Origin of the sequence: Citrobacter sp. Ce104 (genome assembly GCF_030334595.1) — a bacterium.
GTDB classification, from domain to species: Bacteria; Pseudomonadota; Gammaproteobacteria; order Enterobacterales; family Enterobacteriaceae; genus Citrobacter; species Citrobacter europaeus.
This window is the reverse complement of the sequence record NZ_JAOWDP010000068.1, coordinates 232,644-347,986: the sequence shown is the minus strand read 5'-3', so window position 1 is coordinate 347,986 and position 115,343 is coordinate 232,644. Positions and strand designations below refer to the sequence as shown.

89 protein-coding genes and 2 pseudogenes (1 of these 91 only partly in view) are annotated in these 115,343 nt (G+C 54.0%); 28 read left to right on the top strand and 63 right to left on the bottom strand.

The window, feature by feature from the left end:
- Window positions 1-1,384 carry the 3' portion of a polyphosphate kinase 1 gene (gene ppk1, locus OGW16_RS20025; RefSeq protein ID WP_043017172.1) on the top strand. It extends 683 nt beyond the left edge of the window, so the window shows 1,384 of its 2,067 coding nt (coding positions 684-2,067); its start codon lies beyond the left edge, outside the window; its stop codon occupies window positions 1,382-1,384.
- A 4-nt stretch (window positions 1,385-1,388) separates the two neighbouring features.
- On the top strand, window positions 1,389-2,930 hold the full coding sequence (gene ppx, locus OGW16_RS20020; protein ID WP_043017173.1) for an exopolyphosphatase: 1,542 nt from the start codon (window positions 1,389-1,391) through the stop codon (window positions 2,928-2,930).
- Here ppx and OGW16_RS20015 read toward each other — a convergent pair.
- Window positions 2,910-5,180 carry a bifunctional diguanylate cyclase/phosphodiesterase gene (locus OGW16_RS20015; protein ID WP_286518724.1) on the bottom strand — a complete coding sequence of 757 codons (2,271 nt, stop codon included), beginning with the start codon at window positions 5,178-5,180 and terminating at the stop codon, window positions 2,910-2,912. The genes ppx and OGW16_RS20015 overlap by 21 nt on opposite strands.
- A gap of 350 nt (window positions 5,181-5,530) precedes the next feature.
- Between OGW16_RS20015 and OGW16_RS20010 the strand changes: the two genes are divergently transcribed.
- Both OGW16_RS20010 and mscS read left to right on the top strand, forming a co-directional pair.
- A complete protein-coding gene (locus tag OGW16_RS20010; protein ID WP_286518723.1) occupies window positions 5,531-5,734 on the top strand; it encodes a YfgG family protein in 204 nt (67 codons plus the stop codon).
- 367 nt (window positions 5,735-6,101) lie between these two features.
- Entirely contained in the window at window positions 6,102-6,980 is an 879-nt protein-coding gene (gene mscS, locus OGW16_RS20005; protein WP_043017176.1) for a small-conductance mechanosensitive channel MscS, read from the top strand.
- Window positions 6,981-7,098: 118 nt separating this feature from the next.
- On the opposite strand, the gene guaA is transcribed toward mscS, so the two are convergent.
- Together guaA and guaB are read right to left on the bottom strand one after the other, a co-directional pair.
- Window positions 7,099-8,676: a glutamine-hydrolyzing GMP synthase gene (gene guaA / locus OGW16_RS20000; protein ID WP_043017966.1), complete on the bottom strand. Its 1,578-nt coding sequence runs from the start codon at window positions 8,674-8,676 to the stop codon at window positions 7,099-7,101.
- A gap of 63 nt (window positions 8,677-8,739) precedes the next feature.
- Window positions 8,740-10,206, bottom strand: coding sequence for an IMP dehydrogenase (gene guaB, locus OGW16_RS19995; protein ID WP_003037756.1), 1,467 nt, complete (start codon window positions 10,204-10,206; stop codon window positions 8,740-8,742).
- Window positions 10,207-10,366: 160 nt separating this feature from the next.
- On the opposite strand from guaB, the gene xseA reads away from it, so the two are divergent.
- Window positions 10,367-11,749 (top strand): exodeoxyribonuclease VII large subunit, encoded by a 1,383-nt coding sequence (xseA, locus tag OGW16_RS19990; protein ID WP_286518722.1) that lies wholly within the window; start codon window positions 10,367-10,369, stop codon window positions 11,747-11,749.
- A gap of 37 nt (window positions 11,750-11,786) precedes the next feature.
- Here the strand turns inward: xseA and OGW16_RS19985 are convergent, their stop codons facing one another.
- From OGW16_RS19985 to OGW16_RS19910, 16 genes are all read right to left on the bottom strand, one after another.
- Window positions 11,787-19,922, bottom strand: a complete 8,136-nt coding sequence (locus OGW16_RS19985; protein ID WP_286518721.1) for an adhesion domain-containing protein — start codon at window positions 19,920-19,922, stop codon at window positions 11,787-11,789.
- A 115-nt stretch (window positions 19,923-20,037) separates the two neighbouring features.
- A complete protein-coding gene (locus tag OGW16_RS19980; RefSeq protein ID WP_043017179.1) occupies window positions 20,038-21,000 on the bottom strand; it encodes a SinI family autotransporter-associated protein in 963 nt (320 codons plus the stop codon).
- Window positions 21,001-21,043: 43 nt separating this feature from the next.
- Window positions 21,044-23,236, bottom strand: a complete 2,193-nt coding sequence (gene sinH / locus OGW16_RS19975) for an intimin-like inverse autotransporter SinH (RefSeq protein ID WP_213733276.1) — start codon at window positions 23,234-23,236, stop codon at window positions 21,044-21,046.
- A 204-nt stretch (window positions 23,237-23,440) separates the two neighbouring features.
- Window positions 23,441-23,659, bottom strand: coding sequence for a zinc ribbon domain-containing protein (locus OGW16_RS19970; protein WP_043017181.1), 219 nt, complete (start codon window positions 23,657-23,659; stop codon window positions 23,441-23,443).
- A gap of 51 nt (window positions 23,660-23,710) precedes the next feature.
- The gene (locus OGW16_RS19965) at window positions 23,711-24,790 is read right to left on the bottom strand and encodes a Gfo/Idh/MocA family oxidoreductase (protein WP_080626244.1); all 1,080 of its coding nucleotides are present in this window, start codon (window positions 24,788-24,790) and stop codon (window positions 23,711-23,713) included.
- Between the two features lie 63 nt (window positions 24,791-24,853).
- Window positions 24,854-26,395 (bottom strand): peptide MFS transporter, encoded by a 1,542-nt coding sequence (locus OGW16_RS19960; RefSeq protein WP_047409540.1) that lies wholly within the window; start codon window positions 26,393-26,395, stop codon window positions 24,854-24,856.
- 300 nt (window positions 26,396-26,695) lie between these two features.
- Complete coding sequence (gene der, locus OGW16_RS19955; protein WP_286518720.1) at window positions 26,696-28,168, bottom strand: ribosome biogenesis GTPase Der; 1,473 nt, start codon at window positions 28,166-28,168, stop codon at window positions 26,696-26,698.
- A gap of 116 nt (window positions 28,169-28,284) precedes the next feature.
- A complete protein-coding gene (gene bamB, locus OGW16_RS19950; RefSeq protein ID WP_016153997.1) occupies window positions 28,285-29,463 on the bottom strand; it encodes an outer membrane protein assembly factor BamB in 1,179 nt (392 codons plus the stop codon).
- 10 nt (window positions 29,464-29,473) lie between these two features.
- Window positions 29,474-30,094 carry a YfgM family protein gene (locus tag OGW16_RS19945; RefSeq protein WP_043017184.1) on the bottom strand — a complete coding sequence of 207 codons (621 nt, stop codon included), beginning with the start codon at window positions 30,092-30,094 and terminating at the stop codon, window positions 29,474-29,476.
- A gap of 13 nt (window positions 30,095-30,107) precedes the next feature.
- Window positions 30,108-31,382: a histidine--tRNA ligase gene (hisS, locus tag OGW16_RS19940; RefSeq protein ID WP_043017185.1), complete on the bottom strand. Its 1,275-nt coding sequence runs from the start codon at window positions 31,380-31,382 to the stop codon at window positions 30,108-30,110.
- Window positions 31,383-31,492: 110 nt separating this feature from the next.
- The gene (ispG, locus tag OGW16_RS19935) at window positions 31,493-32,611 is read right to left on the bottom strand and encodes a flavodoxin-dependent (E)-4-hydroxy-3-methylbut-2-enyl-diphosphate synthase (RefSeq protein WP_043017186.1); all 1,119 of its coding nucleotides are present in this window, start codon (window positions 32,609-32,611) and stop codon (window positions 31,493-31,495) included.
- A gap of 26 nt (window positions 32,612-32,637) precedes the next feature.
- Window positions 32,638-33,627, bottom strand: a complete 990-nt coding sequence (rodZ, locus tag OGW16_RS19930) for a cytoskeleton protein RodZ (RefSeq protein ID WP_043017187.1) — start codon at window positions 33,625-33,627, stop codon at window positions 32,638-32,640.
- A 284-nt stretch (window positions 33,628-33,911) separates the two neighbouring features.
- The gene (rlmN, locus tag OGW16_RS19925) at window positions 33,912-35,078 is read right to left on the bottom strand and encodes a dual-specificity RNA methyltransferase RlmN (protein ID WP_003037713.1); all 1,167 of its coding nucleotides are present in this window, start codon (window positions 35,076-35,078) and stop codon (window positions 33,912-33,914) included.
- Between the two features lie 251 nt (window positions 35,079-35,329).
- On the bottom strand, window positions 35,330-35,761 hold the full coding sequence (gene ndk, locus OGW16_RS19920; protein WP_003037710.1) for a nucleoside-diphosphate kinase: 432 nt from the start codon (window positions 35,759-35,761) through the stop codon (window positions 35,330-35,332).
- A gap of 137 nt (window positions 35,762-35,898) precedes the next feature.
- Entirely contained in the window at window positions 35,899-38,211 is a 2,313-nt protein-coding gene (gene pbpC, locus OGW16_RS19915; RefSeq protein WP_286518719.1) for a peptidoglycan glycosyltransferase PbpC, read from the bottom strand.
- Window positions 38,212-43,146, bottom strand: a complete 4,935-nt coding sequence (locus OGW16_RS19910) for an alpha-2-macroglobulin family protein (protein ID WP_286518718.1) — start codon at window positions 43,144-43,146, stop codon at window positions 38,212-38,214.
- Between the two features lie 206 nt (window positions 43,147-43,352).
- Here OGW16_RS19910 and sseA point away from each other — a divergent pair, with 206 nt between their 5' ends.
- Entirely contained in the window at window positions 43,353-44,198 is an 846-nt protein-coding gene (gene sseA, locus OGW16_RS19905; protein WP_193145153.1) for a 3-mercaptopyruvate sulfurtransferase, read from the top strand.
- A 43-nt stretch (window positions 44,199-44,241) separates the two neighbouring features.
- On the opposite strand, the gene sseB is transcribed toward sseA, so the two are convergent.
- From sseB to trmJ, 11 genes are all read right to left on the bottom strand, one after another.
- Window positions 44,242-45,018: an enhanced serine sensitivity protein SseB gene (gene sseB, locus OGW16_RS19900; RefSeq protein WP_075145824.1), complete on the bottom strand. Its 777-nt coding sequence runs from the start codon at window positions 45,016-45,018 to the stop codon at window positions 44,242-44,244.
- Between the two features lie 70 nt (window positions 45,019-45,088).
- Window positions 45,089-46,372 carry an aminopeptidase PepB gene (gene pepB, locus OGW16_RS19895; RefSeq protein WP_087052440.1) on the bottom strand — a complete coding sequence of 428 codons (1,284 nt, stop codon included), beginning with the start codon at window positions 46,370-46,372 and terminating at the stop codon, window positions 45,089-45,091.
- Between the two features lie 61 nt (window positions 46,373-46,433).
- A complete protein-coding gene (gene iscX, locus OGW16_RS19890) occupies window positions 46,434-46,634 on the bottom strand; it encodes a Fe-S cluster assembly protein IscX (RefSeq protein ID WP_003037694.1) in 201 nt (66 codons plus the stop codon).
- 11 nt (window positions 46,635-46,645) lie between these two features.
- Complete coding sequence (gene fdx / locus OGW16_RS19885; protein ID WP_003037690.1) at window positions 46,646-46,981, bottom strand: ISC system 2Fe-2S type ferredoxin; 336 nt, start codon at window positions 46,979-46,981, stop codon at window positions 46,646-46,648.
- Window position 46,982: 1 nt separating this feature from the next.
- On the bottom strand, window positions 46,983-48,833 hold the full coding sequence (hscA, locus tag OGW16_RS19880; protein WP_100194661.1) for a Fe-S protein assembly chaperone HscA: 1,851 nt from the start codon (window positions 48,831-48,833) through the stop codon (window positions 46,983-46,985).
- Window positions 48,834-48,848: 15 nt separating this feature from the next.
- Entirely contained in the window at window positions 48,849-49,364 is a 516-nt protein-coding gene (hscB, locus tag OGW16_RS19875; protein WP_047409509.1) for a co-chaperone HscB, read from the bottom strand.
- A gap of 108 nt (window positions 49,365-49,472) precedes the next feature.
- Window positions 49,473-49,796, bottom strand: a complete 324-nt coding sequence (iscA, locus tag OGW16_RS19870) for an iron-sulfur cluster assembly protein IscA (protein WP_003835203.1) — start codon at window positions 49,794-49,796, stop codon at window positions 49,473-49,475.
- 20 nt (window positions 49,797-49,816) lie between these two features.
- The gene (iscU, locus tag OGW16_RS19865) at window positions 49,817-50,203 is read right to left on the bottom strand and encodes a Fe-S cluster assembly scaffold IscU (protein WP_002913991.1); all 387 of its coding nucleotides are present in this window, start codon (window positions 50,201-50,203) and stop codon (window positions 49,817-49,819) included.
- A 25-nt stretch (window positions 50,204-50,228) separates the two neighbouring features.
- Entirely contained in the window at window positions 50,229-51,443 is a 1,215-nt protein-coding gene (gene iscS / locus OGW16_RS19860; RefSeq protein ID WP_003835233.1) for a cysteine desulfurase, read from the bottom strand.
- A gap of 242 nt (window positions 51,444-51,685) precedes the next feature.
- Entirely contained in the window at window positions 51,686-52,177 is a 492-nt protein-coding gene (iscR, locus tag OGW16_RS19855; protein WP_003037674.1) for a Fe-S cluster assembly transcriptional regulator IscR, read from the bottom strand.
- A 159-nt stretch (window positions 52,178-52,336) separates the two neighbouring features.
- Entirely contained in the window at window positions 52,337-53,068 is a 732-nt protein-coding gene (gene trmJ / locus OGW16_RS19850) for a tRNA (cytosine(32)/uridine(32)-2'-O)-methyltransferase TrmJ (protein WP_043017194.1), read from the bottom strand.
- A 118-nt stretch (window positions 53,069-53,186) separates the two neighbouring features.
- Here trmJ and suhB point away from each other — a divergent pair, with 118 nt between their 5' ends.
- The gene (suhB, locus tag OGW16_RS19845) at window positions 53,187-53,990 is read left to right on the top strand and encodes an inositol-1-monophosphatase (protein WP_003037670.1); all 804 of its coding nucleotides are present in this window, start codon (window positions 53,187-53,189) and stop codon (window positions 53,988-53,990) included.
- Window positions 53,991-54,062: 72 nt separating this feature from the next.
- Here suhB and OGW16_RS19840 read toward each other — a convergent pair whose 3' ends face one another.
- Together OGW16_RS19840 and OGW16_RS19835 are read right to left on the bottom strand one after the other, a co-directional pair.
- Window positions 54,063-55,043: a nickel/cobalt transporter gene (locus OGW16_RS19840; RefSeq protein ID WP_286518717.1), complete on the bottom strand. Its 981-nt coding sequence runs from the start codon at window positions 55,041-55,043 to the stop codon at window positions 54,063-54,065.
- Entirely contained in the window at window positions 55,034-55,672 is a 639-nt protein-coding gene (locus OGW16_RS19835) for a DUF1007 family protein (protein ID WP_043017196.1), read from the bottom strand. Before OGW16_RS19835 ends, OGW16_RS19840 begins: the two co-directional genes overlap by 10 nt.
- A gap of 420 nt (window positions 55,673-56,092) precedes the next feature.
- On the opposite strand from OGW16_RS19835, the gene OGW16_RS19830 reads away from it, so the two are divergent.
- From OGW16_RS19830 to csiE, 7 genes are all read left to right on the top strand, one after another.
- A complete protein-coding gene (locus OGW16_RS19830; protein WP_043017197.1) occupies window positions 56,093-57,076 on the top strand; it encodes an autoinducer 2 ABC transporter substrate-binding protein in 984 nt (327 codons plus the stop codon).
- A gap of 103 nt (window positions 57,077-57,179) precedes the next feature.
- Window positions 57,180-58,688, top strand: a complete 1,509-nt coding sequence (locus OGW16_RS19825) for a sugar ABC transporter ATP-binding protein (protein ID WP_047409499.1) — start codon at window positions 57,180-57,182, stop codon at window positions 58,686-58,688.
- Window positions 58,681-59,670: an ABC transporter permease gene (locus tag OGW16_RS19820; protein ID WP_008785467.1), complete on the top strand. Its 990-nt coding sequence runs from the start codon at window positions 58,681-58,683 to the stop codon at window positions 59,668-59,670. The genes OGW16_RS19825 and OGW16_RS19820 overlap by 8 nt, the downstream gene beginning before the upstream one ends.
- Before the next feature lies 1 nt (window position 59,671).
- Entirely contained in the window at window positions 59,672-60,625 is a 954-nt protein-coding gene (locus tag OGW16_RS19815; RefSeq protein ID WP_047409495.1) for an ABC transporter permease, read from the top strand.
- A gap of 17 nt (window positions 60,626-60,642) precedes the next feature.
- Window positions 60,643-62,280: an FGGY-family carbohydrate kinase gene (locus tag OGW16_RS19810; RefSeq protein ID WP_043017200.1), complete on the top strand. Its 1,638-nt coding sequence runs from the start codon at window positions 60,643-60,645 to the stop codon at window positions 62,278-62,280.
- Window positions 62,277-62,879: a KpsF/GutQ family sugar-phosphate isomerase gene (locus tag OGW16_RS19805; protein WP_043017201.1), complete on the top strand. Its 603-nt coding sequence runs from the start codon at window positions 62,277-62,279 to the stop codon at window positions 62,877-62,879. Before OGW16_RS19810 ends, OGW16_RS19805 begins: the two co-directional genes overlap by 4 nt.
- A 650-nt stretch (window positions 62,880-63,529) precedes the next feature.
- Window positions 63,530-64,807 (top strand): stationary phase inducible protein CsiE, encoded by a 1,278-nt coding sequence (csiE, locus tag OGW16_RS19800; RefSeq protein ID WP_047409489.1) that lies wholly within the window; start codon window positions 63,530-63,532, stop codon window positions 64,805-64,807.
- On the opposite strand, the gene OGW16_RS19795 is transcribed toward csiE, so the two are convergent.
- The 4 genes from OGW16_RS19795 to OGW16_RS19780 form a co-directional block, all read right to left on the bottom strand.
- Window positions 64,802-65,950, bottom strand: a complete 1,149-nt coding sequence (locus OGW16_RS19795) for a 3-phenylpropionate MFS transporter (RefSeq protein WP_043017203.1) — start codon at window positions 65,948-65,950, stop codon at window positions 64,802-64,804. The genes csiE and OGW16_RS19795 overlap by 6 nt on opposite strands.
- Window positions 65,951-66,038: 88 nt before the next feature.
- The gene (locus tag OGW16_RS19790; RefSeq protein WP_047409486.1) at window positions 66,039-66,881 is read right to left on the bottom strand and encodes an aldose 1-epimerase; all 843 of its coding nucleotides are present in this window, start codon (window positions 66,879-66,881) and stop codon (window positions 66,039-66,041) included.
- Window positions 66,881-68,320 carry a sugar porter family MFS transporter gene (locus OGW16_RS19785; protein WP_075145820.1) on the bottom strand — a complete coding sequence of 480 codons (1,440 nt, stop codon included), beginning with the start codon at window positions 68,318-68,320 and terminating at the stop codon, window positions 66,881-66,883. Before OGW16_RS19785 ends, OGW16_RS19790 begins: the two co-directional genes overlap by 1 nt.
- Window positions 68,321-68,392: 72 nt before the next feature.
- Window positions 68,393-71,659 carry a DUF5107 domain-containing protein gene (locus OGW16_RS19780; RefSeq protein ID WP_286518716.1) on the bottom strand — a complete coding sequence of 1,089 codons (3,267 nt, stop codon included), beginning with the start codon at window positions 71,657-71,659 and terminating at the stop codon, window positions 68,393-68,395.
- A 114-nt stretch (window positions 71,660-71,773) separates the two neighbouring features.
- Here OGW16_RS19780 and OGW16_RS19775 point away from each other — a divergent pair, with 114 nt between their 5' ends.
- The gene (locus OGW16_RS19775) at window positions 71,774-72,967 is read left to right on the top strand and encodes an ROK family transcriptional regulator (RefSeq protein ID WP_047409478.1); all 1,194 of its coding nucleotides are present in this window, start codon (window positions 71,774-71,776) and stop codon (window positions 72,965-72,967) included.
- Window positions 72,968-72,970: 3 nt separating this feature from the next.
- Here OGW16_RS19775 and OGW16_RS19770 read toward each other — a convergent pair.
- Window positions 72,971-73,162 (bottom strand): annotated as a pseudogene (locus OGW16_RS19770) (transcriptional regulator); the annotation flags it as partial.
- Window positions 73,163-73,167: 5 nt separating this feature from the next.
- On the opposite strand from OGW16_RS19770, the pseudogene OGW16_RS19765 reads away from it, so the two are divergent.
- Window positions 73,168-73,389, top strand: a pseudogene (locus tag OGW16_RS19765) (oxidoreductase C-terminal domain-containing protein); the annotation flags it as partial.
- On the opposite strand, the gene glyA reads toward OGW16_RS19765, so the two are convergent.
- Window positions 73,380-74,633, bottom strand: a complete 1,254-nt coding sequence (gene glyA / locus OGW16_RS19760; RefSeq protein ID WP_043017209.1) for a serine hydroxymethyltransferase — start codon at window positions 74,631-74,633, stop codon at window positions 73,380-73,382. The pseudogene OGW16_RS19765 and the gene glyA sit on opposite strands and share 10 nt — an antisense overlap.
- 326 nt (window positions 74,634-74,959) lie before the next feature.
- Between glyA and hmpA the strand changes: the two genes are divergently transcribed.
- Window positions 74,960-76,150: an NO-inducible flavohemoprotein gene (gene hmpA, locus OGW16_RS19755; RefSeq protein WP_286518715.1), complete on the top strand. Its 1,191-nt coding sequence runs from the start codon at window positions 74,960-74,962 to the stop codon at window positions 76,148-76,150.
- A gap of 101 nt (window positions 76,151-76,251) precedes the next feature.
- Here the strand turns inward: hmpA and glnB are convergent, their stop codons facing one another.
- The 5 genes from glnB to purL form a co-directional block, all read right to left on the bottom strand.
- A complete protein-coding gene (gene glnB / locus OGW16_RS19750) occupies window positions 76,252-76,590 on the bottom strand; it encodes a nitrogen regulatory protein P-II (protein ID WP_002914032.1) in 339 nt (112 codons plus the stop codon).
- 68 nt (window positions 76,591-76,658) lie between these two features.
- Window positions 76,659-77,993: a two-component system response regulator GlrR gene (gene glrR, locus OGW16_RS19745; protein WP_304502307.1), complete on the bottom strand. Its 1,335-nt coding sequence runs from the start codon at window positions 77,991-77,993 to the stop codon at window positions 76,659-76,661.
- Window positions 77,993-78,736, bottom strand: coding sequence for a two-component system QseEF-associated lipoprotein QseG (gene qseG / locus OGW16_RS19740; protein ID WP_286518714.1), 744 nt, complete (start codon window positions 78,734-78,736; stop codon window positions 77,993-77,995). Before qseG ends, glrR begins: the two co-directional genes overlap by 1 nt.
- Window positions 78,737-78,758: 22 nt before the next feature.
- Window positions 78,759-80,189 carry a two component system sensor histidine kinase QseE/GlrK gene (qseE, locus tag OGW16_RS19735; protein ID WP_105179687.1) on the bottom strand — a complete coding sequence of 477 codons (1,431 nt, stop codon included), beginning with the start codon at window positions 80,187-80,189 and terminating at the stop codon, window positions 78,759-78,761.
- A 589-nt stretch (window positions 80,190-80,778) separates the two neighbouring features.
- The gene (gene purL, locus OGW16_RS19730; RefSeq protein ID WP_080626228.1) at window positions 80,779-84,666 is read right to left on the bottom strand and encodes a phosphoribosylformylglycinamidine synthase; all 3,888 of its coding nucleotides are present in this window, start codon (window positions 84,664-84,666) and stop codon (window positions 80,779-80,781) included.
- Between the two features lie 256 nt (window positions 84,667-84,922).
- Between purL and mltF the strand changes: the two genes are divergently transcribed.
- Complete coding sequence (gene mltF, locus OGW16_RS19725; protein WP_087052427.1) at window positions 84,923-86,473, top strand: membrane-bound lytic murein transglycosylase MltF; 1,551 nt, start codon at window positions 84,923-84,925, stop codon at window positions 86,471-86,473.
- Window positions 86,474-86,522: 49 nt separating this feature from the next.
- Here the strand turns inward: mltF and tadA are convergent, their stop codons facing one another.
- From tadA to murQ, 4 genes are read right to left on the bottom strand one after another with little or no spacing between them, the layout of a single operon-like run.
- Entirely contained in the window at window positions 86,523-87,038 is a 516-nt protein-coding gene (tadA, locus tag OGW16_RS19720; protein WP_072033356.1) for a tRNA adenosine(34) deaminase TadA, read from the bottom strand.
- Between the two features lie 51 nt (window positions 87,039-87,089).
- Entirely contained in the window at window positions 87,090-87,725 is a 636-nt protein-coding gene (gene yfhb, locus OGW16_RS19715) for a phosphatidylglycerophosphatase C (protein ID WP_080626226.1), read from the bottom strand.
- A gap of 3 nt (window positions 87,726-87,728) precedes the next feature.
- Window positions 87,729-89,093, bottom strand: a complete 1,365-nt coding sequence (locus OGW16_RS19710; RefSeq protein ID WP_087052425.1) for a PTS transporter subunit EIIC — start codon at window positions 89,091-89,093, stop codon at window positions 87,729-87,731.
- Between the two features lie 9 nt (window positions 89,094-89,102).
- Window positions 89,103-89,996, bottom strand: a complete 894-nt coding sequence (gene murQ, locus OGW16_RS19705; RefSeq protein ID WP_087050929.1) for an N-acetylmuramic acid 6-phosphate etherase — start codon at window positions 89,994-89,996, stop codon at window positions 89,103-89,105.
- 116 nt (window positions 89,997-90,112) lie between these two features.
- On the opposite strand from murQ, the gene OGW16_RS19700 reads away from it, so the two are divergent.
- Both OGW16_RS19700 and OGW16_RS19695 read left to right on the top strand, forming a co-directional pair.
- Window positions 90,113-90,961, top strand: coding sequence for a MurR/RpiR family transcriptional regulator (locus OGW16_RS19700; protein WP_043017218.1), 849 nt, complete (start codon window positions 90,113-90,115; stop codon window positions 90,959-90,961).
- A 55-nt stretch (window positions 90,962-91,016) separates the two neighbouring features.
- Entirely contained in the window at window positions 91,017-91,277 is a 261-nt protein-coding gene (locus OGW16_RS19695; RefSeq protein ID WP_003037590.1) for a YfhL family 4Fe-4S dicluster ferredoxin, read from the top strand.
- Window positions 91,278-91,306: 29 nt separating this feature from the next.
- Here the strand turns inward: OGW16_RS19695 and acpS are convergent, their stop codons facing one another.
- From acpS to rseD, 12 genes are all read right to left on the bottom strand, one after another.
- The gene (gene acpS, locus OGW16_RS19690) at window positions 91,307-91,687 is read right to left on the bottom strand and encodes a holo-ACP synthase (protein WP_003037588.1); all 381 of its coding nucleotides are present in this window, start codon (window positions 91,685-91,687) and stop codon (window positions 91,307-91,309) included.
- Window positions 91,687-92,418: a pyridoxine 5'-phosphate synthase gene (gene pdxJ / locus OGW16_RS19685; protein ID WP_043017219.1), complete on the bottom strand. Its 732-nt coding sequence runs from the start codon at window positions 92,416-92,418 to the stop codon at window positions 91,687-91,689. The genes acpS and pdxJ overlap by 1 nt, the downstream gene beginning before the upstream one ends.
- Before the next feature lie 15 nt (window positions 92,419-92,433).
- On the bottom strand, window positions 92,434-93,144 hold the full coding sequence (recO, locus tag OGW16_RS19680; protein WP_043017220.1) for a DNA repair protein RecO: 711 nt from the start codon (window positions 93,142-93,144) through the stop codon (window positions 92,434-92,436).
- An 11-nt stretch (window positions 93,145-93,155) separates the two neighbouring features.
- Window positions 93,156-94,061 (bottom strand): GTPase Era, encoded by a 906-nt coding sequence (era, locus tag OGW16_RS19675; protein ID WP_042306656.1) that lies wholly within the window; start codon window positions 94,059-94,061, stop codon window positions 93,156-93,158.
- Complete coding sequence (gene rnc / locus OGW16_RS19670; RefSeq protein ID WP_003037579.1) at window positions 94,058-94,738, bottom strand: ribonuclease III; 681 nt, start codon at window positions 94,736-94,738, stop codon at window positions 94,058-94,060. The genes era and rnc overlap by 4 nt, the downstream gene beginning before the upstream one ends.
- A gap of 269 nt (window positions 94,739-95,007) precedes the next feature.
- Window positions 95,008-95,982: a signal peptidase I gene (gene lepB / locus OGW16_RS19665; RefSeq protein ID WP_213732385.1), complete on the bottom strand. Its 975-nt coding sequence runs from the start codon at window positions 95,980-95,982 to the stop codon at window positions 95,008-95,010.
- Between the two features lie 15 nt (window positions 95,983-95,997).
- Complete coding sequence (gene lepA, locus OGW16_RS19660) at window positions 95,998-97,797, bottom strand: translation elongation factor 4 (RefSeq protein ID WP_043017221.1); 1,800 nt, start codon at window positions 97,795-97,797, stop codon at window positions 95,998-96,000.
- A gap of 270 nt (window positions 97,798-98,067) precedes the next feature.
- Window positions 98,068-98,532, bottom strand: a complete 465-nt coding sequence (gene rseC, locus OGW16_RS19655) for a SoxR-reducing system protein RseC (RefSeq protein ID WP_043017222.1) — start codon at window positions 98,530-98,532, stop codon at window positions 98,068-98,070.
- On the bottom strand, window positions 98,529-99,485 hold the full coding sequence (gene rseB, locus OGW16_RS19650) for a sigma-E factor regulatory protein RseB (protein WP_043017223.1): 957 nt from the start codon (window positions 99,483-99,485) through the stop codon (window positions 98,529-98,531). Before rseB ends, rseC begins: the two co-directional genes overlap by 4 nt.
- Window positions 99,485-100,135, bottom strand: a complete 651-nt coding sequence (rseA, locus tag OGW16_RS19645) for an anti-sigma-E factor RseA (protein ID WP_003037574.1) — start codon at window positions 100,133-100,135, stop codon at window positions 99,485-99,487. The genes rseB and rseA overlap by 1 nt, the downstream gene beginning before the upstream one ends.
- A 31-nt stretch (window positions 100,136-100,166) precedes the next feature.
- Window positions 100,167-100,742: an RNA polymerase sigma factor RpoE gene (gene rpoE, locus OGW16_RS19640; RefSeq protein WP_003037573.1), complete on the bottom strand. Its 576-nt coding sequence runs from the start codon at window positions 100,740-100,742 to the stop codon at window positions 100,167-100,169.
- A complete protein-coding gene (rseD, locus tag OGW16_RS19635) occupies window positions 100,739-100,861 on the bottom strand; it encodes a rpoE leader peptide RseD (RefSeq protein ID WP_223306697.1) in 123 nt (40 codons plus the stop codon). The genes rpoE and rseD overlap by 4 nt, the downstream gene beginning before the upstream one ends.
- A gap of 305 nt (window positions 100,862-101,166) precedes the next feature.
- Here rseD and nadB point away from each other — a divergent pair, with 305 nt between their 5' ends.
- The gene (nadB, locus tag OGW16_RS19630) at window positions 101,167-102,789 is read left to right on the top strand and encodes an L-aspartate oxidase (protein WP_200001018.1); all 1,623 of its coding nucleotides are present in this window, start codon (window positions 101,167-101,169) and stop codon (window positions 102,787-102,789) included.
- Here nadB and trmN read toward each other — a convergent pair.
- Entirely contained in the window at window positions 102,774-103,511 is a 738-nt protein-coding gene (gene trmN / locus OGW16_RS19625; RefSeq protein WP_043017225.1) for a tRNA(1)(Val) (adenine(37)-N(6))-methyltransferase TrmN, read from the bottom strand. The two genes, nadB and trmN, sit on opposite strands and share 16 nt — an antisense overlap.
- A 130-nt stretch (window positions 103,512-103,641) precedes the next feature.
- Between trmN and srmB the strand changes: the two genes are divergently transcribed.
- Window positions 103,642-104,970, top strand: coding sequence for an ATP-dependent RNA helicase SrmB (gene srmB / locus OGW16_RS19620; protein ID WP_003835340.1), 1,329 nt, complete (start codon window positions 103,642-103,644; stop codon window positions 104,968-104,970).
- Window positions 104,971-105,083: 113 nt separating this feature from the next.
- Here the strand turns inward: srmB and grcA are convergent, their stop codons facing one another.
- Entirely contained in the window at window positions 105,084-105,467 is a 384-nt protein-coding gene (gene grcA, locus OGW16_RS19615) for an autonomous glycyl radical cofactor GrcA (RefSeq protein WP_003037563.1), read from the bottom strand.
- Window positions 105,468-105,784: 317 nt separating this feature from the next.
- Here grcA and ung point away from each other — a divergent pair, with 317 nt between their 5' ends.
- Window positions 105,785-106,474: a uracil-DNA glycosylase gene (gene ung, locus OGW16_RS19610; RefSeq protein ID WP_080626221.1), complete on the top strand. Its 690-nt coding sequence runs from the start codon at window positions 105,785-105,787 to the stop codon at window positions 106,472-106,474.
- A gap of 34 nt (window positions 106,475-106,508) precedes the next feature.
- Here ung and OGW16_RS19605 read toward each other — a convergent pair whose 3' ends face one another.
- Window positions 106,509-107,588 (bottom strand): tRNA/rRNA methyltransferase, encoded by a 1,080-nt coding sequence (locus OGW16_RS19605; protein ID WP_043017227.1) that lies wholly within the window; start codon window positions 107,586-107,588, stop codon window positions 106,509-106,511.
- Window positions 107,589-107,795: 207 nt separating this feature from the next.
- Between OGW16_RS19605 and trxC the strand changes: the two genes are divergently transcribed.
- From trxC to OGW16_RS19575, 5 genes are all read left to right on the top strand, one after another.
- Entirely contained in the window at window positions 107,796-108,215 is a 420-nt protein-coding gene (gene trxC, locus OGW16_RS19600) for a thioredoxin TrxC (RefSeq protein WP_003037559.1), read from the top strand.
- 68 nt (window positions 108,216-108,283) lie between these two features.
- The gene (tapT, locus tag OGW16_RS19595; protein WP_043017228.1) at window positions 108,284-108,982 is read left to right on the top strand and encodes a tRNA-uridine aminocarboxypropyltransferase; all 699 of its coding nucleotides are present in this window, start codon (window positions 108,284-108,286) and stop codon (window positions 108,980-108,982) included.
- A gap of 36 nt (window positions 108,983-109,018) precedes the next feature.
- Window positions 109,019-111,679 carry a bifunctional acetate--CoA ligase family protein/GNAT family N-acetyltransferase gene (locus OGW16_RS19590; RefSeq protein WP_286518713.1) on the top strand — a complete coding sequence of 887 codons (2,661 nt, stop codon included), beginning with the start codon at window positions 109,019-109,021 and terminating at the stop codon, window positions 111,677-111,679.
- Window positions 111,680-111,793: 114 nt separating this feature from the next.
- Window positions 111,794-113,149, top strand: coding sequence for a CDP-diacylglycerol--serine O-phosphatidyltransferase (pssA, locus tag OGW16_RS19580; protein ID WP_003835350.1), 1,356 nt, complete (start codon window positions 111,794-111,796; stop codon window positions 113,147-113,149).
- Between the two features lie 32 nt (window positions 113,150-113,181).
- Window positions 113,182-113,517 (top strand): YfiM family lipoprotein, encoded by a 336-nt coding sequence (locus tag OGW16_RS19575; protein ID WP_226791943.1) that lies wholly within the window; start codon window positions 113,182-113,184, stop codon window positions 113,515-113,517.
- Here OGW16_RS19575 and OGW16_RS19570 read toward each other — a convergent pair.
- A complete protein-coding gene (locus OGW16_RS19570) occupies window positions 113,514-114,812 on the bottom strand; it encodes an MFS transporter (protein ID WP_286518712.1) in 1,299 nt (432 codons plus the stop codon). The two genes, OGW16_RS19575 and OGW16_RS19570, sit on opposite strands and share 4 nt — an antisense overlap.
- Between the last annotated feature and the right edge of the window lie 531 nt (window positions 114,813-115,343).

The window sequence follows — 115,343 nt, the reverse complement described above, 5'->3', positions numbered from 1 at the left end:
CCGCGACGCCGAATACGATTTGGTGCACGAGATGGAATCGAGCCTGATGGAGCTGATGTCATCCAGCCTGAAACAGCGTCTGACCGCAGAGCCTGTACGTTTTGTCTATCAGCGCGACATGCCCAATGCGCTGGTCGAGGTGCTGCGTGAAAAACTGACGATTTCTCGCTACGACTCAATTGTTCCCGGCGGGCGCTACCATAACTTCAAAGACTTTATTAACTTCCCCAACGTTGGCAAAGCTAACCTGGTGAACAAACCACTTCCTCGTTTACGCCATATCTGGTTCGACAACGAGAAGTTTCGCAACGGATTTGATGCAATCCGCGAGCGCGATGTGCTGCTGTATTACCCGTATCACACCTTTGAACATGTTCTTGAGCTGTTGCGTCAGGCCTCTTTCGACCCGAGCGTGTTGGCGATAAAGATCAACATCTACCGTGTGGCAAAAGACTCGCGCATCATCGACGCGATGATCCATGCAGCGCATAACAGTAAAAAAGTCACCGTAGTGGTGGAATTGCAGGCGCGCTTTGATGAAGAAGCCAACATTCATTGGGCCAAGCGTCTGACCGAAGCGGGTGTTCACGTCATTTTCTCCGCGCCGGGCCTGAAAATTCACGCCAAGCTGTTCCTTATCTCGCGTAAAGAAGGTGACGAGGTGGTGCGCTACGCCCACATCGGTACCGGGAACTTCAACGAAAAAACGGCGCGACTGTATACTGACTATTCTTTGCTTACCGCCGATTCGCGCATTACCAACGAAGTCCGTCGGGTGTTCAACTTTATCGAGAACCCGTATCGTCCGGTGACGTTCGATTATCTGCTGGTTTCTCCACAGAACTCACGCCGTCTGCTGTACGCGATGATCGACAAAGAAATCGCCAACGCACAGCAAGGGCGGCCTTCCGGTATTACGCTAAAACTTAACAATCTGGTCGATAAAGGCCTCGTTGACCGCCTGTATGCGGCGTCCTGCTCGGGCGTGCCGGTTAATTTGCTGATCCGCGGTATGTGCTCCCTGATCCCGAATCTGGAAGGCATCAGTGATAATATTCGCGTGATAAGCATCGTTGACCGCTACCTTGAACACGACCGGGTTTATATCTTCGAAAACGGCGGCGACAAGCAGGTATATCTCTCCTCCGCAGACTGGATGACCAGGAATATCGACTATCGCATCGAAGTCGCCACGCCGCTGCTGGACCCGCGTCTTAAGCAGCGTGTGCTGGATATTATCGATATCCTGTTCAGCGACACGGTGAAGGCTCGCTTCATCGATAAAGAACTCAGTAATCGCTACGTACCGCGCGGAAATCGCCGTAAGGTTCAGTCACAATTGGCGATTTACGACTACATCAAATCACTCGAGCAACCTGACTAAAGATATGCCAATACACGACAAGACTCCGCGACCGCAGGAATTTGCTGCGGTCGACCTCGGTTCAAACAGTTTCCATATGGTCATTGCCCGTGTGGTTGATGGCGCTATGCAAATTATCGGACGCCTGAAACAACGCGTTCATCTGGCTGATGGTCTCGGCGAAGACAACAAGCTGAGCGAAGAGGCAATGGAGCGCGGATTAAGCTGTCTGTCGCTGTTCGCCGAACGCCTGCAGGGCTTTCCCCCATCAAGCGTATGCATCGTGGGTACCCATACTTTGCGTCAGGCGCTGAATGCGACCGATTTTCTCAAGCGCGCAGAAAAAGTCATCCCCTACCCGATTGAGATTATTTCCGGTAATGAAGAAGCCCGACTGATTTTTATGGGTGTAGAGCACACCCAGCCGGAAAAAGGTCGCAAGCTGGTTATCGATATTGGCGGTGGTTCAACAGAACTGGTGATCGGCGAAGATTTCGAACCCAAACTGGTCGAAAGCCGTCGTATGGGCTGCGTCAGTTTTGCCCAGATGTATTTCCCGGGCGGCGTTATCAGTCGGGAAAACTTCCAGCGTGCCCGCATGGCGGCAGCGCAAAAGCTCGAAACCTTAACCTGGCAGTTTCGCATTCAGGGCTGGAACGTTGCGATGGGCGCATCGGGTACGATTAAAGCGGCACATGAAGTGCTGCTGGAGATGGGCGAGAAAGATGGTTTCATCACTCCCGAACGCCTGGACAAACTGACATCCGAAGTACTAAAACATGCGTCATTCGAAGCCCTCAGCCTGCCAGGGCTGTCAGAAGAGCGAAAAGCGGTGTTTGTGCCCGGGCTTGCGATTCTGTGCGGCGTTTTTGACGCGCTCGCTATCCGCGAACTTCGCCTTTCTGATGGCGCGCTACGTGAAGGCGTACTGTACGAGATGGAAGGACGTTTTCGCCACCAGGACGTTCGCAGCCGTACCGCCAGCAGTCTGGCGAACCAGTACAACATCGACAGTGAACAGGCCCGGCGCGTACTGGAAACGACGATGCAAATGTACGATCAGTGGCATACGCAGCAGCCAAAACTGGCCAATCCGCAACTGGAAGCGTTACTGCGCTGGGCGGCGATGCTGCATGAGGTTGGGCTGAACATCAACCACAGCGGTTTACATCGCCACTCTGCTTATATCCTGCAAAACAGTGATTTGCCGGGCTTTAATCAGGAACAACAGCTGATGATGGCAACCTTAGTTCGTTATCATCGCAAAGCGGTGAAGCTGGATGATTTGCCCCGCTTTACGCTGTTCAAGAAAAAACAGTTTCTACCGTTAATTCAGCTGTTACGCCTGGGCGTGCTGCTGAATAATCAGCGTCAGGCAACCACCACGCCACCGACGCTGACCCTGATTACCGACGACAACCACTGGACTTTACGCTTCCCGCATGACTGGTTTAGCCAGAATGCGCTGGTGCTGCTCGATCTGGAAAAAGAGCAGCAATACTGGGAAGCCGTAACCGGCTGGCGTCTCAAAATTGAAGAAGAAAGCTCACCCGATATCGCCGCATAAGCTCTCAGCAGGTGCCAGTTCTTCTGGCACCTTTTCTTCCAGCGTTTCGTGCAGCGGTTGCGGTTTACCAATCAGATACCCCTGCATGTAGTCAATCCCCAGCGAAATCACCGCACTGCGTATTTCCTCGCTTTCGACGTACTCCGCAACCACCAGCATTCTTTTCATTCGCGCCAGGTGGCAAATGGACGCCACAATTTGGTAGTCGAGGCTGTTCGAAACGATATTGCGAATAAAGCTGCCGTCAATTTTCAGAATATCGGCATTCACATTCTTCAGCCGCGCATAGCTGGCATAACCGGTACCAAAATCATCAATCGCAATCTGACATCCCAATGATTGCAACTGCAGCAACGTTGCCTGCGCCTGTTCCGCATTGGTTAAGGCATTGCTTTCCGTGACCTCAAAAATCAGCTGCCACGCCTCGACTTTGTACTTAGCCAGTAGCAGGTTGATGTCATGCGGAAGTCGGGCGCGGCATACCGACGTAGGTGATAAGTTAATCGCAAATCGACGGGCGGGCATTTTTTCCCGATTCTGCGCCATAAATTTCAGCGTATTTTCAATCACCCACAGATCGATGCTGGAGGACAAACCAAACTCATGCGCTACCGGCAAGAAGTTATCAGGGGCGATAGTCTCCCCGTCGTCCCCCTGAAGACGCAGCAGGATTTCATGATAAACATCGCCGCGTACGCCAGAAATCGGCTGCGCCATCAGGAAAAAGCGATTGTTCTCCAGCGCCTGCTGCAGGCGATTCATCATCGCAACCTTATCTTTCAGGTCACGTTGCAGGTGCATCACGCCCCGTCGCTGCAAATTCTCTGGCGCATTGGTCGCCAGAGAAAGCTCGGCGATGGTGCTTAGCTCTCCCAGTAACAAATAGATGTGGTTAACAGGAGAACGGACATAGCAAAAACTGATGCCCACCTGCGGCTGTAACGGCATGCCATCCCAGATAAAACGAAACTGCTTGATATGCCTGTCCAGCGCTTCAATGCGCTCCTGATGCGATTCGGTGTTAAAACGCAAAACTAAATCATTACCCGATAACTGATAGACATGCTCATCTTGTTCCAACATCGGCGTTACCCACTGGGCGAGTTTTTGCTTGTACTGGATACGCAGCATAATGCCGTAATTTTTCACCAGCAGTTCCATGCCCGGAACACTCAAAAAGCAGAGCACTGACCATGGCGCTTTTTTCAAATCCCGGTTCAACGCGCGCAAATTCGGAATATGCACCATGGGGTCAAAGAAGGCCAGACGATGGTTGCGCCGGGTAACAAACCGTTGGCGCGTTGCCAGTACGGCAATGAAATTTACGATAAAGGAGAAAACCAGGTAACTTGATGAGGTAATGGCAAGCTGGGTATCGTAGCCCGAATACCAGGGCATATAGCGCTGATAATAATGTATCGCGGTAATAAGTACGACCGCCCATATCAACGAAATAAATCTATAACCGTAACGCATAGCTCCCCATAGCATCACGGGCAGCAACAATGACAGGGTATAATTCGTACTAAATATTGAGCTTTGCTCATTTAACGGCATGCACAACATTGCCATCAGCACGGTCAATATAATCAACCAGACAGCAAACTCAGTTTTGGTGACTTTGGTATCAAACTGCTGCTTTAACTGAGAAAAATAGCCTCTCACATGCAAAGGGTTACGGATCGTTCGAATAATAAAATAGCACAGTGGAACCCCAACCAGATTCCCGACCAGCATGGCCTGATAGTTGATCAACGTACCAGTATTAAAGGGCATAACGCCCACCATACCCGATTTGCTCTCATAGACGCCCACAAACGCGGCAAACTGGAAGAGTATCAAAAACAGCGTTGCCGGGCAGAAGACCTGCCAAAACATGCGCTGGAACATCAGGTGGGAATCGCCGTGGGAAACATTGTTTCGTCGGGGAGAAAATACCTTATACCCTCCCCAACTAAGCACGATGGTAACAATAAAGTGCGAAATTATTGAGAGTGTTTCAAATAGCCCAACCTGCGGATATTTGTACCAAATAATGGAAATGATAATTCCGGGTAATGCAGCCCAACCAAAAAACAACATCAGGCTAATCATCAGCGCTAAAGGCAGATAGAAAAGAATTACGGTCCCGGTACTAATATGGGCATAGGTGTTGGCAGTGCTCAATAAAGGCAACAGTAATGAAGGCAAGATGAGAGGTAACGCCCACCATTTATCTCTAATACCAATATAATTTTTATTCAGTTTCATAGATGCTCAGTAGAATCCCGCACATCCTGCAGGGGGTATTCAGACAGGCATCCCACCTGACGTTAAAACGATAAAGTAAAATACATCACAATGATTCATCAATTTTAGTTGGCAGCAAAGGGGGATGCTTGATACACATCAAAAAAAAAGTCTCTCATTAATCAATTATTACTCTTTTCATGGTTTTTTATCGTTATCTCATTATTCATGCAAATAATAATATTAATTTCCATAACATAAATGGATAAAACCACTGAGGCAATTTTACATAACGAAGAATTGACCATTCCCTCACAGTATGCCTTAATGTAAGTATCGCCCTCAGTTGGGTACACTACAAGGAACCTTTTGTGAGCCAGGTTACCAGCCTACGCAAACGACACCGATTTAACAGTCGCATGATCCGGATCGTACTGCTTATCAGCTTTCTCTTCTTCTTCGGACGCTTCGTCTACTCCGCCATAGGTGCGTGGCACCACCACCAGAACAAAAAAGAATCTAAGCAGATAACTCAGCCCCAACAGGCATCTCCTGCTCAAACCGACGTGCGCTGATCTCTCGCACCTGTGATATCCCCAGCATTAAGATTCCTTACCGGATGGCTAATCGCCTGACATTTAACCATCCGGTAAGGGATTTGCGTGATGAAACTTCATACACTTCCCCCACCACCCTCGCTGTATTATCGGATAATCGACCGTATTTTTCGCACAAATACACAATCTTTTCATCCCACTTCACAGCACCATTCGCGCTGATTTTTTACGTTCCGGTTTACTGGATATAAAAAAGACACACAGTGCTCAAATAGACGCTAATTAATATCGCCAGAAAATATCACGGGCGAAAACATTAATATTTTGCATGAAATTAAATGCTTATTTGAATTGTTACCATTATTAAATTGTACAGGGTAATACCATGAGTGGTTTTTCATTATTTCCGAAAATAAGAAGCGGTGTTGAATGGATTGCCGGGCACAGCGATGCGGTTATTCAATTCGGCTGGAATATCGTTGCCGCCGTGATTTTACTGTTTATCGGTAAATTTGTCTCTCGTCTGCTTTCCCGTGGCCTGGAAAAGTTACTGTTAAAACGTAAAGTTGACCGGACCATTATCCAGTTTTTCACCGCGCTGGTACGTTACATCACCCTCGCTTTTTCCGTTGTCGCCGCGTTGGGCCGCGTCGGTATTGAAACCTCTTCCATTATTGCCGTCATTGGGGCCGCCGGACTGGCTATTGGTCTCGCGCTACAAGGATCGCTTTCCAACTTTGCCGCAGGCGTATTATTGGTCTCTTTGCGTCCTTTCCGCGCCGGAGAAGTCGTGCAGATTGGCGCAGTCACCGGAACGGTAGAAAAGGTGCACATTTTCTCCACTACCCTGCTCACCGCTGACAGCAAAGAAGTGGTGATTCCAAACGGTAAGATCATTGCGGATAACATCATTAACTATTCCCGCCACCCGTTTCGCCGTATCGACCTGGTGATTGGCGTGGGATATCAGAGCCGGATCGCAGATGTTAAGCGCGTGATTAACCATATCATCGAGCAGGACAGCCGCATCGATAAGCAACGTGGGGTAACCGTTCGTCTGGGCGAACTGGGCGCTTCAGCGTTGAATTTTTACGTCCGCGTATGGGTACCCAACATCGAATACTGGAATACCTATTACGATCTGCTGGAAAACATTAAAGAGGCCCTGGACGACAACCACATTGCCCTGCCGTATCCGCAGATGGATATACGCGTGGAGAACGTGGCACCCCAATCTCAGCCCCAGCTACAGCTGGTCGATTAGTATCCCACGCTATAACATTCGCCAGACGCGCTTGCTGGCATACGGGTAATAAAAAACCCTCTGTAAACAGAGGGTTTTTGCATACTACCGGTTCAGAAACCGCGAACAGAGAGGGATATTATTCCCACTCAATCGTTGCTGGCGGCTTACCGCTGATGTCATACACCACGCGGGAAATACCGTTCACCTCGTTGATGATGCGGTTGGATACGCGGCCTAAGAAGTCATACGGCAGGTGCGCCCAGTGCGCGGTCATAAAGTCGATGGTTTCAACAGCACGCAGGGAAACAACCCAATCGTACTTACGGCCATCACCCATAACGCCAACGGAACGCACCGGCAGGAATACGGTGAACGCCTGGCTCACTTTGTTGTACAGGTCAGCTTTGTGCAGCTCTTCAATGAAGATAGCATCCGCGCGACGCAGCAGGTCGCAGTACTCTTTCTTCACTTCGCCCAGCACGCGTACGCCCAGACCTGGCCCCGGGAACGGGTGACGGTAGAGCATGTCATACGGCAGGCCCAGCTCCAGGCCAATCTTACGCACTTCGTCTTTGAACAGCTCACGCAGCGGCTCTACCAGACCCATCTTCATCTCTTTCGGCAAACCGCCCACGTTGTGGTGAGATTTGATGACGTGCGCTTTACCGGTCGCGGAAGCTGCGGATTCGATCACGTCCGGATAGATGGTGCCCTGCGCCAGCCACTTAACGTCTTCCAGCTTCAGCGCTTCTTCGTCGAATACTTCCACGAATACGCGGCCGATGATTTTACGTTTAGCTTCTGGATCGTTCTCGCCTTTCAGCGCGTCCAGGAAACGCTTTTCGCCTTCAACGTGAACGATATTCAGGCCGAAGTGGTCGCCGAACATATCCATAACCTGCTGTGCTTCATTCAAACGCAGCAGACCGTTGTCAACGAATACGCAGGTCAGGTTTTTGCCAATCGCACGGTGCAGCAGCATCGCGGTAACGGAGGAGTCAACGCCGCCGGACAGACCGAGGATCACTTTATCATTGCCAACCTGCTCACGAATGCGGGCAACGGCATCATCGATAATTTTTGCCGGCGTCCACAGCGCTTCACACTGGCAGATGTCACGCACAAAACGCTCCAGCATGCGCATGCCCTGACGGGTGTGGGTCACTTCCGGGTGGAACTGCACGCCGTAGAAACGTTTTTCCTCGTGCGCCATGATGGCGAACGGGCAGTTGTCGGTGCTGGCAACGGTCACGAAACCTTCCGGAATGGCGGTTACTTTGTCGCCGTGGCTCATCCACACGTCCAGCAGCGGTTTGCCGTCTGCGGTCAGAGAGTCTTCAATACCGCGGACAAGCGCGCTATCGGTCTGAACTTCAACCTGCGCATAGCCGAATTCACGTTCGTTAGAACCTTCAACATGACCACCGAGCTGCATTGCCATAGTCTGCATGCCATAGCACACGCCGAACACCGGCACGCCCGCATTGAAAACGTATTCCGGCGCGCGCGGGCTGTTCTCTTCGGTGGTGCTTTCCGGACCACCGGAAAGAATGATACCGCTTGGGTTGAATTCGCGAATTTGTGCTTCCGTAACATCCCATGCCCACAGTTCACAGTAGACGCCCAGTTCACGTACGCGACGAGCAACCAACTGAGTGTACTGCGATCCAAAATCAAGGATGAGAATGCGATGTTTATGAATATTGTCTGTCATTGACGCTAATTCCGAGGCAAGTGTAACAAATTCGCCCGGCATAAAGCCGGGCGCGGAAACTTATCAGGAGCCCATGCGGTAGTTAGGGGACTCTTTGGTGATGGTCACATCGTGAACGTGACTTTCCTGGATACCCGCACCGCTGATGCGTACAAACTCTGCTTTCGTTCGCAGCGCGTCGATAGTACCACAGCCGGTCAGACCCATACAGGAGCGCAGGCCCCCCATCTGCTGGTGAATGATCTCTTTCAGGCGACCTTTATAGGCAACGCGACCTTCGATGCCTTCCGGAACCAGTTTGTCAGCAGCGTTGTCGCTCTGGAAGTAACGGTCGGAAGAACCTTTGGACATCGCGCCCAGAGAGCCCATCCCACGGTATGATTTGTAAGAACGGCCCTGATACAGTTCAATTTCGCCCGGAGATTCTTCGGTGCCCGCCAGCATGGAGCCAACCATCACTGCGGCAGCGCCTGCGGCAATCGCTTTCGCGATGTCGCCGGAGAAACGAATACCGCCATCGGCGATAACCGGAATACCAGTACCTTCCAGCGCTTCAACGGCGTCAGAAACGGCGGTGATCTGCGGTACACCTACGCCGGTAACAATACGGGTAGTACAAATAGAGCCAGGGCCGATACCGACTTTAACTGCGCTGCAGCCGGCTTCCGCCAGCGCGCGTGCGCCTGCGCCGGTTGCAACGTTACCGCCGATAATCTGCAGATCCGGGTATTTAGCACGGGTTTCACGGATACGCTGCAGCACGCCTTCAGAATGACCGTGAGAGGAGTCAATCAGCAGTACGTCAACGCCAGCGGCAACCAGCGCGTCAACGCGCTCTTCATTACCTGCGCCCGCACCTACAGCAGCGCCAACGCGCAGACGACCATGCTCGTCTTTACAGGCGTTAGGTTTACGTTCTGCTTTCTGGAAATCTTTAACGGTGATCATGCCGAGCAGGTGGAAGCTGTCATCAACTACCAGCGCTTTCTCAACGCGTTTTTCGTGCATTTTGGCAAAGACAACATCGCGCGCTTCGCCTTCACGAACGGTTACCAGACGCTCTTTCGGCGTCATATAAACGCTAACCGGCTGGTTCAGGTCAGTCACAAAACGCACGTCACGACCGGTGATAATGCCAACCAGTTCGTTATCTTCAGTCACAACCGGATAGCCTGCAAAACCATTACGCTCGGTCAGTTCTTTCACTTCGCGCAGGGTAGTGGTTGGCAGTACGGTCTGTGGGTCAGTTACCACGCCAGATTCGTGTTTCTTCACGCGACGGACTTCTTCAGCCTGGCGCTCGATAGACATGTTTTTGTGGATAAAACCGATGCCGCCTTCCTGGGCCAGGGCAATTGCCAGGCGCGCTTCCGTCACGGTGTCCATTGCTGCGGAGAGCATAGGAATGTTCAGGCGAATGGTTTTCGTCAACTGGGTGCTGAGGTCAGCAGTATTCGGCAGAACAGTAGAATGAGCGGGAACGAGGAGGACGTCGTCAAACGTCAGGGCTTCTTTTGCGATACGTAGCATGGGCAATATCTCACCTGGGAGGTTATTAAATATTGCCGCGGCATTATACAGAGCGTAACCGATTGCATCCACACTTTTTTGCAAAAAAACCTTGCGCTCCTCTGTGAGCATGTTACTTTCGACTGAATAACTTGCTGATTTAGAATTTGATCCCGCTCACATGTTATCCTCTCAGACCACCTCAATTTTTACCGTAAGCCGCCTGAACCAGACGGTTCGTTTGCTGCTTGAGCAGGAAATGGGACAAGTGTGGATCAGCGGTGAAATCTCGAATTTCACCCAGCCGTCCTCCGGTCACTGGTATTTCACGCTCAAAGATGACACCGCTCAGGTACGCTGCGCGATGTTTCGCAACAGCAACCGCCGGGTAACGTTCCGCCCACAGCACGGGCAGCAGGTGCTGGTACGCGCCAATATTACGTTGTACGAACCGCGCGGCGACTACCAGATAATTGTTGAGAGCATGCAGCCCGCGGGCGAAGGTTTGCTGCAACAAAAATATGAGCAACTGAAGGCTAAACTGCAGGCTGAAGGACTATTCGATCAGCAATACAAGCAATCTCTACCTTCCCCAGCCCACTGCGTTGGAGTGATTACCTCGAAAACCGGCGCTGCGCTGCACGATATTCTTCATGTGCTGAAGCGTCGTGATCCATCCTTGCCCGTTATTATCTACCCGACTGCGGTACAGGGCGACGATGCGCCAGGGCAGATCGTTCGCGCCATTGAACTGGCGAACGCGCGGCGTGAGTGTGACGTGCTGATCGTTGGGCGCGGCGGCGGCTCGCTGGAGGATTTATGGAGTTTCAACGACGAACGCGTGGCACGGGCGATTTTTGCCAGCGGCATTCCGGTAGTTAGCGCCGTCGGCCACGAAACCGACGTTACCATTGCCGATTTTATTGCAGATTTACGAGCGCCTACGCCATCAGCAGCGGCAGAAATTGTCAGCCGCAACCAGCAGGAGTTGTTGCGTCAGATCCAGTCCGCTCAGCAGCGTCTGGGCATGGCGATGGACTACTACCTCGCCAACCGCAGCCGTCGTTTCACGCAGATGTTCCATCGCCTGCAACAGCAGCATCCGCAGCTGCGTCTGGCGCGCCAGCAAACGGCGCTGGAACGGCTGCGTCAGCGGATGGGATTTGCGCTTGAGAACAAGATTAAGCAGGCCAATCAACGCCAGCTGCGCATGCTGCAGCGTCTGAATCAACAAAATCCGCAGCCACGTATTTATCGTGCGCAAACGCGTATTCAGCAACTGGAATACCGTTTAGCAGAGAATATCCGCGCACGTTTAAGTGAACAGCGCGAGCGGTTTGGCAACGCAGTTACCCATCTTGAAGCAGTCAGCCCACTGGCGACCCTGGCGCGTGGCTACAGCGTCTCCACCACCACGGGCGGCGGCGTATTGAAAAAGGTCAAACAGGTCAGTGCCGGTGACGTTATCACTACCCGGCTTGCCGATGGCTGGGTTGAGAGCGAGGTCACGACCGTAACCCCGCAGAAAAAAACACGCTCCCGCAAAACGAGTCAGCCCGACTGAATTTGGGCTGATTCGCTTCGCAGCGTCTTAACAACTTTCACTCACGCGCATTTACCAGGCACACCTGTCGATAAATGGATGACGTAGAGGTTGTCGTACGTTTCTGCCCGTTACTCAAGTTAAGCGCCTGTCGAGCATGAGTCGCCTCATCCTGATCGACCGCCCACCAGTAGTTATCCACCCCGGTAATCGGCCAACCGTACAGCGTCCCCACCGCGCCATTTTGGTTATCGTTGTACAACGTCAGCAACTGGCTATACAGCGGTTGACGCTGTGCGTCACATCCGGTAATCCCGGTTTTATCCAGATTCGAGGCGCTTACCGATGACCAGAGTTCTCCATTCGCACCATAGCTGGTATTACTGGAAGATACTTCCGCCGCCAACAATGGGCGGCTAAATATGACGCCGTCGCTGGTGGTGGCCGTTTCGGGCATATGGCCCCAGTAATTCGCCTTAGCAGAGTTGGGGCTGGTAATTACGGTAAAAATAGCATCCAGAGAGGCTTTAAGCGTGGTGTTATTCGTCACCGTCGCCGTGAGCGTAGTTTTCAGCCCCGAACTGAGATCCTGTCGCAGGTTAAACGTTGCGGTACCGTTAGCGCCCGTCAGACCGCTAAAGATCGCGGTGTTGGTAGCCAACTTAGCGCTCTGCGCAGAAGGCGTTAGCTCGTCCAGCGTTAAATCATCCGCCCCGCCGCTGGTAATGACGTTGCCAACGCGCGACAACGCATTGCTGCGTGAAATCGTGAAATATACGTCCGGCATCACATTGCCGTCGGTGTCTGTCACCGTTACGGTCAGCGGGATTGTCTCTCCTTTTTTCACCTGCGCTGCCAGCCTCTCAGCGTTGAGAGCCGTCGACGTCAGCGTAATTGCCCCAGGCATAGGATGCGGATCGACCAGGCAAACCAGCGCCTGTTTGTCGCTTGTACTCCTGGTGGAAACCGCACCGGTTTTCAGTTGCATGCTCTGCCAGGAGGTTCCGGCTTTATCCGTCACCCACCAGCCATAACTTGCATGAGATACCGGCCAGCCGTACAGCGTTTCGATTTCGCCGCCGGGATGCTCATCGTAGAGTGATTTCAGTTCACTCAACGTCGGCTGCCAGGCTTCGCCGCAGGTGGATTTGCTTGCCAGCCCTGCGCCGTTATGGTCATACAGCGGCCACAGTTCGTTACCTACCGTGGAGCTAAACGTGGTGTCTTCTGCGGAAACTTCCGCCGCCAGTAATGGTCGCTGAAAGCTCACGCCGCTGCTGTCGGTAACGGTCTCGGGCATATGCCCCCAGTATTGCGCTTTGTCGGTATCAGGGCTGGTAACCACGGTGAATATCGCCTCCACAGTAGAGGCCGGGTTAGGGTATGTGTCCAGCGTTGCCGTAATCGTCGTTTTCAGCCCCATCGCGTCGTCCTGGCGCAGGCTCAAGGTTGCCGTGCCGTCCGCTCCGGTCACCCCACTCCAGGTGCTGGTATTGCTGGTCAACACCGTCTCGGCTGTCGCAGGGGCTATCCCCTGAAGAACCAGATCGTCCGTCGCACCTTTACCATCCGTCGTTTTCACCGAACCGCTACGCGAAATGCCATTACTACGAGAGAGCGTAAAGGATGCATTCGCTGCGGGGTTGCCATTGGTATCTTTCACGGTGACAGTGAACGGAATTTCCTCGCCTTTTTTAACCTTCGCAATGCGGGTTTCGCTGTCAGCAAGGCTCGACGTCAACGCAATGGTCGCGGGCAATGGGGCATGCGGATCCACAAGGCATATCTGCGCGCCGGTCGTCCCGACAGAAGTGGTTGAACTTTTCCCGCCTGTATCCAGCCGCATATACTGGTATGCCCCGGTTTTTGACACGCGATCCACAGCCAGCCAGAACTTGCCTGCTGACACCGGCCAGCCATAATTCGTACCAATAGCGCCTTTAGGGTCGTCAGCGTACAGTGTTTGCAGATCGCTAAACAGCGGCTGATATTCTGCGTCACAACCAGTAGCGCCTGCTTTTTGGGTATTTGAAATGGTGACCAGCGCCCAGCTTTCATTATTGTACGTATAGGAGTACGTAAACGACGTTTCGGTCGCCAGAAGTGGACGTTTAAATCTAACCCCAGCGCTGTTGGTGACCGTTTCCGGCATATGCCCCCAGAAATTCGCTTTATCGCTGTCCGGGCTGGTAAGTACAGTGTATATCACATCCAAATTGCTGGAAGTCACCAGATCGTCGGGAAGTTCTGCCACAATGGCTGTTTTCAGGCCGCTGCTATTATCCTGGGCCACCTCAAACTGGGCTTGGCCATTCTCATCCGTCACGCCATACCAGTAATAGTTGCAGCGGGTAGTCGTACAGTTAAACGCCATTGAACCCGCTTCAGGCGTGAGCGCTGTCAGCAACATATTACTTTCATTACCATCCTGAGCGAACCCAGCCCGGTTTAACGACGAGGTGCGCCTCAGACGAATAGTGGTATCAGGTGCAGGATTTCCTGAACCGTCGGTCACGGTGACGGTCAACGGTACGATTTCTCCCTTTCTCACAACCGCGGCGCCTTTTTCCGCATTCATGGCGCTCGACGTGAGCGCTATCGACAATACCCTTTTTTTACTCAAGCACAGCTGCGCCGTTGCGGTATTCGTGTTGGTAGCAAGCTTTGAGTTATCACTGAGCCGGAGGTACTGAAACAGGTTTGTCGCGTGCGCGCTGTCCGGCACGCTATTACCCGCTCCCCAGTATTTCCCCGTTGTCACCGGCAGGCCGAAGGTCGAGGAGAGCGTGCCATTTGGGTAATCGTTATACAGCGTCTGAAGTTGCTCCAGCGTCGGCAACCCCAGCCTGTCACACGGGCTGGCGGACTGCTGATAAAGCTGCGGATAACTATTCCACGTATACCAGGTTTCACTATTTTCCAGAAAGCCCGAGGTATTCGTCGTGGCAGAAAGCTCAGCGCGCAATAATGGTCGATTAAACTCGGCCCCTTTGCTGTTGACAAAGGTTTCCGGCATATGGCCCCACATACTGGCTTTGTCGCTGTCGGGGCTGGTAATGACGGTGAAGATGGTATCTGTGCTGTCGGTCAGATTGCTGCCATCCATCGCTGTGGCGTTGAGAGTGGTTTTCAGCCCCGCAGACATATCCTGTGAAAGCGTAAAGGTCCCCTCCCCCTGCTCATCGGTTTGTATATACAAAAATTTCGCGCTGGTATCCATAAGAAACGTCGCAGGGCCGGACGGCATGACGTTACGTAGAGTAATATCATCTTCAGAACCAGCGCTATGGATACTTCCTGAACGCGTCGTTGATTCACTGCGGCTCAGTTTCACCAACGCGTTGGCCATCGGCTGGCCTGCCGTATTTTTGACTGTCACGGTGGCGGCGATTTGCTCGCCTTTTTTGACCTTAACGATCCCCGTCGTTTCATCCTGACCCGCGAGCGTAAGCGTCAGGTTACCAGCCGTACCTCGGGGTGAAACGAGGCACGTCTGCATGTGATAAATCGACGCATTGCTTATTGAGGTAACATCACCATTGCTCAACAGGTTAACAACCGCGTATTCAACTGGGTCGCCCTCCGCGGACGGTAAAGCGTAATCCCCCGCCCACCAGTACTGGCTGGCGCTAACGTTCCCTGTACTGCTCATTGGCCAACCATTGCGGCTGTGCATCGCCCCGTCGGGCCAGGTGGCGTACAGCGCCTGAAGATTACTGGCAGTCGGCAAAAAGTTACGCCCACAGCCACCACCAACCCCATTCCAGGCATTGCTGACGGTGATCATGCCCCAGGTTTCGCCCATATCGTAGCTGCCGTTGGTGATAATCACGGTTTTCCCCGGCATGTTGCTAAACTCACTGGATAACAGCGGGCGCTTATACACTACGCCATCACGATCGGTGAGCGTTTCCGCCATGTGCCCCCAGTAGTTCGCTTTCTCTGTATCCGGACTGGTCACTACGCTAAAGACGACCGGCAGCGTCTGCTCTGTTGCAGAACTGGTATGCTCAAGCGACGCCAGCAGCGGCGTTTTAAAGCCTGCGCCACTGTCCTGGTTAATGTCCAGCGTCAGCGTTCCGTTCTCATTGGTCGCGGAGTAATACTCAACGCCGCTGCTACGACTCTCGCTATGGTTAATTTGTATCGCAGCCGCAGTGGAGGTGTTTACCACCTGGTACTTACGCCCGATGCTATCACCGCGTTTAAAGATAACCGGCGTATTGCCAACCGGATTCCCCTCATCATCCAGAGTGGTAATCACCACCGGGATAGTTTCGCCAACTTTGGCTTTAGCAAAACCGTCGTCGGCATGGTATAGCGAGGATGTCAGCGTGAGCCTGGTTGCCACTTTCTGCGCTGTTTGCAGGCAGGAGAAATAGAGTTTTTCATTCCATAACATTGAGCTTATGTTGCCATCGCCCAGATCGAGCGATTTCACATAACGGTTTTCCGTTGAGCGGCTGATATCAGCAGTGCTGTTCTGATAGTTTTTCCCTTCGACAGACCAGCCCTGCTGAGTATTGATAGCTCCGCCAGGGAAGGCTGCGTACAACGACTGCAGGTCGGCCAGCGCGGGCACAAATCCCACCCCGCAGGCGTTCTGTATCCCCTCAAAATCAACAGTGGCCCAGATTTCATTGTTTTCTGTGTTGTTGCCAACGGCAATCCCGCTGGCAATTTCTGTGACCAGTTGCGGTCGCTTAAATACTTTGCCATTAGCTGCTGACACCGTTTCTGGCATATGGCCCCACATTTTGGCTTTATTACTGTCGGGGCTGGTGACGACGGTGAATATCGTGTCAACGCTGGCGCTGACACTGGCGTTTTGATATAGCGCTGCGGTAACCGCCACTTTGGTGCCATGCGTATCTGGGCGGGTGACATTGATGATTTTACTGCCATCGGCTCCCGTCAGGCCGCCCACTTTGGTTGCCGTATCGTTGATTGAGTTTCCGTCGATCACGACCGGAGAAACGATACCGTCGCCGCTGCCCGCAATATGTTTATCGTTCTGCCGGGTATAACCATCACCGCGCGACAGTACAAACGGCGCATCCGGGATCGCCGTACCGCTGGCATCTTTCACCGTGACCTTCAACTGTAACGTATCGCCCTTTTTCACCTTTAGCGCATGTTCGTTATTACCCTCATACCACAGCGTCGAATCGACCGGTTCGATGGTAATAGAAGCGGCTACCGGATTGTCGCTGGCAAGGCAGGTGACATAATCCGACGCATTGTTACTGGAAAATTCGCTGCCATTGGAAAGCGCGATGAGTTTCCACGACGTCGCTGTGGCAAACGTCGAAGACCAATAGTTAATCAGGGTAGGCCAGCCGTGGGTGTTGTGAATCGCCCCACCGCTGTTGGCGTCATACAACGCCTTAAGCTGATCGATACGCGGCAATCGGTTGACCGCACAGCCGCCGACGTCCGTATTACTCACCGCATCGCTATGAGTGACGCGCGCCCAGCTTTCGTTCGCTTCCTTCTGGGTGCGGGTAGCGCTAACCTCTGCCGCAAGCTTTGGACGCTCAAATACCGCATCACCTACCGTCAGGGTATCGGGCATATGTCCCCACATCGATGCCTGAGCGGTATCCGGGCTGGTAGGGACGGTAAATTTCACGCTGCGGCTGAGCGGCGTGGAGATGAGTGAGTTCATCGGCACAATAGAGAGCTGAGTCTGCAGTCCAACGCCCTGCGGTTGTTCGATAGTCAGGGTGGCACTCCCCTGGCTATCGGTAGTGCCCTGATACGTCATCGACGCCTGAGAAGGACCGTACGCCGTACCCGCTATAACAAGCGCACCGTCGGTGGCATCAGTAAAGCCGGTGGTGACGTTATCGCGATTGCGCCCATAAGCCATGGTAACTGTAAACGCCGCGTTGGGGACCGTAAGCCCGTTGAGCGCATTAATTGAGCGCACCGTCAGCGTTATCTGCTCACCCACTTTGGCTGTCGTCTGGCGCAGGGCAAAATCGCCGTTCATCGCCACGTCAAGCTGAGTGACTAACTCATTGCCCGAGCAGGAGAGATAGTTTGGCTCACTACCGCTGAACAAAGCATCAGCACCGGTAGCCAGATTGACGTGCGCCGTCTGCCCGTCGCTGGTGTCCGCCGCCAGATAGCTGTGGCTGGCGGTTGGCCAGCCGTGCTCGCTTTGCATCTCGTTATCAGGATGCGCATTATAGAGCGAGTCCAGCGACAGTTGCCCTGGCATTTGTCCACTGCCGCACTGGTTTTCACCCGCCGTGACGGAGTTGAACGTCGCCCAGTTTTCATTGTTTTCCTGCGTGGAGCCCGTTTTGTGCGTGGCTTCTGCTGCCAGCAGCGGACGTTTATACAAATTGCCCGCCTCCACTACGCCCTGCATATGCCCCCACATGTTTGCCGCGCTGACATCCGGACTGGTGAGAACGGTAAAGATCACGTTTTGCGTTGCCTGCGTGCTGCCGTCAAACAGCACCACGCGCAACGGCGTTAAGACGCCAGTACCTGAATCATGTTTGATCTCCAGCGAAGCCTGACCGTTCGCGTCGGTAACGCCCTGATAGTGATGGGTATCACCGGCCATCAGGCCTTCACCTGCAATGGTAACCGGATGCTCCTCCCAACTGGCGGAATAGTAAGCGGTATTGCGCGCCTGCGCGTTGCCAAGGTACAGATTAAAATAGCGATACGGCAGCGGCTTGCCGGTGAGTTCGTCGGTCACCGTGATTTGCATCATGACCGCCTCCCCTACCTTTACCCTCGCGGCGCTCAGGCTACTGTCGTAGCTGTCTGTACTCAGCACCAGCTTTGGCTTTACCGACGGTGCGGCCTTATCTACGCAACTGACCAGGGAGTTCACCGTATCCGCTTCCTGCACCACGCTGCTGGAGCGCATATTGACGCCATAATGGTACATGCTCAGCGAACTTTCCGTGGCGGACCAGTATTCATCGTCCCCGGCGACAGGCCAGCCAAGAGTAGTCGCCAGGTCGCCTCGTGCAGTTTTTAACCCGATAAGCTGGCGCGCATCCGGCAGAATGTCACAGTGCTCATCCGCCCCTTTCCAGTTAAACAGCGCCCAGCTTTCATTATCGGCATTCACCGTCGTACTTTCACCCTCCACCTCAGCGGCGAGCGCGGGTCGGGTAAAGGTGTAGGTTTCACCTTCCACCTCAGCGCTGGAGCTTTCCGCCATATGACCCCACATCGCCGCTTTATCGCTGTCCGGGCTGCTGAGAGTGGTGAAAATAACATCTACGCTATCGGCAAGCGACGTCGCTCCTACGGCTTTTACCGTTAGCGTGGTTTTTACGCCAGGGCTATTGTCCTGGGTGACCGTCACCGTAGCATTGCCGCTGGCATCGGTTGTGCCATGAAATTCGGTGGCGATCGTGGTGAGTTCAGTATCTCCTACATGTACAGGATTGGTGTTGTTGACCGCATTTTGTCGGTTGAAAGCATCACTTCGTGTAATGATAAAAGCCGTATTCGCCGCAGGTTCACCATCACAGGTCCTGGTGCTTACCGTCAAAGTGATGCTATCGCCAGCTTTACCCTTTGCCGCCTTTAGCGTTTCATTGAAATGGTCTGCGCTCACCGCCACCGGTTTGCCCGCAGCCGCGGCGATATCGACTGCAAATTTTTGCTCGAGTAACGTCACCGCATTGTTATAGGGGACACCGGTACGAGTCAGCAGCCAGAGTGGTGGTATCTCCGTTGTGGTATCAAGTTGCGGCCAGACCACCAGATGACGCCCCGCCATATTTTGCGCGCAGAAGCTGAGATTCGCGGACGGTTGTGGACTGAGCGGCACGTCGGGCGTGGCGGCATCAGCCCATACCAGAGAGACTCCCGGCGCACGATCGCTTTGCCAGACCAGCGGCGGCTCGGCAAAAATGTCACCTTCGGTGTCGTGCGGGTTACTGAGGATCAGTGCGCTGCCGCTGTCATCGGTACTGAACTGGTTTGGCCTCGCGGTATTCGCCACGGCATTGGCTTGATCCACACTAAGTTGCACGCTTCCCTGATACACCGGAATGGCGACACTGTCGGCCTGCGGTTTCGTACCGTTAATCGCCGACGTAACGCCGACAGGCTCCTGCCATGTATGACTCAAATTTGTGGCATTTGCAGACAAGCCGCTGATAAATAACAGCGGCAGCAGGAAACGATGCAGTGATTTCAGGTTACCGGACATATCCCCATCCTAACGCCTGTCTGATAATTGGATTTTCAACACGCTTTGCTTAGCGTCCTGCTAAGAAAAGCGCACGGAAAACGCCGCTCCCCCGGAGAGCGACGTACGGTGCGAATTATTTGTTCTTGTACTTGATCGACAGGCCATACCCCTGAACGCCATCGTCGCCTGCGTTCGGGAAGATCGAGGTTCTGGCTTCGGCATTGGTCTCTGGAATAAGCAAATCGCCGTTCTGAACCGAAGAGTCGCCTCCCGCCGTTCCCAGTTGCAAACTGGTGCCTGTAAAGACCCACTGATAGTCGTACTGATTGGTAACCACCAGTTCTCCCGTGTCGTAAGTGCCGTTTTTGTTGGCATCTTTCCACAACTGAGCAACGTAGGTGTGACCGGTATGCAGCTTGGTACTGCTGTTTTTCAGCAGGTTGACAGAGGCATTCTCAGAGTCGTAGATAGCCACGGCAATAGAATCATCCACCACCGGACCTTCCGGGATGTCATCATCATCCGCACCACCACCCGAGCCGGTAGAAAGATCGTTTAACGTCAAGAGTTCAGCAACGTTGGGGTCACCGGTAGTCGTCGTTGGCGTGATGCGAATACCAATGTAATAGTCTGCATCCGATTCCTGGAGGGTATAGGAGTCCTTCCCGGCACTACCGCTTATCACGGTAGCATCAGAACCATCCTGTTGTTTCGAACGAATCCAGACCACCGTGGCTTTGGTTGCGGTATTGCTGACATCGAGATCGCCCTGCTCATCACCAATCGCCCAGTTTACCGTGACCTTATCGCCAATATGGAACTGCTTATCCCCCTCGCCGTTGACGACACGCTCACCCCGGTCAATGCTAACCGTTACGTGGTTTTTATCTGCTTCCGCGACTTTTTCCGCTGAGCGGGTGATCCACGGTACCGTCCCCTGAATCGTGCCAGTATTGCCGCTGAACTGCCACGTATCGGAACCGGCACCTTGCAGTTTTCCTTCTTTCGCTGCTATCGCCGATGGAATTGAGCAGTAGCCTGCCACCACCAGCGCCAGTGCGACCTTACTCAGCCGCCGTTTTAACAATGCCTGCATTAAGACTCTCCTTTTCTTTAAAATTCAGCGACTCGCGCCGACGCTATTTCTGGTTGTAGGCCACACGTAATCCATACCCCTGCACGCCATCCTGCTCGTCGGCGCCAAACTTCTGCGCCGCTTCTTTATTGCTGGCTGGCAGAACCAGGTCCTCATTGCTGGTGTTCGTTTGCGCCCCGGTATGCCCGTTGGTGCTCTGCCCGGTAAACTCCCATTGGTAGTCATACTGGGCCATCTCGTCTTCTGTAAGCTGTTCCGACATCTGGAACACGCCGTCACTGTTAGCATCGCGCCAAAGCCGGAATCGATAGGTGTTATTCACAACAGGGTGCTTATCTTCTTTGTCGATCAGATTGACGGGGCTGGATGTTTTCGATTGATAGATGAGGGGGTTCAGCGCTGAAAGCGATTCACCAACAAAGGTAATGTCGACATAGTTGCTGTCGCCGTAAGCATCCTCTTTAGCCTTCCAGCGAAAAGTACCGGGAAGCGTGCTGGAGAGCGTAACGGTTCCCGCTGCTTTATCTCGGCTGGCAATGAATACACAGGGGGTTTCCGTGGTACAGGGCGTCGCCGCTAGCGTAACTTTTTTATCATTGCTGTCGTACAGCTCAGGCGTCATGGCCTCATCGACCAGTTCATCACCGTTGCGATCGGTGGTGTCGCCCCAGGAATCGGTCAGCAGCAAGTCCATTACTACACCGTCCACACCATCGGCCTGCGCGCTGGCGCCATGACTGTGATCGCTACGATCGGCATCAGCGATGTTATCGACGATCAGCTCGATTTTACGATCCTGCTGGACGGTAATTTCCACCACGCCGGAGTTCTGCTTATTGCCCTTTTCATCCTCCAGCGTCATGCGCACCTTCCAGGTGTTCATTGCCGTTCTCTGGTCGTCGGTATCAGCATTCACCCACGCCGGCAGCACTAAATTCCAGCGATTATTATTTCCCTCGGTCAAGGCATCCGCTTTTATCACCGGCATCACTAACGTCCGGCTGGCATTATTTTTCGCCTGCCAGGAGGCAGAAATAATCTTGTAATGGTGATTAATCATCGCATTGACGGTCCACTTGCATTTTTCCAGACCAACCGCAGCTTCAGGCGTGTCTTCAATCACGCATTCAGGGTGCTCATTGGTTGAATCGGCCTTCAGCCAAAGTGCGACGTCTAACGGATCTTTCTCACGGTATTCCAGAACGATGAAGTTGTTGCGCTCTACAAAATCATGACGACTGCCCATCAGCGAATGCTGTGCTTTGACGTTTTCCGGGTCGAGCTGTGCTGCCAGCGGGGTACCAAGCTGATATGTGACCGTGGCATTGACGTTGAGATCGGTGTTGTCCCCGGTTCCGGCTTTATAGTCCGCCCCCAACGTCACCATCGGTACAGGCGTATAGTTGAGACCTACGGTCACGGCATGCGGATTTTTTTGTAAATTATCGGTGCCAAATAACGCCACCTCGTCGCCATAGTACTGCTCATAAATGACTTTGCCGCCCAACTGCGGATAAAATGGCAGCCAGCTTTCTGCCCTAATATCCCAACCGCGCGCCGGGCGCTCCTCGTAAAAATCAAAATCTGCAGAATCTTTCCAGTCGGAAAGAGGATGGTAATAATTTCCGGAAAGTTTTAAATAATCAGTCCAGGCTTCGGTCCCCAGACCTAAGCGGCGGTGTCCACGGGTGAAGTCATAGTCATAAAACAGGTTACCGCCCAGCAGCCAGCTCGCGATATTCTGGCGTACACCGAAGCCTAAATTACCAATAGTACGCTCTTCTTTACGTTGGGCGGAGAATTGACTAAAGAGTACGGTACTTTCGTTGTCATACCAGGGAACAAAATAATCCAGCGAACTACCTTCAAGGTCTCCCCCTTCGCCCACGGAGAGACTGGTACGCACCTTGCCATAAGGCGACATTGCGCCCTCAAGGTATGACTGTGCTGATGAAGTGATTTGGTTTTGCAGATAGCTACGCGCCTGGGATTCCAGCGCTTCCGGCGTCAGATTTTCAAATCCCTGCGTCGCTGAGTTGGTAATGTAATCAGCGCCTTTTTCTTTAAATGATTGCCCCTTATTTTCTTGTTCTTCTTTTTCTGCGGCATCACTGGCCAGATCGGGTAGTGCGGAGAGGGTAATATTATTTTCAGAGACAGGGACGCTTATATCGGCCTCAGCGCTTACCACGCCAGACACCAATAATAAAAAGAATAAGCGTGCTCCTGACACCATAGATTATCCCTGTGTTAAAGCTTTCCTCACACAGAAAGATTATATCTACGATCTAAACCAAACTATAATTTAGCCACCTAAATATATTCCTAAAAACAGGTATTCATTTGAATTACGCGTTACTTATTTGTTTAATAGATATCGAAAGAGAATTAATATTCTCTTTCGTATGTTTATTTCAACTAAATAGAACAACTAATATAATTAATTACTAATAGAATAGATAACACGTTTTTTTGAAATAAGGCCATGACCGTGCTGGCAGAAATAATCGACTGCGCCACAGGCTTTGAGCACCTGCAGCGGCTGATTACACTCCGGACAGTGCGCTTCTAACTGAATATCTTTATTACAGTTATCACAGTGTGCCATACCGTTTTGCGGCTCCAGTTCTGCATGACAATCCGGGCAAATAATAGACATAGCGACTCCAGTACAGGGATCCATTACTGCGTAGAGTTTATCACGCTGCGTTTAATGCCGCCCGCGTAACTGCTGTAACGTTAACAGGTACTCCACTTCCTCCAGCCTGCGCTGCGTCGTGCGACTCACTTCCTGTGGGCTGCGTTCAAACAGACTGTGCTCGCCCAGAATATGCTCCGCCAGACAATGGGCATAAATGCTACCGGGAAGGCGCCAGCATCGCACAACATTACCCTCAATCAGTTCGAGCACATCCTCGGCACCTCGACGGTCATGGCTGATGATACGGCCGTCGCGCAGATAAAGGCGCAGGCCTTTTTGTCCACCAGCAGGCCCTGCGTATTTATTCAGCCAGATATCCAGCGGTATACCGCTAATCTGTCCCTGCAGATGTGCCTCTCCTTCCGCCGTGGTCAGGTCGCCTTCTACGATATCGCGTCCCAGACGGTCTTTAGCGCTCATCACCTGCAAGCTCATGCTGTCATTGCCGCCCAGATAACGCGCTGTTTCACGCAGCATTGCCAGTACATGCGTGCCAATGTCCAGAATCACACCGTCCGGATGACGGAGTTCACGCGTATCCGGCTCACCGGTGGCAAAGTTGAGCGCGATGGGTTCACCAGCAGCGTTAAACCCGCTCGGTTCCTGTAAGAAGCCTTCGATTTTAACAACGTCCGAAAAGTGAGAGACCAGTGCCGGTTGTGGATTATCGCCCTGCCACTGCGCGCCGAGTTTACCCAACGCCAGCCGCATTGCGCCATTGCGCGCCATCCAGTGGTCGAGCGCCAGCACGCGGTCGGCAGCACCGGGTTGAGCCAGCAGCATTTTCAGTTTTTCAATTTGGGAAAGCGTGGCGACAATAGGCTTTTCGACCACGATACGTGCAATGGGCGCGGCCAGCGCCTGTTCAAGCACATCAAGGTGGTGCAGGGATGCGGTGGTGATAAACAGGGTATCAAGCGGTGTGGCAAGAAGTTCAGCGAGTGACGCGCAGCGTGCCACGTCTGCAAACTGCTTTACGGGTTGGACATCAAAACCCACGCAGCGGAGTGAATCACCGAACATATGACGTAATGCGGGCAAGTATGCCGTTTCAACAACTGCGCCAAGCCCAACAAACCCTAACAACATGTTCTCACCTCAAAAATTGAATGGCCGGGACATAACGTCTGCCCCGGCACAATCGAGGTGTTATCAGGCGCTAGTTGCCGGTTTAGATTGCGTATTCTCCAGCATGCGACGAATCGGAACAATGAGGACGATCAGTACCGCGGCGCAGATCAGCAGCGCAATCGAGCAGCGAGCGAAGAGATCCGGCAGCATATCCAGTTGGTCAGCCTTCACATGGCCGCCAATCAAACCTGCGGCCAGGTTACCCAGCGCACTGGCGCAGAACCACAGGCCCATCATCTGCCCACGCATTCTTTCCGGAGCCAGCAGCGTCATTGTCGCCAGACCGATCGGACTCAGGCACAGCTCACCAAGCGTCAGCATCAGGATGCTGCCCACCAGCCAGAATGGAGAAACGCCTGCACCGCCGTTACTGAGAACGTTTTGCGCCGCCAGCATCATCAGGCCAAAGCCTGCCGCCGCGCAGAGAATACCAATAACGAATTTGGTAATGCTGCTCGGCCGAATGTTCATGCTCGCCAGTTTCGGCCATGCCCAGCTAAATACCGGCGCCAGCAGGATGATAAACAGCGCGTTTATCGACTGGAACCACACCGCCGGGATTTCAAAATCACCGATCATACGGTTAGTGTAGTCGTTGGCAAACAGGTTGAACGAGGTCGGCTTCTGCTCAAACGCGGACCAAAAGAACGCGGCGGAAACCAGCAGGATAAAGCAGACCAGCAGTCTGGCGCGCTCTTTGCGGTTCAGACCGGCAAAGATGAACAGGTAGATAAAGTAGAGTGCAACGGAGGCGGCAATCACGTATACCAGCATGCTGGCAACCGCGACCGGATTTATGACAATCACGCCCTGCGCAATCAGCGTAACAATAACTGCCACACCGACGGCCAGCGCCAACAGCCACGCGCCCACGCCGTTACGTTTCACAACCGGGCTGTTCCAGGTGGAGTCGAGTCCCACTTCGCTGTCGTAGCGTTTCATCGATGGAACGGCAAATACGCGGAAAATGATCAGCGCCACCAGCATCCCGATACCACCGATGCCAAAGCCCCAGTGCCAGCCGTGGGTTTTAATCAGCCAACCGGAGATCAGCGGCGCGATAAACGACCCCATATTGATACCCATGTAGAACAGCGAGAACCCGCCGTCGCGACGCGCATCGCCTTTTTTATACAGCGTGCCAACCATGACCGAAATACAGGTTTTGAACAGACCGGAACCGAGCACGATAAACATCAGGCCGATAAAGAACAGGTTGTTACCCATAATGGCCGAGAGCGCAATCGACAGGTGGCCGAGCGCAATCAGAATGGAACCGTACCACACCGCTTTCTGTTGGCCGAGCCAGTTATCCGCCAGCCAGCCACCCGGCAGTGCGGCAAGATACATCGTACCGGCAAAGATACCCACAATCGCCGAGGCGTTTTCACGAGCCAGCCCCATGCCGCCGTCATAGACGGTTGCCGCCATAAACAGGATCAGTAACGGGCGAATGCCATAAAACGAGAAACGCTCCCACATCTCTGTGAAAAACAGCGAGCCGAGCGGATAAGGATGGCCGAAGAAAGTTCGGCTTTCTTTTTGATTAACAGAGGATTGCATAATTCTCCCGAAAGTTATGTCGTCGTGCGTATAAACACCGCGATGTACGCCAGCCAGTTACGTATCTGACCGATTTTTTACATGCGGCGAAAAGTTATTTAACCATTTGATAACCTAAGGCTAGTTTTGTCTAGTACCAGCCCCCGGACTTTAAGATGAAAACTCGACAAATGTCTACTTTCTTAGATTTAAACTTGGTAAAAAACGAATAGTAATTGACATCGCACGGGTTGAGGCAGGCGATGGATTAGCGAAAAAAAACCCGCGACAGGCGCGGGTTTTTATCAGCATCAGCAACGGTTACTTGCTTTTTTTAATGTGCTTAATCAAACGCTTACGCTTACGCATCTGAGTCGGGGTCAGCGTATTGCGTTTGTTCGCAAACGGGTTTTCCCCCTCTTTGAACTGAATACGGATCGGCGTGCCCATCACGTCCAAAGATTTACGGAAATAGTTCATCAGATAGCGTTTGTAGGAATCCGGCAGGTCTTTGACCTGGTTACCGTGGATCACCACGATTGGCGGGTTATAACCACCGGCGTGAGCATATTTCAGCTTCACACGACGACCACGGACCAGCGGCGGCTGATGATCTTCTACCGCCATAGTCATGATGCGCGTCAGCATCGCGGTGCTGACGCGACGGGTGGAGCTGTCATACGCTTCGCGGACCGATTCAAACAGATTCCCCACACCGCTGCCGTGCAGCGCAGAGATAAAGTGTACGCGCGCAAAATCAATAAAGCCCAGACGGAAGTCCAGCGTCTCTTTGACCTGCTCTTTCACTTCCTGCGTCAGGCCATCCCACTTGTTGACCACGATAACAAGTGAGCGCCCACTATTGAGGATAAAGCCCAGCAGTGACAGGTCCTGATCGGAAATACCTTCGCGCGCGTCAATCACCAGCATCACCACGTTGGCATCTTCAATCGCCTGCAGCGTTTTGATAACGGAGAATTTTTCTACCGCTTCGATAATTTTGCCGCGCTTACGCACGCCCGCGGTATCGATGAGCACATATTCGCGCTCGTCGCGCTGCATCGGAATATAAATACTGTCACGCGTCGTCCCAGGCATGTCGTAAACCACTACGCGGTCTTCGCCGAGAATACGGTTAGTAAGCGTGGACTTACCTACATTCGGTCGACCCACAATCGCCAGTTTAATCGGCAAATCCTGCGGGTTAAAGTCGTCCTCAGGCTCTTCTTCGCCGTTTTCTTCGGCTTCCAGTTGCGCCCAATATTCTGCGTCTTCATCCACGTCTTCCTGAGGGGCAACGTCATCCATCCACGGCAGCAGAACATGCTCCAGCAGGCTGAGGACGCCACGGCCATGGGATGCCGCGATCGGATAAATTTCACCCAGACCCAACGAGTAGAAATCGACAACCGCCTGGTCAGGATCGAGTCCGTCAGTTTTGTTGGCAACCAGGAACGTCGGTTTCTGGCGAGAACGCAGATGTTTCGCAATAGCTTCATCCGCAGGCATTAGGCCAGCACGCGCATCCACCATGAACAGCACAACGTCCGCTTCTTCAATAGCCAACAGCGACTGTTCCGCCATACGAGTTTCAACACCGTCTTCGGTGCCATCAATACCGCCGGTATCAATACAGATAAACTCGCGGCCTTCAATTTCCGCACGACCGTACTTACGGTCACGAGTCAGACCCGGGAAATCCGCAACCAGCGCATCTCGGGTGCGAGTTAGACGGTTAAATAACGTGGATTTGCCAACGTTAGGGCGCCCGACAAGCGCGACCACAGGTACCATGTTTAAAGCCTCATTTAAAAAATCATCAGACAACGGGCACATTTTGCGCCGTTGTTAAAAACAGTAAAACGGCCCCTGCACCAGGAGCCGTTTTTCAAAGCGAGCGGCCGGGACGATTAACGCGTAATAGAGTACAGCGTACCGTCTTTCGCCTGGATCAGCAGTTTACCATCAGCAGAGACCGGCTCGGTCAGGAAACCAGAGCTGTCAACTTTCTGCTGGGCAACAAAACGGCCATCGTCAACGTTAATCCAGTGCAGGTAGCCTTCGCTATCACCGACGACCAGATTGCCATTATACAATACCGGGGACGTCAGCAGACGGTGCAGCAGATCGCTTTGCGTCCACAGCGTCACGCCGCCGTCGGTGGTCAGTGCCAGTACGCGGTCGTTCTGGTCAACCAGGTAGATACGGTTGCCGTCAACGATAAAATCATTCACCGAGCCCAGTTCACGTTTCCACATAATCTGGCCGCTGCGCAGATCCAGCGCCGTCAGGTTACCATTATAAGCCAGCGCATAAACAACGCCATTGACGATAACCGGCGTGGTATCAACGTCACTCAGACGATCGATTTCCGTTGGACCTGTCGCCTGAGAAATACGTTGCTGCCAAATCATCTGGCCCTGCTGCATCAGCACTGCGCTCACGCGACCGTTATCACCGCCGACAATAGCTGCGCCAAAGGCGGTCGCTGGGGCAGATTCGCCGCGCAGTGACAGAGAAGGCATGTCGAGGTTAACGGTCCATTTGATAGCACCATCAGCTTCGTTCAAGGCCTGCAACTGACCGTTGCTGGTGTGGATTAATACCACGCCATCGCTCACAACAGGGCGAGACAGCGCTTCACCGGCAACTTTCGTCTGCCACGCAGTGGTCCCGTCGCTGGTATTCAACGCATAAACCTGTGCTTTTTCGCTGCCAATGTAAACATGTCCGCCGGACACGGTTACACCGCCAGAAAGCTGTGCAGATGCGCGGGAGAACCAGCCGTCTTTCTCACCCAGATTAACAGACCAGACTTCTTTGCCGTCGTCCGCATTCAACGCCTTAACGACACCGGCGCGATCGGCTGCATAGACAACGTTATCCGCCAGCGCAGGGTGAAGATTGGAATAGAAATCACCAATACCGTTGCCTACGGAGGTGCTCCAGTCCGTAGACGGAGTAAACTGGTTCTCAACCACCGGTAATGGGGACATCTTAACGACATCTTCTTCGCCACTAAACAGTGAACAGCCGCTCAATAGGGTAACGGAAAGCAGCCCTGGCAGAAGTAATTTACGCAATTGCATCGGGTCCCTCTCAGATGGACAAATTATTGATTTTCATCTGCATCATTTCGCTCAGAGCAGGAGAGGCATCGCTTTTCACGCCCGCTTCCCATGCGCTACGCGCACCTTGTTTGTCGCCTTTGCTCAGCAACGCTTCACCGCGCAGATCGGCAACAATGGCCGTCCAGCCTTCACCTTTAATGGTGTCGAGCGTTTTCAGCGCGGTATCGGCTTGTTTAAGCTGAACCTGAACACGAGCCAGACGCAGGTTGATCACCGCTTTGAGGTTTTCATCGCTGGTTGCAGCTAAGCCTTGTTGCAGTTGGCTTGCGGCTTTCTCAAGTTCATTTTGGTCAACAAACTGCTGCGCCAGTTCCAGAGAAGCTAACGCGCCGTAGGTATTTTTATTTTCTGCGGCAAATTTCTCTGCAGCAGGAAGGCTGTCCGGTTTACCCGCACTAACCGCAGTCACCGTATTTTGATACGCCAGGGAAGCAGAGCGTGCGGACTCCGTCTGATGGCTGGTCCAGTAACGCCAGCCAACCAGCGCGCCAACCCCTAAAATGATCCCAACAGCCAGCGCTTTGCCATTTTCAGCAAAGAAGCGTTTTACCGCATCAACCTGGTCGTTTTCGTTCTCGTAAATTTCCACGCTGTCCTTCTCCTTAGCCCAGTAGAGTGCGCAAATGCGCGGCAACGCTATCCTGCGCTACTGCCGTTTGCTCACCAGAGCGCAAATCCTTCACTACAACAGTACCGTCAGCCACTTCGGACTCGCCCAGTACCAGTGCAACGCGGGCGCCCCACTTATCGGCGCGGGCAAACTGTTTCTTAAAGTTGCCGCCGCCGTGGTTGGTCATTAGTTTCACACCAGGAACTTCATCGCGCAGACGTTCTGCAAGCCGCATTGCCGCCGACTGCGTGTCCGTCCCCGAAGCGACCAGGTATATATCGACAACAGGGGAGGCAATAAATTCCGGATTAACTGCCTGAACTAACAAAACAAGACGTTCCAGACCCATGGCAAAGCCCACGGCCGGGGTTGCACGACCGCCAAGTTGCTCAACCAGACCGTCGTAACGCCCACCGGCACACACGGTACCCTGAGAGCCCAGGCTACTGGTGACCCACTCAAATACGGTGCGGTTGTAGTAATCAAGACCACGAACCAGGCGCTGATTGACGGTATAGGCAATACCTGCGGACTCCAGCAGTTTGCACAGACCCGCGAAGTGCTCGCGAGAGTCGTCATCCAGATAGTCGCCGAGTGCAGGCGCGTCGTTGAGCAGAGCCTGTACTTCCGGGTTTTTGGAGTCGAGAACGCGCAGCGGGTTGGTGTACATACGACGCTTGCAGTCTTCGTCCAGTTTCTCTTTGTGCAGTTCCAGGTAGGCGACCAGCGCATCACGGTAGTTTGCGCGGGCTTCAAGCGAACCGATTGAGTTCAGCTCCAGGCTGACATGCTGAGAAATACCCAGCGCGCGCCACCAGCGAGCGGTCAGCATGATCAGTTCCGCATCGATATCCGGGCCTTGCAGGCCAAACACTTCGACACCCAGCTGATGGAATTGACGATAGCGTCCCTTCTGCGGACGTTCGTGGCGGAACATCGGCCCGATATACCACAGACGCTGTTCCTGATTGTACAGGAGACCATGTTCGATGCCGGCGCGTACGCAGCCCGCAGTCCCTTCAGGACGCAACGTCAGGCTGTCGCCATTACGGTCCTCAAAGGTATACATCTCTTTTTCAACCACGTCGGTGACTTCACCGATCGCGCGTTTGAATAACGGGGTCTGCTCTACAATCGGCAAGCGGATTTCACTGTAACCGTAGCTACCGAGCACGTTTTTGAGAGTGCCTTCAATGCGCTGCCAGATGGCGGTTTCGCCAGGCAGATAATCGTTCATGCCGCGAATGGCTTGAATGTTTTTTGCCACGTTTATTCTCTTTATGAATATAAAAATGAACCCTCAGCGCTAACCCGAACAATACGGGCGCCATGCGGGTTCAATCATACACGGGAAGCACGCCGCTTCCCATCACGTTGTTATTTTTCAAGCTGCTGCACGTCGATACGACGCGCTTCGTCCAGGATGCTTGCTTTAGCGCGAATGCGGGTTTCAAGCTGCGTAATCATGTCGTCGTTATCGATCCTGTCCTTACGCACGCCGTCTTCATACAGACCGCTTTTCTTGTTACCGCCCGTCACACCCAGCGTAGAAACCAGCGCTTCCCCAGGACCGTTTACCACGCAACCGATGATCGAAACGTCCATTGGCGTAATGATATCTTCCAGACGTTGCTCCAGCGCGTTAACCGTACCGATAACGTCAAACTCCTGACGCGAACAGGTTGGGCAAGCGATGAAGTTGATCCCGCGCGCGCGAATGCGCAACGATTTCAGAATATCGAAGCCTACTTTGATCTCTTCCACCGGATCGGCCGCCAGAGAAACACGCAGCGTGTCGCCGATCCCTTCAGATAACAGCAGGCCAAGGCCGATGGCGGACTTCACCGAACCGCTACGCAGGCCACCGGCTTCGGTGATCCCCAGATGCAGTGGTTGATCGATCTGTTTCGCCAGCAGGCGATAGGATTCAACGGCGAGGAAAACGTCAGACGCTTTAACGCTGACTTTGAATTGATCGAAGTTCAGACGATCGAGGTGATCCACGTGGCGCATAGCGGATTCCAGCAGCGCCTGCGGCGTAGGTTCACCGTATTTTTCCTGCAGATCTTTTTCCAGCGATCCGGCGTTGACGCCGATGCGGATAGGAATATTTTTATCACGAGCGCAGTCCACTACCATGCGAATACGCTCTTCATTACCGATATTGCCAGGGTTAATACGCAGACAATCAACGCCGTATTCCGCCACCTTCAGCGCGATACGATAGTCGAAATGAATATCGGCAACCAGCGGGACGTTAACCTGCTGTTTGATAAGCTTGAACGCTTCTGCGGCATCCATTGTCGGTACAGAGACACGAACAATATCTGCGCCTACGCGTTCCAGCGCTTTGATCTGATTAACCGTCGCTTCCACATCCGTGGTACGCGTATTGGTCATCGACTGTACGGCGATGGGCGCGCCATCGCCGATCGGCACGTTCCCAACGTAAATGCGTGTCGATTTTCTACGTTGAATTGGAGCCTGGTTATGCATTAAAAAATCTCCCGCATTGCCGTCTGTTACTGAGCCGGTGATTGTTCGGCATTAACGGTCAGACGCGCAACCTGGTTAGTTCTGATAAAACGACTCAGATCGACAGGTTTACCCTGGAACTGAATCTGCACTGCCGCCGGAGCGCCAATTTTCAGTTTGTACGGCGCCTGACCGGTCAGGTTCAGATTGCCGTCTTTACGCTGCATCCCGCTGAACAGTTTTTTACCGGTCGCATCGGTGACTTCCAGCCAGCAATCGGCGGTAAAGTTCATCACCAGCGCGTTAGGATCGGCAGCTGGCGTAGTCACGCCAGCCTGATCGGTCGGCAGCGGTGCTGCGGTAGTTGGCGCTGCGGTTGCGGTATCGACGTTAGCCTGAGAAGGCGCCACAACGGCGTTCTGCTGCGCATCAGCGGCAGGTGCCGGGGTCGCTGCCGCATCTGCCGTAGGCGCTGCGTCCGCCACTGCACCATCGTCCGGTGCCGGAGTCGTCTCCTGGCCCGCTGCGGCGCTGGTATCTAACGGTACGTTCTGCGCACCCTCTTTACCGGCATTCAGCTCAGCGGAGGATTGATCGGCCATGGTGGTGATCTCTTCCTGCTGCGCTTTATGGTTTTGCCACCACCAGGCGCCCGTCAGTCCGACAACGACAAACAGTACCAGCCAGGTAAAGGTCATTAACCAGCCGTCGCGTTTCTTACGACGCTTACCGAGCGAGAAGCTCTGCATCGGCGCGACTTTGGCAGGACGAATCGGAGCCTGTTTTTCCAGCCCTGGCAACAGTTCTTCTTCAGGAATATGCACCAGACGCGCATAAGAACGGATGTATCCGCGCAGGAATGTTGAAGCGAGATCGGCTGGCGCCTTATCTTCTTCAATATCGCGTACCGTGGAGACCTTCAGGCAAAGTCGCTCCGCGACTGCCTGCTGGCTGAATCCGAGTTGTTCACGGGCATTGCGCAGACGAACGCCGGTGGATAGTGCTTCATTTTTGTCGTGCGTGGCTTCAGTATTCATTCGCTACAGCTGCGTAAATTTGGGTTCTGATGCCGGCGAGCCACAATGCTCACCCACACCGCGAAACATCTGGTCAGTTAACCTTCGTCAGACAGTATAAAACGGTCAGACTATCAATGACAAAACAGCGTAAGCCTGAGGGCTAAACGCTTGTTGCGCCGTTACATACTGCCTTAAAGTCGACAAAAACGCACCGTTATTATTGACCTGACGACGACAACAAAAAACCTCATATGGCTTACATTACACTACGGTACATGAATTGTACCGTAGTGCTCTCAACATCAAACGGTCTTAATGTCGATAGCGTCGCCCTGCATACGCTTACGCAGAGTACGCTTGGTACGGTCGATAACGTCGCCCGCCAGCTGACCGCAGGCAGCATCGATGTCATCGCCACGTGTTTTACGCACGATGGTAGTAAAACCATAGCTCATTAACACTTTGGAGAAACGATCGATACGGCTGTTAGAGCTACGACCATACGGCGCGCCCGGGAACGGGTTCCACGGGATCAGGTTAATTTTACACGGCGTATCTTTCAGCAGCTCGGCCAACTGATGCGCGTGTTCAGTGCCATCATTGATGTGATCTAACATCACATACTCAATGGTCACACGTCCCTGGTTAGCGTTGGATTTCTCCAGATAACGACGAACCGCGCCAAGGAATGTTTCGATATTGTACTTTTTATTGATAGGTACAATTTCGTCACGAATTTCATCGTTCGGCGCATGCAGAGAAATTGCCAGCGCGACGTCAATCATATCGCCCAGCTTATCCAGCGCAGGGACAACGCCTGACGTGGAGAGCGTGACGCGACGCTTGGACAGCCCGAATCCGAAGTCATCCAGCATGATTTCCATCGCCGGCACCACGTTAGTCAGGTTGAGCAGCGGCTCGCCCATCCCCATCATTACCACGTTGGTAATAGGACGCACGCCCGTAGCCTTCACCGCCCCGACGATTTTCGCCGCGCGCCAGACCTGACCAATGATCTCCGATACCCGCAGGTTACGGTTGAAGCCCTGTTGCGCCGTAGAGCAGAATTTACACTCTAATGCACAACCGACCTGTGAAGAAACACACAGGGTCGCGCGATCGTCTTCCGGGATATACACCGTTTCAACGCGCTGATCGCCAACTGCAATGGCCCATTTGATCGTACCGTCAGAAGAACGCTGCTCTTCCACCACTTCCGGGGCGCGAATTTCAGCCACTTCTTTCAGCTTGTTACGCAGCACCTTATTGATGTCAGTCATGTCATCAAAGTTATCGCTGCAATAGTGGTACATCCACTTCATGACCTGATCGGCACGAAACGGTTTTTCGCCCATCTCTTTGAAGAATTCGCGCATTTGCTGACGGTTCAGATCCAGCAGGTTAATTTTTCCATTTTTATTTGGAACCGCAGGAATGACGACTTCAGAGGTGTTAACTAATTCAGACATAATTTTTTCCGGCCTCGTTGTTACACGTTGTGGCCCATGGAGGGTTAAAAAGAAACGCCCCGGCAAGCGATCTGCTCTTCCGGGGCGTTGCATTGTACAAAGTCTGGCGCAGGGATGCCACGTTTGCACGAAGCATTAGCGAAAATAATATGTAAAGGAAGATCGTAGGCCTGATAAGACGCATCAGCGGCGCCATCAGGCAAAGCAGAGCCGGATGCGCAAACGCTTATCCGGCCTACAGGACGAGCTTATCAGCGAGTGCGCGGGCAAACCTCGCCTTCACCAAAGAAATAGGCGATTTCGCGCGCTGCAGATTCAACGGAATCAGAACCGTGAGTACCGTTCTCGGTGAAGCTGTCAGCGTAGTCTGCACGCAGAGTACCCGCCAGCGCATTTGCCGGGTTGGTTGCGCCGAGCAGGTCGCGGTGACGCTGTACGGCATTTTCGCTTTCCAGAACAGAAACAACGATCGGACCGGAAGTCATGAATTCAACCAGACCGTCAAAGAATGGCTTGCCGTCATGCTCAGCATAGAAGCCGCGCGCCTGCTCAACGGTCAGGTGCAGCATTTTAGTACCGACAATTTTGAACCCTGCTGCTTCAAAGCGCGCAAAGATGCTGCCAATAACGTTTTTTGCCACCGCGTTTGGTTTGATGATGGAAAAAGTACGTTCAATAGCCATGATTACCTCTGAAAAAGATGTTTTGTTGTGGTTTACCTGGCGCGGATTATAAAGAGCATCCCGGCAATTGACTATTGATGAAGGTAACATTTCTTTAAAATAAGATGAATTTTAGCAACAAACAGTCACCAACTGATCTACTGCATCGAAAATCTCACCGTCGCCACCTGCCCGGCGTCATCCATCACCAGCAGTTGATAATCCCCTTTCGTCGCCAGCCGTAGCGTAAGATGTTGTCCGCGTTCATCCAGCCTTTCGCCATTGAGAAACCACCAGCGCTCACCTGACCCGCCGGTGGTTCGTACCGGCAATGAGGCTTGTGCAGAACCGGGTAAACGCCTCACAATCGCGCCATCACGCACCCCTGTCAACTGCAACGGCAGCGAATCGTCCTGCCCCAGCGGCGGACACGTGGCAGAAACCGGTGGTAATCTCGCCCTACGGCGTTCTGACTCCGGCAGCCATGGCTCCAGCGGTAAAGGCCAGACGATTAAAGTTTGTTCGCGCGCCTGCGGGCAATCTGCCGCCACACGTTTGCCTTCTTCGTCCAGCCAGACGGGGAAACGAATGCCGCTCACCCCCTCCTGCTCGGGCAATAGCAACGTTGGCGGCTGGCTGCCGTCCAGTATCCAGGTTGCCAGACGACGTCGACAGTTGCTGTCACCGGGCGCAAGAGATTGCCCACCAGGCCAGCACACCACGCCACGGCTAACGGATACCGGACGCGGATCTTCCGGCTGATTTGTCCCGCGAGAGAGCAGAAGATTATTGACCTGATTAAGCAGCGGCACGGCACTGGCAAATCCAAACTGGCCCACAACTGGCGTTCCGTCTGGTCTGCCAGTCCAGATACCGATCACATAACGAGCGTTAACACCAATCGCCCACGCATCGCGATAGCCATAGCTGGTGCCCGTTTTCCACGCCAGCGGGACCACTCTGCTCAAAGCGTTATCCGGTAGCGGTTGCGCTTCATCGGCCATAATACGGCGAATAATCCACGCCGCGCCCGCCGACATCAACGGACGTTCAAGCAGTGGGTCGCCCGGCTGCAGACGCAGTTTTCCCGCTTTTCCCTGGCGAGCAAAGGCGCTGTATGCTGCGGCCATATCACCAAGCCTTGCCCCCGCGCCGCCTAAAATCAGCGACAGATTCGGCGCTGCCCCTGCGGGCAGATACAGCGGTAAGCCAACGTTACGTAACGATGCGGCAAAACGCTTCGGGCCATAGGCTTCGAGTACCTGCACGGCGGGTAAATTCAACGACCTTACCAGTGCTTCGCTCATACTCACCGGTCCATGAAAACCGCTGTCAAAATTCCCTGGTCGATAGTCCCCGGTTCGCCGAGGTACATCCTGCAACAACGAAGCAGGATGAATGAGTCCGTCATCCAACGCCAGACCATATACAAACGGCTTTAGCACCGAGCCCGGCGAACGGATCGCATTCACCATATCCACATGACCAAAGCGGGAGTCGTCATTCATATCTACCGACCCCACCCAGCCACGCACGCTCATATCGGTGTGATCGACCACAATCATCGCCAGCGAACTGCGTACAGGTAAGCGCCCCTTCCAGTTTTGCGCCAGCTCTTCCAGTTGGCGCTGCAACCCGGCGTCAAGGGTGGTCACGATTTTATCGCTTCGGCTTTTTCCCAGCATCATGCGCGAGAATAACGGCGCTAACTGCGGCATTTGTCTGGGCGCCAACCAGACCGGTTCTTCACGCGACTCCTGTACCTGTCTGGCAGGCCAAATGCCCTGCGTCGCCATACGTTCGAGCACTTTATTGCGCGCCGCTTGGGCGCGATCCGGCCAACGGTCCGGGCGCAGACGACTCGGCGCCTGGGGCAGCACCGCCAGCAGCGCAGCATCGGAATAACTCAATTGCGCGGGCGATTTGCCAAGATAGGCCCAGCTTGCCGCCCCCACGCCCTGCAGCGTACCGCCAAATGGCGCACGGTTAAGATACAGCGTCAGGATGTCGCGCTTGGAGAGGTGCCATTCCAGCTGCAATGCGCGCCAGAGCTGGCGGAACTTGCCGCCGAAGGTTCGCGGATGGGGATCGAGTAATCGTGCTACCTGCATGGTGAGAGTACTGCCGCCCGAAACCACACGCCCAGAGGAGAGGTCCTGCCACGCTGCGCGCAGCACGGAAAACGGATTGACGCCGGGATGTTTCCAGAACCAGCGGTCTTCGTAGTTAATTAACGCCTCAAGGTAGCGAGGCGATACCTCATCAATAGCCACCGGATAACGCCAGATACCGTCCGCATCGGCGAAGCGCCACAGCGGCGTACCATCATGCGCCACCACGACCCGTGCCGGATCGACTTCGTGCAGCGGCAGCGGCCAGATTTTATCTGCCGCCCAAACCGCCGCCAGAAACAATAGCGCAACGGCTGCCACCCAGAGCCAGCAGCCGCGTTTACCCAACCCGCGCATCATTTACGGTCTGACAATCAAAAGTCCCTCTGTCGCACCGGTCGCGCGCCACTGCGGAACATACATTGATTCCACCTGCGGGACAGGAACCTGGTAGGTCCCCGGCGTTACCGCCCGCGCCAGATACACCAGCGTAACCGGTTGTCCTTCATTGACCGCCACCGCGGCAACAAAGCGATCGTCACGGAATTCAACGTGCTGGATATCCGCTTGTTGCATCTGATTGAGCAGATTCGCTACTTCGCTACCGCTATCCTGCAGGCTGGCGCTGCCGTTGGCCAGATTCTGGTTTTCCAGCTCCAGGCCGGCTGGCAGTAGATCGACCACCAGCGCATCCGGTACATTCTGGCTGGCTTTCACCTCCAGCCAGACCAGCACCAGCTCGCCGCTGCGCAGAGAATCCAGCGATTTACTGTTTCCGTCTAGCCCCAGGATTTGACGCTCAATATGCAAAACGTTGCTGGCAGGCGTCGGTGAGGTTTGCGGGTAACCGCTCACATCCAGACGCAGCCACAGTGGCAAATTACCGGTATTGGTGACGCTCAGCGTAGACAACGCATCGGCATCCAGATTCCGCGTCTGTGATTTCTCCCCGGCTAACGGTTGTTCAGAGAGTGACGTTTGCGCCTGCCATGTGCCTGGCAAGTCCTGTAACGTACGCGCGGCAAGGAACAGCGCATTATTTTCCTGAGTAGAGAGCCAGCGCTGCCCAAAGGCCTGTTCTGACAAGGTGTTCAGCAAGGTATTCTGCACGTCAGGTTTGAGTTTGTTCTCTTCCAGCAAGGCCAGCATCAGCGCGTTGTCGCGCAGCTGGCTGCCGTAATCCGCCATCCACTGCTGCGCGTCGCGACGTGGTGTATTCAGCGCCAGGGTCAACGCCTGTTCACTGCGGTTGGCATCGCCCATGTTTTTCAGCGCGATCCCCAGTTGCAACAGCGGTAAACCGGAAGCGGCCTGTGCACGGTGATCCCAGATCTCACGCAGCGCGCCGAGCGGGGCTTTCTGCTGACGAGCCAGCACCAGCGCGGCGTAGGCCTGTACGGCAAATCGGCTTGCAGATGCGTCGTCGGTATAGCGAATCGACATCATGCCCGGATCCTGCAAATAGCGCAGCAGCCGCTCGTTACCCCGGTTAATCACCTCCGCCGGGACGCTGTAGCCCTGTTCATTCGCTCGCACGAGGAAATCCATCACATACGCGGTCAGCCAGTACTCTTCCGATCCGTTTTTATCCCACAGCGCAAAACCGCCGTTATCACGCTGCATTTGCAGTAAACGAGAAATACCAATGTCTACTGCCGCACGGCGTTTTTCATCGCTATCACCCGCGATACCTAACGCCTTCAGTTGCGCGGCGTTGGTATATAAAGAAGGGAACAACCCGCTCGCCGTTTGCTCGAGGCAACCGTAAGGGTAGGCTTTCAGTTCGCGGATGTAGCGCGCCAGATTCAGCGGCGGCTTACCGCTAAACAGCAATTGCCCCTGCATCGTCGCTGGGGAGAAATTGGTCAGTTCTTCGACCGGAAGCTGCCAGGTTGCCCCCGGCTGAAGTGCGACGCCGTTATTCACGGTTTGCGCCGGGAATGCCGGTCGCACGCCAATCTTCCACTGTTTATGCTGCACAGGCAGCGTTTCCCCCGGTAAAGTCAGACCGCTAATTTCTGCCTGAATTTCGCCATCGCCAAAACCCTCCCGCGCACGCACCGGAATAAACAGCGTAGTCCGTACGCCTGGCGCCAGATTCACCGGGGCGGGATCTTGCCCCATGAGTTCCAGCAGACCGCTGGCCGCGAGCTTAATATTCAGCGTTTGTGGTTTGTCAGTCAGGTTGGTCACATCCAGCGTCAGACGCGAGGTATCGCCCCCTGCCAGAAAGCGCGGCATGTTCAGTTCAGCAATCACCGGCGCGGCGACAATCACTTTGCTTTCGCTGCTGCCAAAGTCATCCGCCGTCCAGGCTTGCGCCATTACCCGCAGCTCGCCGTTGAAATCACCAATCGGTAACGTCACCGTACCTTCGCCCTGCTCGTTAAGCGTAACCGGCAGCGCCTGTTGCGCCACAATATTGACGTGATTGACCGGTGGCTTACCGCCGCGTTTTAATTCATCGCCATCACCACCAAAGCGCAGCGCCGCCAGGCGCCCTTGCCCTTCGATCACCTGGCCGTAAATATCATAAATATCTGCGCCATAGCGTTTTTGCCCGAAAAACGCCTGCCACGGATCCGGCGTGGCGTAGTCGGTAATGTTCAACACCCCGCTGTCGACGGCTGAGACCAGCACATTAACCTGCTTTGGCACCTCGCCATTTTTAACGCTGGCTTTAATCTTGACGGTCAACGGCTGATTTGGCCGTATTTTCGCCGGGCTTTCCAGGGCCAGCGCCAGACGACGGTTTTCATCGCCTAGCGGTAAATGTAGTAAGCCGACCGCCCGTTTTGGCGTTGCCGAACGGGACTTGTCGCCAGGACGAACCACCAGCGCACTGAGATACAAATCGTGGCGATTCCAGGCTTTATCGACCGGGATGGAGATATCGAGACCATCCGCCGGTACGTCTATTTCTTGCCACCACAGCGGGCCTTCGCTGGATTCCACCATTGCATAACCTTTGCCAGCAGCGGGAGCGGCAACGTGTAGCTTCATGGTATCGCCAGGACGATAGCTGGGTTTATCAAGTTTCAGGGTCACGCGATCGGGACGCACTGCCCCACTGCCGTCGCTGTTATCCTGCCAGCTATAACCCGCCCAGAAGCGTACGCTGCTCACCGCATCATTCGGGGCTTTGACTTCCAGACGATAGGCACCCCACTCAACCGGAAAGCTGACTTTACCGGTCTCATCCGCTTTAAGATCCAGGGTCTGCTCACCCTCAACAAGATCCTTTTGATCGAACTGTGATTGCCAGCCCTCGCCTTCAGACCAGTTCCAGTAATAATCACGACGTTCACGGATCAAACGCACCTGCAAGCCGGACACCGCTTTTTTATCGCCTTGCGCATCGGCATACACAATATCGAAAGCAGCGTTGCTGTCTTCATCGACAATAGGCTGATTCACGGTGGTATCGGTGCGGTAATCATAAACGGCTTTTGCCGCAAACTGCGGACGAATACCCGGCAGTGTGTCCGCAGGCCAGATGGCTTGTTCAGCCCGACGCGTTACCGGACGGCCACCTGATTCCAGCAGGCTGGCTTGCAGGATCACCTGTAACGGAGAATGTGTCTCCTGCCATTGGCTGTTGGTAGTCACTTCGCCGCGACCGTGATCATCCAGCGTCAACTGCACTTCATCGAGACTGCGGGAAAGGTTTTCTTCGGCAATATTACCAAACTGGAACCCTGGTAATGCCTGCACCGCTTCGCGCAGCGGGCGCAGGAAAAGCTGCCCTTGCAGGGTATTGCCGTTAGCGGGCGCGCCATACAGGTAGTAGCCCACTACCGAGAACTTCACTTCATCAGTTGGCGCTACCGGCATTTTGCTGGCGGTGAGATTGAGCGCCATCCGCTCCGGCATAAAATCTTCAACGTGGAAATCCCACATCCGCGACTGGTTGTCGCCTGTATTGGCACGAATATGCCACATACCGGTTGGCGCGCTGCTGTCCAGCGGCCAGCTAAAGCGGTACAGGCCGTTCTCCGGCTGGCTAACTACCGAGCGTAAGACCTGTCCGTCGGGCTTAACGACTTCCAGCTTCACTGGCTGGTCGGGTAACGTTTTACCGTCGCTGTCACGCAGTAATCCGTTGAGGATCACCGTCTCACTAGGCCGATAGAGGTCACGGGGACCAAACATAAAGAACTGTTTGCTATATCCCGGCGCGCCAGCAATATCAAACTCAGCCAGGTCCAACGCCGGAAGCTTCAGATCCAGCAGCGTGGTTTGTCCGTCTTTGCGGGCCAACAATAAGGCCGCGTCTTTATCGGTCTTAAGCGTTACATGACCCTGAGTGTCGCTGGTTGCCTGCGCCAGCGTCTGCCCTTTTTCGTTGAGTAACGTGACCTCAATACCCTGCTGCGCGGCGCCGTTTTCAAGACTCTGCGTAAAGACATCCAGTTGATTGTGGTAACGGTGCGCCGATACACCAATATCGCTGAGCGTGAACAGCGTAGCGGCATTGCTGTAGTTGTATTGTCCAGCCTGATTCATCACTGCGATGTAAACGCCCGCTTGCTGCAACGGCTTTATATCGCTCAGCGGCAGCAGCAGCTTCTCACGGGTGTTACGCGCCGGATTGAGGTCAAAGCGCCCGGTATAAACCAGTTCCGCCATTTTCAGCAGATTGTCGGACTCCCAGTTTGCCAACGAATTGCGGTATTCCCACTGGCTGACAAACGCGCCGAGCGACTCAGGCTTCACGCGAAAGAAGTTCACATCCACACTGTTAATGTTAAGAGCCATAACCGGCAGCCCTTCAATCACTTTTCCCGGCAGCAGCGAGCCACGACTGGCGAACCCTACGCTTGGCTGAACGTCGCGGGTGGTAATGTTTTTTTCATAATCTATAGAGAACGTCGCTTTATTCAGCGCCAGCAAATCACGCTCAATAGTCACCACCAGTTCCCGGTTGGGTTCGAGATGGCGTAAGCGTAGCTCTTTCAGATTTGGCGCCAGCTCCCAGGCACCATCCACTTTTCCGCTTTTTTTATCAACAACGTGCACGACGCGGGAAAAATCTTGTTCCGGATCGAGGGGAATGGAGAAGGTCAACACGAGCGTTGCCGCACCGTCGAGCTGGACCTCTGAGGCATCCAGCAGCGTCAGCGACTTGCCCTGGCTTTGCTGCATCAGCTTTTGTAATTGGGCCTTGTCTTTTACTGGCGCAGTCTGGGGAGCTGGCGAGTCAGGTTTCGCAGCCGTCGGTGATTTTTCGTTATTATTATCGCACCCAACCAGTGCCAGCATCAGCATGCAGGCCGCTACGCGTAAATGTTTCATTTTTCATCCCTGGCCGCAGTGGCCCGTTAGCTACGTAGAACAACTATTATGCGTTAGTTTTCAGGCTGTGGAAGCCAGTAAATGAACAACGTTGTCCTAATTTTCGTGATTAATGTGGATTCGCCTGACAAATCAGCCTCTTTTACTTGTCGCTTTGTACTAAACGTCCGACAATTTGCCAAAACCTGGTAAAAATGGAGATGCCTATGACCACCGCCTTCTTTGTCGCTGCCGACTGGCTTGCCGAACACATTGACGACCCGGAAATACAAATTCTTGATGCCCGGATGGCACCTCCAGGACAGGAAGATCGCGATGTTGGCGAGGAGTATCGTGCGGGCCATATTCCTGGCGCAGTCTTTTTTGATATTGAAGCGCTTTCCGACCATACGTCACCGCTACCGCATATGATGCCGCGCCCGGAAGCCTTTGCTGTAGCTATGCGTGAGCTGGGCGTTGATCAGGATAAGCATCTGATTGTCTACGATGACGGAAATCTGTTTTCCGCTCCACGCGCATGGTGGATGCTGCGGACTTTTGGCGTCGAGAATGTCTCCATTCTGGCGGGCGGTCTGGCAGGCTGGCAGCGTGATGAGCTAATGCTCCAGGAAGGAGATGAGGATTTACCTGAAGGTGAATTTAACGTGGCATTTACGCCTGAAGCCATCGTGCGCGTTACCGATGTTCTGCTGGCCAGTCATGAAAAAACGGCGCAGATCGTCGATGCCCGTCCGGCTGCGCGTTTTAATGCTGAAGTTGACGAGCCGCGTCCAGGCCTGAAACGTGGTCATGTGCCCGGTGCGCTTAACGTACCGTGGACAGAGCTGGTTCGTGACGGTGAACTGAAAACCACCGACGAACTGGATGCTATTTTCTTCAGCCACGGCGTAAGCTTTGACCGCCCCATTATCGCCAGCTGCGGCTCTGGCGTAACGGCTGCTGTCGTGATACTGGCGCTTGCCACGCTGGGCGTTTCTAACGTCGCATTGTATGACGGCGCATGGAGCGAATGGGGAGCGCGGAGTGATTTACCGGTAGAACCGAAATTATAAAGCTGGAAAAGCCGGATAGCGCTTCGCTCATCCGGCCTACAATTTAGATAATCCGGTTCTGTTTAAAGTCGCGCAGGAAACCACCCCAGCGGCGCTCATAGAACGGGGCGATGTGCTCAGTGATAAAGTGGCTGACGCCCTTCTCGCCTTTCCTCACCTGGCAGATGTCAATGGGTTCATCACCCGGCAACGTATCGGTTGCGACGCTGCCCGCAGCGTGGATGATCTCTTCAATATCTCCTTCCGCTTCAATACCAATCAGCAGATTCGGCTGGGCTTCCGCGCTTTCTTTGATTGAGCAGAGAAACGCGCGTTTTACCGGCTTGATGGTTTTAAACAGCGTGGTCAGCGAGTCAATCATCTGCGCTGGCGGCTCAGCGACTTCAGAGAGGATCAGCGATTCACCGCCTTCGAGTACTTCCTGGGTGCTCAGCGGATTACCCTCTTCCCCCATCAGCAGGCTTACCTCACGCGGCATAAATTCTTTGCCGGTCGGCAGTTTCGCGTTGAGAAACAGCGTTTCGCCGAGCGTCATTTCAAACAACGTACGCACCGGCATCACGACAAACGCTTGTTCATCTTCCACCGCCTGTTGCAGAGCTTCCAGAGAGGTGAAGAACGGGATCACGGTCGTGCCGTCTTCTTTCTCCCAGTGCTGCAGATCGAGGGCGCTGTCTTCAACCACCGCCTCACCTTCAGCGGCGGTACCCGGTACCCAGACGGTGGATTCCAGTAAAGTACGGAAAAATGCCGGACGATGCGCAGGCTCTGTCGCCGCTTGCTCCAGCAATGTTTCTAGTTCATTTTTTGATTCGGACATAAGTATCACAAATTGGATGAATACATGTAGGCCGGATAAGCGTAGCGCCATCCGGCAATACAGTCATGAATTAGGCAGTCAGCAGATTCGCGATAGTGCGCACACCCAGACCAGTTGCACCCGCAGACCACTGCTCAACCGGCGCTTTGCGATAGGTCGCAGAGCAGTCGATGTGCAACCAGCCCTGCTGGTAGTTTTCCACGAAATGGGACAGGAAGCCCGCCGCGGTGCTTGCGCCAGCCGGGTAAGCCGCACTGCCGGTGTTATTCAGTTCAGCAAAATTAGACGGCAACTGGCTTCGGTGGAACTCTGCCAGCGGCAGACGCCAGAACGGTTCGTTTTCTTGCGCCGCACTGGCCAGCAGGCGAGCAGCCAGCTGATCATCAAAGCTAAACAGCGCGTGGTAATCGTTACCCAACGCTGTTTTCGCCGCGCCGGTCAGCGTGGCGGCATCAATGATCAGTTCCGGTTTCTGCGCGCTGGCGTCGATCAGGCCATCGGCCAGCACCAGGCGCCCTTCGGCATCGGTATTCATTACTTCAACTTTTTTACCGTTGCGATAGTGAATAATATCGCCGAGCTTAAAAGCGTTGCCGCTGATCAGGTTATCCGCGCAGCACAGATACAGCTTCACGCGCTTGTTCAGACCACGGGTGATGGCAAACGCCAGCGCGCCGGTGACCGTTGCCGCACCGCCCATGTCGGACTTCATTGAGTCCATAAATGCGCTTTGCTTGATGCTGTAACCGCCGGAGTCAAAGGTAATTCCCTTGCCAACCAGACAGGCATAAACCGGGGCTTCCTTGTCGCCAGTCGGGTTGTAATCCAGCGCCAGCAGCACCGGCGGACGTTCGGAGCCACGACCCACGGTATGCAGTCCCATGTAGTTCTGCTCACGCAGATCTTCGCCTTTGGTGATCCGGTAAGAGACGTTATCACAAGCCACGCCACACAGCAGGTCGACCGCGCGTTGCGCCAGTTGTTCCGGGCCCAGTTCTTCCGCCGGGGCGTTAATGGTATCGCGCACCCAGTCAATAATCTTCAGACGGTTATCCAGCTCTTTGCGCTGTGCTTCGTCCAGGGTAGCCCACTCAACTTTGCGGGTGCCTTTTGGTCCTTTGTAACCCTGCCAGAATGCCCAGCTACGTTCGGTATCCCAGCCTTCACCGTCCAGTTGAACGTGTTTAATCCCCAGACCGTCAATTTTACGTGCGGCGCGCTGGATAAGGCCGAGGTCATCTTTCCCGTTCAGATGCAGGGTAATGCCGTCATTATTAATGCTGTATGTCGCCTTTTCACCCCAGCGGGCGTCAGCGGGTTGCGTGGAAAGCGTAATTTTCATGGCTTCTGTCATTTTATTTATCCTTATTTTCGCGCATACAGGAAAACGGGCCACCCGTGGGCAGCCCGTTGACTTATTCGGCTTCGTCCAGCCAGACCAGCAAAATGGCCTCAAGGATTTTTTCGTTCGATGCCTGCGGATCATCATCGAACTCTTCCAGGTCACAGATCCATTGATGCAGATCGGTGAAACGAACGGTCTTGGGATCGAGGTCGGGGAACGCGTCATACAGCGCCTCGCCGATCTCGCGGCTATCGGTCCACTTCAGTCCCATACTACCCTCTGTTAATGCTCACGCGCATGATTGATTGTGTAACGTGGGATTTCGACCACTAAATCGTCCTCGGTTACCCGCGCCTGACAGCTTAAACGGCTCTCCGGCTCCAGTCCCCAGGCTTTATCCAGCATGTCGTCTTCTTCTTCCGTGCTTTCCGGCAAAGAATCAAAACCTTCACGTACGATGCAGTGGCAGGTTGTGCAGGCACAGGATTTTTCACAGGCGTGTTCAATCTCGATACCGTTACGCAGAGCAACGTCAAGAATGGTTTCGCCGGTCTCAGCTTCCAGAACTGCGCCATCGGGACAGAGATCCTGATGAGGCAAAATAACAATCTTTGGCATATTAAACCTCGTCCACGGAATGGCCTTTCAGCGCGCTACGGACGGATTTGTCCATGCGGCGAGCGGCGAATTCCTGGGTTTGTTTGTCTACGTTTTTAATGGCTTGTTCTATCGCGTCAACATCGTCACCCTGTGCAACCTCGCTCAAGTGCGCGGCGGCGGTGTCGATAGCCTGACGTTCTGCGGCGCTTAACAGCGCGGCATCAGCGTTCAGCGCACCGGATAAACTCTCCAGTACGCGTGCCGCTTCGACTTTCTGTTCTGCCAGCATACGGGCTTTTACGTCCTGCTCGGCAAAACTCATCGAATCCTGAATCATGGAGGCGATTTCACTGTCGGTCAGACCGTAGGACGGTTTAACCTGAATTGAGGACTCAACGCCGGTGGATTTCTCCATAGCGGTGACGCTCAGCAGCCCATCAGCATCTACCTGGAAGGTCACGCGGATATGCGCGCCGCCTGCCGGCAATGCCGGGATGCCGCGCAGCGCAAAACGCGCCAGTGAACGGCAGTCCTGCACCAGCTCACGTTCGCCCTGCATCACGTGAATGGACATCGCGGTTTGACCATCTTTAAAGGTGGTAAAGTCCTGCGCGCGCGCCACCGGGATAGTGGTGTTACGCGGGATCACTTTCTCCACCAGTCCGCCCATGGTTTCCAGCCCCAGGGACAGCGGGATAACGTCCAGCAGCAGCATTTCGCTGTCCGGTTTATTTCCGACCAGAATATCGGCCTGGATTGCCGCACCGATAGCGACCACTTTGTCCGGGTCGATAGAGGTCAGCGGCGTACGGCCAAAAAACTCACCGACGCGTTCACGTACCAATGGCACGCGCGTTGAACCACCGACCATCACCACTTCCAGCACATCCTGCGGCTCCACGCCCGCATCTTTCAGCGCGCGTCGGCAGGCCAGCAGCGTACGCTTGACCAGTGCGGAAATGAGTTCATTAAAGGTTTCACGGGTGATTTCACCCTGCCATCCCGCCACGTTAACCGTTACAGAATCAGCGTCGCTAAGCGCGATTTTCGCTGCAATCGCGGCATCCAGCAGTTCGCGCTGTACGCGGTTATCGCTACGATCGGCCATGCCCGCCTGCTCGCGAATGTAATCGGCCAGCAGATGGTCAAAATCGTCGCCGCCGAGCGCGGAATCACCGCCGGTCGCCAGCACTTCGAACACGCCGCGACTCAGGCGCAGAATAGAAATATCAAACGTACCGCCGCCAAGGTCGTAGACCGCAATTACGCCTTCCTGACCGGAGTCCAGGCCATACGCGATCGCCGCTGCGGTCGGTTCGTTCAGCAGACGCAATACGTGCAGGCCCGCCAGACGCGCGGCGTCTTTGGTTCCCTGACGCTGCGCATCGTCAAAGTAAGCCGGAACGGTGATTACCACGCCGTCCAGCTCGCCAGACAGCGCTTCGGTTGCCCGTGCGGCCAATGCTTTCAGAATATCAGCGGAGACACGCACCGGGTTAAGCAAACCGGCTGCGGTTTCAATCATCGGCAAACCGTTTTCGCTCGCGTGGAACGTATAAGGCAGATGCGGGTAACGCGCCAGAATATCCGCCAGAGAGCGGCCCATCATGCGTTTTACCGAGCTGACGGTGTTGGCCGTATCCAGCGCGGCATTGGCGCGGGCATCGTAACCGACAGAGTAGCCCTGCTGCTGATAGTGAACCACTGACGGCAACAGGTGGCGACCTTGATGGTCTGCCAGCGTTTCGGCCTGGCCGCTGCGTACGGTCGCAACCAGGGAGTTGGTGGTGCCTAAATCGATACCTACCGCCAGACGACGCTGGTGCGGCGCGGCGCTCAGACCAGGCTCACTAATTTGTAATAAGGCCATTTTCGCTTCCGGAAATTAAAAATCGAGCAGTTTTTCTTCGAGTTGTTCTGCACTGCTTCGCAGTTTATCGAGAAAACGCAGCTTACGCACGGTATCTGCCGCGACGTCCCACGTCTCGCTATCCAGCTGTTCCACCATCAGTTGATGGCGAACGTTATACATTTCGCTGACGCGTTGCATAAACGCATCTAAACGTTGACTGTCTTTTGCCTGTTCAATTTCATCCAGCTCTTCACGCAGTTCCAGTTGCTCCATCAGGAACGCGGTATCGCGCACCGTGTGCTGCTCGCTGCGGATGTCAAAGCCGTGTAAGGACAATAAGTATTCGGCGCGCATCAAAGGATGACGCAGCGTTTGCCAGGCCTGGTTGATAGTGGCGGACTGCGAAACCGCAGCAAGTTGTTCCGCCTGGGAACCGCTGGCGAATTTATCAGGATGATACTGACGTTGTAGATCCTGAAAACGTAGGCTCAGCGCCTGAGTATCGAGCTGATAACGGGCCGGTAAGCCAAAGAGGGTGAAGTAGTCCATAACATTCTCAGGGCATCGATTCTCTGTTGTTCGATGAGGCAAAACCAGAGAGTCAGGTAAAACAAACCCCACGCGCAGGCGACCACGGTGGGGTTATCAGTAAGCGCGTTACACGTGGAAGCTTTCGCCGCATCCACATTCGTCTTTCACGTTCGGGTTAGTGAACTTAAACCCTTCGTTCAGACCTTCTTTGACGAAGTCTAACTGCGTACCGTCGAGGAATTGCAGGCTCTTACCGTCGATCACGACTTTTACGCCTTTGTCTTCAAACACGGTATCTTCAGCCGCCGGCTCGTCAACAAATTCCAGTACATAAGCCATACCTGAGCAGCCGGAGGTTCTCACGCCCAGACGCAGACCAAACCCTTTACCGCGGTTTGCCAGGAAGGTATTTACACGCGCTGCTGCACTGTCGCTTAAGGTAATCGACATAATAAAACCTCAACTCTTAATTATTTTGCTTCACGTTTGCTTTTGTAATCCGCAATCGCGGCTTTAATCGCGTCTTCAGCCAGAATAGAGCAGTGAATTTTCACCGGTGGCAGTTCAAGTTCGTCGGCAATATCGGTGTTTTTAATCGCCTGTGCTTCATCCAAAGATTTCCCTTTTACCCATTCGGTAACCAGAGAGCTGGAGGCAATAGCGGAACCGCAGCCGTAAGTCTTGAAACGCGCGTCTTCAATGATACCCTCATTGTTGACTTTGATCTGCAACTTCATCACGTCGCCACAGGCCGGTGCACCCACCATGCCGCTGCCCACGTTCTCGTCGCTGTTGTCAAAAGAACCCACGTTACGTGGATTCTCGTAATGATCGATTACTTTTTCGCTGTAAGCCATGATGAATTCTCCTTATCGGTACCGATTAGTGATGTGACCATTCAATGCTGTTCAGATCCACGCCCTGTTTGAACATTTCCCACAGCGGAGAAAGGTCGCGCAGGCGGCCGATGGAGTTGCGAACCAGATTGATGGCGTAGTCAATCTCTTCTTCGGTAGTGAAACGACCTAAAGAGAAACGAATTGAGCTGTGTGCCAGCTCGTCGGTCATCCCCAGCGCGCGCAGCACGTAGGATGGCTCCAGGCTTGCAGAAGTACATGCAGAACCGGAGGATACAGCCAGGTCTTTCAGCGCCATAATCAGCGACTCGCCTTCAACAAAGTTGAAGCTGACGTTGAGAATGTTCGGTGCGCCCTGCTCGAGGTCACCATTGAGGTACACCTCTTCCATATCTTTCACGCCGTTCCACAGACGGTTACGCAGACTGCGCAGGCGCGCCATCTCGGTTTCCATCTCTTCTTTAGCGATACGGTAAGCTTCACCCATACCGACAATCTGGTGCACAGGCAGCGTACCGGAACGCATGCCGCGCTCGTGACCGCCGCCGTGCATCTGCGCTTCAATACGAATACGCGGTTTACGACGAACGTACAGCGCACCGATACCTTTCGGACCATAGATTTTGTGGCCGGAGAAAGACATCAGGTCAACTTTCAGCTGGCTCAGGTCGATAGGCAGTTTGCCCACGCTCTGGGTGGCGTCAACGTGATAGATGATGCCGCGCGCACGGCACATTTCGCCGATAGTCGCGATATCCTGCACCACGCCGATTTCGTTGTTCACGTGCATGATGGACACGAGGATGGTGTCGTCACGCATTGCCGCTTCAAGTTCTTTAAGATCGATGATGCCGTTACGCTGCGGGGCGAGGTAGGTAACTTCAAACCCTTCGCGCTCCAGCTGACGGCAGGTATCCAGCACGGCTTTGTGTTCGGTTTTGCTGGTGATGATGTGCTTGCCTTTTTTCTGATAAAAGTTGGCTGCACCTTTAATCGCCAGGTTATCGGATTCAGTCGCACCGGAGGTAAAGACGATTTCACGCGGGTCAGCGCCCACGAGGTCGGCAATCTGGTTACGGGCGATATCTACCGCCTCTTCAGCCTGCCAGCCGAAACGGTGTGAACGAGACGCTGGGTTACCAAAGTTTCCGTCCAGGGTCAGACACTGCATCATTTTCTCGGCAACACGCGGGTCCACCGGCGTGGTTGCGGAGTAGTCGAGATAGATCGGTAATTTCATTGCTCTATAAACTCCGTACATCGCTTCAATGCAAGGAATCAGGCAACCGGCTGGATGTACGACCGAGTTAACGGGGCGTCGAACGCCCCGGCCTGATTCTAATATCTTATTATCTTTGCCCTAAATAGTTCGTGTTGCAGCAAGGCGGCAAACTTGAGAGTGCCCAGGAGCTTACATCAAGTAAGTGACTGGGGCGAGCAAGTGCGGCCAACGCAGTTGCGGCACGAAATATAACGGGCAAATTATGCGCGTAACTTAACGTCGATCGCGTCTTGAGCACGATTAGTGCGCGGAGCGTCATGCGTGTGCTGGCGACCAGACACATCCAGGACTTCCTGATTATTAACCAGCTCGCCCAACGTAATGTTGTTGAGGAAACCGGTCAGACGATCGCTCAGATCGCGCCACAGCGCGTGGGTCAGGCACTTATCGCCGCCCTGACAACCGCCTTTGCCCTGGCAACGGGTCGCATCTACAGACTCGTCAACAGCGCTAATCACTTCACCTACTGCGATGCTGCCGGCATCTTTACCCAGCAAGTACCCGCCGCCTGGTCCACGTACGCTGGAAACCAGACCGTTTTTACGCAAACGGGAAAACAGCTGCTCCAGATATGACAGGGAAATTCCCTGACGTTCAGAAATATCAGCCAACGGTACCGGGCCCGTTTCGGAGTTGAGCGCAACGTCCAACATTGCGGTCACGGCATAACGCCCTTTTGATGTCAGTCTCATGTCTTACTTAGCCTCAAACTCGCCCCTGCCCGGGGTTTTTTATTGTAAAATGGGGGTATTGCATAGCAGGGGCAAGTCTGACATTCCCGACTAAATCAGTCAACTATTTACTTGACTAATTTAGTCAGGTATTTGACGTTCCGTGCGGCATTAGTACAGTTACTTGCTTTTATTCTGCTGCTCGATTGAAGCTAAAATCCCACGCAGGATGTTCAGCTCCTGGCTCTCAGGTCGTGCGCGCGTGAACAGACGACGCAGTTTGTTCATCACCTGCCCCGGGTGCCCTTCGCGGATAAACCCGGTCGACAACAGCGTTTGTTCCAGATGACCGTAAAAACGCTCTAAATCATCAACCAGCGGATACTCTGCTTCTTCGTAATCTGCGGTCTTGTCGCTTTCCTGCGTTGCCAGCCAGGCCATGCGCACTTCATAAGAGATGACCTGCACCGCCATCGCCAGGTTGAGCGAACTGTATTCCGGGTTCGCGGCAATGGCGACATGATAATGGCACTTCTGCAGCTCTTCGTTGGTCAGGCCAACGCGTTCACGGCCAAACACCAGCGCCACCGGCGAATTCGTTGCTTCAGAGACGCTTTTTAAACCGCATTCACGCGGATCCAGCATCGGCCACGGCAGCGTACGCGAGCGCGCACTGGTGCCTACCACCAGACTGCAACCCGCCAGCGCTTCGTCGAGAGTATCGACGATCTGCGCGCTGCCGATCACATCACTGGCGCCTGCCGCCAGGGCGATGGCCTGGGAATCCGGTTTAACCAGTGGATTTACCAGCCACAGATTGGTTAAACCCATGGTTTTCATTGCGCGGGCCACAGAGCCCATGTTGCCAGTGTGAGAGGTTTCCACCAGCACGATTCGAATATTTTGCAGCATTGTATTTCTTCGGCTAAAGATTATTCGGGCATATTATCATAAAACGAAGACATATTCCGAACTCGCTGCTATACTCTGCGCCGTTTTCCCGTTCTTTAACATCCAGTGAGAGAGACCGATGCATCCGATGCTGACCATCGCCGTGCGCGCAGCGCGCAAGGCGGGTAATGTAATTGCCAAACACTACGAAACACCAGACTCAGTAGAAACCAGCCAGAAAGGCAGCAATGATTTCGTGACTAACGTCGATAAAGCCGCTGAAGCGATTATTATCGAAACGATTCGCAAATCTTACCCTCAGCACACCATCATCACCGAAGAAAGCGGTGAGCACGCTGGTGAAGATCAGGATGTTCAATGGGTTATCGATCCACTGGATGGCACCACCAACTTCGTAAAACGTCTGCCGCACTTCGCGGTTTCCATCGCAGTACGCATTAAAGGCCGTACTGAAGTCGCCGTTGTTTACGATCCAATGCGTAACGAACTGTTCACCGCAACTCGCGGCCAGGGCGCACAGCTGAACGGCTACCGTCTGCGTGGCAGCACCGCCCGCGATCTGGACGGCACCATCATCGCTACCGGTTTCCCGTTCAAAGCGAAACAGCACGCCGCTTCTTACATGAAAATTCTTGGCAAGATGTTCACCGAGTGCGCTGACTTCCGCCGCACGGGTTCTGCTGCGCTGGATCTGGCTTACGTTGCCGCTGCGCGCGTTGACGGTTACTTCGAAATCGGCCTGAAACCATGGGATTTCGCCGCAGGCGAGCTGATTGCTCGTGAAGCTGGCGCACTGGTTTGCGACTTCACCGGCGGTCATAACTACCTGGCGACCGGTAACATCGTTGCAGGCAACCCGCGCGTAGTGAAAGCCATGCTGGCGAACATGCGTGACGAACTGAGCGACGCGCTGAAGCGTTAATCTGCTGTGGTGCCGGATACGACGCTCTCGCGTCTTATCCGGCCAATAATTCATACCATACCGCTCTCTAACCTAAAACGGTCTTATCCCCCGCCCCACCGGCACCGCGCTCATCCACATCACTACCGCAGCAGCAATCAGCACCGCACCACCGGCTAACGCCAGCGTCGTCCAGCCAATCTGTCGCCATAGCACAGGCGCTTTATGCCCGCTAAGTCTTACCGCCAGCGAGCGGAAACTGTGCACCAGCAGAGCCAGTGACGTAATCGTCAAAGAGGTTCCTGCCGCCATCGCCAGCGCCGACGCCATGCCCCAGCTAAAAACGCCAACCACTTTACTAAACAGTAAGACCATGATTGCCCCCGAGCATGGACGCATTCCCATTGATAAAACGATCATCAGCCGGGCGCGCCAGTCATCACCACTTTGCAGCTGTTCAGGATCGGGCAAATGCTGATGTCCACAGCCGCAACCTTCGTGATGCACATGGTGCGGTGTGAAGGCGGTGAATTTCGGGCGACGCAGCAGCTGGCGCAATTTCTTCAGCGCACGGACGCACAATAAAACGCCCAACACGCCAACCAGCGCATAACTCCCTTTCTCCAGCCAGAAACTACTGATATGTAACTGTCGCGCAGGCAACTGCAAGACGGTGAGCACGATAACGACCAGACCAATAGCGACCAGTCCTTGTAATAAAGACGAGGCCAGCGTCAGGGCAATACTCGACTTCAGCTTCGAGGGATGCGTTGCAAGCCAGGTGGTAATAACGACTTTTCCATGCCCCGGCCCCAGCGCATGCAGGACGCCGTAGAGAAAACTAAACAGCAGCAGCGATCCCCCTGCCTGGGCCGGCCTGGCGGCAACCGCTTTGAGCAAACCGCTCATCTGCTGATTAACGTCGCGCTGCCAGACGATACTTTGCATCATCACCTGCGGCCAGGTCTGCCATAGCCACAGCACGCCGCCTGCAGCCAGCAGTAAAAACACCGCCAGCGGCCATAGCATGAGCCAGCGACGTCTGGCTGCACGTTGTTGAGAAACTACTGACATTGCAGCGTTACCGTCTGTGCAAACTGTTTACCCAACTCCATATCCTCCGGCGGGGCGTCTTCTTTATCCAGCGACTGCGCAAAGCTCAGCGTTTGTTCATTCGGCGTCGGCGTATGTACTGAAATACGGCATTTCTGGCTTATGACCTGTCCCAGCCTGGCGTCGCTGTCTTTGTCATAACTCATATCAACGTAGTAGGTCGGGTCGAAGGTTGAAATGGTATATTTTTGTCCACTCAGCGGCTGAGCTTCAGCCAACGGCAGAACGAACGTCAGCACCGCCTGGTGTTCCTCACGCTCCATACCATATTCCGTCGGCCTGTTTTTAAACTTTACCTTTTGCCCGTCGTGCCACACTTCGGTGAAATAGTGCTGACCGAGAACGTTGGCCATCACTTCCGCCGCCAGTTTTTTCCAGATCTCATCACCAGGTTTGGCATTCCCCGCATCATAAAGCAGATCCGCCGAGGTAATTTCATCCATCGTCCAGCGCATTTTAAGCGCGACGAACCGATCATTCGCGCTCACTATCTCGGTTTTCAGATGAATAAAGCTGTGGGGATGCGCGCCTGCGCCAAAGGACAGGAGAGCGAGAAACAACGTGACAATGATACGTTTAACGCCTTGCATGAGTTCTCCACGGAAAAAATCGACACCGCCACAAATAATGAAGCTGGGTTTGGCGAAAGAGTGCTGAGGATACCATTGAACGAAAAAATGTTGAGTCCCCTTTTCCGGTATCGATTCAGTTCTCAATTTCGATAATTTCTTCTTCGGCAAATCCCGTCCAACTACCTTATCTGGGTCACGACTTAAGTTAAATGATAATTAAATGTTAATTTATAGTTTCATTTTAATATTTTATTAACACTAAATTTGAATGGCTGAATGTAAAACCATGCAAAATTAACTTAAATTTAACCATTTAATTTCCAAATATTAACAATAATGGGCATGGATCACATTCAGGAAACTCATGATTCATTCCCTCTTCCATTCGTTGTTAACTTCACGGCGTGACATGTCCTGCCCCCTACGAAAGGTACAACTATGAAATTCAAACTCGCATTACTCAGTGCAACCCTGGTTTCTGCATGCATGTTGTCCGGCACGTCCTTTGCGGCGGAAAAATATGAAATTGCTGTGGTTGCCAAGGTCACCGGGATTCCGTGGTTTAACCGGATGGAAACCGGCGTTAATGAAGCAGCAAAAAAACTGGATGTGAATGCTTATCAGACCGGGCCTTCCACGCCGGATCCAGCGCAACAGGTGAAAGTCATTGAGGATCTGATCGCCAAAAACGTCAATGCGATCATCGTGGTACCGAATGATGCCAAGGTTCTTGAGCCGGTACTAAAAAAAGCACGCGATAAAGGCATCGTAGTGCTGACGCACGAATCCCCGGATGAGCAAATTGGCCAGTGGGATATCGAAACCATCGACAGTGAAAAATACGCCCAGGCCAACGTCGATGAGTTAGCGAAAAACATGGGTGGTAAGGGCGGGTACGCTATCTATGTCGGTTCGCTGACGGTGCCGCTGCATAACGCGTGGGCGGATTATGCAATTAAGTACCAGAAAGAAAAATATCCAGAAATGTTCGAGGTCACTTCACGTCTGCCGGTCGCGGAAAGCATCGATAAATCCTACGCCACGACGCTGGACCTGATGAAAACCTATCCGCAGATGAAAGGCATTATTGGCTTCGGCTCGCTGGGTCCAATCGGCGCGGGTCAGGCTGTGCAGAAAAAACGCGCCAAAGATAAAATCGCCGTCGTCGGGATCGCTATGCCAGCACAGGCTGCGCCTTACCTGATGCGTGGTGATATCAAAAAAGCGCTGCTGTGGGATCCAAAAGATGCGGGCTACGCGCTGGTCACGGTTGCCGATCAGCTGTTACAGGGTAAAGCAGTGAACGCCGATCTGAGTATTGATGGTTTAGGGAAAGCCGATATCGACACGGAGAAGAAAGTGATCCGCTTTAACAAGATCCTCGAAGTCACCAAAGACAACGCACAATCACTTGGTTTCTAAGGCTTTAGCCGACACCAGGGAACCTTAACGCCGGCCGTCTGGTCGGCGCTATCAACCAAATTAACACTCAGCGTCCGCCTGGACGCTCGCAGGGGTATTGTCCATGACAGACACCACCGCATTTATCACTCTTGAGAATATCAGCAAACAATTCCCGGGCGTGCTGGCGCTGGATAACGTGAATCTGACGCTGAGAAAAGGCGAAGTTCACTGTCTGGCGGGTCAAAACGGCTGTGGTAAAAGCACCATTATTAAAGTGATCTCCGGGGTTTATCATCCGGAAAAAGGCGCGCAGATTTTACTCGACGGCAAATTGTTCCATCACCTGACGCCGCAGCTCTCCTCCCATTATGGAATTCAGGTTATTTATCAGGACCTGTCGTTGTTTCCCAACTTTAGCGTCGCGGAAAATATCGCCGTCAACCGCTATCTGCCCGGGGGCGATATCTGGGTACGTCGTGGCGCCATGAAACAGCAGGCACTGGCAGCCATGAAGCGTATCGGGGTGAACATTGATCCCGATAAAAAAGTTGAAAAACTCTCGATTGCTGACCGCCAGCTGGTCGCCATTTGCCGGGCGATTGCCGCCGATGCGCGTCTGGTGATTATGGACGAGCCCACCGCCTCGCTAACCCGTCAGGAGGTTAATGGCCTGCTGCGGGTTGTTAACGAACTGAAAGCTGCCGGAATTTGCGTCGTGTTTGTCAGCCATCGTCTGGATGAGGTGATGGAAGTGGCAGACCGCATCAGCGTGATGCGCGACGGCAAACTGGTAGGCACTTATCCTGCCAGCGACCTCGACAGCCACGAGCTGGCCTTCCTGATGACCGGACAACGCTTTCACTACAGTCCACTGCCACAAAGGCCCACAATTGAGCAAGAACCTCTGCTGGAGCTGCGCAATCTGAGCCGCAGAGGCAAATACCAAAACATTAATCTGTCGCTGCACGGCGGCGAGATTGTCTCCATTGTTGGTTTGCTGGGCGCCGGGCGCACCGAGCTTTGTCTGAGCCTGTTTGGCATGACCCACCCGGAAAGCGGCGAGATTCGTATTAACGGCCAGCCGGTTACTCTGCGCAATAACCATGACGCCATCAAACACGGGATCGGCTATGTCTCCGAAGATCGTCTGACACAGGGGCTGATCATGGAGCAGTCGATCTATGACAACACCATCGTCACGGTGTTTGATCAACTGCATACCGGCAGCGGCCTGCTCGATCATCGTAAAGCGCAAAAGCTGGTCGCCGACTTGATCCGCGAACTGAATATCAAAGTGTCCGATCCGCACCTGCCGGTCAAAACCCTTTCCGGCGGTAATGCCCAGCGTATCGCCATTGCCAAATGGGTGGCGACCAATCCCCGCATCCTGATCCTCGACTCCCCTACCGTAGGCGTGGATATCGCCAACAAAGAGGGAATTTACCAGATAGCCCGCGATCTGGCGGAACAAGGTATGGCGGTGCTGATGATTTGCGATGAAATCCCGGAAGCGTATTACAACAGCCACCGCGTGCTGGTGATGCGTCGCGGCAGGCTGGTGGCGGAATTTAATCCTCATCAATGCCGTGAAGAGGAGATTGCTGAAGTGGTCGAGGTAATCAATGAATAAGATGCATCTCTCCCGATTAATCGGGCAACACGAATTCTGGCTGGGCCTGCTGGTCGTAGCCCTGGCCGTTGGGCTGAGTATCAGCACCGATGAGTTCTTGTCTTTGGGGAATCTGACGGATGTGGCCACCAGCTACGCGATTCTCGGCATCCTTGCCTGTGGGCTGTTTGTGGTGCTGATTTCCGGCGGGATCGACATCTCATTTCCGGCGATGACCGCGATAGCCCAATATGCAATGGCCAGTTGGGTTATCGGCCACGGCGGCAACTTCGCGCTGGCGTTAATCATCGCCATTGCGGTAGGTCTGCTGCTTGGACTGATTAACGGCTTCCTGGTCTACTGGCTGCGCGTTCCGGCAATCATCATTACCATCGCCACGCTGAACGTCTACTACGGTCTGCTGGTTTACGCCACCAAAGGTACCTGGCTGTACGGCTTCCCTGACTGGTTTATGAACGGCATTAACTGGTTCTCGTTCACCGCGGCGGATGGCTACGACTACGGTCTGACCCTGCCCCTGCTGTGCCTGGCGGCGGTGATCATCTTTACTGCCGTGCTGATGAACTATACCCGACTTGGCCGTCAGGTTTACGCCATGGGCGGCAACCGCGACGCGGCCTCGCGCCTGGGGCTGAATCTGCTGAAGCTGCATTTCTACGTCTATGGCTACATGGGCATTCTGGCAGGCGTTGCCGCCGTGGTTCAGGCGCAAATTACCCAGTCAGTTGCACCCAATTCGCTGCTCGGCTTTGAGCTGACGGTTCTGGCGGCGGTAGTGCTCGGTGGAACCAGCATGAGCGGCGGACGCGGTACGTTGACCGGAACCCTGCTCGGCGTGGTTCTGCTGGCCTTCTTACAAAATGGGCTGACGCTGCTCAGCGTCTCTTCTTACTGGCACACCGTGTTCAGCGGCGCCATTATCCTGGTCAGCATTAGCGCCACGGCCTGGAACGAAAAACGCAAACTGGCAAGGGAGCTTTGAGATGAAAACAATCGCCAGATTTTTACCCGGTGATGCCATCATTCGTCTGCAATGCGTCATTATAGTGGTCGTCGCTTTAGTCTTCTCGGCCCTGCTCGGCAGCCGTTTTTTCAGCGTCGCTAACTTCCAGTCGATCGGCTCGCAACTGCCAATCCTCGGCATGCTGGCCCTCGGGATGGGCATGACTATGCTGACCGGCGGCATTAACCTGTCGATTATTGCCGGGGCAAATGCCTGCTCGCTGGTGATGGCGGCGATAATCGTCACCCATCCAGATAACCCGCTGTTTCTGGTGCTGGCGCTTTTGGCAGGCGCAGCCGTGGCGGTGGCTATCGGCACGCTCAACGGCGCGCTGATTGCCTGGGTCGGGGTCTCGCCTATTCTCGCCACGCTCGGCACGATGACGCTTATCTCCGGGCTGAATATTCTGCTTTCCAACGGGACGGTGATTTCCGGCTTCCCGACCGCCATTCAATATCTTGGTAACGCCACGATTGCCGGTATTCCGGTGGCGCTACTGCTCTTTTTCCTGGTGGCAATCCTGCTGTGGGTACTGCTGGAGCACACCACGCTTGGACGCAGCCTGTATCTCGTCGGTTCCAATGAACAGGCAACCCGCTACAGCGGCGTAAATACCGTACGGGTGCAAATTTCCGTGTACGTGATTTCCGCCCTGCTCGGCTGGGTCGCCGCCATTCTGATGATGGCAAAATTCAACTCGGCAAAAGCCGGATACGGGGAATCCTACCTGCTGGTCACCATCCTCGCTTCCGTGCTCGGCGGAATCAATCCGGATGGCGGCTTCGGGCGCATTGTCGGCCTGGTGCTGGCGCTGATTGTGCTGCAAATGCTGGAAAGCGGCCTTAACTTGCTGGGGGTCAGCAGCTATCTGACGATGGCGCTGTGGGGCGCGGTGCTGATCCTCTTTATCGCATTACAGAATCGTAAAGCCTGATTTCAGGAGAAAAAATTATGGCAAGTTACTTTATTGGTGTGGATGTCGGAACCGGAAGCGCCCGTGCTGGCGTGTTTGATCTCAACGGCAGAATGGTCGGTCAGGCCAGTCGGGCCATCGAGATTTACCGTCCGCAGGCCGATTTTGTTGAGCAGTCTTCCGATAACATCTGGCAGGCGGTGTGTAACGCGGTTCGCGATGCGATTAACCAGTCGGATATCAACCCAATCCAGGTGAAAGGTCTGGGCTTTGACGCGACCTGTTCACTGGTGGTGCTGGATAAAGAAGGCAAGCCGCTGACCATCAGTCCGTCCGGGCGCAGCGAACAGAACATCATAGTGTGGATGGATCACCGCGCCATTACCCAGGCCGAACGCATCAACGCCATGCATCATCGCGTGCTGGACTACGTTGGCGGTATTATCTCCCCAGAAATGCAAACGCCCAAGCTGCTGTGGCTGAAGCAGCATATGCCCAATACCTGGGCTAATGCGGGCTACTATTTTGACCTGCCCGATTTCCTGACCTGGCGCGCAACGGGCGATGACACGCGTTCACTGTGCTCGACGGTGTGTAAATGGACCTATATGGGCCATGAAGACAAATGGGATGCCAGCTATTTCCGCCAGATTGGTCTGGAAGATCTGCTGGAGCACGATGCGGCCAAAATTGGTCGCTACGTTAAAACCATGGGCGAACCGCTCGGTCACGGGCTGTCAGCACGCGCCGCCAGCGAAATGGGGCTGATTCCGGGGACCGCAGTCAGCGTTTCGATCATCGATGCCCACGCCGGTACGCTCGGCACGCTCGGGGCAAGCGGCGTTTCCGGCGAGGTGGCGGATTTTGACCGTCGTGTCGCGCTGATTGGCGGCACTTCCACCGGACACATGGCGATTTCCAAAGAGCCGCGTTTTATCGGCGGCGTCTGGGGTCCTTACTACTCAGCGGTGCTGCCGGAATACTGGCTCAACGAAGGCGGGCAGTCGGCTACCGGGGCGTTAATCGACCACGTTATACAGTCGCATCCTTGCTACGAAACTTTGCTGGCGCAAGCTAAGTCTCAGGGGCAGACCATTTATGAAGTACTGAATGTGCTACTGCGTAAAATGGCCGGTGAGCCGGAAGATATCGCATTTCTAACCCGCGACATGCACATCCTGCCCTATTTCCACGGCAACCGTTCACCGCGCGCCAACCCAACGCTCACGGGAGCAATCACCGGACTGAAGCTGTCGCGTACGCCGGAGGATATGGCCCTACAGTACCTTGCGACCATCCAGGCTATTGCGCTCGGAACCCGTCATATCATTGAAACGATGAATCAAAGCGGCTACACCATCGATACGATTATGGCCAGCGGCGGCGGGACGAAAAACCCGATCTTCGTTCAGGAACATGCCAACGCCACCGGCTGCGCGATGCTGCTGCCTGAAGAGAGCGAAGCCATGCTGCTGGGTGGAGCCATGATGGGAACTATCGCCGCGGGCGTATTCGATACCTTCCCGGAAGCGATGTCAGCGATGAGCCGGATTGGTAAAACGGTTACCCCGCAGACTAATCGCATTAAGCAGTACTACGATCGCAAATATCGGGTATTCCACGAGATGTATCAGGATCATATGAAATACCGCCAGTTGATGCAGGAGGACGCATGAGTAACTCCTGGTCCCAGGCCACCGGCGTATTTCAGCTCTATAGCGATGCCCTGGCGGGTCTGGGGCAGCATCTGACTGAACCAGTCTGGCAGTCGCTGATGGCGGAGTTGCGCGGTTGCCGGGGCAAAATCGTCGTCACTGGCGTCGGTACCTCCGGCATTGCGGCGCGTAAAGTCGCGCATATGCTTGCGTGCGTGGAACGTCCCGCGATTTACCTCAACGCGACGGACGCGGCCCATGGCGATCTCGGTTTTTTACGCGCCGACGACCTGGTCATTATGCTGTCGCGCGGGGGTAATTCAGACGAACTCACCCGGCTGCTGCCCGGGCTGGCAGCGAGAAATGTGCCAATCCTGAGCGTGACTGAAAACGCCGATTCAGCCATTGCCAACGCGTCGAGGCTGGTGATTTCCACCGGCGTCCAGCGTGAGGCCGACCCGCTGAACATGCTGGCGACGACCTCAATTCTGCTGGTGCTGGCTATCTTTGACGCCGCCTGCGCCTGTCTGATGAGTGAAAGCGGCTACTCAAAGGAGACGCTGCTGGCGGTGCATCCCGGCGGCGATGTGGGATTAACGCTTAGCCGTGGGCAGGCGTGATGGAGAACATGTAATTCCGGCTCAGGGTTCCGTTCACCTCAGCGCTCTGACTTTCAGCTATATCCTTTTTGCTGTTCAAACATGTTCAAATAAAAATACAGATGGTCAGGCGTGGCTGGTCCGGCTGAAAATTGCCGACGTGTTTCCGTAAGGCCGGGAGAGCCAGCATGGATGCTGGCTCAGGGCGCGCTTTACAGGGACGTTACATCGCGCCCGGCCCGGTAGCCTGGAGGAATAAGCGGAGGGAACCGCGGAGCGGCAATTTTCCCGCCGGGAGCCCGGATTGTTAAGGGTGCGGCGATAGCACCCTTAACACGTTCACTGGCGTTCAGTGTACAGAAAAGCGATGAACATGAGGTGAACGGAACCTTTCTCTAAAAAAGCATATTCATTATGCTCCGCCAACCTATGTTGATGCTGAAGCGTTAACATAACGTCATTGCGCAAAATGCCGGTTTTTTTATATCTAAACAAAAGATAAAACAGTGAAAAAGCGGATTAACGCGCTGCGTTCCACTACCGCTATCTGTTCCGCACGTTAAAAATTCTGTGACGCTCTCCAGCATTCCTGGTGGAAAGCATTCCATTCTCAAAATCTATGAGCAAACTTTAGCTATTCTTATCAAACATACTCACGGGAGGCCCTACAGATGATGTCAACGCTTGCTCCACCATCTGTACTTTCCGTTCCCCAGCGCCGTTGCCAGGTGCTGCTGACCCTTTTCCTGCCGGGACAAATCGCGACTGCGCAAACCTTCAGCAGCCTCAACGGCGTGGATGATGCCACTGTTCAGGAAGATATTATTGGCGCAGGGCTTGAAATCCAGCGCTATCATCGACTCGCCATTACCACCGCGCTCAATGGCGGCTATGCGATCGAAGGGACCCCGCTAAATCAGCGTCTGTGTCTGTTGCAGTGGCTGCGCCGCGGTTTGCGGATCTGCCCAACTTTTATCGCTCAGCATTTCACCCCCACTTTAAAAATGGCGCTAAAACAACAAGGTATCGCACGTACGCTGTATGACGACACCAATCTGCATGCGCTCATTAATCTGTGTTCCCGCCGCTTGCAGAAGCCGTTTGAGTGCCGTGACATCCAGTTCCTGCGCCTGTATTTACAATATTGCCTGCTGCAGCATAATGCGGGGAACACGCCGGAGTTTAATCCGCTCCAGCAGCGCTGGGCGCAATCCTGCGCGGAGTACGCTCTGGCTGAGGAGATTGCCCGTCACTGGCAACGTCACGTCATGCAGAGTGCGCCGCTGGGCGAATCGCTGTTTATGGCGTTGTTGTTCTCAATGATCCGCATCCCCGACCCGATTCGCGATAATCACCAGCAGGATCGCCGCCTGCGCCTTGCTATTGCACGGCTGGTGCTGCGTTTTCGCGAATACGGCAATGTGCGCTTCAGCGATGAGCAAGGGCTGAACGATCAGCTGTATATTCATCTTGCTCAGGCACTTAACCGCAGCATGTTTGCTATCGGCATTGATAACACGTTGCCGGAGGAGTTCAGCCGACTTTATCCCCGGTTAGTTCGAACTACCCGCGAGGCGATACACGGCTTCGAAGCGGAATACGATGTCCAGTTTTCAGAAGAAGAGATCGGCCTGGTCGCCGTTATTTTCGGCGCCTGGCTGATGCAGGAAAAGGATTTGCACGAAAAGCAGATTATCCTGCTGACCGGTAGTAACGAACAACTTGAAGCGCATATAGAGCAACAGCTGCGCGAACTGACGCTGCTGCCGCTCAACGTAAAACATATGCCGATGCAGGACTTTCAAAAAGAGGGTTCGCCGCGCGGTGTAACGCTGATTATTACGCCGTACACCACGCCGCTGCCGCTGTTTTCACCCCCATTGATTCATGCGGATCTGGCGCTTACGCCGCATCAGCAGCAGCAGATCCGCAAAATCCTCGAGTCATAACGTCGCAGGCTGCGCCACTACTTTCGGGCGCAGAACGATTGCCGGGAGCGCCACCAGCGCCATCACCCAGAATACGCCGCTGCCCAGGTTCTGGTACAGGTAGCCGGCGAAAACGGTCATGATGGCGATACTGCCGCCCATCGCCACCGCGGAATACACCGCCTGCAAACGAATCACTTCGCTCCCCTGGCGTGCCGCGATATAGCGCATTGCCGCCAGGTGGCAGACAGTAAAGGTTCCACAATGGAGGATTTGCACCACGATAAGCCACGGCAGATCGGTGCTCCAGCCCATCAATCCCCAACGCGCCACGCCGCAAACGGCGGAAAGCAGCAGCAGATCGCGAGCGCTGAAGCGGCGGAACAGCTTGTGGCTGAGCGCGAAAATAATCACTTCCGCCACCACGCCTAATGACCATAAATAGCCCACCGCCGAAGCGGAGTATCCGGCAGACTGCCAGTAGATGGCGCTAAAACCGTAATAAGCGGCATGCGCGCCTTGCAACAAACTCACGCAGGCAAGAAAACGCCAGCTTTGGGTTATCAGCGCGCGCCAGGCAGGCCATCCAGCGCTCTCCTGCTGACGGTTTTCACCCGCTGGCTGCACGCTCGGGCGAATCATCATGCCCAGCAGCATCGAGGCGGCGCCAAGCGATAGCAGGACCAGGATCACCCGATAGTCGAACAGGCTCACCAGTTTGCCGGTCAGCGCGGAGCCGATCACAAAGGCCACGGATCCCCATAGTCGCACCCGACCGTAGTCCATGGTTATCTGTTTTTGCCAGGTGTTGGCCAGCGCGTCAGTCAGCGGTACCAGCGGTGAGAAAAACAGGTTGAAGCCGACCATCACCACCATCAGCCATGCCACGTTGGTTCCCGCCCAGAAGGCCAGCGCAAACACCAGCGTCAACAGAGCCAGAATACGTAAAGCTGAGATCAGCCGGGAGGGATCGCTCACGCGCGGCGCAATCAGCAAACTACCGAGAAAACGGGCAATCAGCCCCGCTCCGAGCAGTAAACCGATGGTTTCCGGCGTCAGCCCCAACCCTTCGAGCCAGACGCTCCAGAAAGGCAGAAAGATACCGTAGCTAAAGAAGTAGGTGAAATAACCGAGCGCCAGCCAGCGCGTGGAATGCAAAGCCATGAATCCCTCCCGTTTGGAGGCGATAGTCTGGCGACAAACGCAGGCTGGCGCAAGAGAGCATTAACAGGCAGATAACATGATTTTTGCCCTATTCAACGCAAATTTGCATCGCAAAATGGCAGCGTTCTCCCTGCGCTAAAACCTGCAATCCCGGCTGCCCCTGCATGTTGTGGGCATTCACCGGATGCGTTTGCGGCTCCAGGCACAGGAACTCCTCACCCGACATTCTGAACAGCATCAACCACGGAGTTTGCGCTAAAATCGTGACTCTCATCACATCTCGCTGAATAACGGCCCGCCCACTCCAGCCTGAATAGCCGACGTTTAGCCAGCTATCCTCACCGTATTGCGCAGGCATGAAATCCGCCGCTGACGGGATATCTCGTTGCCATTCCAGCGGCAGATGCTGTTCACCCTCCGGCCAGTAGCCGCTGCTGGAAAACTGCGCCGTGCTGTGCTTATCAAAGGCGAAAAACGGATGGAACCCACAGCCATAAATCATTGGCCGCTCACCGCAGTGGGTGAGCGTCAACGAGGCGTGCAGGCTCGAGGTTTCCAGTTGATAGCAAAGCTGCGCCGTATAGTCATAACCGCAGGGATGCCAACTGCGCAACTGCAGCAGACAACCGCTTTGGGTGACGGTGATAACCTGCCAGCGTTGCAGCCAGCCGTCACCGTGCAGGAAAAAGGTGTCGTCTGCGCCATGTTGAGGTAATACGATCTCTTCACCGCGCAGCATAAAACGATTTCCCGCCACCCGATTCGCGACCGGCAGCATCGGGAACAAGCCACAGTCACCGGGCTGCTGACCATGACCTTCGCGTAAAATTGCCTGTTGATGTTGTAACGAAACCAGACTTAATAGCGAACCACCCTGCGAGTCTACGCACATCTGCAGATGTGCGTTTTGTAGCGTCAGAAGCCTCTCCATTAGCGGGCGCTTCGTTGTTGGGTTGATGCGCCAACCTTCGTATGCCGCGCCGCCAGCTGTTCTTCCAGCGCTTCCAGCGTCACGCCTTTGGTTTCCGGTACATTACGCAGAACATAGATAAAGCCCATCGCACAAATCACACCGTACAGCAGGAAGCTTCCCGACGCGCCCAGACTCGCATTGAGCAGCGGGAAGGTATAGGTCAGCAGGAAGCAGGCAATCCACAGCGCCAGCGTACCCAACGACATTGCCAGCCCACGGACGCGGTTAGGGAAAATTTCAGACAGCAGCACCCAGGTCACCGGGGCCAGCGTCAGGGCATAAATAGCGATCGCCGCCAGCACCAAAACCAGAACCGGCCAGCCCATAATGCCCAACCCGTACGCCCCGGCAATCAGTATATAGATAACCGTTAATCCTGACGCACCGAACAACATCAGTTTACGACGACCAATTTTGTCCACTAACGGCAGAGCGGCCAGGGTAAAGACCAGGTTGATGATCCCTGTCGCCACGATCGATTTTAACGTACCGTTAATATCAAATCCGGCAGAGGCGAAGATCTCCTGCGCATAGTTGAAAATAACGTTGATCCCACACCACTGCTGGAACACTGCCAGCACCATGCCAATAATCACGATCGGTTTGATCTGCGGATGTAACAGCGTTGACCACGCGACCTTGTGATTATCTTTTTGCAGCGTATGTTCAATCTCTTTCAGCGTTTGCCCGGCATATTGCGCCGAACCAATGCGCTGGAGCATGGCACGCGCACGATCGACTTTGCCCGCTTTCACCAGCCAGCGCGGCGATTCAGGGACAAAAAACATCAGCACCAGGAAAATTACCGCGGGCACTAATTCAGCGCCAAACATCCAGCGCCAGCCCGTCTGACCGTTCCAGCTTTCCACAATCGCCTGCTGCGTAGCGCCTGTGGCGACAGGTTCGGCAATCATCAGGTTGATAAGCTGCGCCGCCAGTACGCCAATGACGATGGTGAGCTGGTTAACGGCAACAAAGCGACCACGCTTTTCAGCCGGGCTAACCTCGGCGATATACAGCGGGCTTAGTGCGGACGCCAGACCGATCCCCACGCCGCCAACGATGCGGTAAACAATAAACATGTCGAAATTACTGGCGACGGCGGTTCCCCAGGCGGAGGCGCTAAAGAGGATCGCCGAGAGAATTAGCGGCATCTTTCGGCCAAACTTATCGGCGCACCAACCTGAAATCAACGCGCCAAAGATACAACCGACCAAAGCCGAACTCATCGCCCAGCCCGATTGCGCCGGATCGGTAATCGAGAAATAAGCTTCATAGAAGGGTTTTGCCCCGCCGATCACCACCCAGTCATAGCCAAACAGTAAACCACCGCAGGCCGCAACCAGGCAGATAGTCCAGACGTAACCAATCTTTAAATGTGTCTGCGCGTTATTCATTATGATTCCTCTTTCAGGGAAACGCAGGGGACAGTAGGTTTCGGGTGAGGTTGGCCCCACCCGTTTCGGGTGTTACTGGAAAAGCCTTACGTTAATGGCGTGACGCAGCAGCAATGCCTTGTCATGCGCCGGATTGCGTTGCAGGAGTGCGTCAAGTTCGCGCTGACAAGCGGCACTATTTCCCAACCCCAGATGCCCGAGCGCATTGATAAACTGGCAGTGTTGCTGGTGTTTTGCTTGTGCTGAGGTATCCAGCACCACCAGATCGGGTAGCGAGACGGCAAAGAAATCGACATCCGGGACGTTGTCGCGATGCGACTCTACCCATTGCAGGAAGCTATTGAACAGCGCGTCCGCCTCTGCAACATCGCCAAGTTTTCTCTGCGCCATCCCCTGCCAGAAGAGATAGTCCACAGGCTGGTCGTTGTAGTAACGTCCGGCATCCAGTGAGCTACCCCCGCGCGTCGCGCGGGAGAAGTAGCGCTGGGATTCCTCGAAATGCCCCTGCAGTTGCGCGCAATGCCCCAGCAAATACCAGATGTCATTATCCGTTTGTCCGGGTAAACGCCCCTCTCCAAGGTTTTGCGGGTAATGCAACGCTTGTTGCAACTGCGCGATGGCGGTTTGCAGGTCACCAGACTGAACGGCAGCCAGTGCGCGATGCATCTGATTCAGCAAATATTGCCCGGTGGCTTTACCTTCACCGCCTTCCCACGGATGGAACTCGCGCTCACGTAAAACTGCCGCAGCATCGTCGTAGCGCCCCAATCCATTCCACAGACTGAGCAGTTCTACCGTCAGGTCGTCACGATGGAAGACTATCTCTTTGCTGGCTTCCAGCCGCTGCAGACGCTGCTCAGCGGGTTGCGCCATCAGCTTCTTGAGATAGTCGAGTTCAAACAAGAAACGGGCATTGTGAGGCTCCAGCGCCACGGCCTGCGACAGATACTGCATCGCCTGCTGCGCATCGTGCAGCTTGTTCCAGGCATAGATCCCCAGTAAACGGTGCACCGGCGCGAAATCCGCTTCCTGCGCAAGCGTAAACTGCCAGCAGGAAACCGCTTCGGCATAGCGCCGTTTGCTGTACCAGAAACAGCCGAGTAAATAGCGGGCAAAAGCGCTCTTTTCGAGGTTTTGCAGCATCTGCACTTCATCCAGCGTGTTGGGGAAACGTACGCGGTTTTGCAGGCATTCACGGGCACGTTCGATGAACGGTTGTGGATTGTCGCTCAGCGAGGCACGCCACAGCATCGGCAGCGTTTCCTGGCTGTCGAGCAGTTCCAGCACGCCTCGGGCAGCATCTTTTTGCCCCAAAGAGGTCAGCCAGCCTGCCAGTTCACACGCATTGGTACCGCGCCGCCCAGTAATCGAGATCAACGCAAGCGCTGTTGCCTCATCCTGGCAAATGGCCCAGCGCGCATAGTGCAGGGTATAGCTCAGCGGATAATCAACCAGCTGCTGGCGAATGTAGTCCAGAGCTTGCGCATTGCGATCAAGCTTCGCCAGCGCCAGCGCTTTCAGCCCCATTGCCAGGTTGTTACTGCCGTTAAATCGCAGGCTCTGCTCGACTTTTTCCAACGCGCCAGCGTAGTCCTGGCGCTTCATCGCCAGACGCGCTAACGACCAGAAAGCCGCATCCCGACAGTTGCCGCTCCAACTGGCCTTATAATAATTATCCCAGGCGCTGTCATCGTCGCCCTGACGTTCCTGTGCGGCGGCCAGTAGCATGCTCGCCTCGCCATCACGCGGGTTTTTATTGAGCTTATGCGCCCGTTCCAGCGCCTTGCCCGCACAATGCGCCGCCAACGCCCAGTCAGCGCGGTTTAGCGCCAGCGTCCCCAGGGCCACATTATTGCGGTAATCCAGCGGATCAACGTCCAGCGCGCGACGATAATAATCTTCAGCATAGCGGCTGGCGTGGTTATATTGCTCAAGATGCTGACCAATAAAATAGAGCTCATCGGTATTGGAAAGCGCTTCTGGCAGCGCTGGCGCGACGGCCGCCGAAGGCAGCGGTAACTCTTGCGCAATGTGCTCTTCATACTGCAAAAGCGTAGCGCCATCAGCGCCAGTGACGGTCATCGTCACCCGGGCATCGCCATTGTCTGACACCTCAGCCAACCAGCTCTGCCCCGGCTCAAGGGTGAAGGTATTTTCATAGAACGGCTGCCCGTGTGCGGCAAGCGTAACCTGAACATCGTGTAACGGCGCAATCGCATAAACGCCCACTGAAAGCTGGCCAGGCTCACGCACCAGACGAAGCGCCAACTGCGTGCTGGCGTTTTGCACCATTCCCAGCTCGTTGTAAGGCAGGAAGTTTTGCACGAAGACTTTCTCTTCGTAAGGCGCAAGCCAGGTGAAGTCCGGTTGGTTATCGGTAAAGACCCCGGTCATCAGTTCGATATACGGACCGTTGTCATCGGTGAGATTACGATCCCAGGCGACGCCAAAGTCGCCATGCCCCCAGGTCCACTGTTTTTTCCCCGGAGAAACATGGTGATCGGCCACATGCAGCAACCCACCGCGCTCGCCGTGATGCCAGGCGCCAACAAAATCATAATCTGATTTTTCAGCCATATAGGAGGTCGGCACGGGTACGTTTTTGTAGCGCGAGATATCCACGCCAGCCGAGTAGTCCACTTTGTAGTAGGTGCCGGTGGCGATGGGAAATGCAGAGACATCGCGCTTACCGTGGTCGAATACCGCCGTCACATCCGGTGGGAACACGCTCTGGTGATCGTCGCCGCCCTTCACCGCCGGGTTCGCCCACCATAAGAAGTGGCGCGGGGTAGCGTTACCGTTAAATACCTTCCCGGTTATCTCGATCAACGCGCGATCCGGATACAGCGTGAATCCGGTCATGACCTGTAAACCGCGCATAGGCTCTACCTCGCCCATCCACACGGTGTATTCGCCCTGCTCACCCTGCTGCTGCGTAAAATCCACCGGCATAAAGGTGGTTGGGCGATGATGTTGCGGCCAGTTAAACTCAATGCCGCCGGAGATCCACGGCCCAAGCAGACCGACCAGCGCGGGTTTCACCACTTCGTTGTAGTAGACGAAGTCGCGCTGCTGCACTTTGTCATACGCGCGATGAATGCGTCCGCCTAATTCCGGCAACAGCATGATGCGAATAAAGTCATTCTCCATCCACACCGCCTGATAGTCGCGCATTTCACGTTTGCCGGTCAGCGTATCAATCACGCCGTAGGGATAAACCGCCCCAGAAGATCCCTGATAAACCCGTTTTTCCAGAAACATTGGGTTGGCATCTTCTTCACCCGCCGTCCACGTTGGGAGGGTGATCGTTTCCTGCCAGACTTTAACTGAACCGTACATGCCGCTCTCCACTCAATAAACAAAAGTAAAAATTCAACTTGACGCTATTCTGCGGCAGTTAAGTGGCGTTAAAATGCGCAATGCTCACGCAATATAGTTAAGGGAGTTAAGTAAATGCAGCGTTCGGGGTTCAACAACGCCAGGGTACGTCAGGCGAATAAACAGATTTTTCTGTCACATCTGTGGCGGGAAAAGCAGCTCAGCAAGTCACAGCTGGCGCAGCTCACCGGCCTGTCGATCCCGGCGGTTAGCAATATCCTCGAAGAGCTGATGGATGAAGGGAGAATCAGCCATTCGCGAGAAACCTTAAGCCAGCGTGGTTTGAGCAGCGGCAGTTATCATTTGCCAGAAAAAGGCGCCTGGACGCTGTGTATCAACGTCACCCCCACCAGCATCACCAGTCAACTGGCGGACGCGCGGCTGGTTGCCGTCGGTGACTGGCAGCATGAAGTCATCAACCCCGAGTCGCCAAAAGCGCTGCTGACAGCACTGGCGGCGCACTGGCGGGAATACCGTCGACAATTTCCTGATGTCACGATTAATCTGGCGCTTGGCGTTCACGGTCAGGTTGATCCGATAACCGGCGCATCAAAAACCATGCCTCAGGCCCCGTGGAAAACACCGGTGGAGATAAAGTATCTGCTGGAGGAGATGCTCGGCGTACAGGTCCGGCTGGACAATGACTGCGTGATGCTGGCACTGGCGGAAAAATGGCAAAACCCGGCGGCTAATGGTGATTTTTGCGTGATTAACGTTGATTACGGTATTGGTTCATCGTTTGTGATTAACGATAACATCTGGCGCGGCAGTCTGTACGGCAGCGGTCAGATTGGGCATACCATCATTCATCCCGATGGGGTCGCCTGTGACTGTGGCCGTTATGGCTGTCTGGAAACGGTGGCGTCCTTGAGCGCATTGAAAAAACAGGCCCGCGTGTGGATGAAATCGCAGCCGTCATCCCTTTACGACCCAGAAACGCTCACCACCGACCAGCTTATTGCTGCCTGGCAGAACGGTGATGTACGCATTCAGGCCTGGGCCGAACATGCCGCTAGCGCCATCGGGCTGAGTTTATATAACTTTTTGAATATACTGAACATTAATCAAATATGGTTGTATGGCCGTAGCTGCGCGTTTGGCGATAGCTGGCTCAATACGCTGGTGCAGCAAACCGGGTTTAACCCGTTCGATCACGGCGATAACCCGCGTGCCAGAGCGACTCAGATAAGCTTCGGTCAGCTTAACCGCGCCCAGCAACTAATGGGGATTGGCTATCTGTATGTCGAGTCACAGCTTAGCGAGCTATAGCCATTACTCCGTCAGGCTCACCGCTAAACGTTCATGTACCGTGGCGATCAAATCGGTCAATGCCGGTTTGATTGGCCCTTTTTTCCACGCCATCAGCAGGGCAATGGTCGGGACATCGCCCACACCAGGGCGAAAAAACACCTGTCCGGTATTAAAATTATTCATATAACCGGGTATCAAAGTCCCCTCCAACCCAGACCGATGCGCAGAAAGCAATCTGGTTTAACTCACAGGATGGCGTGATTATCGGGGCAGTAACGTTGAATCAGGGGCGAGAAATACGTTTATTGAGAAAATGGATTCAGGCAAAGAAAAAGCCGCCAGCGGCGGCTTTAGCGATGAAACAATCTTACTTAAGTGAATATAGCTGCCGGATAAGGTGTTTACCCCGCCATCCGGCAATCCGTATTACTTACGCGTAGACCGGGAAGCGTGCGCAGATATCCAGCACTTTACCTTTGACGCGCTCGATAACGGCTTCGTCATTGATGTTGTCCAGAACGTCACACATCCAGCCAGCCAGCTCTTTCACTTCCGCTTCTTTGAAGCCACGGCGAGTCACAGCCGGGGAACCGATACGGATACCGGAGGTCACAAACGGGCTCTTCGGATCGTTCGGCACGCTGTTTTTGTTAACGGTGATGTTAGCACGGCCCAGCGCAGCGTCAGCTTCTTTACCGGTCAGGTTTTTATCAACCAGATCCAGCAGGAACAGGTGGTTTTCAGTACCGCCAGAAACCACTTTGTAGCCACGGTTCAGGAACACTTCCACCATCGCTTTGGCGTTTTTGGCAACCTGCTGCTGGTAAACCTTGAACTCAGGCTCCATCGCTTCTTTCAGCGCCACGGCTTTCGCCGCGATCACATGCATCAGTGGGCCGCCCTGCGCGCTTGGGAACACGGCAGAGTTCAGTTTTTTGTACAGCTCTTCGTCACCGCCTTTCGCCAGGATCAGGCCGCCGCGCGGACCCGCCAGGGTTTTGTGAGTGGTGGTGGTCACAACGTGTGCGTGTGGAACCGGGTTCGGGTAAACGTCTGCGGCAATCAGGCCGGCAACGTGCGCCATGTCAACGAACAGATATGCGCCGATGCTGTCAGCGATTTCACGCATTTTTGCCCAGTCAACAACACCGGAGTAAGCAGAGAAGCCGCCGATGATCATCTTCGGCTTGTGCTCTTTGGCCTGCTTAGCCATGTCTTCGTAGTCAATTTTACCGGACTCATCAATACCGTAAGGGATGATGTTGTACAGTTTACCGGAGAAGTTAACCGGGGAGCCGTGAGTCAGGTGGCCGCCTTGCGCCAGGTTCATACCCAGAACGGTATCGCCCGGTTGCAGCAGAGCAGTGTACACGGCAAAGTTAGCCTGAGAGCCGGAGTGCGGCTGGACGTTGGCGTAGTCAGCGCCAAACAGCTCTTTTGCACGATCGATAGCCAGTTGCTCAACGATATCAACGTACTCGCAACCGCCGTAGTAGCGCTTGCCCGGATAACCTTCAGCGTATTTGTTGGTCAGCTGAGAACCCTGCGCCTGCATAACACGCGGGCTGGTGTAGTTTTCGGAGGCGATCAGTTCGATGTGCTCTTCCTGACGTACTTTTTCCTGCTCCATAGCCTGCCACAGTTCGGCATCATAATCGGCAATGTTCATTTCACGCTTTAACATCCGCATCTCCTGACTCAGCTAACAAGTAAATTTTGGCCTGAAAAGGCAGTCTTCCAGGACTTCGGCCAACAGTATAACCGAATCATTCTTCGATAACAGGTCTTGACAAAGGATTTTACGCAAACGATTACCTTCACGGCACACAAGGCTTTGGAGAACAAAGGTCTGCTGAATTTCAACGGATTTCTTTTCAGGTTTGTGATGCAGATTTTTCACGATGTAACCTTTACAACGCAAAGTTACAAAGAACCATTTACAATGCAGGGGTATTTTTTATAAGATGTATTTGACATACATCATTAAAGTCTCAGATAAAGGAAGACCGTATGCTTGACGCACAAACCATCGCTACAGTGAAAGCCACCATTCCCCTGCTGGTTGAAACAGGCCCGAAGCTGACCGCCCATTTCTACGATCGCATGTTTACGCATAACCCAGAGCTGAAAGAAATCTTCAACATGAGTAACCAGCGTAATGGCGATCAGCGTGAAGCGTTGTTTAATGCCATTGCCGCGTATGCCAGCAATATCGAAAACCTGGCGGCGTTGTTGCCAGCCGTTGAGAAAATCGCGCAAAAACATACCAGCTTCCAGATTAAACCGGAGCAGTACAACATCGTGGGTGGCCATTTGCTGGCAACGCTGGACGAAATGTTCAGCCCAGGTCAGGAAGTTCTGGATGCGTGGGGCAAAGCATACGGCGTGCTGGCGAACGTTTTCATCAACCGTGAAGCGCAAATCTACAGCGAAAATGCCAATAAAAATGGCGGCTGGGAAGGTACCCGTCCTTTCCGCATCGTGGCAAAAAACCCGCGTAGTGCACTCATCACCAGCTTTGAGTTTGAACCTGTCGACGGTGGCGCAGTGGCTGAATATCATCCGGGGCAATACCTGGGCGTCTGGCTGAAGCCAGAGGGTTTCCCGCATCAGGAAATTCGTCAGTACTCACTGACCCGTAAACCCGATGGCAAAGGCTACCGTATTGCGGTGAAGCGTGAAGACGGTGGTCAGGTTTCCACCTGGCTGCACAACCATGCAAATGTTGGCGACGTTGTTCACTTAGCTGCACCTGCGGGCGATTTCTTTATGGATGTCGCGACCGATACTCCTGTGTCTTTGATTTCCGCAGGCGTGGGCCAGACCCCGATGCTGGCGATGCTGGATACGCTGGCAAAAGCGCATCATACGGCGCAGGTTAACTGGTTCCACGCGGCAGAAAATGGCGATGTACACGCCTTCGCCGATGAAGTGAATGAACTGGGCAAAACGCTGCCACGCTTTAGCGCACACACCTGGTATCGTGAGCCAACCGAAGCCGATCGCGCGAAAGGTGCGTTTGATAGCGTTGGTCTGATGGATTTGAACAAACTGGAAGGCGCAATCAGCGATCCGACGATGCAGTTTTATCTGTGCGGTCCGGTTGGCTTTATGCAGTTCGCCGCGAAGCAGTTGGTCGGTCTGGGCGTGAAAAACGAGAACATTCATTACGAATGTTTCGGCCCGCATAAAGTGTTGTAATGTATTACGCGAGCAGGCCGGATAAGGCGTTTACGCCGCCATCCGGCAACCACTCTGCCTGATGCGCTACGCTTATCAGGCCTACAAATGAACGGCGCGGCTTAGATGGCCGCGTCGTCTTCTTCGCCGGTACGGATACGAATAACACGCGCCACATCGAAGACAAAAATCTTACCGTCACCGATCTTACCGGTCTGGGCAGTACGAATAATAGTGTCAACGCAGGTATCGACGATGTCGTCGGTGACCACAATTTCAATTTTTACCTTCGGCAGAAAATCCACCATATATTCCGCACCACGGTACAACTCGGTATGGCCTTTCTGACGGCCAAACCCTTTGACTTCTGTTACAGTCATACCGGTAATGCCGACTTCTGCCAGCGCTTCGCGGACGTCGTCCAGCTTGAAGGGTTTAATAATCGCATCAATCTTTTTCATGGTTTTCCTGTCGTTTTTATCGCGTAACCGGTTGCTCACCGTATCATAAATCAGTCGTATTTACGGTGCTACTCTTTAAAGTCGTTTGCATCCAGCTCATGTCGAGAAAGCAATTTATAGAATTCGGTGCGGTTGCGCCCCGCCATTCGCGCTGCGTGGGTCACATTGCCCTTGGTGATTTGCAGCAGCTTACGCAGGTAATTGAGCTCAAACTGGTTTCGCGCCTCAACAAAGGTCGGCAGCGCGGTGTTCTCCCCTTCCAGCGCCTGCTCCACCAGCGCGTCGCTGATTACCGGCGAAGAGGTCAACGCCACGCACTGCTCAATCACGTTAACCAACTGACGCACGTTGCCCGGCCAGCTTGCGGTCATTAACCGTTTCATAGCATCGGTCGAAAAGGCGCGCACGAACGGTTTGTGTCGTTCAGCAGACTGACGCAGCAGATGGTTTGCCAGCAGCGGAATATCTTCCGTACGCTCGGCCAGCGCCGGGATCTTCAGGCTCACCACGTTGAGGCGATAGTACAAGTCCTCGCGAAACTCACCTCGCGCCATCGCTTTGGGTAAATCACGGTGAGTGGCGGACACGATCCGCACATCAATGTCGATATCGCGGTTACTGCCCAGCGGTCGGACTTTTCGCTCTTGCAATACGCGCAGCAATTTAACCTGCAACGGCGCGGGCATATCGCCAATCTCATCAAGAAACAGCGTCCCACCCTCCGCAGCCTGAAACAGCCCTTCACGATTGCTCACCGCACCGGTAAAAGCGCCGCGCGCATGACCAAACAGTTCGGACTCGAGCAGTTGTTCCGGCAACGCACCGCAGTTAATGGCAATAAAAGGCTTGTGGCTACGCGGGCTGGCGTTGTGAATGGCCTGGGCAAACACTTCTTTCCCGGTGCCGCTTTGGCCGTTGATCAGTACGCTTACGTCCGATTGCGCTACCATACGTGCCTGTTCCAGTAGGCGCAGCATCAGCGGACTGCGGGTGACGATGGACTCACGCCAGCTGTCATCAGTGGCAGGCGCAGACTGTTCCAGCGCCCCGTCGATCGCGTGGTACAACGCGTCTTTATCGACTGGCTTGGTGAGAAAGCTGAACACCCCTTGCTGCGTCGCCGCCACGGCGTCAGGGATGGAGCCGTGCGCGGTGAGGATAATAACCGGCATTCCTGGCTGAACTTTCTGGATTTCAGTAAACAGCTGCATGCCATCCATTTCATCCATACGCAGATCGCTAATAACCAGATCCACTTTTTCACGGTTCAGCACCCGTAACCCTTCCTGCCCACTTTCCGCGGTCACGACGCTATAACCTTCGCTGGTCAGTCGCATTCCAAGTAATTTCAACAGGCCTGGATCGTCATCCACCAGCAGCAGATGCGCGGGCTTACGGCTTATCATGGCGTGACCTCATCGGCAGACGGCGCTGCGCTTTCCTCGTTATCAGGCAGGGTGAGTTTATCGTTCCCGTGCGACGCATCGGGGTTATAGCTACCAGCAGGTTTGCGCGTGGAAAGCTGGCGTTCAATATCGGTCAGATTCTCCAGCTTGCGGGTCGTGAGATCGAGCTGGGACTGCAAATGCTGTTGCTGTTCACGCAGTATATCAAGATCGCTGTCTGACGCTTGCTGCAGCTTGCTGTAGCGCATACGCTCTTCGGCAAGCTGCAACTGCAACGTCTGGCTGCTGCGCCAGACCTGATACAGCGGGCGAACCTGTGGCGGAATTTGCGGGCTTAATGCGTCGAGGCGCGTAACAGCCTCCCGTCTTTCAGGTGGCGTAATATTGGCGTTATCGAGCAGGATCCCGCGCCTGAAAGCCCCCTGCCAGGTATCTGGCACCATCATACTGGCTTCACTACGCGCCTGTACCGGCATCAGGCGATTGGCGCAATCCATCGCCCGCAGCCAGTACAGCGGATTGGTGTCTGTAGGCTGACCAGACAGCGACCAGATATCGCTACAGTCGGTTGCCAGGTAGTCCGCCAGTTGATGAGGCGGAATTTTCTCCTGCGAGGGGTCGCCGATAATATGATTCACCGCGTTCGGAACGCAACCTACCAGCGCCAGGCACGGCAGGCTTGCGAGGATGACGCGGCGGAAAAAATGTCGTTTAAGCATTCGGACAACAACGTATGGCATACTCACCAGACTTAGGTTTATTTTAGTGATTTTTCGCAGCAGATAGCGGCAATTCTATGCGAAAACAAACATTTTGCGCATGGTCATCAACCAGATACAGTTTGCCCCGCATACGGCGGATGCAATCTCTGGCAATGCTCAGCCCCAACCCGCTTCCTTTTACCGCCCCTTTTCGCTGATGGCTACCCTGGAAAAAAGGCTCGAAGATCATGGCCTGTTCTGCTTCTGGAATCGGCGTGCCGGTATTCATTACATCAATGTATACCATTGAGCCATGCAAACTGCTGCGGATCCAAATGTTACCGGATTCAGCGCCGTAGTGCACCGCATTGGAATAAAGATTGTCCAGTACGCTCATTAATAGCATCGGTTCTGCCAGACAGGCGTTCACCGCAAGCGCAACATCAGTATGTATCATTTTGGCGCGAGCGGGCAGGCTGTGCGCAGAAACAACGCTTTCCACCAGCGGCGCGATTTCCACACTTTCAAGCTCAACCTCGTCATCCGCCAGCTTGCGGTTGTAATCGAGAAGCTGTTCAATCAGCTTTTGCAGGTTGCGGCTACTGTCATCGAGAATACCGACCACCTCTTTTTGCTCCGGCGTTAACGGTCCAACCACCTGATCGGCTAACAGTTCGGTCCCTTCACGCATGCTCGCCAACGGCGTTTTCAATTCATGGGAAAGATGGCGTAAAAACTGATGCCGTTGCGACTCAAGCCAGGAAAGACGTTCGCTCAGCCAGATAATGCGCTGCCCCACGGAACGCAGCTCCCGGGGGCCGGTAAATAATACGCTATCGCCCAGCGAGCGCCCTTCTCCCAGACGATTAATCATTTTTTCTATGCCCTTCACCGGACCGATTATCATGCGGGTAAACAGCAACACCATCGCCAGGCTGACCAGAAACAGCACCAGTGCCTGCCAGCCAAAGAACTGCCCACGTTCGGCTATTTCCTGCTGGAGCTGCTGCCCACGAGAAAAGACGACGGTGCGCGTCGCTTGTACCATGTCGGTGTTGGCACTGGCGAACGCTTCCAGCCGCGCGGCCGCCACACTGTCAGGACCGCTGTTATTGCACTGCAACTGCGCGAGATCGTTAATGTCCTGTCGCAGTGCCTGGTAAAGCTTGGTGTCTGGCAACACGCCCGCATGCGCATCCAGCATGTCGCTGTAGCGTTTACGCTGACTCTGATAAACCTTCGCCAGCGTTGGGTCATCCAGCACACAATATTGCCGGTAGCTACGCTCCATCTCCAGCGCGGCATTGGTCATCGCTTCGCTGCGTCTGGCGTCAATCAGCGTGGTGCGGTTCGTCAGCGCCGCCTGCGCGCTCAGGGCATTCAGACTTTGCCACGCCTGCCAGGCCAAAACTAACAACGGCAGCAGGATAAGCAAAAATGCCAACGTCACCAATTGACGTAAAGATCGGGGGAAAACTGACCAGCGCTTCAAGGCGTTACTCTCAATGGACAGGAATAGGTTGATGCTAACTGAGGGGAACGCCAGATACAACAAAGCCGGGATCAACCCGGCTTTGTTGTGAAATAAGGCGGTGCCTAACTCGACGTTTCGCCCGAAGGTTGATATGAGCAACGCTAATATCAGATGTTGGACGGCAGGCACCTTGTTGTGCGTCATTCGAAGTTTATGTAGCACGTCCCGAAGGGGCTGACATAAGAAGGTGAATGAGCCACTGGTTAATATTATGCAGCATCTGTGCCAATATTCAAAACACTTTATTAACACAATGATAAATATGGAAAATGTGATTATTCATATGAAAAATGATTTTGGCTGTTTTTTACGCTTCATGTCGCCAATCAGCAACACCTGTAGCACTTAAAAACAAATTCATTTTAAATCAAATAATTAAATGTCTCCTTTTGGCGACAACTCACCCCCACCCATGTCGGGATTTCCCGACACTTTGCTTTTAGGCGTAAGCGCTGAGTTTATTGCCGGATGGCAACAAAAGCGCCTTATCCAGCCTACAACACAAAAAAGCCCCTCACGGAGAGGGGCTTGATGACGATTGAACTAATTAGCCGAGCTGTTTACGCGCGTTGCGGAAGATACGCATCCACGGGCTGTCCTCGCCCCAGTTTTCCGGATGCCAGGAGTTGCTCACGGTACGGAACACGCGTTCCGGGTGCGGCATCATAATAGTGACGCGACCATTTTCTGTGGTAACGGCTGTAATACCGTTTGGCGAACCGTTCGGGTTAGCCGGATAGGTCTCGGTCACCTTACCGAAGTTATCAACGTAGCGCAGCGCCACCAGACCTTTGCTCTCAAGCTGAGCCAGATGCGCGCCGTCACGCACTTCCACACGACCTTCACCGTGAGAAACGGCAATCGGCATCATCGAACCCACCATATCGGCAAGCAGTAAAGACGGGCTTTGCGTCACTTCGACCAGGCTGAAGCGCGCTTCAAAGCGGTCGGAATGGTTACGCACAAAACGCGGCCACAGGTCGCTTCCCGGGATCAGTTCACGCAGGTTAGACATCATCTGACAACCGTTACATACCCCGAGCGCCAGCGTTTGCGGACGATGGAAGAAGGTTTCGAACTCATCACGGACGCGGTTATTGAACAGAATCGATTTCGCCCAACCTTCCCCTGCGCCGAGTACATCGCCGTAAGAGAAACCGCCGCAGGCTACCAGCGCCTGGAAGTTACCCAGACCGATGCGTCCGCCCAACAGGTCACTCATATGCACATCGATGGCGTCAAAGCCCGCACGGTGGAAGGCTGCCGCCATTTCAACGTGGGAGTTCACGCCCTGCTCACGCAGTACGGCCACTTTTGGACGCGCACCGGTGGCGATGTACGGCGCGGCAACATCTTCGTTGATATCAAACGACAGTTTAACGTTGAGGCCTGGATCGGCATCGTTAGTTTTAGCGTCATGTTCCTGATCGGCACACTCAGGGTTATCGCGCAGACGCTGCATCTGCCAGGTGGTTTCCGCCCACCACATACGAAGCTGTGTGCGGCTTTCGCTGAACACATTCTGACCATTGGCGCTCAGAGTGAAACGATCACCCGTTACCGCCTGACCAAGATAGTGCACGCAATCCGCCAGCCCGTGAGCAGCCAGAATCGCTTCTACCGCTTCACGCTCAGCAGCGCGAACCTGGATAACCGCGCCCAGCTCTTCGTTAAACAGCGCCGCCAGACGATCGTCGCCCAGAGTGCTGATATCAACCTCAATACCGCAGTGCCCAGCGAAGGCCATTTCAGCCAGCGTCACCAGCAGCCCACCGTCGGAACGGTCATGGTAGGCCAGCAGCTTACGCGCAGCAACCAGCGCCTGAATCGCGTCGTAGAAGCCTTTCAGTTGCTCAACGTTACGCACATCGGCAGGCTTATCGCCCAGTTGACGGTAAACCTGCGCCAGCGCCGTAGCCCCCAGCGCATTATTACCGAGACCGAGGTCAATCAGCAGCAGGGCATTGTCTTCGGTAGAGAGTTGCGGGGTAATAGTGTGGCGCACGTCTTCCACGCGGGCAAAGGCGGTGATCACCAGCGACAGCGGTGAGGTCATTTCACGCTGTTCATTACCTTGCTGCCAGCGGGTTTTCATCGACATAGAGTCTTTGCCCACCGGAATGGTCAGTCCAAGCGCCGGACATAATTCTTCCCCAACGGCTTTTACCGCTTCGTACAGGCCGGCATCTTCACCAGGATGACCCGCAGCCGCCATCCAGTTAGCCGACAGTTTAATGCGTTTGATATCGCCAATCTGCGTTGCAGCAATGTTGGTCAGCGCTTCACCTACCGCCAGACGCGCAGAGGCCGAGAAATCCAGTAATGCAACCGGCGCACGCTCGCCGAGAGACATCGCTTCACCGTAATAACTATCCAGGCTTGCGGTAGTGACCGCGCAGTTGGCGACCGGAATCTGCCACGGACCAACCATCTGGTCACGCGCCACCATGCCGGTAACGGTACGGTCGCCGATAGTCACGAGGAACGTTTTCTCTGCAACAGTCGGCAGATGCAGCACGCGGTTAACCGCATCTGCAATCGAGATTTCGCCACGATTCAGGGCATCGCCTTTGGCTTTCAGCGTCTGCACATCGCGGGTCATCTTCGGCGTTTTACCCAGCAGCACATCGAGCGGCATGTCGATCGGCTGGTTGTTGAAGTGGCTGTCGCTGAGCGTGAGATGCTGTTCTTCGGTGGCTTCACCGATCACCGCATACGGCGCGCGCTCACGCTTACACAGTTCATCAAACAGCGGCAACTGGTCGGCGGCAACCGCCAGCACGTAGCGCTCCTGGGATTCGTTGCACCAGATTTCCAGCGGGCTCATGCCCGGCTCGTCGCTGAGGATATCGCGCAGTTGGAACTTACCGCCGCGACCGCCATCACTGACCAGCTCCGGCATAGCGTTAGACAGGCCGCCCGCGCCCACGTCGTGGATAAACAGGATCGGGTTCGCATCGCCCATCTGCCAGCAGCGGTCGATAACTTCCTGGCAACGACGTTCCATCTCAGGGTTGTCACGCTGCACGGAAGCGAAATCCAGATCGGCATCAGACTGGCCGGAAGCCATAGAGGAAGCAGCCCCGCCGCCAAGACCGATGTTCATCGCCGGACCGCCAAGGACGATAAGCTTAGCGCCAACGACGATCTCACCTTTCTGCACGTGATCGGCGCGGATGTTACCGATCCCGCCCGCCAGCATGATCGGTTTATGGTAGCCGCGAAGCTCTTCGCCGTTGTGGCTGTTCACTTTCTCTTCATAGGTACGGAAGTAGCCGGTCAGCGCCGGGCGACCAAACTCGTTGTTAAACGCCGCGCCGCCCAGTGGCCCTTCGGTCATGATATCCAGCGCGGTAACAATACGGTCCGGCTTACCAAAGTCTTCTTCCCACGGCTGTTCAAAGCCAGGAATACGCAGGTTGGAAACGGAGAAGCCCACCAGCCCGGCTTTCGGTTTTGCACCGCGACCCGTTGCGCCCTCGTCGCGGATTTCACCGCCGGATCCGGTTGCCGCGCCCGGCCACGGAGAGATAGCCGTCGGGTGGTTGTGAGTTTCAACCTTCATCAGGATGTGGGCTGGCTCCTGATGGAAATCGTAGCGACCCGTTTTGTGGTCGGCAAAATAGCGGCCCACTTCGGAACCTTCCATTACCGCGGCGTTGTCTTTATAGGCAGACAGAACGTGGTCCGGCGTGGTTTCGAATGTATTTTTGATCATCTTGAACAGCGACTTCGGCTGCTGTTTACCGTCGATGATCCAGTCGGCGTTGAAAATCTTGTGGCGACAGTGCTCGGAGTTGGCCTGCGCAAACATGTACAGTTCAATGTCGTTCGGGTTGCGCCCCAGTTTGGTGAACGCATCCTGCAGATAGTCGATTTCGTCTTCCGCCAGCGCCAGACCCAGACGCAGGTTAGCGTCGATCAGCGCCTGGCGTCCCTCACCCAGCAAATCAACGCTGGAAACCGGCGCAGGCTGATGATGAACAAACAGTTTTTCGGCATCGTTCAATGCAGAAAAAACCGTTTCCATCATGCGGTCGTGCAGTTCATCGGCAACCATCTGCCATTGCTCAGCGGTCAGCGTCGAGGCTTCGACATACCAGGCAATACCACGTTCCAGACGGCTAATCTGTTGCAGGCCGCAGTTATGGGCAATATCAGTCGCTTTAGAAGACCACGGGGAGATGGTGCCGGGGCGAGGCGTAACCAGCAGCAGTTTGCCTTCAGGGGCGTGGCTGTGCAGAGCAGGACCATATTTCAGCAGGCGTGCAAGCTGAGCGTGCTCGTCCTCATTCAACGGTGCATTCAGATCGGCAAAATGGACGTACTCGGCGTAAATATTGTGGACCTGGAGGTTGGCAGCCTGAAAACGTGCCAGCAGTTTGTTAATACGGAATGCAGACAGTGCAGGTGAACCACGCAGAATTTCCATCATAAGTCTCTCGTCTTCTAAGCTTTCGGTGTGCCCAAGTGGGGAAACGGGCGTCATTATAAAGAATCTACCGCGCCGACGAAACCGTTTGCGTCGAAATAAAATCACGACCTTCTCTTATCATCAAATGCGGTCTGGTTTCTGAATAAGTTGCCAACTGACGCAAGTTTAAGCAAAATGCCGCTCATTAATGACGACTTCACTTCTTAATCAACACCACAGCAGGCAGAGACAACGTACGGTTCAGAGAATTAACTAATTGAAAAAATTAAAGATTAATTATCTGTTCATCGGCATATTAACGCTGTTGTTGGCAGCGGCCCTCTGGCCATCAATTCCCTGGTTCGGTAAAGCCGAAAATCGTATCGCCGCCATTCAGTCGCGGGGAGAGCTGCGCGTCAGTACCATCGACTCACCGTTAACTTACGCGACCCTCAACGGCAAAAAATTCGGTCTGGATTATGAACTGGCCCAGGAGTTCGCCAACTACTTAGGCGTGAAGTTAAAAGTCACCGTGCGCCAGAATATCAGCCAGCTTTTTGACGACCTCGATAACGGTAATGCCGATCTGTTAGCCGCAGGCCTGGTCTATAACAGCGAACGGGTGAAAAATTATCAGCCCGGCCCGACCTATTATTCGGTTTCACAACAGTTGGTGTATCGGGTTGGGCAATACCGCCCACGCACGCTTGCCACCGTGAACGAAAATCAACTGACCATCGCCCCGGGGCACGTGGTGGTTAACGATCTCCAGTTGCTTAAAGAGAAAAAATTCCCCGAGCTGAGCTGGAAGGTTGACGACAAAAAGGGCACGACTGAACTGCTTGATGATGTTATCGCCGGAAAGCTGGATTACACCATTGCCGATTCCGTCGCCATCAGCTTATACCAACGCGTACACCCTGAGCTGGCCGTGGCGTTGGACGTCTCTGACGAACAGCCGGTGACCTGGTTTAGTCGTCTGGACGATGACAATACGCTTTCTGCCGCCCTGCTGGATTTCTTCAACACCATGAATGAAGACGGTTCTCTGGCACGGCTGGAAGAGAAATATCTCGGGCATGGCGATGATTTTGACTATGTTGATACCCGCACCTTTTTGCGCGCCGTAGACAGCGTGTTGCCAGACCTTAAGCCGCTGTTTGAGAAATATGCGCAAGAGATAGACTGGCGACTGCTCGCCGCTATCTCGTATCAGGAATCACACTGGGACGCGCAGGCCACATCCCCAACCGGCGTACGCGGACTGATGATGCTGACCAAAAATACTGCTCAAAGTCTCGGGCTGACCGACCGTACAGATGCTGAACAAAGCATTAGCGGCGGCGCGCGATATTTGCAGGACATGATGAGTAAAGTGCCGGATACCGTCCCCGAAGGGGAACGCATCTGGTTTGCGCTCGCAGCCTATAACATGGGTTATGCGCACATGCTGGATGCACGGGCGCTGACGGTGAAAACCAAAGGCAATCCGAATAGCTGGTCCGACGTAAAACAACGACTGCCGCTGCTCAGCCAAAAGCCGTATTACAACAAGCTGACCTATGGTTATGCGCGCGGCCACGAAGCCTACGCCTATGTAGAAAACATCCGTAAATACCAGATTAGCCTGGTGGGGTATCTGCAGGAGAAGGAGAAACAGGCGCTGGAAACGCAGCAACTGGCGCAAGATTACCCGGCTGTAACACCAGCAGAGCTATTAGGTAAAGATGAATTCCCGCTTTCGGCGTTTCTGTCTCAGACGTCGTCAAACTACCTGTCGCACTCGCCTTCCCTGCTGTTTTCACCGCAGAAAAAAGAGGGTAAGTAGTCCTGGTGGCGCTGATAAGCGCAGCGTCATCAGGCAATCAGAGCGACATTTACAAACTGGCGGATTTTTTCAGGGCTTTGATTTCCTGCCGGCGCATGCGGAAGAAATCGCTGAGCAGCGTGGCGCATTCATCCCGTAGCACTCCTTCGGTTACTTCCACCCGGTGATTCATTCCAGGGTGATGCAGCACATCCATTAATGACCCGGCAGCTCCGGTTTTCGCATCGCGCGCGCCAAAAACGACCCGACCAATACGACTGTGCACCATCGCACCTGCACACATCACGCACGGTTCCAGAGTGACGTACAGCGTGGCATCCAACAGCCGGTAATTTTGCAGCACCAGGCCACCCTGACGCAGCGCCATAATTTCAGCGTGGGCAGTCGGATCATGGTGACCAATCGGACGGTTCCAGCCTTCGCCAATCACACGGTTGTTATGTACCAATACCGCGCCCACCGGGACTTCACGCTCATCCCAGGCGCGCTTAGCCAGCGTTAAAGCATGACGCATCCAGTATTCGTGACTAAATTCAACTTCAGACAAAGAGGTTACTCCACTAATAAAAGCGGACGCATTATACCCGTCATGCTTTAAATTGCATGTGCGTTGGCTTCATTCGAGTTGTTGCAGTTCTCCGCGCGGCGTGACGCGCCAGCGGTGCTGGCAAAAAGAGAGCAGCGGATTGTCCTGATTACTGTCGCTGTAGCCACTGTATAGCTGTAACGGCGCGCCAATGTGGCGTTCAAGCTGCGTCACTTTCTCATGGCCCAGGCAGCGCAGAGGCAACACCCACCCGCCGTATCCCCGCGCCATTTTGCTGGCTATCAGATTGACACGCGGTAACCACGGCGTGTCGAAGTAAACCTGCTCGACCAGTGACTGCGGGGATCCGGTGATAAGCCAGATATCAGCGTCAGAGCTTAACAGGTAAGTTGTCAGCCGCTGTTGCACGAGCGGAAACGCCGTCACGTTACCACGAAACCAGCGCACAAATTCGGCCTGATGCGCTTTCAGACGCGCCTCGCTACGACCAAATGTGCATCCCCACAGCAGCAGGCTCATTGGCCAGCGCGCGGCGCGTCCTTTTATCAACAACGCCAGCGCAATCACCGGTAACAAAGGTAGCACAAGCAGCGCATTCAGCGGCTGGCGTCGCAGCAGATAACGAATGAAACTACCGAACATATCCTGCTGGTGTAACGTGCCATCTAAATCAAAAAAGACAACGCGGCGCTGGTGATTGGTCAAACCTTATTCCTCTGGATCGTTGAACCCCAATAGCCAGGTAAACAGGAACCCGGCGATAACTGCTACCAGATAGCCTAACAGATAGAACATCACTTTTCCGGCAACAATCGTCAGTGCCAGCGGTAATCCGGAGATGCCAAAGGTGATGACCGTCGCTACCTTCCAGTAGCTAATCAGCGCCCCGCCTACCGCTCCGCCAAGGCAAGCGCCGATAAACGGCTTACCCAACGGCAGCGTGACACCAAAAATCAGCGGCTCGCCAATCCCCAGCAGTCCGACCGGCAGCGCCCCTTTGATCACTTTCTTTAGCCGCGCATTGCGGGTTTTCATCAAAACCGCAATCGCAGCACCTATTTGCCCAACCCCCGCCATCGCCAGGATAGGAAAGAGCGCGTTATAACCGTGCGCCTGAACCAGCTCAACGTGAATAGGTACCAACCCCTGATGAAGCCCGGTAAGCACCAACGGCAGAAAGGTTCCCGCCAGCACGGCACCGACCAGGAATCCGCCGCGATCGATAGCCCAGGATGCACCGTGAGCGATAGATTCAGAAATCCAGCCGCCAAGCGGTTGCAGCGCTACAATCGCGATGATTCCGGTAATGATAGTAGTCAGCAGCGGGTTAAGGATCAGCTCCAGCGATTCCGGCAACAGCACGCGGAATTTGCGTTCGATCCAGCACATCAGCGCCACCACCAGTAGTACCGCGATCACCCCGCCGCGCCCCGGCTGCAGCGCTTCGCCAAACAGGGTAATTTGCGCCAGCTGCGGACTGGAGAGGATCCCCGCCATCACCCCACCCATCGCCAGAGAGCCGCCGAAGACTTTGGCGGTATTCACCCCAACCAGAATATTCATGATGGCAAACACGGCGCTGCCGAATATGCCCATCAGACCCAGCATATTCGGATAGTGGGTCGCAAAATCCCCGACGATGTCCGGTCGCTTAAGGATGTTAATAATGCCGGTAATCAAACCGGAGGCGATAAACGCCGGAATAAGAGGGATAAAGACGTTCGCCAGCTTGCGCAGCGCATCGCTCATGGGTGCTTTGTACTTCGCTTTGGCCTCTGACTTCGTGCGCTCGATATCATTGGCGTCTGCTCGCTCGCCGCCATCGGCAATCAGGGAACGCATAGCATCCACCACTTTGGCGGCTTTACCGGGACCGACGATAATCTGGTGCTGTGCGCCCTGCTTCACGTAACCGCTAACACCGGGCAGTTGCCTGAGGCGAGGGATATCAATCTGTCCGTCATCCTGAACTTCCACTCTGACGCGGGTCATACAGTTTTCCAGGCGCAGAATATTCTTTTCTCCGCCAACGCCCAGCAGAATGTCGCTGGCCAGCACCGCCGTCTTATCCATATACACCTCTTAGTGTTCTAACGCCGCGCGTAAAAAACCCTGGTGAGCGGCAAGTTTTTCGCGGGCGGCGGCGGCATCAAGGCCGGTGAGCGCCATTAAAATAGCCGGCTTAACATCAAAATCGGTCTGCTTTAGCAGCGCCTGCGCCTGTTCACGCGCGATGCCGGTGGCTTCAACCACCATGCGACATGCCCGATCGACCAGTTTGACGTTGGTAGCCTGCATATCCACCATCAGGTTCTGGTATACCTTGCCAAATTTCACCATCGCACCGGTGGAGATCATATTGAGCACCAGCTTTTGCGCGGTACCAGATTTCAGTCGCGTTGATCCAGTCAACGCCTCAGGCCCCACTACCGGAGAAATGGCAATATCCGCTTCATGCGCGATAGGGGAATCTGGATTGCAGGAAATCGCCGCCGTCGTACAACCCACCGAACGCGCATATTTCAGCCCGCCAATCACATACGGTGTGCGACCAGAAGCTGCCAGCCCCACCACCAGATCCTGTGCGGTAAGATTGAGCGCACGCAGATCGTCTTCACCTAACTGCGGGTTATCTTCTGCGCCTTCTACCGCCTTCAGCAGCGCGCCCGGTCCGCCAGCAATCAGCCCGACCACCAGACCATGCGGGACGCCAAAGGTCGGTGGGCATTCAGACGCGTCCAGCACCCCAAGACGCCCGCTGGTACCTGCGCCCATGTAAATAATGCGTCCTCCGGCTTTGAGCGCGTCAGCTGCCGCGTCGACCGCGCGCGCAACTTGAGGCAGAGTTGCTTTTACTGCTTGTGCTACCAGCGTATCCTGTTGATTAAAACGATGAACCAACTCCAGCGTGGAGAGCGCATCCAGATCCATGGTCTGTGGATTGCGGGTTTCTGAAACTAATGCACCGAGATTCATTTTTGGTCCTTAGGAATTTTTAATTCATAATAATCTGTCATAATGGAATATTATATTCATCCAGGCGAGTGAAATTTTGTTTTGTAATCGCCATCACGTTTTCGCCAGGAGACAGCATGAACTGTTTAATTCGCATTCGTCAGCGTTACCCGGACCTCGCGCAAAGCGATAAAAAACTTGCGGATTATCTTCTTGCTCAGCCTGATACCGCGCGTCATCTCAGCTCACAGCAGTTGGCTTTTGAAGCGGGCGTCAGCCAGTCCAGCGTGGTGAAGTTCGCACAAAAGATGGGTTTTAAAGGGTTTCCGGCATTGAAACTGGCGATCAGCGAAGCGTTGGCCAGCAACCCCAATCCCCATTCCATTCCGGTGCATAATCAGATTCGCGGTGACGACCCCATGCGGATGGTGGGCGAGAAGCTGATTAAAGAGAATGTGGCGGCGATGCATGCGACGCTGGACGTCAACAGCGAAGAGAAACTGATGGAGAGCGTCACGATGCTGCGCTCAGCCCGACGCATTATCGTAACCGGGATTGGCGCATCGGGTCTGGTTGCGCAGAATTTTGCCTGGAAGCTGCTGAAGATTGGTTTTAACGCGGTGGTAGAACGCGATATGCACGCCCTGCTGGCAGCGGTGCAGGCGCTTTCGCCCAATGACCTACTGCTGGCCATTTCGTATACCGGAGAGCGGCGCGAGCTCAACCTGGCTGCGGACGAAACATTGCGCACCGGAGCCAAAATTCTCGCCATCACCGGATTTACACCAAACGCCCTGCAGCAACGGGCAAGTCATTGTCTGTATACGATTGCTGAGGAGCAGGCCACACGCAGCGCAGCGATTTCCTCCACCCACGCGCAAATGATGCTCACTGATTTACTGTTTATGGCGCTGGTGCAGCAGGATCTGGAACATGCTCCGGAACGTATTCGCCACAGCGAAGCACTGGTAAAAAAACTGGTCTGAGCAAAGAATGCGCGTATAATGCCCGCCCGATTTGTGATGTTTTGAGAGTTTCCTGATGGCCCTGTTAATCACTAAAAAATGCATCAATTGCGATATGTGCGAGCCCGAATGCCCGAATGAGGCGATTTCGATGGGTGACAGCATTTACGAGATTAACAGCGACAAGTGTACGGAATGCGTAGGCCATTACGACACGCCAACCTGCCAGAAGGTGTGCCCGATCCCCAATACTATTTTGAAAGATCCGGCACACGTCGAAACAGAAGAGCAGTTGTGGGATAAGTTTGTGCTGATGCACCACGCCGATAAACTATAACCGCGTCGCCATCCGGCAATGTCCTGTATCTAACTTTCGATAATCACCGTGGCGCAGGCGTAGTGACGCTCATCGGCCAGCGTCACATGCATATGTGCGACGCCGAGTTTTTCCGCCAGTTTTAACGCCTCCCCCCATAACCGCAGACGCGGCTTACCGAGTTCGTCGTTAAAGACCTCAAACTGATTAAACGCCAGACCGTTGCGAATACCCGTCCCGAAGGCTTTTGCTGCCGCCTCTTTGACCGCAAAACGCTTCGCCAGAAAACGCACCGGCTGCTGATGCGTCTCCCAGATTGCCCATTCGTTGTCGCTGAGCACGCGTCTTGCCAGACGGTCGCCGGAACGGGAGATCACCGCTTCAATGCGGGCAATCTCCACGATATCCGTACCTAATCCCAGAATCGCCATTAACCACGCGCTTCCAGCATCAGGCGTTTCATTTCTACTACGGCATCTTTCAGGCCGCTCATCACTGCGCGCCCGATAATGGCATGGCCAATGTTCAGCTCGTGCATTTCCGGGATCCGGGCGATGGCTTTAACGTTGTGATACGTCAGGCCATGACCCGCATTCACCTTCAGGCCAAGGCTGGCCGCAAAAGTCGCCGCTTTGGCGATACGCGCCAGTTCACTGGCCTGTTCCGCATCGGTTTTCGCATCGGCGTAACAGCCAGTGTGAATTTCAATAAATGGCGCGCCCACTTCCGCAGCGGCCTTAATCTGCTCTTCATCGGCGTCGATAAACAGCGAAACCAGAATACCTGCGTCCGCCAGGCGTTGGCAGGCATCGCGCATCTTGTCGCGCTGACCGGCGACGTCCAGACCACCTTCAGTGGTAACTTCCTGACGCTTTTCCGGCACCAGGCAGCAAAAATGCGGCTTAGTCTCAACGGCAATCGCCAGCATCTCTTCGGTGACCGCCATTTCCAGATTCATGCGCGTATCCAGCGTCTGGCGCAGAATACGCACGTCACGGTCGGTGATATGGCGACGGTCTTCACGCAGATGTACGGTAATACCGTCTGCGCCCGCCTGTTCAACGATAAACGCTGCCTGAACCGGATCCGGGTATGCGGTACCGCGTGCATTACGTAAAGTGGCAATGTGGTCAATGTTGACGCCTAACAGTAATTCGGACATGACAATCCTCGTATTTTATTTTCGCTTCGGCATAAACTGCCGGAATAATTCACGGCTCTTTAGGGGCTTACCACCAAGATACGGCTTTAACGCCATACGGGTAAAGCGTTTCGCAGCGCGCAACGTATCAGCATCCGGAAATTCTCGCGATTCAAGTGCTTTCAGATGGCGTCCGGTAAAGGTGGAGTTATCAATTACGACGCTTGCAATAAACCCTTTTTCTTCCCGGTAGCGATAGGTCATGGTGTCGTCTACCGGCTCGCCGCTACCCGCACAGTGGGTAAAATCAACGCCGTAGCCCAGATGCCCAAGCAAGGCCAGCTCAAAGCGACGTAACGCAGGTTCTGGCGAACCGGTCGCGCCAGCCAGCGCCTGAATACAGTTCAGGTAATCGAAAAAGAGTTCAGAAAAGCGGGTCTCGTACTCAAGAACGCGAGAAATAAGCTCGTTGATATACAAGCCGCTGTACAGCGTGATACCGCTAAGAGGGAGTGCCAGAGAAACGGCTTCGGCGCTGCGCAAGGTTTTGACCTCACCACGTCCACCAAAGCGAAGCAATAAGGGAGTAAAGGGCTGGAGTGCGCCTTTGAGATTGGAACGTTTGGAACGTGCGCCTTTAGCCACAAGGCGCACGCGGCCCGACTCTTCCGTGAAGACGTCCAGCACGAGACTGGTTTCGCTCCACGGGCGGCTGTGCAGGACAAAAGCGCGTTGCCAGCCCTCCATCGGGGTTATTCTCAGAGATCGTCGCCGTAACCGAGGCTGCGCAGCGCGCGTTCGTCATCGGCCCAGCCGGATTTCACTTTCACCCACAGTTCGAGGTGAACAGGCGCTTCGAACATTTCCTGCATGTCTTTACGCGCTTCAATACCGATGGTTTTAATCTTGGCCCCTTTGTTGCCAATAACCATCTTCTTCTGCCCTTCACGTTCAACGAGGATCAGACCGTTAATGTCGTAGCCACCGCGCTCGTTGGAGATAAAACGCTCAATCTCCACGGTAACGGAGTACGGCAGTTCAGCACCCAGAAAACGCATCAGCTTTTCACGGATGATTTCAGAGGCCATAAAGCGCTGAGAACGGTCGGTGATGTAATCTTCCGGGAAGTGATGAATAGCTTCCGGCAAATGCTTACGCACGATGCCCGCAATGGTATCAACATTCAGACCGGTTTCGGCAGAGATCGGGACGATGTCGAGAAAGTTCATCTGGCTTGCCAGGAACTGCAGGTGCGGCAGCAGATCGGCTTTTTCCTGAACGTTGTCTACTTTGTTCACAGCCAGAATAACCGGGGCTTTACCATCACGCAGCTTGTTGAGCACCATTTCGTCGTCCGGCGTCCAGCGGGTGCCTTCGACAACGAAAATAACCAGTTCAACATCACCGATAGAGCTGCTCGCCGCTTTGTTCATCAGACGGTTGATCGCACGTTTTTCTTCCATATGCAGACCCGGAGTATCAACATAAATCGCCTGATACGCGCCTTCGGTATGGATGCCAACAATACGGTGACGTGTTGTCTGAGCCTTACGTGAGGTAATGGAAATCTTCTGCCCAAGCAGATTATTCAACAGGGTGGATTTGCCGACGTTCGGGCGGCCGACGATGGCAATAAATCCACAGTAAGTTTTATCGATGCTCATTCCAGCTCCAGTTTTTTCAACGCCTGTTCGGCGGCAGCCTGCTCAGCCTTACGACGGCTCGAACCTGTGCCAACCACCGGTTCACTCAGGCCGCTGACCTGGCAGTGGATAGTAAATTCTTGATCGTGTGCTTCACCACGCACCTGCACCACCAAATAAGACGGTAGAGGCAGGTGGCGACCCTGCAAATATTCCTGCAGGCGCGTTTTCGGATCTTTTTGTTTGTCGCCCGGGCTAATTTCATCCAGACGAGTTTGATACCAGTTCAGGATCAATTGCTCAACGGTTTGAATATCGCTGTCGAGGAAGACGCCGCCAATTAAAGCTTCAACGGTATCCGCCAGGATCGATTCACGACGGAAGCCGCCGCTTTTCAGCTCGCCGGGCCCCAAACGTAAACATTCACCGAGGTCAAACTCACGGGCTAATTCAGCCAGCGTATTGCCGCGAACCAGCGTTGCGCGCATGCGGCTCATATCACCTTCATCCACACGCGGGAAACGGTGATACAGCGCATTAGCGATAACAAAGCTCAAAATAGAGTCGCCTAAAAATTCTAAACGCTCGTTATGTTTGCTGCTGGCACTCCGGTGAGTTAATGCCTGCTGCAACAGCTCCTGATGATTAAAAGTGTAGCCCAGCTTCCGTTGAAGCCGATTAATTACGATGGGGTTCATGCGATACCAATAAATGAATGCGTCAACAATTCAGCACACGAAACAGACCTGATATACGCACTTCGCTTAGCCGTCTGGCTTCACTTGAATGCATTTGTATACAAACCAACGCTGTTTCGTGTGCCGTGGCAACCTGTCGGTGCCAACCTAAAACTTCGGGGGAATATTCTATACACAACGACAAGGGATGTCGTTAGTCTGCGGGAATTTATCCGAGAAATAATTCACGCTGTCGCCATAATGACGACAGCGTGAACGATTATCGGCAATTAGTGAATGCCACCAATACGGCTTAAACGCACACCGGTCGGCCATTCGCCTTCTTGCTTGTCGAAACTCATCCAGATAGCCGTCGCTTTACCAACCAGATTCGCTTCCGGCACAAATCCCCAGTAACGGCTGTCCGCGCTATTGTCACGGTTATCACCCATCATGAAGTAGTGTCCCGGTGGGACGATCCAGGTTGCCAGTTGCTGACCTGGCTGGCGGTAATACATCCCCACCTGATCCTGGGCGATTGGCACAGTCAGAATGCGGTGCGTTACCTCACCCAGCGTTTCTTTACGCTCGGAGAGGCGAATACCGTTCTCTTTCGTTTCGTTCAGCGGAACTTCAAAGAAGCCGCTGGTCGCTTCACCGCCGTTACGACGAGCAAAGGTCTGTATAAAATCACTTGGCTGAACATCAGAGTACGTTACCGGCAGCGCGTTTTCACACGCCTGACCTGAACTGCATCCTGGCTGAATAGTGACCTCTTTCGCCACCGGATCGTACGTCACTTTGTCTCCCGGTAAACCGACAGCACGTTTGATGTAGTCCAGACGGGGATCTTCCGGGTATTTAAACACCACGATATCTCCACGTTTCGGATGGCCAGTTTCGATCAACGTTTTCTGGTAAATCGGATCTTTAATCCCGTAGGCGAATTTCTCCACCAGGATAAAGTCACCGATAAGCAGCGTCGGCATCATCGAACCAGACGGGATCTGGAACGGCTCATAAATAAATGAACGCACCACCAGTACAATAGCTAAAACCGGGAAAACGGATGCCCCAGTTTCCAGCCAACCCGGCTTAGGGGCCACTTTTTTCAGCGTTGCTTTATCCAGTGAATCACCTGCAGCAGCTTGCGCTGCTGCCTGACGCTCCCGGCGTTTTGGTGCGAAGATGAATTTATCTACGCACCATAAAATGCCCGTCACCAGTGTGGCAATCACCAGAATCAGGGCAAACATGTTCGCCATGCCAACTCCTTAAGATTATTTGCTGTCTTTACCGACATGCAGAATGGCGAGGAACGCTTCCTGCGGCAGTTCGACGTTACCGATCTGCTTCATGCGCTTTTTACCCTCTTTCTGTTTTTGCAGCAGCTTTTTCTTACGGCTGATATCGCCACCGTAGCATTTCGCCAGAACGTTTTTACGCAGCTGCTTAACCGTTGAACGCGCGATGATGTGCGTGCCGATGGCCGCCTGAATCGCGATATCAAACTGCTGACGAGGGATCAGATCTTTCATCTTCTCGACCAGCTCACGGCCACGGCTCTGGGAGTTGTCGCGGTGAGTGATCAGCGCCAGCGCATCGACACGTTCGTTGTTGATGAGGACATCAACGCGTACCATGTCAGACGCCTGGAAGCGTTTGAAGTTATAGTCCAGCGACGCATAGCCGCGAGAGGTTGACTTCAGACGGTCGAAGAAGTCGAGTACCACTTCCGCCATCGGAATTTCATAGGTCAGCGCCACCTGGTTACCGTGGTAAACCATGTTGGTCTGGACGCCACGCTTCTCGATACACAGGGTGATGACGTTACCAAGGTAAGCCTGCGGCAGCAGCATGTGACACTCAGCGATCGGCTCACGCAGTTCGTAGATGTTATTCAACGGCGGCAGCTTGGACGGGCTATCGACGTAAATAGTCTCCTTCGCCGTGGTTTCTACTTCGTAGACTACGGTCGGCGCGGTAGTGATCAGATCCAGATCGTATTCACGTTCCAGACGTTCCTGAATGATCTCCATGTGCAGCAGGCCGAGGAAGCCGCAGCGGAAGCCAAAGCCAAGCGCGGTTGAGCTTTCCGGCTCGTAGAACAGGGAGGCGTCGTTGAGGCTCAACTTACCAAGCGCGTCACGGAAGTTTTCGTAGTCGTCAGAGCTCACCGGGAACAGACCGGCGTAAACCTGCGGCTTCACTTTTTTAAAGCCTGGCAGCGGTTTGTCCGCCGGGTTACGCGCCTGCGTCAGGGTATCGCCAACCGGTGCGCCGAGAATGTCTTTAATCGCGCAAACCAACCAACCTACCTCGCCGCATTTCAGCTCGGTACGGTCAACCTGTTTTGGCGTGAAGATGCCCAGACGGTCGGCGTTATAGACCTGACCGGTGCTCATCACTTTAATTTTGTCGCCTTTACGCATGGTGCCATTTTTAATACGCACCAGTGACACCACGCCCAGGTAGTTATCGAACCAGGAGTCGATGATCAGCGCCTGCAATGGACCTTCCGGGTCGCCTTCCGGCGCCGGGATATCGCGCACCAGACGTTCAAGTACGTCAGTGACGCCAACACCGGTTTTCGCCGAACAGCGAACAGCATCAGTTGCATCAATACCGACGATATCTTCGATTTCTTCCGCTACGCGCTCAGGATCGGCGGCTGGCAGGTCAATTTTGTTCAGTACCGGCACCACTTCCAGATCCATTTCCATGGCGGTATAGCAGTTAGCCAGGGTCTGCGCTTCTACGCCCTGTCCGGCATCAACCACCAGCAATGCGCCTTCACAGGCAGCAAGCGAGCGGGAAACTTCATACGAGAAGTCAACGTGACCCGGGGTGTCGATAAAGTTAAGCTGATAGGTTTCACCATCAGATGCTTTGAAATCGAGCGTCACGCTCTGCGCTTTGATAGTAATACCGCGCTCACGCTCCAGATCCATCGAGTCGAGAACCTGCGCTTCCATTTCACGGTCAGACAGGCCACCGCAGATCTGGATAATACGGTCAGACAGCGTCGATTTACCGTGGTCGATGTGAGCTATGATTGAAAAGTTACGTATGTTCTTCATATAGTGTAATTATTGTGCCTTACGCCCGCCGGAGCAGGCTCTGAGAAGTCGCTGATCTGAGCTTAACGTCTGTTTAAGTGAAACGCCGCATTCTACACTACAACGCTGAGGCGAGGAAATGTTCATAGAGCAAGGATAGCGGGAACTGGAAACGACCATGCAAAGCCGGTGAAACTTTTGCAGGGTGACGGCATAAACGCCTTATCCGGCCTACGCCTGCATCTGATGACGCCGTAGGCCTGATAAGCGCAGCGCCATCAGGCAAAGATATCACTGCTGGGTTTCGACGCGAATAAGATCGGGTGGGAGAGCAACGTTCAGAATGACCGGCTGCCAGGCCTCACGCTCAGCAAGCTTACGAGAGAATCCACGAGCAATAAGGAATCCGCCCACGCCCCCCAGCACGGCGCCGCTTAATGCCGCAAGATCGGAACCAAACAGCACCTGGAAAAGCGCCGCGAAAAGAAACAGTCCCGCTAACGGAGACATATAGACCAGCATCGCCGAACCCAACAGGCTACCCTCGGCAATGCCCAGTTCAACTTTTTGACCAGGCGCTAAGGGTTCGTCGCAGGGTACCACGATGGTGTGCGTGGTCTGCGGCCCAAGTTTGTTCAGCACGCGACTCCCGCATCCGGCCCTGGAAGCACAGCTGCTACATGATGCTTTAACATCGCAGCTGACCGTCGCCAGACCATTTTGCCAGGAGACGACCGTCGCCCACTCTTTAATCATTGCGCAGCCCTGAACTTAATATTATCCGCGATACGCTTCGCCGTTTGCGGTGGGAGTTCGCCCACTATCGTAATTTCCGCGTTATCACGTACGCTGGTGCTGACCGTTCTACGCCCGGTTCGTAACAGTTGATCGGCGCTGTTTTGCATCGCACGGTTTACGTTCACGGAGAAACTAAACAGGCCATCAGAATAAAGGCGCGATTCGATCGGCATGTTATCCATTGTCGGCAGCGGACGTCGACTGCTGGAGACTTCGCTGAAGCCTTGCGGCAACCACGACGGACTCCAGTTAAAGTTGGTTTTCTCACCTGCAGGAACCGACAGCAGCGGCGGCAGATTGGCTTTCGCCAGCGCCTGCATACTGTCGCTGACGCCGTTATTTACGGTAAAGGCGATGACGCGGAACTGTTCCAGCGTTTCGCCATCACGGTCGAGAAGATCGACACGCATCGGCAGCTTGGTCTCCGTATCCATCCAGACGATATAGCTGTAACGCGTCCCGTCACGGGCGACAACGCGGATCACTTCACAGAGCCGATCGGCAATGCGGGTGCGACCTACTGAGATAAAATCATAGTAGGGAGCAAGGCGTTTAAAGTCGGTGTAAATCAGAGATGGCAGAGAGTCAACGATATAGTCGCCGTTTAGCGTGAACGGTTCGAGACCAGGCTCAAAATAGCTGATTTCGTTGCCACGTTGCACCACTTCCCGGCGCGGTCCATCCATTTGCAACAATTGCGCTAGCGGACGGTTATCCTGGCGGGCATGGCGATAACGTAGGGATTCAACACCCTGCTTATTGATGCTGACAAATGACAGCTCATAGGTTAGCGACTGGCTGGCCAGATTCATCTGCTGCAACAACGCCCCGGACGCAGGATTGGCCGAGGCGTTTACAGAGAAGAACAGGCTACCAGCCACAAGTGACATGGCAAACCAAAGTTGCTTCATTACTGCGATTGCGTTCCTAAAGTTTGAATTCCTGGCACCTGCACAGCGGCTTGCTGTGTTTGGGCCTGCTCAAACTGAAGCTGTTCAGAGTGCAGTCGACGTTGCAGTTCGTAGTCCTGCAACATGGCATTAATACGACGACGCTGCTCCTGTACCTGCTGTTGCTGACCGCCGCTGGCCGTCGCGTCAGAAGGTACACCCAGGCTAACCGGACTGGCTTTACCCATCATCGGTAATGTATTAAATACCGGCGTTTCGGGCTGCTGGGACGTTTCAGATTGCCCATTATAGTGCTGGACGCCAACAATAACTGCAAGTGATACACACGCGGCGACACCCATTTGGGTAAGCTGCGCGGCCCACGGACGCATTTTCTTCCAGAATGGCATTTTCTGCCACTGGTGCGGTGCTGGCTGGGCCTCAGGAATCAATGGCGCCGTCTGACGTACTGGCTCATCCTGGATGGCAGCCATTACGCGGGCGGAAATATCGAAATGGAGAACGTCGGCGGTATCACCTCGCATGGAATCGCGAATCAGGTGATAACTCTCCCAGGTTTTTTGCATTTCCGGGTCGTGAGCCAGCTCTTTGAGTAACTCAGTATCCAGCGTTTCGCCATCCATTAAAGCGGAAAGTTTTTCTTTCTGCATGCCTAATACCTTTTCCAGTATCCCGCTATCGTCAACGCCTGATAAGCGGTTGAACTTTATTATCAATAGCTTCCCTCGCTCGGAAGATACGTGAACGCACCGTACCTACCGGACAATCCATGATAGCGGCTATCTCTTCATAGCTCAGGCCATCCAGCTCCCGCAAGGTTATTGCCATGCGTAAATCTTCCGGGAGGGACTCAATAGTTCGGAAAACTATCTGTCTCAGTTCTTCTGACAACATTAAGTTCTCAGGGTTCGAAATTTCTTTCAGCGCACCGCCACTTTCGTAATTTTCTGCTTCAATCGCATCAATATCACTGGAAGGTGGACGACGCCCCTGAGCGACCAGGTAATTCTTCGCTGTATTGACTGCAATACGATACAGCCAGGTATAAAAAGCACTATCTCCCCGGAACGAGTCCAGCGCACGATAGGCCTTGATAAATGCTTCTTGTACTACATCGGGTACATCGCCCGACGGTACATAGCGAGAAACCAGACTCGCCACCTTATGCTGATAGCGCACTACCAGTAGGTTAAAGGCTTTCTGATCTCCCTTCTGGACCCGTTCTACCAGGACCTGGTCCGTTAACTGCTCGCTCATCCGAGGTAAAGTCTCCCCAAACCAAATTTCCACGCGCCTTCGAAACGCCACTCCATCAGCTTCACTATGAGCAAGCAAATGCTTAGAGTGCTCAAGTTTCGTAAAGTTCCGTTACGCATTGTTTTTTGTTTGTCATGTTGTAGACAGGTCTTATCTCTCATTATAAGTCTACATAACCCGATCAACGCACTATCTGTTTAGAAATGCCCATTTCACCGCTTGCAGAGTAACCCAACGGCTACTTTATTTCACCACATAATCTGATGCTAACGGTCTGCTTCACAAAATATTTTTGCTCTTTTCGCCCTCGTTATGCTTTTCTTTTTTGTTTAGTCATTGCAACACATTTAAAAATAAAACGTGCAGTATCGCGCAATGTGGTGCTATGGTGACCAAACACTGTTTAGTAAATTAAACAAAAATCATGAATACGACTCCTGAATTATCCTGTGACGTGCTGATCATTGGCAGCGGGGCTGCCGGACTTTCACTGGCGCTGCGCCTGGCTGAAAAACATCAGGTTATTGTCCTGAGCAAAGGCCCGGTCAGCGAAGGCTCGACATTTTATGCCCAGGGCGGTATTGCTGCGGTATTTGATGAAACCGACAGTATCGACTCCCACGTTGAAGATACCCTGATTGCCGGGGCCGGTTTGTGCGATCGCCATGCGGTTGAGTTTGTCGCCAGCAATGCCCGCACCTGCGTTCAGTGGCTAATCGATCAGGGCGTCTTGTTTGATACGCAGGTTCAGCCCAACGGTGAAGAAAGCTATCACCTGACCCGTGAAGGCGGTCATAGCCATCGACGTATCCTGCACGCTGCGGATGCTACCGGCAAAGAAGTCGAAACCACCCTCGTCAGCCAGGCGCAAAATCACCCCAACATCCGGGTTCTCGAGCGGAGTAATGCCGTCGATCTGATTGTCTCTGACAAAATCGGTCTGCCGGGAACGCGTCGGGTTGTTGGTGCCTGGATCTGGAATCGTAATAAAGAAGCCGTCGAAACCTGCCATGCGAAATCAGTCGTGTTGGCCACCGGCGGCGCATCAAAGGTCTATCAATACACCACTAATCCGGATATTTCCTCGGGCGACGGGATTGCGATGGCCTGGCGCGCGGGATGCCGCGTCGCCAACCTGGAGTTTAACCAGTTTCACCCGACGGCGCTGTATCACCCTCAGGCGCGCAATTTTCTGCTGACCGAGGCGCTGCGTGGCGAAGGCGCGCACCTGAAGCGCCCGGACGGCTCGCGCTTTATGCCCGATTTTGACGAGCGTGGCGAACTGGCTCCCCGCGATATTGTCGCCCGCGCCATTGACCACGAGATGAAACGCCTGGGCGCTGACTGCATGTTCCTCGACATCAGCCATAAACCAGAAGAATTTGTTCGTCAGCATTTTCCGATGATTTATGAAAAATTACTGGGACTGGGCATCGATCTGACTAAAGAGCCGGTTCCTATCGTTCCTGCCGCACACTATACCTGTGGCGGCGTGATGGTTGATGACTTTGGCCGCACCGATGTCGACGGGCTGTATGCGATCGGCGAAGTGAGTTACACCGGCCTGCATGGCGCCAACCGGATGGCATCGAACTCATTGCTGGAATGCCTGGTTTACGGCTGGTCCGCGGCTGAAGATATCGACAGGCGCATGCCTTATGCTCGCGGCGTTAACACGCTCCCGGACTGGGATGAAAGCCGGGTAGAAAACCCGGATGAACTGGTTGTCATTCAGCATAACTGGCATGAGCTGCGGCTGTTTATGTGGGATTACGTCGGCATTGTGCGCACAACCAAGCGTCTGGAGCGCGCCCTGCGCCGTATCACCATGCTGCAACAGGAAATCGACGAGTATTACGCCCATTTCCGTGTTTCGAACAACCTACTGGAACTGCGCAATCTGGTGCAGGTTGCTGAACTGATTGTCCGCTGCGCAATGATGCGCAAAGAGAGTCGGGGCCTGCACTACACGCTGGATTACCCGGAACAGCTTCCAGAGGCGGGCCCATCCATTCTCTCGCCGCTAAGTCATCACATAAACAGATAAAACGCCTGGGTCAGCGCCGTGTAACCTTCAGAGTAACGTTGGTCTGGCCCACGGATCACCAGCCTGTCGCTAAAGCACTCCCCGGCCTGCGGGGAGAATGCCAGCAATACCCGATGAGGTAGTCGGGCTTCCGTTTCTGCAACATCCGTGCGCAATCGCAGATGCCAGCCCATACTGAGTGCCTGCTGGGTAAATGCATTGCCGATCTGTTCCGGCAGCACCACACAGAAAAAACCTTCTTCCGTTATGCTGTCCGCTGCCAGCGTAAGTAATGCCTGATGATCGAGCGTAGTGGTGTAGCGTGCCTGCTCGCGCTGCGGCGTGGCGCATTCCACCCCTTGTTCATAATAGGGAGGGTTGCTGATAATCAAATCAAAACGCACGGTCTGGCGCGGTACCCACTGCTGCGCATCTTCCGTATGGACGCTCACGCGATGCATCCACGGAGATTGCGCGATGTTCTCCTGCGCCTGCTGCGCGGCGTCAACATCAAGCTCCACGGCGTCAATGATGACGTTTTCATCAGTGCGTTGGGCCAGCATCAGCGCCAACAGGCCGCTTCCGGTACCAATATCCAGGATCCGTTTTACGCCCGCAACAGGGGCCCAGGCCCCCAATAAAATGCCGTCTGTTCCGACTTTCATTGCACAACGATCGTGTGCCACAAAAAACTGCTTAAAAGTAAATCCATTACGTCTAAGTACGGATGTAGACTGGGGCATGAAGAACAACCTTCCTGGAAAAAAAACGATAACATAGGATAAAAACAATACCTGAGAAGGTATATCCATACAAACAGATGAAGATTGCAGCCGTAACGTCTATAATCAGCGCCCCACTCAGAGGTAGAACATGACTGTAACGACTTTTTCCGAACTTGAACTCGATGAAAGCCTTCTGGATGCCCTCCAGGAAAAAGGTTTCACTCGCCCGACCGCCATTCAGGCTGCCGCCATTCCGCCTGCGCTCGATGGCCGTGATGTACTCGGTTCTGCGCCGACAGGCACCGGTAAAACGGCGGCATATTTGCTGCCAGCGTTGCAGCACCTGCTCGACTTCCCGCGCAAGAAATCTGGTCCGCCGCGCATTTTAATTTTGACACCGACGCGCGAACTGGCGATGCAGGTTGCCGAACACGCCCGTGAGCTGGCGAAGAATACGCATCTGGATATCGCAACGATTACCGGCGGCGTGGCTTACATGAACCACATGGAAGTCTTTAGCGAAAACCAGGACATCGTGGTCGCCACTACCGGTCGTCTGCTGCAGTACATTAAAGAAGAGAACTTCGACTGTCATGCAGTTGAGACGTTGATCCTCGATGAAGCAGACCGCATGCTGGACATGGGCTTTGCCCAGGACATCGAGCATATCGCCGGTGAAACCCGGTGGCGTAAGCAAACCATGCTGTTCTCCGCCACGCTGGAAGGCGATGCGATTAAAGATTTTGCCGAGCGTCTGCTGGAAGATCCGGTCGAAGTCTCAGCGGATCCGTCCACCCGTGAACGCAAGAAGATCCATCAATTTTACTACCGTGCCGATGATATCGAGCACAAAACTGCCATGCTGATCCATCTGTTAAAACAGCCGGAAGCGACCCGCTCAATTGTCTTTGTACGCAAACGCGAGCGTGTACACGAGCTGGCAGGCTGGCTGCGCCAGGCAGGCATTAATAACTGCTATCTCGAAGGCGAGATGGTGCAGAACAAACGTAACGAAGCGATCAAACGTCTGACCGATGGTCGCGTGAACGTACTGGTAGCAACCGACGTTGCCGCACGCGGGATCGATATTCCTGACGTTAGCCACGTGTTTAACTTCGACATGCCACGCAGTGGCGATGCCTATCTGCACCGCATTGGTCGCACCGGTCGCGCAGGCCGTAAAGGTACAGCGATCTCTTTGGTTGAAGCGCACGACCATCTGCTGCTCGGCAAAGCGAGCCGCTATATTGACGAGCCACTGAAAGCACGCGTCATCGACGAACTGCGTCCAACCACGCGCGCGCCAAGTGAGAAATCTAACGGTAAGCCATCCAAGAAAGTGCTGGCAAAGCGCGCCGAGAAAAAAGCCAAAGAGAAAGAGAAGCCGCGGGTGAAAAAACGTCACCGCGACGCCAAAAATATCGGCAAACGTCGTAAGCCGAGCGGAGCTGCGACTCAGCAGTCCGACAAAGAGTAAACCGAATGCCGGGCCGTCTAGCCCGGCATTTTTTGTGCACAGAAAAGCGGAAGACGCACTGGCATCTTCCGCTTTCAGATTCTCTGCTGAACGGGGGTTATTCCCCGGTAGCCTTACAGGCTCTCAGTAAAGGTACGAGCAATAACGTCGCGCTGCTGTTCTGGGGTCAGAGAGTTGAAACGCACGGCATAACCAGAAACACGGATGGTCAGCTGCGGATATTTCTCCGGATGCTTAACCGCATCTTCCAGCGTTTCGCGACGCAGAACGTTTACGTTCAGGTGTTGACCACCTTCCACGCGGACTTCCGGCTGTACGTCTACCGGCACTTCACGGTATTCGATTTCACCCAGTTTGCTGACGGCAACGACTTCATCAGCATTGAAACCTGCTTTCGCAACGATGCAGCGTGCTTCGCCTTTTTCGCTGTCCAGCAGCCAGAAAGAGTTCAGCAGGTCGTCGTTTGCAGCTTTAGTAATCTGGATACCTGTAATCATTTGATGCCTCCCCGGCAAAATTATTTGATCTCGGTTGGCCGTCATCCGGCCAATTGGTAAAACCATTGTTGCTTGAGTGTATATATACCCCTCACACACCCTTGAATCTTTGATTTAAATCAATAAAAACCACACATGGAAAGTGGTGATGGGTGGATTTTATTGTTTTACATCAACTTACGCCATACATGCAGTTAAACTTTTTACATAAATTTTCAACTATCTTTAAGGGGTAGTCCCTTGAGAAACGTACAGAATTTTGCGACGCCGAAAGAAGCAGTTAAGCTAGGGGGATTGAAAATTCGCAGGAGAGCGAAATGGCTACCGAATTAACCTGGCACGATGTGCTGGCAGAAGAGAAACAGCAGCCTTATTTTGTTAACACGCTGCATACTGTGGCGGGCGAGCGTCAGTCGGGTATGACAATTTACCCGCCGCAAAAAGATGTATTCAATGCTTTTCGCTTTACCGAGCTTGGCGACGTGAAAGTCGTCATCCTGGGTCAGGACCCTTACCACGGTCCAGGCCAGGCACACGGTCTCGCGTTCTCTGTCCGCCCCGGCATTGCCACTCCGCCTTCGTTGCTGAACATGTACAAAGAGCTGGAAGCGACGATTCCAGGCTTCACGCGCCCAACCCACGGGTATCTGGAAAGTTGGGCACGCCAGGGCGTGCTGTTACTCAACACCGTACTCACCGTCCGCGCCGGTCAGGCACATTCGCACGCCAGCCTGGGGTGGGAAACATTTACTGATAAAGTTATCAGCCTGATTAACCAACATCGGGAAGGCGTAGTTTTCCTGCTCTGGGGTTCTCACGCACAGAAGAAAGGCGCGATTATTGATACGCAGCGTCACCATGTGTTGAAAGCGCCCCACCCATCACCGCTCTCTGCGCATCGCGGTTTCTTTGGCTGCAATCACTTTGTACTGGCGAATGAGTGGCTGGAACAACGAGGTGAAAAGCCAATTGACTGGACGCCGGTATTACCTGCGGAAAGCGAGTAAAAAAAATGCCAGCGATTCGCTGGCATTTTTATGATCAGGCTTTGTTCTGACGCCACCACTCCGCGAGCAGCACGCCGGTCGCGACAGAAACGTTGAGCGTTTCTACCTTGCCCGTACCGTCAATCGCTACGCACAGATCGTCGGCTGAGCATGCTGCTTCTGGCAGAGCTTCACGCTCACGCCCTAATACCAGCACCATTTTTTCCGGCAACGTGGTAGTAAACAACGGTTTGCCTTTCACGCTTGAGGTCATCACTACCGTGTAACCCGCGTTACGGAAGTCGTCCAGCACATCGACAATGCTGTCACCGGTGATCGGCTGAACGTGCTCAGCTCCGCCTTCAGCTGTACGGATAGCCGCACCCGATTCCAGCAGCGCCGCATCCTGAACTACCACGCCTTTCACACCAAAGTGGGCGCAGCTACGCATCATGCCGCCCAGGTTGTGCGGGTTAGCAATATCTTCCAGGGCCAGCACGCAATCCTGCGCCCCTGCCTGACCAACCCACTGCTTAACGGTGGTGCCGTTACGCTTTTTGATCAGGAAGCAAACGCCGCCATGGTGTTCAGTGCCGGAGGCTTTCGCCAGCTCGGCTTCGTCAACCACGTGGTAGGCTTTACGGTTTGCCGCCATCCAACGCAATGCTTCTTTAAAGCGCGGGGTTACGCTCTGAACAAACCAGGCGCGGACGATGGCGTCCGGACGACTCTGGAACAGAGCCTGACAGGCATTCTCACCGTAAACGCGAGTTTCTTCCGCGCGCTGACGGCGTAATACTTCAGGATCGATAAAGCTTTTGCCGCTAATACCGCCGTGATCGGCTTTGTCCGCTGCGTCATCACTCGGTGCGCGGGACACGGTACGCCATGGTGAATCTTCACGTCTGCGGTCGCGTTCTACATCGCGGTCACGACCACGTTCACGGCCACGTTCGCTGTTCGGACCCTTTCTGTCATCACGGGCAGGGCGACGACCGCCTTCGGCTCGGGAGGTACCGGGGCGACCGCCGCCTTTACCAGTACGTGGATTTTGGGTGCGTTTGTCCGAGTCATCGTCACTGCGGACGTACATCACTTTGACCTTGCCGTTTTTATTCTTCAGTTCGTCGCTCATGTTTTTCTCCACCTGCTCTGCGCGAAGCGCGCAGATTACCCGATGTGCACGTCGTTAGCCATTATTTCATTTAAAAGCTAAGGACTATTGTACTCATTGAATAAAACGCATTGTTGTTTAGAACAGACCCCCCGATAATATGTAACATAATAGAAACATACTGGCGTTACTGCCGTGAAGTCCACTCCACTCATCCAGAGGTTAGTTATGAATACCGTTTGTACCAGCTGCCAGGCTATCAACCGTATCCCCGACGATCGTGTCCAGGAAGCGGCTAAATGCGGACGCTGTGGTCACGACCTGTTTGATGGGGAGGTGATCAATGCGACCGGTGAAACACTGGATAAACTGTTAAAAGACGATCTCCCGGTGGTGGTTGATTTTTGGGCCCCCTGGTGTGGTCCATGTCGTAACTTCGCCCCGATTTTTGAAGATGTCGCGGAAGAGCGTAGCGGTAAAGTGCGTTTTGTTAAAGTGAATACGGAAGCCGAGCGTGAACTCAGCGCCCGTTTCGGTATCCGCAGCATTCCGACCATCATGATCTTCAGAAAAGGTGAAATCGTCGACATGCTTAACGGCGCTGTACCAAAAGCCCCGTTTGATAGCTGGCTTAACGAATCATTATAATCTCTACGGGGCGCATCTTGTGCCCCGTTTTCACCTCTGCGACAATAGCGTTTTTCAACGTGTTTCCCATGACCGATAACGCTGTTCTTCTGTTACGCGCTGAGCGCCTTGCGCGCGCCACGCGCCCTTTCCTTGCCCGAGGTAATCGCATTCGCCGCTGTCAGCGCTGCCTGCTGCCGCTGAAGCTCTGCTTGTGCGCAACGCTAATGCCCTCTGAGGCAAAAAGTCGCTTTTGTCTGGTTATGTTTGACACCGAGCCGATGAAGCCCAGTAACACGGGACGTTTGATTGCCGATATTCTGCCCGATACCACGGCTTTTCAGTGGTCACGCACCGAACCGCCTCAGGCGCTGCTCGAACTGGTGAAAAATCCGGATTACCAGCCGATGGTTGTATTCCCGGCCTCTTATGCAGGCGAAGAGCGTGAAGTGATTTTCACGCCACCAGCCGGTAAACCACCGTTGTTTATTATGCTTGATGGTACCTGGCCTGAGGCGCGTAAAATGTTCCGCAAAAGCCCGTACCTTGATAACCTGCCGGTAATCTCCGTTGATTTATCGCGTCTTTCTGCTTACCACCTGCGCGGCGTTCACGCCGAAGGGCAATACTGTACCGCCGAAGTGGCCATCGCCTTATTGGATCTGGCGGGTGATACGCAAGCCGCGGAAGGGTTAAGCGATCATTTCACTCGCTTTAAAACCCGCTACCTGGCAGGAAAAACCCAACATCAGGGAAGCGTCACAGCAGACTCGCCAGAAAGCGTTTAAAATCATTCGGTCACTGGTGTCATTAAGGAAGCCGATATGAGTCAGCGTGGTCTGGAAGCACTACTGCGACCGAAATCCATTGCAGTGATTGGGGCGTCAATGAAACCTAATCGCGCGGGTTACCTGATGATGCGTAACCTGCTTGCCGGGGGATTCAATGGACCTGTTTTACCGGTGACGCCCGCATGGAAAGCGGTGTTGGGCGTACTGGCCTGGCCCAATATCAATAGCCTGCCTTTTAGCCCGGACCTCGCCGTATTGTGCACCAATGCCAGCCGTAACCTGGCGTTACTCGAAGCGCTTGGCGAGAAAGGCTGTAAAACCTGCATTATTCTCTCGGCTCCCGCGGCACAGCACGCAGAACTGCTGGCCTGCGCATCACGCTACAACATACGTTTGCTGGGCCCCAACAGCCTGGGACTTCTCGCCCCCTGGCAGGGACTTAACGCCAGCTTTTCCCCTGTCCCGATTAAGCGCGGCAAGCTGGCTTTTATCTCTCAATCCGCTGCCGTATCCAATACCATACTCGACTGGGCACAGCAGAGAGAAATGGGCTTTTCTTACTTTATTGCGCTGGGTGACAGCCTGGATATCGACGTTGATGAACTGCTGGATTACCTGGCGCGCGACAGCAAAACCAGCGCAATATTGCTGTATCTCGAACATTTAAGCGATGCCCGGCGCTTTGTTTCCGCCGCCCGTAGCGCCTCGCGCAATAAACCCATTCTGGTGATTAAGAGCGGTCGCAGTCCAGCGGCGCAGCGTTTACTGCATACCAGCGCAGGGATGGACCCAGCCTGGGACGCGGCTATCCAGCGCGCCGGTTTATTACGCGTGCAAGATACTCACGAACTGTTCTCGGCGGTCGAAACCCTGAGCCACATGCGTCCGCTGCGTGGCGACAGACTGATGATCATCAGCAATGGGGCCGCGCCAGCCGCACTGGCATTAGATGAACTGTGGTCAAAAAATGGCAAGCTGGCGACGCTGAGTGAAGATACCAGCCAGAAATTACGCGATGCCTTGCCTGAACATGTTGATATCGCCAACCCGCTGGATCTGCGTGATGATGCCAGCAGCGAACACTACGTTAAAACGCTGGATATTTTGCTCGCCAGCCAGGATTTCGACGCGCTGATGGTAATTCACTCCCCCAGCGCGGCCGCTCCCGGCACCGAAAGCGCGCAAGTATTAATTGAAGCGGTAAAGCGACATCCACGCGGTAAGTTCGTCTCGTTGCTGACCAACTGGTGCGGAGAGTTTTCCTCTCAGGAGGCCCGTAGGCTGTTTAGCGAAGCCGGATTACCTACCTACCGTACGCCGGAAGGCACCATCACTGCGTTTATGCATATGGTGGAGTATCGGCGTAACCAGAAGCAGTTGCGGGAAACGCCTGCGCTGCCGGATTACCTGACCACCAACACCGCCGAAGCGCATAATCTGTTACAGCAGGCGATTGCTGAAGGAGCAACGTCGCTGGATACCCATGAAGTACAGCCGATTTTACAGGCCTATGGCTTACACACTCTGCCAACGTGGATCGCCAGCGACAGCGCAGAAGCCGTACACATCGCGGAGCAAATCGGCTACCCGGTGGCGCTAAAGCTGCGTTCTCCTGATATCCCGCATAAATCAGAAGTTCAGGGGGTAATGCTCTACCTGCGTACGGCAACAGAAGTGCAGCAGGCCGCCAATGCGATTTTTGATCGGGTAAAAATGGCCTGGCCGCAGGCACGCATTCACGGTTTATTAGTACAAAGTATGGCGAATCGCGCTGGCGCTCAGGAGCTTCGCGTCGTTGTTGAACACGACCCGGTATTTGGCCCATTGATTATGCTGGGTGAAGGTGGGGTTGAGTGGCGACCGGAAGAGCAAGCCGTAGTGGCATTGCCGCCATTGAATATGAATCTGGCGCGTTATCTGGTGATCCAGGGGATCAAAAATAAGAAGATCCGCGCTCGTAGCGCATTACGCCCACTGGATATCGCCGGGTTAAGCCAGCTTCTGGTGCAGGTCTCCAACCTAATCGTCGATTGTCCGGAAATTCAGCGTCTGGATATTCATCCGCTACTGGCCTCCGCCGGTGAATTTACCGCACTGGATGTCACGCTGGACATTGCCCCATTCACGGGCGATAACGAAAGCAGACTGGCGGTACGTCCCTACCCCCATCAGCTAGAAGAATGGGTAGAGTTGAAAAACGGCGAGCGCTGCCTGTTCCGCCCCATTTTGCCAGAGGATGAGCCTCATCTGCAGCAGTTCATTTCTCAGGTAACCAAAGAAGATCTTTATTATCGCTATTTCAGTGAGATCAACGAATTTACCCACGAAGATTTAGCCAATATGACGCAGATCGACTACGATCGGGAAATGGCCTTTGTTGCGGTACGGTGTAAAGATAATCTGCAAGAGATCCTCGGCGTAACGAGGGCAATCTCGGATCCTGATAACGTTGACGCCGAGTTTGCAGTGCTGGTACGTTCAGATCTCAAAGGGCTCGGACTGGGCCGTCGGTTGATGGAAAAGTTAATTGCATATACCCGAGATCACGGACTTATGCGTTTGAATGGTATTACGATGCCAAACAATCGTGGGATGGTCGCCCTGGCCCGAAAACTCGGGTTTGTTGTTGACGTCCAGCTCGAAGAGGGAATTGTTGGGCTAACGCTTAATCTGGCCCAATTTGAGGAATCGTGAGTAAGGTACTGGAAATGTTGACCACATTAATGGGTACTGGTGGTATCATTGCCCGCTTATGTCGTCTGCATAGCACAGAGGACCCTTCAATGAACAGAGAAGAAATGCACTGTGATGTTGTCAAAATTTAAGCGTAATAAACATCAACAACACCTTGCCCAACTACCCAAGATTTCTCAGTCAGTTGATGATGTAGATTTCTTTTATGCTCCCGCTAATTTCAGGGAGACTCTGCTGGAAAAAATAGCCAGCGCGACGCGACGGATCTGCATTATTGCGCTGTACCTGGAACAGGATGACGGTGGCAAAGGCATACTCGACGCGCTCTATGCGGCAAAACGGCAGCGTCCTGAGCTGGATGTCCGGGTGCTTGTGGACTGGCACCGAGCCCAGCGCGGACGTATTGGTGCTGCGGCGTCGAATACCAACGCTGACTGGTATTGCCGAATGGCGCAAGAAAACCCTGGTATCGATATTCCTGTCTACGGCGTTCCGATTAACACCCGAGAAGCACTTGGCGTCCTGCATTTTAAAGGCTTTATCATTGATGACAGCGTCCTGTACAGCGGGGCCAGTCTGAACGATGTTTATCTGCATCAGCATGATAAATATCGCTATGACCGCTATCAGTTGATTCGCAACGCGCAAATGGCCGATATCATGTTCGATTGGGTTACACAGAACCTGATGAACGGTCGCGGCGTTAATCGCCTTGATGATATCAATCGCCCTAAAAGCCCGGAAATTAAAAATGACATCCGCCTGTACCGTCAGGAACTGCGCGATGCGTCATTCCATTTTCAGGGTGATGCGGATAATGAACAGCTTTCGGTTACGCCTCTGGTGGGACTTGGTAAATCCAGTCTGTTAAATAAGACCATTTTTCACCTCATGCCCTGCGCGGAGCACAAGCTCACAATCTGCACCCCTTATTTCAACCTGCCTGCCATACTGGTGCGCAATATCATTCAGCTGCTGCGTGAAGGGAAAAAGGTCGAAATCATTGTCGGTGATAAAACCGCCAACGACTTTTTCATTCCGGAAGATGAGCCATTCAAGATCATCGGTGCGCTGCCATATCTGTATGAAATCAATCTGCGCCGTTTCCTGAGCAGATTGCAGTATTACGTGAATACCGACCAGCTGGTCGTGCGCTTATGGAAAGATGATGACAATACCTATCATCTGAAAGGTATGTGGGTTGATGATAAATGGATGCTGCTCACCGGCAACAACCTTAACCCTCGCGCCTGGCGTCTGGATCTGGAAAACGCCATCCTTATCCACGATCCTAAGCAAGAGCTGACTCCCCAGCGCGATAAAGAGCTGGAGCTTATCCGCACGCATACCACAGTGGTTAAGCACTATCGCGACCTGCAAAGCATTGCTGACTATCCAGTCAAAGTGCGTAAGCTCATCCGTCGATTACGCCGTATTCGTATCGACAGATTAATTAGCCGTATTCTGTAACCAAGACCCCGTCCAGTGACGGGGTTTTTCATATGGAGGTAACGGTGCGCCTGTTTATTCTTACCAGTATCCTGGCCATTTCTGGCTGCAGCCACATGGCAAATGACCGCTGGAGCGGACAAGACAAAGCTCAACACTTCATCGCCTCCGCCATGCTTGCCGCAGCCGGAAATGAATATGCCCAACATCAGGGTAACAGCCGCGATCGCAGTGCGGCTATCGGCCTGATGTTCTCAGTCAGCCTGGGCGCGTCAAAAGAGTTGTGGGACAGCCGCCCCGCAGGGAGCGGCTGGAGCTGGAAGGACTTCGCCTGGGATGTTGCAGGCGCGTCTACCGGCTATGCGGTCTGGCAACTGGCACATTATTAGAGGCGCAGACCTTTCCCCTTCCCATGCAGCATCAGCGATACTAAAAACGCGACGACAGCCAGCGCTGTAACGTACCAGAAGAATGTCGTTTCCATACCGACAGACTTCAGGGATAACGCCACATATTCGGCTGAGCCGCCAAACAGGGCATTAGCTACCGCATAAGATAAGCCAACTCCCAAAGCGCGCACCTGCGCCGGGAACATTTCAGCCTTCAGAATACCGCTGATTGACGTATAGAAACTCACGATCAACAAAGCGCACATCACCAGAGCAAACGCCATATACGGGGACGTTACGCTTTGCAATGCTGTCAGAATGGGAACGGTGAAAATCGCGGCCAACGCGCCAAAACACAACATTGAAGTACGTCGGCCAATTTTATCTGACAAGGCACCAAACAGCGGCTGTACCAGCATGAACACACACAGTGCCGCCGTCATAATCCCGCTGGCTACGTTGGCATGCATACCGGCGGTGTTAACCAGATACTTCTGCATATAGGTTGTGAAGGTGTAAAAACACAGTGAGCCTGCAGCGGTAAAGCCAAGCACCATGATAAAGGCTTTACGATTACGCCACAGACCTTTCAGAGAACCTGCTTCTTTCAGCGCGCGAACGTCCTGTTTCGAGGTTTCATCTAACTGGCGACGTAGCCATAGCGCAACAATAGCCAGTACGGCACCCAACGCAAATGGAATACGCCACCCCCACGATCTTAGCGCTGAGTCTTCTAACGTTTGCTGTAATATCACCACAACCAGCAATGCCAGTAACTGCCCACCAATTAACGTCACATACTGGAATGAAGCATAAAAACCTTTCTTACCTTCAACGGCTACTTCACTCATATAGGTAGCGCTGGTTCCGTATTCGCCACCAACAGACAGCCCCTGAAATAGTCTGGCCAGCAGCAATAGCGCAGGAGCCCAGGTACCGATGGTCTTATACCCCGGTAGACAAGCGATCACCAACGATCCCATACACATCATACAAACTGACAGCAGCATAGACTTTTTACGCCCATGCTTATCTGCTATACGACCAAACAACCAGCCGCCAATCGGACGCATCAGAAAGCCTGCAGCAAAAACGCCTGCAGTTTGTAAGAGTTGTGTGGTGGTGTTTCCGGAGGGAAAAAAGATATGAGCGAAATAGAGAGAGCAGAAAGAGTAGATATAGAAATCAAACCATTCGACCAGATTCCCTGATGATGCCCCGACAATCGCCCATATACGACGACGGGTATCGCCGTCTGCCAGCACCCCGTTCTCAGTTACACTGCTATCAGCCATTAGAATTGTACCCCTGCCAACGATCGCGTTAATTTATCAATGAAGGTTGTGTGTATTTTGGTGAACTAAATGTTATATAATTGTTATAACTCATTGTGCGAGAAAGATCACGGTTTTAATTAGCAGGAAAATGATTCAGATATGTTCGAGGGAGAGAGCCGAGTTATCGGCCAGAACTAGTGTGAGTTTTGTAGGACGGATAAGGCGTTTGCGCCGCATCCGGCGGTTTTCACTCCGTACAGACGCAAAAAAGCCCATCCGTCAGGATGGGCTTCTTCACTTGTTTGATGCCTGGCAGTTTATGGCGGGCGTCCTGCCCGCCACCCTCCGGGCCGTTGCTGCGCAACGTTCAAATCCGCTCCCGGCGGATTTGTCCTACTCAGGAGAGCGCTCACCGACAGACCACACATAAAACAAAAGGCCCGGTCTTTCGACCGGGCCTTTCGCTTTTATTTGATGCCTGGCAGTTCCCTACTCTCGCATGGGGAGACCCCACACTACCATCGGCGCTACGGCGTTTCACTTCTGAGT

Coding starts and splice junctions, on each gene's coding strand:
- ppx (WP_043017173.1), top strand. CDS start 1,389: ATGCCAATACACGACAAGACTCCGCGACCGCAGGAATTTGCTGCGGTC.
- OGW16_RS20015 (WP_286518724.1), bottom strand. CDS start 5,180: ATGAAACTGAATAAAAATTATATTGGTATTAGAGATAAATGGTGGGCG.
- mscS (WP_043017176.1), top strand. CDS start 6,102: ATGAGTGGTTTTTCATTATTTCCGAAAATAAGAAGCGGTGTTGAATGG.
- guaA (WP_043017966.1), bottom strand. CDS start 8,676: ATGACAGACAATATTCATAAACATCGCATTCTCATCCTTGATTTTGGA.
- guaB (WP_003037756.1), bottom strand. CDS start 10,206: ATGCTACGTATCGCAAAAGAAGCCCTGACGTTTGACGACGTCCTCCTC.
- xseA (WP_286518722.1), top strand. CDS start 10,367: ATGTTATCCTCTCAGACCACCTCAATTTTTACCGTAAGCCGCCTGAAC.
- OGW16_RS19985 (WP_286518721.1), bottom strand. CDS start 19,922: ATGTCCGGTAACCTGAAATCACTGCATCGTTTCCTGCTGCCGCTGTTA.
- OGW16_RS19980 (WP_043017179.1), bottom strand. CDS start 21,000: ATGCAGGCATTGTTAAAACGGCGGCTGAGTAAGGTCGCACTGGCGCTG.
- sinH (WP_213733276.1), bottom strand. CDS start 23,236: ATGGTGTCAGGAGCACGCTTATTCTTTTTATTATTGGTGTCTGGCGTG.
- OGW16_RS19970 (WP_043017181.1), bottom strand. CDS start 23,659: ATGTCTATTATTTGCCCGGATTGTCATGCAGAACTGGAGCCGCAAAAC.
- OGW16_RS19965 (WP_080626244.1), bottom strand. CDS start 24,790: ATGTTGTTAGGGTTTGTTGGGCTTGGCGCAGTTGTTGAAACGGCATAC.
- OGW16_RS19960 (WP_047409540.1), bottom strand. CDS start 26,395: ATGCAATCCTCTGTTAATCAAAAAGAAAGCCGAACTTTCTTCGGCCAT.
- der (WP_286518720.1), bottom strand. CDS start 28,168: ATGGTACCTGTGGTCGCGCTTGTCGGGCGCCCTAACGTTGGCAAATCC.
- bamB (WP_016153997.1), bottom strand. CDS start 29,463: ATGCAATTGCGTAAATTACTTCTGCCAGGGCTGCTTTCCGTTACCCTA.
- ispG (WP_043017186.1), bottom strand. CDS start 32,611: ATGCATAACCAGGCTCCAATTCAACGTAGAAAATCGACACGCATTTAC.
- rodZ (WP_043017187.1), bottom strand. CDS start 33,627: ATGAATACTGAAGCCACGCACGACAAAAATGAAGCACTATCCACCGGC.
- rlmN (WP_003037713.1), bottom strand. CDS start 35,078: ATGTCTGAATTAGTTAACACCTCTGAAGTCGTCATTCCTGCGGTTCCA.
- ndk (WP_003037710.1), bottom strand. CDS start 35,761: ATGGCTATTGAACGTACTTTTTCCATCATCAAACCAAACGCGGTGGCA.
- pbpC (WP_286518719.1), bottom strand. CDS start 38,211: ATGATGCGCGGGTTGGGTAAACGCGGCTGCTGGCTCTGGGTGGCAGCC.
- OGW16_RS19910 (WP_286518718.1), bottom strand. CDS start 43,146: ATGAAACATTTACGCGTAGCGGCCTGCATGCTGATGCTGGCACTGGTT.
- sseA (WP_193145153.1), top strand. CDS start 43,353: ATGACCACCGCCTTCTTTGTCGCTGCCGACTGGCTTGCCGAACACATT.
- sseB (WP_075145824.1), bottom strand. CDS start 45,018: ATGTCCGAATCAAAAAATGAACTAGAAACATTGCTGGAGCAAGCGGCG.
- pepB (WP_087052440.1), bottom strand. CDS start 46,372: ATGACAGAAGCCATGAAAATTACGCTTTCCACGCAACCCGCTGACGCC.
- iscX (WP_003037694.1), bottom strand. CDS start 46,634: ATGGGACTGAAGTGGACCGATAGCCGCGAGATCGGCGAGGCGCTGTAT.
- fdx (WP_003037690.1), bottom strand. CDS start 46,981: ATGCCAAAGATTGTTATTTTGCCTCATCAGGATCTCTGTCCCGATGGC.
- hscA (WP_100194661.1), bottom strand. CDS start 48,833: ATGGCCTTATTACAAATTAGTGAGCCTGGTCTGAGCGCCGCGCCGCAC.
- hscB (WP_047409509.1), bottom strand. CDS start 49,364: ATGGACTACTTCACCCTCTTTGGCTTACCGGCCCGTTATCAGCTCGAT.
- iscA (WP_003835203.1), bottom strand. CDS start 49,796: ATGTCGATTACCTTAAGCGACAGTGCAGCAGCGCGTGTAAATACCTTC.
- iscU (WP_002913991.1), bottom strand. CDS start 50,203: ATGGCTTACAGCGAAAAAGTAATCGATCATTACGAGAATCCACGTAAC.
- iscS (WP_003835233.1), bottom strand. CDS start 51,443: ATGAAATTACCGATCTATCTCGACTACTCCGCAACCACGCCGGTGGAC.
- iscR (WP_003037674.1), bottom strand. CDS start 52,177: ATGAGACTGACATCAAAAGGGCGTTATGCCGTGACCGCAATGTTGGAC.
- trmJ (WP_043017194.1), bottom strand. CDS start 53,068: ATGCTGCAAAATATTCGAATCGTGCTGGTGGAAACCTCTCACACTGGC.
- suhB (WP_003037670.1), top strand. CDS start 53,187: ATGCATCCGATGCTGACCATCGCCGTGCGCGCAGCGCGCAAGGCGGGT.
- OGW16_RS19840 (WP_286518717.1), bottom strand. CDS start 55,043: ATGTCAGTAGTTTCTCAACAACGTGCAGCCAGACGTCGCTGGCTCATG.
- OGW16_RS19835 (WP_043017196.1), bottom strand. CDS start 55,672: ATGCAAGGCGTTAAACGTATCATTGTCACGTTGTTTCTCGCTCTCCTG.
- OGW16_RS19830 (WP_043017197.1), top strand. CDS start 56,093: ATGAAATTCAAACTCGCATTACTCAGTGCAACCCTGGTTTCTGCATGC.
- OGW16_RS19825 (WP_047409499.1), top strand. CDS start 57,180: ATGACAGACACCACCGCATTTATCACTCTTGAGAATATCAGCAAACAA.
- OGW16_RS19820 (WP_008785467.1), top strand. CDS start 58,681: ATGAATAAGATGCATCTCTCCCGATTAATCGGGCAACACGAATTCTGG.
- OGW16_RS19815 (WP_047409495.1), top strand. CDS start 59,672: ATGAAAACAATCGCCAGATTTTTACCCGGTGATGCCATCATTCGTCTG.
- OGW16_RS19810 (WP_043017200.1), top strand. CDS start 60,643: ATGGCAAGTTACTTTATTGGTGTGGATGTCGGAACCGGAAGCGCCCGT.
- OGW16_RS19805 (WP_043017201.1), top strand. CDS start 62,277: ATGAGTAACTCCTGGTCCCAGGCCACCGGCGTATTTCAGCTCTATAGC.
- csiE (WP_047409489.1), top strand. CDS start 63,530: ATGATGTCAACGCTTGCTCCACCATCTGTACTTTCCGTTCCCCAGCGC.
- OGW16_RS19795 (WP_043017203.1), bottom strand. CDS start 65,950: ATGGCTTTGCATTCCACGCGCTGGCTGGCGCTCGGTTATTTCACCTAC.
- OGW16_RS19790 (WP_047409486.1), bottom strand. CDS start 66,881: ATGGAGAGGCTTCTGACGCTACAAAACGCACATCTGCAGATGTGCGTA.
- OGW16_RS19785 (WP_075145820.1), bottom strand. CDS start 68,320: ATGAATAACGCGCAGACACATTTAAAGATTGGTTACGTCTGGACTATC.
- OGW16_RS19780 (WP_286518716.1), bottom strand. CDS start 71,659: ATGTACGGTTCAGTTAAAGTCTGGCAGGAAACGATCACCCTCCCAACG.
- OGW16_RS19775 (WP_047409478.1), top strand. CDS start 71,774: ATGCAGCGTTCGGGGTTCAACAACGCCAGGGTACGTCAGGCGAATAAA.
- glyA (WP_043017209.1), bottom strand. CDS start 74,633: ATGTTAAAGCGTGAAATGAACATTGCCGATTATGATGCCGAACTGTGG.
- hmpA (WP_286518715.1), top strand. CDS start 74,960: ATGCTTGACGCACAAACCATCGCTACAGTGAAAGCCACCATTCCCCTG.
- glnB (WP_002914032.1), bottom strand. CDS start 76,590: ATGAAAAAGATTGATGCGATTATTAAACCCTTCAAGCTGGACGACGTC.
- qseG (WP_286518714.1), bottom strand. CDS start 78,736: ATGCCATACGTTGTTGTCCGAATGCTTAAACGACATTTTTTCCGCCGC.
- purL (WP_080626228.1), bottom strand. CDS start 84,666: ATGATGGAAATTCTGCGTGGTTCACCTGCACTGTCTGCATTCCGTATT.
- OGW16_RS19710 (WP_087052425.1), bottom strand. CDS start 89,093: ATGGATAAGACGGCGGTGCTGGCCAGCGACATTCTGCTGGGCGTTGGC.
- murQ (WP_087050929.1), bottom strand. CDS start 89,996: ATGAATCTCGGTGCATTAGTTTCAGAAACCCGCAATCCACAGACCATG.
- OGW16_RS19700 (WP_043017218.1), top strand. CDS start 90,113: ATGAACTGTTTAATTCGCATTCGTCAGCGTTACCCGGACCTCGCGCAA.
- OGW16_RS19695 (WP_003037590.1), top strand. CDS start 91,017: ATGGCCCTGTTAATCACTAAAAAATGCATCAATTGCGATATGTGCGAG.
- acpS (WP_003037588.1), bottom strand. CDS start 91,687: ATGGCGATTCTGGGATTAGGTACGGATATCGTGGAGATTGCCCGCATT.
- pdxJ (WP_043017219.1), bottom strand. CDS start 92,418: ATGTCCGAATTACTGTTAGGCGTCAACATTGACCACATTGCCACTTTA.
- recO (WP_043017220.1), bottom strand. CDS start 93,144: ATGGAGGGCTGGCAACGCGCTTTTGTCCTGCACAGCCGCCCGTGGAGC.
- era (WP_042306656.1), bottom strand. CDS start 94,061: ATGAGCATCGATAAAACTTACTGTGGATTTATTGCCATCGTCGGCCGC.
- rnc (WP_003037579.1), bottom strand. CDS start 94,738: ATGAACCCCATCGTAATTAATCGGCTTCAACGGAAGCTGGGCTACACT.
- lepB (WP_213732385.1), bottom strand. CDS start 95,982: ATGGCGAACATGTTTGCCCTGATTCTGGTGATTGCCACACTGGTGACG.
- lepA (WP_043017221.1), bottom strand. CDS start 97,797: ATGAAGAACATACGTAACTTTTCAATCATAGCTCACATCGACCACGGT.
- rseC (WP_043017222.1), bottom strand. CDS start 98,532: ATGATTAAAGAGTGGGCGACGGTCGTCTCCTGGCAAAATGGTCTGGCG.
- rseB (WP_043017223.1), bottom strand. CDS start 99,485: ATGAAGCAACTTTGGTTTGCCATGTCACTTGTGGCTGGTAGCCTGTTC.
- rseA (WP_003037574.1), bottom strand. CDS start 100,135: ATGCAGAAAGAAAAACTTTCCGCTTTAATGGATGGCGAAACGCTGGAT.
- rpoE (WP_003037573.1), bottom strand. CDS start 100,742: ATGAGCGAGCAGTTAACGGACCAGGTCCTGGTAGAACGGGTCCAGAAG.
- rseD (WP_223306697.1), bottom strand. CDS start 100,861: ATGCGTAACGGAACTTTACGAAACTTGAGCACTCTAAGCATTTGCTTG.
- nadB (WP_200001018.1), top strand. CDS start 101,167: ATGAATACGACTCCTGAATTATCCTGTGACGTGCTGATCATTGGCAGC.
- trmN (WP_043017225.1), bottom strand. CDS start 103,511: ATGCCCCAGTCTACATCCGTACTTAGACGTAATGGATTTACTTTTAAG.
- srmB (WP_003835340.1), top strand. CDS start 103,642: ATGACTGTAACGACTTTTTCCGAACTTGAACTCGATGAAAGCCTTCTG.
- grcA (WP_003037563.1), bottom strand. CDS start 105,467: ATGATTACAGGTATCCAGATTACTAAAGCTGCAAACGACGACCTGCTG.
- ung (WP_080626221.1), top strand. CDS start 105,785: ATGGCTACCGAATTAACCTGGCACGATGTGCTGGCAGAAGAGAAACAG.
- OGW16_RS19605 (WP_043017227.1), bottom strand. CDS start 107,588: ATGAGCGACGAACTGAAGAATAAAAACGGCAAGGTCAAAGTGATGTAC.
- trxC (WP_003037559.1), top strand. CDS start 107,796: ATGAATACCGTTTGTACCAGCTGCCAGGCTATCAACCGTATCCCCGAC.
- tapT (WP_043017228.1), top strand. CDS start 108,284: ATGACCGATAACGCTGTTCTTCTGTTACGCGCTGAGCGCCTTGCGCGC.
- OGW16_RS19590 (WP_286518713.1), top strand. CDS start 109,019: ATGAGTCAGCGTGGTCTGGAAGCACTACTGCGACCGAAATCCATTGCA.
- pssA (WP_003835350.1), top strand. CDS start 111,794: ATGTTGTCAAAATTTAAGCGTAATAAACATCAACAACACCTTGCCCAA.
- OGW16_RS19575 (WP_226791943.1), top strand. CDS start 113,182: ATGGAGGTAACGGTGCGCCTGTTTATTCTTACCAGTATCCTGGCCATT.
- OGW16_RS19570 (WP_286518712.1), bottom strand. CDS start 114,812: ATGGCTGATAGCAGTGTAACTGAGAACGGGGTGCTGGCAGACGGCGAT.